General features: G+C 39.6%; 73 protein-coding genes. 29 read left to right on the forward strand and 44 right to left on the reverse strand.

Annotation, left to right across the window (positions count from 1 at the left end; genetic code table 11):
* Positions 1 to 139 precede the first annotated feature (139 nt).
* The 3 genes from Q4D72_RS04060 to serC form a co-directional block, all read right to left on the reverse strand.
* The gene (locus tag Q4D72_RS04060) at positions 140 to 631 is read right to left on the reverse strand and encodes a hypothetical protein (protein WP_303076207.1); all 492 of its coding nucleotides are present in this window, start codon (positions 629 to 631) and stop codon (positions 140 to 142) included.
* Between the two features lie 507 nt (positions 632 to 1,138).
* Positions 1,139 to 1,531 (reverse strand): helix-turn-helix domain-containing protein, encoded by a 393-nt coding sequence (locus Q4D72_RS04065; protein ID WP_303076208.1) that lies wholly within the window; start codon positions 1,529 to 1,531, stop codon positions 1,139 to 1,141.
* A 168-nt stretch (positions 1,532 to 1,699) separates the two neighbouring features.
* On the reverse strand, positions 1,700 to 2,761 hold the full coding sequence (gene serC, locus Q4D72_RS04070; RefSeq protein WP_303076210.1) for a 3-phosphoserine/phosphohydroxythreonine transaminase: 1,062 nt from the start codon (positions 2,759 to 2,761) through the stop codon (positions 1,700 to 1,702).
* 299 nt (positions 2,762 to 3,060) lie between these two features.
* Here serC and Q4D72_RS04075 point away from each other — a divergent pair, with 299 nt between their 5' ends.
* The 6 genes from Q4D72_RS04075 to Q4D72_RS04100 all read left to right on the forward strand — a co-directional run bounded on the left by Q4D72_RS04075 (position 3,061) and on the right by Q4D72_RS04100 (position 9,921).
* Positions 3,061 to 4,014: a YbbR-like domain-containing protein gene (locus Q4D72_RS04075; RefSeq protein WP_303076212.1), complete on the forward strand. Its 954-nt coding sequence runs from the start codon at positions 3,061 to 3,063 to the stop codon at positions 4,012 to 4,014.
* Positions 4,008 to 4,619 carry a dephospho-CoA kinase gene (gene coaE / locus Q4D72_RS04080; RefSeq protein ID WP_303076214.1) on the forward strand — a complete coding sequence of 204 codons (612 nt, stop codon included), beginning with the start codon at positions 4,008 to 4,010 and terminating at the stop codon, positions 4,617 to 4,619. Before Q4D72_RS04075 ends, coaE begins: the two co-directional genes overlap by 7 nt.
* A gap of 50 nt (positions 4,620 to 4,669) precedes the next feature.
* Complete coding sequence (locus Q4D72_RS04085; RefSeq protein WP_303076215.1) at positions 4,670 to 6,241, forward strand: sensor histidine kinase KdpD; 1,572 nt, start codon at positions 4,670 to 4,672, stop codon at positions 6,239 to 6,241.
* Positions 6,242 to 6,329: 88 nt separating this feature from the next.
* A complete protein-coding gene (locus tag Q4D72_RS04090) occupies positions 6,330 to 7,091 on the forward strand; it encodes a response regulator transcription factor (RefSeq protein ID WP_303076217.1) in 762 nt (253 codons plus the stop codon).
* 72 nt (positions 7,092 to 7,163) lie between these two features.
* Positions 7,164 to 8,042: a DMT family transporter gene (locus tag Q4D72_RS04095; protein ID WP_303076218.1), complete on the forward strand. Its 879-nt coding sequence runs from the start codon at positions 7,164 to 7,166 to the stop codon at positions 8,040 to 8,042.
* 1,210 nt (positions 8,043 to 9,252) lie between these two features.
* Positions 9,253 to 9,921: a DUF6261 family protein gene (locus Q4D72_RS04100; RefSeq protein WP_303076220.1), complete on the forward strand. Its 669-nt coding sequence runs from the start codon at positions 9,253 to 9,255 to the stop codon at positions 9,919 to 9,921.
* A 73-nt stretch (positions 9,922 to 9,994) separates the two neighbouring features.
* On the opposite strand, the gene Q4D72_RS04105 is transcribed toward Q4D72_RS04100, so the two are convergent.
* The 4 genes from Q4D72_RS04105 to Q4D72_RS04120 all read right to left on the reverse strand — a co-directional run bounded on the left by Q4D72_RS04105 (position 9,995) and on the right by Q4D72_RS04120 (position 19,460).
* Entirely contained in the window at positions 9,995 to 11,941 is a 1,947-nt protein-coding gene (locus Q4D72_RS04105) for a SusD/RagB family nutrient-binding outer membrane lipoprotein (protein WP_303076222.1), read from the reverse strand.
* Positions 11,942 to 11,951: 10 nt separating this feature from the next.
* A complete protein-coding gene (locus Q4D72_RS04110) occupies positions 11,952 to 15,068 on the reverse strand; it encodes a SusC/RagA family TonB-linked outer membrane protein (RefSeq protein WP_303076224.1) in 3,117 nt (1,038 codons plus the stop codon).
* A gap of 360 nt (positions 15,069 to 15,428) precedes the next feature.
* Entirely contained in the window at positions 15,429 to 17,003 is a 1,575-nt protein-coding gene (locus tag Q4D72_RS04115; protein WP_303076226.1) for a M81 family metallopeptidase, read from the reverse strand.
* A 270-nt stretch (positions 17,004 to 17,273) separates the two neighbouring features.
* Positions 17,274 to 19,460: a glutamine synthetase III gene (locus Q4D72_RS04120; protein ID WP_303076228.1), complete on the reverse strand. Its 2,187-nt coding sequence runs from the start codon at positions 19,458 to 19,460 to the stop codon at positions 17,274 to 17,276.
* Between the two features lie 228 nt (positions 19,461 to 19,688).
* Here Q4D72_RS04120 and Q4D72_RS04125 point away from each other — a divergent pair, with 228 nt between their 5' ends.
* Positions 19,689 to 20,834 (forward strand): hypothetical protein, encoded by a 1,146-nt coding sequence (locus Q4D72_RS04125; RefSeq protein ID WP_303076231.1) that lies wholly within the window; start codon positions 19,689 to 19,691, stop codon positions 20,832 to 20,834.
* A 74-nt stretch (positions 20,835 to 20,908) separates the two neighbouring features.
* Here the strand turns inward: Q4D72_RS04125 and Q4D72_RS04130 are convergent, their stop codons facing one another.
* Both Q4D72_RS04130 and Q4D72_RS04135 read right to left on the reverse strand, forming a co-directional pair.
* A complete protein-coding gene (locus Q4D72_RS04130; RefSeq protein ID WP_303076232.1) occupies positions 20,909 to 21,865 on the reverse strand; it encodes an electron transfer flavoprotein subunit alpha/FixB family protein in 957 nt (318 codons plus the stop codon).
* 46 nt (positions 21,866 to 21,911) lie between these two features.
* Positions 21,912 to 22,658 (reverse strand): electron transfer flavoprotein subunit beta/FixA family protein, encoded by a 747-nt coding sequence (locus Q4D72_RS04135; RefSeq protein WP_303076233.1) that lies wholly within the window; start codon positions 22,656 to 22,658, stop codon positions 21,912 to 21,914.
* A gap of 166 nt (positions 22,659 to 22,824) precedes the next feature.
* Here Q4D72_RS04135 and Q4D72_RS04140 point away from each other — a divergent pair, with 166 nt between their 5' ends.
* Entirely contained in the window at positions 22,825 to 23,358 is a 534-nt protein-coding gene (locus tag Q4D72_RS04140; RefSeq protein ID WP_303076234.1) for a YceI family protein, read from the forward strand.
* 91 nt (positions 23,359 to 23,449) lie between these two features.
* Here the strand turns inward: Q4D72_RS04140 and Q4D72_RS04145 are convergent, their stop codons facing one another.
* The gene (locus Q4D72_RS04145; protein ID WP_303076236.1) at positions 23,450 to 24,412 is read right to left on the reverse strand and encodes an SIS domain-containing protein; all 963 of its coding nucleotides are present in this window, start codon (positions 24,410 to 24,412) and stop codon (positions 23,450 to 23,452) included.
* A gap of 86 nt (positions 24,413 to 24,498) precedes the next feature.
* Between Q4D72_RS04145 and recQ the strand changes: the two genes are divergently transcribed.
* Both recQ and Q4D72_RS04155 read left to right on the forward strand, forming a co-directional pair.
* Complete coding sequence (recQ, locus tag Q4D72_RS04150) at positions 24,499 to 26,688, forward strand: DNA helicase RecQ (protein ID WP_303076237.1); 2,190 nt, start codon at positions 24,499 to 24,501, stop codon at positions 26,686 to 26,688.
* A gap of 294 nt (positions 26,689 to 26,982) precedes the next feature.
* The gene (locus Q4D72_RS04155; RefSeq protein WP_303076317.1) at positions 26,983 to 27,357 is read left to right on the forward strand and encodes a PUR family DNA/RNA-binding protein; all 375 of its coding nucleotides are present in this window, start codon (positions 26,983 to 26,985) and stop codon (positions 27,355 to 27,357) included.
* Positions 27,358 to 27,412: 55 nt separating this feature from the next.
* Here Q4D72_RS04155 and xerD read toward each other — a convergent pair whose 3' ends face one another.
* Together xerD and Q4D72_RS04165 are read right to left on the reverse strand one after the other, a co-directional pair.
* A complete protein-coding gene (xerD, locus tag Q4D72_RS04160) occupies positions 27,413 to 28,321 on the reverse strand; it encodes a site-specific tyrosine recombinase XerD (protein WP_303076238.1) in 909 nt (302 codons plus the stop codon).
* Position 28,322: 1 nt separating this feature from the next.
* On the reverse strand, positions 28,323 to 28,820 hold the full coding sequence (locus Q4D72_RS04165) for a YkgJ family cysteine cluster protein (protein WP_303076239.1): 498 nt from the start codon (positions 28,818 to 28,820) through the stop codon (positions 28,323 to 28,325).
* 204 nt (positions 28,821 to 29,024) lie between these two features.
* On the opposite strand from Q4D72_RS04165, the gene Q4D72_RS04170 reads away from it, so the two are divergent.
* Positions 29,025 to 29,360, forward strand: a complete 336-nt coding sequence (locus Q4D72_RS04170) for a DUF6567 family protein (RefSeq protein ID WP_368502030.1) — start codon at positions 29,025 to 29,027, stop codon at positions 29,358 to 29,360.
* A gap of 71 nt (positions 29,361 to 29,431) precedes the next feature.
* On the opposite strand, the gene abc-f is transcribed toward Q4D72_RS04170, so the two are convergent.
* The 5 genes from abc-f to Q4D72_RS04195 form a co-directional block, all read right to left on the reverse strand.
* Positions 29,432 to 31,303 (reverse strand): ribosomal protection-like ABC-F family protein, encoded by a 1,872-nt coding sequence (abc-f, locus tag Q4D72_RS04175; RefSeq protein WP_303076242.1) that lies wholly within the window; start codon positions 31,301 to 31,303, stop codon positions 29,432 to 29,434.
* Between the two features lie 149 nt (positions 31,304 to 31,452).
* Positions 31,453 to 31,896, reverse strand: coding sequence for a hypothetical protein (locus Q4D72_RS04180; RefSeq protein WP_303076244.1), 444 nt, complete (start codon positions 31,894 to 31,896; stop codon positions 31,453 to 31,455).
* A gap of 192 nt (positions 31,897 to 32,088) precedes the next feature.
* The gene (locus Q4D72_RS04185; RefSeq protein ID WP_303076246.1) at positions 32,089 to 32,580 is read right to left on the reverse strand and encodes a dihydrofolate reductase; all 492 of its coding nucleotides are present in this window, start codon (positions 32,578 to 32,580) and stop codon (positions 32,089 to 32,091) included.
* Between the two features lie 2 nt (positions 32,581 to 32,582).
* Complete coding sequence (locus Q4D72_RS04190; protein ID WP_303076247.1) at positions 32,583 to 32,999, reverse strand: 2TM domain-containing protein; 417 nt, start codon at positions 32,997 to 32,999, stop codon at positions 32,583 to 32,585.
* A 60-nt stretch (positions 33,000 to 33,059) separates the two neighbouring features.
* A complete protein-coding gene (locus Q4D72_RS04195; protein ID WP_303076249.1) occupies positions 33,060 to 33,629 on the reverse strand; it encodes a Maf-like protein in 570 nt (189 codons plus the stop codon).
* A gap of 156 nt (positions 33,630 to 33,785) precedes the next feature.
* Here Q4D72_RS04195 and Q4D72_RS04200 point away from each other — a divergent pair, with 156 nt between their 5' ends.
* Genes Q4D72_RS04200 through uvrB form a run of 4 tightly spaced genes read left to right on the forward strand, consistent with a single transcriptional unit; the run spans position 33,786 to position 37,059 of the window.
* Positions 33,786 to 34,190: a hypothetical protein gene (locus Q4D72_RS04200; RefSeq protein WP_303076251.1), complete on the forward strand. Its 405-nt coding sequence runs from the start codon at positions 33,786 to 33,788 to the stop codon at positions 34,188 to 34,190.
* A gap of 4 nt (positions 34,191 to 34,194) precedes the next feature.
* Entirely contained in the window at positions 34,195 to 34,485 is a 291-nt protein-coding gene (locus Q4D72_RS04205) for a DUF721 domain-containing protein (RefSeq protein ID WP_303076253.1), read from the forward strand.
* A gap of 12 nt (positions 34,486 to 34,497) precedes the next feature.
* A complete protein-coding gene (locus tag Q4D72_RS04210; protein ID WP_303076254.1) occupies positions 34,498 to 35,058 on the forward strand; it encodes a GNAT family N-acetyltransferase in 561 nt (186 codons plus the stop codon).
* 6 nt (positions 35,059 to 35,064) lie between these two features.
* A complete protein-coding gene (uvrB, locus tag Q4D72_RS04215; RefSeq protein WP_303076255.1) occupies positions 35,065 to 37,059 on the forward strand; it encodes an excinuclease ABC subunit UvrB in 1,995 nt (664 codons plus the stop codon).
* 2 nt (positions 37,060 to 37,061) lie between these two features.
* On the opposite strand, the gene Q4D72_RS04220 is transcribed toward uvrB, so the two are convergent.
* From Q4D72_RS04220 to ubiE, 3 genes are read right to left on the reverse strand one after another with little or no spacing between them, the layout of a single operon-like run.
* Positions 37,062 to 37,658, reverse strand: a complete 597-nt coding sequence (locus Q4D72_RS04220) for a DUF2911 domain-containing protein (protein WP_303076256.1) — start codon at positions 37,656 to 37,658, stop codon at positions 37,062 to 37,064.
* Between the two features lie 19 nt (positions 37,659 to 37,677).
* The gene (locus tag Q4D72_RS04225; RefSeq protein WP_303076258.1) at positions 37,678 to 38,394 is read right to left on the reverse strand and encodes a porin family protein; all 717 of its coding nucleotides are present in this window, start codon (positions 38,392 to 38,394) and stop codon (positions 37,678 to 37,680) included.
* A gap of 2 nt (positions 38,395 to 38,396) precedes the next feature.
* On the reverse strand, positions 38,397 to 39,143 hold the full coding sequence (gene ubiE / locus Q4D72_RS04230; protein WP_303076260.1) for a bifunctional demethylmenaquinone methyltransferase/2-methoxy-6-polyprenyl-1,4-benzoquinol methylase UbiE: 747 nt from the start codon (positions 39,141 to 39,143) through the stop codon (positions 38,397 to 38,399).
* A gap of 154 nt (positions 39,144 to 39,297) precedes the next feature.
* Here ubiE and Q4D72_RS04235 point away from each other — a divergent pair, with 154 nt between their 5' ends.
* The 3 genes from Q4D72_RS04235 to Q4D72_RS04245 all read left to right on the forward strand — a co-directional run bounded on the left by Q4D72_RS04235 (position 39,298) and on the right by Q4D72_RS04245 (position 44,316).
* The gene (locus Q4D72_RS04235) at positions 39,298 to 41,679 is read left to right on the forward strand and encodes an outer membrane beta-barrel protein (RefSeq protein ID WP_303076262.1); all 2,382 of its coding nucleotides are present in this window, start codon (positions 39,298 to 39,300) and stop codon (positions 41,677 to 41,679) included.
* 345 nt (positions 41,680 to 42,024) lie between these two features.
* Positions 42,025 to 43,377, forward strand: a complete 1,353-nt coding sequence (locus Q4D72_RS04240) for a DUF5723 family protein (RefSeq protein WP_303076263.1) — start codon at positions 42,025 to 42,027, stop codon at positions 43,375 to 43,377.
* Between the two features lie 195 nt (positions 43,378 to 43,572).
* Positions 43,573 to 44,316, forward strand: a complete 744-nt coding sequence (locus Q4D72_RS04245; protein ID WP_303076264.1) for a porin family protein — start codon at positions 43,573 to 43,575, stop codon at positions 44,314 to 44,316.
* Positions 44,317 to 44,368: 52 nt separating this feature from the next.
* On the opposite strand, the gene Q4D72_RS04250 is transcribed toward Q4D72_RS04245, so the two are convergent.
* From Q4D72_RS04250 to Q4D72_RS04265, 4 genes are all read right to left on the reverse strand, one after another.
* On the reverse strand, positions 44,369 to 45,571 hold the full coding sequence (locus Q4D72_RS04250) for a porin (protein ID WP_303076266.1): 1,203 nt from the start codon (positions 45,569 to 45,571) through the stop codon (positions 44,369 to 44,371).
* Between the two features lie 117 nt (positions 45,572 to 45,688).
* Positions 45,689 to 47,233, reverse strand: a complete 1,545-nt coding sequence (locus Q4D72_RS04255; protein ID WP_303076268.1) for a glycine--tRNA ligase — start codon at positions 47,231 to 47,233, stop codon at positions 45,689 to 45,691.
* Positions 47,234 to 47,405: 172 nt separating this feature from the next.
* Positions 47,406 to 48,005, reverse strand: coding sequence for a M15 family metallopeptidase (locus tag Q4D72_RS04260; protein ID WP_303076270.1), 600 nt, complete (start codon positions 48,003 to 48,005; stop codon positions 47,406 to 47,408).
* Positions 48,006 to 48,018: 13 nt separating this feature from the next.
* Positions 48,019 to 49,239: an aminotransferase class V-fold PLP-dependent enzyme gene (locus Q4D72_RS04265; RefSeq protein WP_303076271.1), complete on the reverse strand. Its 1,221-nt coding sequence runs from the start codon at positions 49,237 to 49,239 to the stop codon at positions 48,019 to 48,021.
* 224 nt (positions 49,240 to 49,463) lie between these two features.
* Here Q4D72_RS04265 and Q4D72_RS04270 point away from each other — a divergent pair, with 224 nt between their 5' ends.
* Positions 49,464 to 50,588, forward strand: coding sequence for a formimidoylglutamase (locus Q4D72_RS04270; RefSeq protein WP_303076272.1), 1,125 nt, complete (start codon positions 49,464 to 49,466; stop codon positions 50,586 to 50,588).
* A 5-nt stretch (positions 50,589 to 50,593) separates the two neighbouring features.
* On the opposite strand, the gene Q4D72_RS04275 is transcribed toward Q4D72_RS04270, so the two are convergent.
* The 16 genes from Q4D72_RS04275 to ruvB all read right to left on the reverse strand — a co-directional run bounded on the left by Q4D72_RS04275 (position 50,594) and on the right by ruvB (position 70,564).
* Positions 50,594 to 52,039, reverse strand: a complete 1,446-nt coding sequence (locus Q4D72_RS04275) for an ATP-binding protein (RefSeq protein ID WP_303076273.1) — start codon at positions 52,037 to 52,039, stop codon at positions 50,594 to 50,596.
* Positions 52,040 to 52,059: 20 nt separating this feature from the next.
* Entirely contained in the window at positions 52,060 to 52,416 is a 357-nt protein-coding gene (locus Q4D72_RS04280) for an SPOR domain-containing protein (protein WP_303076274.1), read from the reverse strand.
* Between the two features lie 214 nt (positions 52,417 to 52,630).
* Positions 52,631 to 53,239, reverse strand: coding sequence for a superoxide dismutase (locus tag Q4D72_RS04285; protein WP_303076275.1), 609 nt, complete (start codon positions 53,237 to 53,239; stop codon positions 52,631 to 52,633).
* A 165-nt stretch (positions 53,240 to 53,404) separates the two neighbouring features.
* Positions 53,405 to 55,366, reverse strand: coding sequence for a pentapeptide repeat-containing protein (locus Q4D72_RS04290; protein ID WP_303076278.1), 1,962 nt, complete (start codon positions 55,364 to 55,366; stop codon positions 53,405 to 53,407).
* A gap of 121 nt (positions 55,367 to 55,487) precedes the next feature.
* Positions 55,488 to 55,628, reverse strand: coding sequence for a hypothetical protein (locus Q4D72_RS04295; RefSeq protein ID WP_303076280.1), 141 nt, complete (start codon positions 55,626 to 55,628; stop codon positions 55,488 to 55,490).
* Positions 55,609 to 56,103: a hypothetical protein gene (locus Q4D72_RS04300; RefSeq protein ID WP_303076282.1), complete on the reverse strand. Its 495-nt coding sequence runs from the start codon at positions 56,101 to 56,103 to the stop codon at positions 55,609 to 55,611. The genes Q4D72_RS04295 and Q4D72_RS04300 overlap by 20 nt, the downstream gene beginning before the upstream one ends.
* A gap of 570 nt (positions 56,104 to 56,673) precedes the next feature.
* Positions 56,674 to 59,154: a DUF4982 domain-containing protein gene (locus Q4D72_RS04305; protein WP_303076284.1), complete on the reverse strand. Its 2,481-nt coding sequence runs from the start codon at positions 59,152 to 59,154 to the stop codon at positions 56,674 to 56,676.
* An 11-nt stretch (positions 59,155 to 59,165) separates the two neighbouring features.
* Positions 59,166 to 60,410, reverse strand: coding sequence for a hypothetical protein (locus tag Q4D72_RS04310; RefSeq protein WP_303076286.1), 1,245 nt, complete (start codon positions 60,408 to 60,410; stop codon positions 59,166 to 59,168).
* A 76-nt stretch (positions 60,411 to 60,486) separates the two neighbouring features.
* Positions 60,487 to 61,695 (reverse strand): low temperature requirement protein A, encoded by a 1,209-nt coding sequence (locus Q4D72_RS04315; protein WP_303076288.1) that lies wholly within the window; start codon positions 61,693 to 61,695, stop codon positions 60,487 to 60,489.
* A gap of 14 nt (positions 61,696 to 61,709) precedes the next feature.
* Positions 61,710 to 63,230, reverse strand: coding sequence for a sulfatase (locus Q4D72_RS04320; RefSeq protein ID WP_303076289.1), 1,521 nt, complete (start codon positions 63,228 to 63,230; stop codon positions 61,710 to 61,712).
* A gap of 27 nt (positions 63,231 to 63,257) precedes the next feature.
* Positions 63,258 to 64,028 carry an ABC transporter ATP-binding protein gene (locus tag Q4D72_RS04325; protein ID WP_303076291.1) on the reverse strand — a complete coding sequence of 257 codons (771 nt, stop codon included), beginning with the start codon at positions 64,026 to 64,028 and terminating at the stop codon, positions 63,258 to 63,260.
* A gap of 26 nt (positions 64,029 to 64,054) precedes the next feature.
* Positions 64,055 to 64,792, reverse strand: coding sequence for an ABC transporter permease (locus tag Q4D72_RS04330; protein ID WP_303076293.1), 738 nt, complete (start codon positions 64,790 to 64,792; stop codon positions 64,055 to 64,057).
* Positions 64,793 to 65,122: 330 nt separating this feature from the next.
* Complete coding sequence (gene lipB / locus Q4D72_RS04335) at positions 65,123 to 65,821, reverse strand: lipoyl(octanoyl) transferase LipB (RefSeq protein WP_303076294.1); 699 nt, start codon at positions 65,819 to 65,821, stop codon at positions 65,123 to 65,125.
* Between the two features lie 15 nt (positions 65,822 to 65,836).
* Positions 65,837 to 67,828: a putative porin gene (locus Q4D72_RS04340; RefSeq protein WP_303076295.1), complete on the reverse strand. Its 1,992-nt coding sequence runs from the start codon at positions 67,826 to 67,828 to the stop codon at positions 65,837 to 65,839.
* 156 nt (positions 67,829 to 67,984) lie between these two features.
* Positions 67,985 to 68,737, reverse strand: a complete 753-nt coding sequence (locus Q4D72_RS04345) for a DUF6261 family protein (RefSeq protein WP_303076296.1) — start codon at positions 68,735 to 68,737, stop codon at positions 67,985 to 67,987.
* An 804-nt stretch (positions 68,738 to 69,541) separates the two neighbouring features.
* Positions 69,542 to 70,564, reverse strand: coding sequence for a Holliday junction branch migration DNA helicase RuvB (ruvB, locus tag Q4D72_RS04350; RefSeq protein ID WP_303076297.1), 1,023 nt, complete (start codon positions 70,562 to 70,564; stop codon positions 69,542 to 69,544).
* Positions 70,565 to 70,740: 176 nt separating this feature from the next.
* On the opposite strand from ruvB, the gene Q4D72_RS04355 reads away from it, so the two are divergent.
* Positions 70,741 to 71,199, forward strand: a complete 459-nt coding sequence (locus Q4D72_RS04355) for a GAF domain-containing protein (protein WP_303076298.1) — start codon at positions 70,741 to 70,743, stop codon at positions 71,197 to 71,199.
* A gap of 62 nt (positions 71,200 to 71,261) precedes the next feature.
* Here Q4D72_RS04355 and Q4D72_RS04360 read toward each other — a convergent pair whose 3' ends face one another.
* Positions 71,262 to 71,636 carry a CCC motif membrane protein gene (locus Q4D72_RS04360; RefSeq protein ID WP_303076300.1) on the reverse strand — a complete coding sequence of 125 codons (375 nt, stop codon included), beginning with the start codon at positions 71,634 to 71,636 and terminating at the stop codon, positions 71,262 to 71,264.
* Between the two features lie 459 nt (positions 71,637 to 72,095).
* On the opposite strand from Q4D72_RS04360, the gene Q4D72_RS04365 reads away from it, so the two are divergent.
* The 3 genes from Q4D72_RS04365 to Q4D72_RS04375 are packed head-to-tail and all read left to right on the forward strand — an operon-like array spanning position 72,096 to position 78,518.
* A complete protein-coding gene (locus tag Q4D72_RS04365) occupies positions 72,096 to 75,305 on the forward strand; it encodes a TonB-dependent receptor (RefSeq protein ID WP_303076301.1) in 3,210 nt (1,069 codons plus the stop codon).
* Between the two features lie 24 nt (positions 75,306 to 75,329).
* The gene (locus Q4D72_RS04370; RefSeq protein ID WP_303076302.1) at positions 75,330 to 77,153 is read left to right on the forward strand and encodes a RagB/SusD family nutrient uptake outer membrane protein; all 1,824 of its coding nucleotides are present in this window, start codon (positions 75,330 to 75,332) and stop codon (positions 77,151 to 77,153) included.
* A gap of 21 nt (positions 77,154 to 77,174) precedes the next feature.
* On the forward strand, positions 77,175 to 78,518 hold the full coding sequence (locus Q4D72_RS04375) for a DUF1735 domain-containing protein (protein WP_303076303.1): 1,344 nt from the start codon (positions 77,175 to 77,177) through the stop codon (positions 78,516 to 78,518).
* A 55-nt stretch (positions 78,519 to 78,573) separates the two neighbouring features.
* On the opposite strand, the gene galK is transcribed toward Q4D72_RS04375, so the two are convergent.
* From galK to Q4D72_RS04390, 3 genes are read right to left on the reverse strand one after another with little or no spacing between them, the layout of a single operon-like run.
* Complete coding sequence (galK, locus tag Q4D72_RS04380) at positions 78,574 to 79,725, reverse strand: galactokinase (protein WP_303076304.1); 1,152 nt, start codon at positions 79,723 to 79,725, stop codon at positions 78,574 to 78,576.
* 33 nt (positions 79,726 to 79,758) lie between these two features.
* Positions 79,759 to 81,084, reverse strand: a complete 1,326-nt coding sequence (locus Q4D72_RS04385; protein ID WP_303076306.1) for an MFS transporter — start codon at positions 81,082 to 81,084, stop codon at positions 79,759 to 79,761.
* A gap of 42 nt (positions 81,085 to 81,126) precedes the next feature.
* On the reverse strand, positions 81,127 to 82,149 hold the full coding sequence (locus tag Q4D72_RS04390; RefSeq protein WP_303076307.1) for an aldose epimerase family protein: 1,023 nt from the start codon (positions 82,147 to 82,149) through the stop codon (positions 81,127 to 81,129).
* 275 nt (positions 82,150 to 82,424) lie between these two features.
* On the opposite strand from Q4D72_RS04390, the gene Q4D72_RS04395 reads away from it, so the two are divergent.
* Genes Q4D72_RS04395 through Q4D72_RS04420 form a run of 6 tightly spaced genes read left to right on the forward strand, consistent with a single transcriptional unit; the run spans position 82,425 to position 86,537 of the window.
* Positions 82,425 to 82,715: a DUF493 family protein gene (locus Q4D72_RS04395; RefSeq protein WP_303076309.1), complete on the forward strand. Its 291-nt coding sequence runs from the start codon at positions 82,425 to 82,427 to the stop codon at positions 82,713 to 82,715.
* 14 nt (positions 82,716 to 82,729) lie between these two features.
* Positions 82,730 to 83,368, forward strand: a complete 639-nt coding sequence (locus tag Q4D72_RS04400) for a DUF4290 domain-containing protein (RefSeq protein ID WP_303076310.1) — start codon at positions 82,730 to 82,732, stop codon at positions 83,366 to 83,368.
* Positions 83,369 to 83,380: 12 nt separating this feature from the next.
* Positions 83,381 to 84,691, forward strand: a complete 1,311-nt coding sequence (murA, locus tag Q4D72_RS04405) for a UDP-N-acetylglucosamine 1-carboxyvinyltransferase (RefSeq protein ID WP_303076311.1) — start codon at positions 83,381 to 83,383, stop codon at positions 84,689 to 84,691.
* A gap of 50 nt (positions 84,692 to 84,741) precedes the next feature.
* On the forward strand, positions 84,742 to 85,362 hold the full coding sequence (gene udk, locus Q4D72_RS04410; RefSeq protein ID WP_303076312.1) for a uridine kinase: 621 nt from the start codon (positions 84,742 to 84,744) through the stop codon (positions 85,360 to 85,362).
* Positions 85,362 to 85,670, forward strand: coding sequence for a septum formation initiator family protein (locus Q4D72_RS04415; RefSeq protein WP_303076313.1), 309 nt, complete (start codon positions 85,362 to 85,364; stop codon positions 85,668 to 85,670). Before udk ends, Q4D72_RS04415 begins: the two co-directional genes overlap by 1 nt.
* A gap of 9 nt (positions 85,671 to 85,679) precedes the next feature.
* Positions 85,680 to 86,537: a glycosyltransferase family 2 protein gene (locus Q4D72_RS04420; RefSeq protein WP_303076316.1), complete on the forward strand. Its 858-nt coding sequence runs from the start codon at positions 85,680 to 85,682 to the stop codon at positions 86,535 to 86,537.
* Positions 86,538 to 86,738: the final 201 nt, after the last annotated feature.

Below are 86,738 nucleotides of genomic sequence, written 5' to 3' on the forward strand. Positions count from 1 at the left end.
CTCAAACAATTTTCAAACAACCTCAAACAACTTTCAAACCCTCTCAAACCCTCCTCAAACTATTTCAAATAAAAAACCTTTGCCAAGAGATGGTTTCTTGACAAAGGCAGTAAAATGAAAAGATGTTATAAAATGGATTCTAGTTTTCTTTGGGTTCGTCTGTTTTAGGGGTTACACGCTTTGATTTTGAAAAGAATTGCTTTTGCTCGCGGTGTTTTTCCTCATAGCCCACATTTTTTGATTTTACCCGATATGATGTATAGGCATAATCCTCCAATACATCTTGGTAATTGTCATAATCGTGGTATATTTTGGAATTTGTAGCCCGTGTAGTAAGGCTGTTGAGGCGCGAAATGATTCCTTCCAAGAAACTTCGGCTTTTGTAATCACGGAAAAACTCGTCCCAATCTACTTCCGGTGACCGCAGTTCAGGGCGGTTCACGGCATAGTCATACGTTTTGTTAATGAGCAGCTTGTTTTGCTCATTCACGCGTCCGTATTTGTTCCTGTCCTCAGGAGTTAAGTTAATGTTAAGTAACTCCATTGCTTTTTCCAACGCAGTAAGGGCATCACCGATGTCCTTCATCTGCTCTTCCGATAAATGGAAGTTGTTCAAATTGTTGATGCTCATAATTATCTTATTTTATTAATTATCGAGATGTTATATAAGGTATAAATAATACTCAACAAGATTGAAAAGATGATAGAGAACATTTTTGTTGTTATCCTCTGCAAAGGAACGAAGATTTTTAGAATGAATCAAAAAGAAAACGTTAAAATTTTTATAAAAAAACAAACCCTTTAATGATTTCGGACTTTTAATGAGATGACAACATACCTTTTTGATATGTTTTTTCAGGTTTAAAAATGAAAACCGAAAACAGATTAAAAGGTTTGTGTGGTAATTTTATGCTTAAGGTTCAATTAGTTATGGATTAATAGTATCAAAAAGAGCTAAAAGATGATATGCAAAATGGTTCGTACTATTAAAAACATGATATGGCGTATACTTTTCAGATAATAAAGGAATTACGGGATAATAAAAAACGGCTTTGTAATGTTACAAAGCCGTTTCATCTAATTCCAAATAATGGAAAAAGATTCCACAAACAGTATTTTGTTGATTTTTAATAAGTAATCAATGTTGTTTTTTATCTTTATATTGTTCCAATAGTGATTTGAGCAGGTTTATTTGCTCGTCTTTTTCTTTGAGACGCTCTTGGTATGACTCCACTAACTTATTGAGGGTCTCTTTACTTTCAATAACTAAATATTGAACATATCCGTGTCCGTATGCATCAGCATTGTAGGTTTGTGATTGTATGTTAAGTTTATTTTCATCAAAAAAATCACTGATTTCAGTCTCCAAAATTTTAGCGATTTGAAACAATCTATCCACCGTAACTTTGGTGTCTTCATTTTCCAGCCGTGCGTATGATGCCTGACTGATGTTGAGTTGGTTCGCCACATATTCTTGTGAAAATCCTTTCTGCTCGCGAACCTTTCGAATGTTAAAGCCGATGTTATTCATATTTCAATTATGATTATGCATAAAAAGTATGCAAATATACGATTATTGTTGATATAAATCCAAATCAATTGCATATATTTGCACCGCAAAATTGTATTAAGTGATATTTCAAAGCTGAGAAAGCAGGGCAGAAGGATTAGTTGGAGTGAGATGGGAACCCTGTGAGTATCAGCTTTTTTGTTCCAATTCTTTCAGTACATCAACCAGCACTTGCACGCTTTCAAGGGGTAGGGCGTTGTAAATCGAAGCACGATATCCGCCAAGGGTGCGATGCCCTTTGAGTCCGCTGATACCGGCATTTTGACAAAGCAAATCAAAGCGTTCTTGCAGTGAAGCATCTTTCAAAAAGAAGGTAACGTTCATCAGCGAGCGGTCTTCCTTGGCAGCATAACCTTCCACCAGCGCATTACGGTCAATTTCATCATAAAGGAGCTTCGCCTTGTGTTTATTTTGGTTTTCAAGGGCTTTGACACCGCCTTGCTGCTCAATCCATTCCAATACCAACAGATTTACATACACCGAAAAGGTGGAAGGCGTGTTGAACATACTCTCGTGCCGTATCTGATTTTGATAATCCAAGATGGAAGGGATTTTGCGTGACACTTTCCCCAGAATATCCTTCTTGATAAGCACCAGCGTACTGCCCGAAGCACCTAAATTTTTCTGCGAACCGGCATAAATCAGGCTGAATTGCGTGTAATCAAGCTCCCGTGAAAAAATATCGGAACTCATATCGGCAACCAGCGGAATTGACGTTTGCGGAACATACTGAAACTGTGTGCCGTAAATGGTGTTATTGGTGGTGATATGTAAATAATCGGCATCGGCAGGCACGGTAATGTCTTTCGGAATGTTTTTATAGCCGTTTTCTTTTGACGAAGCGATAATTTGCACATCGCCAAAGAGTTGGGCTTCTTTTATGGCTTTGCTTGCCCATACGCCCGTATCGATGTAAGCCGCCTTTCGTTCCAATAAATTATACGGAACGGACAAAAATTGCGTGCTTGCCCCGCCGTGTAGAAACAGTGCCTCGTACGAATCGTCCAGACCTGCCGTTTGCAACGCCAAAGCACGCGCTTTTTCAATCACACGAACGAATTCCTTGCTGCGATGTGATATTTCAACCACCGACAAGCCCGAATCTTCAAAATTAACCACCGCTTGCGAAGCCTTTTCAAAAACCGCCTGCGGAAGCAAAGACGGCCCGGCACTGAAATTGTGTTTTTTCATATCCTGATAGTTATTTAACGGAGGCAAATTGCCTTAAAAATCCGCGCGACAAAGATACGATTATTATCAATACAGCCGAAAAAAGATTTTTAATAATTTCTCGGGAAGCTGACAGACTAAGCAAGGGTTCCGAATAAATATTGCATATTTTGAACTAAAAGGCATATAATATTCAGAAATCCGAAAAACGGAATAACCCGCTCAAAAACAATTTTTTGAAAAAAAAGCAGTAAGATTTTTTTCTTTTACGGAAAAAATGTAGTTTTGGAAAAAAATCAGACCAAAATTTTGTTATTCCGATGCCTTTAACCCGACGAAAAATACGACTTTTTTTAGCAAATACCAAAAGAGTTACCCTGTTGGTTTGTGTTTTGCTGTCTTTTTTTCTGTGGATTCTGATTCGGTTGTCTAAAAATCTGCAACGCGAGTTTTTGGTTGATGTTACCATTACCAATATTCCCGAGCAATTGTTTTTAAATCCGCTTCAAAAGCATCAAATTCATATTCTGGCAGAAGGAAAAGGTTATTCGATGCTTAAATATTATGCTGAAAACCAATTTATTTCGGTTGATTTTGCTGATTTGGAACATATTGAAGGTAAAAAATACAAACTATCGAAAAATATTTCGGATAAATTGAAAGCTCCGCACGCTCCCGATTTAAAGATACACAACACGTATTCCGATACCATTGTTATTGATTTTGAAAAAAAATATACCAAGAAAGTCCCCGTTATTGTTGATTTAAATGCGGATTATCAACGTGAATACCAGCTTACCGAATTGCTCATACAACCCGACTCGGTACTGATTTCGGGCAACAAGCAGGGCGTAGAAACGTTTGATGTGGTTTTTGTATCGCTTCCTGAGCAAAAAAATGTTAAAAATTCATTCACACAGGTTTACAAATTGCAGCATACGGCTTCTGTGCGTTACCATACCGACAAAATTACCATTCAAGCGATGGTCGAAAAGGTCAGCGAGCAGCTTGTAAGCGTGCCGGTTAGGGTGTTGAACGTCCCGAAAGGCAGTCAAGTAAAGGTTTTTCCGGGTGAGGTTTCGGTTTTGTGTTCCGGTGATTTGGATATTCTTAAAAACATAACCGCCGATGACATTGTTGTTGAAGCCGATTATGATGATATTCAAAAGAATACGTTTTTGCCTTTGACAATCCGTACGAAAATCAAGCGTGTGAAGTTTTCGTTTTTTAAGGAAAATAAAGTGGAAGTATTAATCAGAAAATCAGAATGGTAGTAGGTTTAACGGGCGGTATTGGCAGTGGAAAATCCACAATTGCTAAAATGTTTGAAAGTTTGGGCGTTCCGGTTTATATTTCGGATAAAGAGGCGTTACATCTGATTGAAACTGATGAGCATATAAAAAAAAGAATTAGCGCGTTATTCGGAGAAAATGCCTATCTTAACGGAAAATATAATCGAAAATATATTGCCGCAATTGTGTTTAATGACAAAAATAAATTGCAGTTACTCAATGAAATAGTGCATCCGGCAGTGGCAAATCATTTTCAAGTTTGGAAAGCGAAACAATGCGCGCCTTATATCGTTAAAGAAAGTGCAATATTATTTGAAAGCGGGGCGTATAAACAATGTGATTACATTATTACCATTGTCGCGCCCAAACCCGAACGAATCCGTAGAGTAGTTGAAAGAGACAACGTTACGCCGCAATCCGTACGCAACCGAATGGCAAATCAATGGACAGAGCAAAAAAAGATAAAATTATCAAATAAGGTGCTCTATAACATAAATATCGGAATAACCTTGTTAAAAGTTCGAGAAATACATTGTAATTTAATTAAAAAATTGAAAAGTCAGCAATTTTACGACTCACAACGTTAAATTTTTGTTAAAAAACAAGGTGGGAAAAATTTTTATAGTAGTTTTGTACGATGAATAGAAGATTGAATGCAATAACCATCATTTTAATGACGATTTCCTTGATAGGAATTACAGTCATTCAAGGGTATTGGATTAAATCGGCTATTGATGATCGGGAAGAGGCTTTTTCGCATTCAGTGCGGCAGGTTTTAAGTGAAGTGGTTGCTGATATTGAGCAAAATGAAGTGAACCATTATGTGAGTAAAATTCTTGAACTCAAAGAAAAAGACACTGCATTGGTGCTTAAAGAATCTCATATCCACGAGTTTATGTACGTTCAGGAAAATAAAAATACACGTGAAACGTTTATTTATAAGCACGGCATTTTGGAAGAGGATTACAACTTGCCCACCGATTCGGAGGAAGAAGATTTACGAAAGATAAAAAATTACGTCAGTAAACAAACTCAACAAAAAATCGTTTTCGGTACGCAGATAGATAATCAAGTTGTTCCGAATATCGAAACGTATGAAAAATTAAGTCGCTTGCCTGAAATTGAGCGGCTTATGATTCAAGAGTCGTTCAAAAACATAATGGAAAAACTATCCATCATTGATCGGGTTTCAGTTGAACAGATTCAAGATTTGGTGAGCAAAAAGTTGATGCACAGAGGTTTGGAGGCAGATTTTGATTTTGCCATTTACAACCGAAATGTATTGTCAAATATCCATTCAAAATATTTCGATGCCAATGAAACCAAAGAGTATCGCACGCCTCTTTTTACAAGCAGTTCAGGAAATTCCATTTTTGAATTGGCGCTGATTTTCCCGCAACGTGAGCGTTTTGTGTTCTCGTCGGTGATAGGAATCGCTTCATTGTCAACCATTTTTATGATTGTCATTGTTGGGGTGTTTACCATAACCCTCAATCAAATGCTGACCCATAGGCGTATTTCACAAATCAAAACCGATTTTATCAACAACATCACGCACGAGTTTAAAACGCCCATCGCTACTACCAATTTGGTACTTGATGCCATCAAAAACCCGATGATCTTGCACAATCCGGAAAAGGTGTTGGCGTATGTTAAAATGTTAAAAGATGAAAACAAGCGAATGCACTCGCAGGTTGAAAATATTTTACAAATTTCACGTTTGGAACGAGGCGAATTAGACATTACCAAAGAGCCGCTTGACGCCCATATGCTCATTGAAATGGCGATGGGGCACGTGCAAATGATGCTTGATGAGCGTGAAGGCGTTATCCGAACGCATTTACACGCCGAAAATGCCGATATTTCAGCCAATGAATCGCATTTTACCAATGTACTTGTCAATATCATTGAAAATGCCATCAAGTATTCGCCCGAAAAACCCGAAATCGATATTTATACCGAAAATATTAAAAATAACAAAATACTCATACGTATCAAAGACCAAGGTCAGGGCATCAGCCGGCAGGCGTTGCGGCAAATTTTTTACAAGTTTTACCGCGAACATACCGGTGATTTGCACAACGTGAAAGGACACGGACTGGGGCTTGCCTACGTGAAAAGCATCGTAGACAATCACGGAGGAACCGTTTATGTGGAAAGTGAAAAAGGAAAAGGAAGTACTTTTTTCATTCAATTGCCTGTCATTTAAGCCGTGTTTGAAGTATTTTGGAAAACAAAAGTCACTGAATTTAACTATTTTACAAGTAAAAAGAACGTAACTTTTAAAATAAATAAAGATGATGGATGTAAACGAAATTTCATACGATATGAAAACAACAACCGGAACTAACAAGAAAATTCTTTTAGTGGAAGACGACCCCAACTTCGGGACCGTTTTGAGAGATTATTTGGTGATGAGCGGCTTTGAAGTGGTGCTTGCCAAAAACGGAATGGAAGGTTTTGATAAATTCCGAAAGGAAGCCTTCGATTTGTGTATACTTGACGTGATGATGCCCTACAAAGACGGCTTCACCCTCGCCAAAGAAATACGCGAAAAAAACGAGCGCATCCCCATTGTGTTCCTAACCGCACGTACAATGCGCGAAGACATCGTAAAAGGCTACAAAGTCGGGGCTGATGACTACCTAAACAAGCCGTTTGACTCTGAAATCCTGCTGATGAAAATCCGCTCGATGCTGCAACGCAAAGCCGTTGAAACCGTTGCCGACAGCAAAAAGTTTGAGTTTGAAATCGGTGAGTTCTTCCTCAATTCAAAGTTGCGTTATTTGAAGTATCGTGACGAAGAGCCGATAAAACTTTCACCCAAAGAGAACGAACTTTTGCGTCTGCTGGCTTTGCACGAAAATGATTTGATGCCTCGTGAGCTTGCCCTTTCAAAAATTTGGAAAGATGACAACTATTTCACCTCCCGCAGTATGGACGTGTATATCGCCAAGCTCAGAAAATACCTTCAAAAAGATGAAAAGGTGGAGCTGCTTAACATTCACGGCGAAGGGTTCCGTTTGGTAACAGACCGTGAGGCAGATAGTTTTATTTAGAACTTTTTTTTCATATTAAATTAAAATAGGTTATTTATTACAGGCTACTTTCGGGTAGCCTTTTTTCACGCTATGAAGGTACAATTAAAAGGCTACTTACTCGCTTTTATATCGGCATTGACTTACGGAATGATTCCGCTGTTTATGATTCCCATCAAACAGCGTGCTTTTTCGTTAGATGCCTCTCTTTTTTATCGTTTTGCCATTGCCGCTGTTTTCATTTTGGCTTATTTGCTTTATAAACGAGAATCACTGAAAATCAGCTTTCGAGAGAGCGGTATTTTCGTGTTTCTGGGGCTTTTGTACGCCCTTTCGTCTGAGTTTTTGTTTGCGGCATATGACTATCTCACGCCGGGTATCGCCTCCACCATCTTTTTTATGTATCCGGTGATAGTGGCGTTGTTGCTCGGGGTTTTCTTTAAGGAAAAAATCACATTGCCTACGATGCTTTCGCTTTTGGTGGTGTTCGTCGGGGTGTTTGTGATGAGCGTTGATGATGTTTCATCATTCTCCATTCCCTTTTTTGGGCTGTTTGTTGCCTTTATGGGAGCTTTTATCTACGGGGTGTATATGGTGGTGGTTAATAAATCACATATTCAGGCTTCGGGAATGAAAATAGCTTTTTATTCGCTGTTGTTTTCGAGCTTGTATTTCCTTGTGAAATCATTGCTTCTTGACGGAAAAATGGAAATCCCAAATGGTGAAACCTTCCTGCATTTAGGGCTTTTTTCGTTTATTACCACCGTGCTTTCAATGACAACGCTCATCTATGCCATTCGTTTTATTGGTTCAACGCCGACTGCCATTATGGGAGCAATTGAGCCCGTTATCGCCGTAGGTATCAGTGTGGGGTTGTTTGGTGAAGCCCTTACCATAAACCTTGTCGTTGGCGTACTGCTGATTATCTTTGGAGTTTTAATTGATATTATTTTCAGGAAATCAACAACTTAACTTTTTAATTTTATACTGCATAACAAAAAACCTTCGGTAAACATTCAGGCTTGCCGAAGGTTTTTTGTTTTCCGATGTTTTTTATGAAAATTATTTTTTTAGATTGAAATAACTTCATAACTTTTTTCAAAGGGGGAATTTTTAGGGAAGACATCCCCCTTGCCCCCTTCAAAGGGGGAATTGTTATAGGAAAATATCTTATGTTTGTTATAGTTTTCCTGTTTTTTGCTTAAAAATAGCTGTTAATGTACCTCAACGGCTTATTTCTGATTAAAAAATACTTATTGATGTACCTCAATGGCTTATTCCTAATAAAAAAATACTTCTTGATGTACCTCAATGTCTTATTTCTGATAAAAAAATACTTCTTGATGTGCCTCAATGACTTGTTTCTGATTAAAAAATAGCTGTTGATATATCTAAACAGTTTATTTATAACTAAAAAATAGCTATTGATGTATCTAAATGGATTTTTTGTAATTAAAAAATACTTGTTGATGTACCTCAATGGTTTATTTCTAATTAAAAATATATTGTTGATATATAGCTAACTCTATATTAATTGTTTTTTTTCGTACTTTTGGCTTGAACCAAAAGTACCAAAAGTTCAAGACTTTGGATACTCCGCTAAAAATCAATTCATTTCACTGGAAATCTCCAAACTTGCTCCCTGCGGTTGCTTCGAACAGTGGAGATTTCCTATGTTCCATTCATTGATTTTCTTAACGCTTCGTCTCCAATGTCGGAGTCTCACTCTTGAAAATAATACTAAATTTAAAGTGATATAGATATATACCTCAATAGCTTATTGCAAATTAAAAATATACTATTGATGTACCTCAAAGGCTTATTTCAGACTAAAAAATATTTACCTTAAAATAGTTTGTTGTACTAATTCCCCCTTTGAAGGGGGGCAGGGGAGATGTCCTCTCTAAAGACTCCCTCTTTGAAAGGTGCAAGAGGGAGCCTTCCTTAAAAAAATAGCTTCTGCATTATTTGATGAGGTCAATTATATAAAAAATACAATCAATTTCAAATAAAATAACCAATGAGATGTTAAATAGTATATTCAAAACGTTAAATTAAACTGAAAATGTGGTGTTTTATACTTGTAAAATGCTTTTTAGGTATGATTTTTGCATATAATTAATCGGATTAAGGGGTAAAAAATTATCCCTTTTAATGAGTTTGTAATTTAAAACAATAGAGAATGATACAAAAAATAGATTTGAATCGTACGCGTCTATTTGATTTTGTGGGTAAAATGAAAAATATTCAATCACATTTAGCCCAAGAAGACGTTGCAGCACTTGGTTTGGAAACAATCCAAGGGGAGTTTGTACAAAAACTCACTGAACTTGAAAAGGCTGTAAAGCCCATTTCAAAAAACGAGCATACTGCCACGCTCTCAGAGCTTGACGATGCCCGTGGGTTGATGCTTCGCGGAATGATTAAATTTTTCGAGGCATATAAAAACTTTCCGAATGAGGCAAAAGAAAAAGCCGGAATGAAATTAGTGCTTGTTGCTAAAAAGTACGGAAAAGTACCCGACAAACGCAAGTTTAATGAAGAAACAGCCCTTGTTGAAAGTCTCTTGCAAGACCTTGCCTTGCCTGAAAATGAGGCTCTTGTAAAACAAATCGGAGCTACTGAATGGATGAAAGCACTTAAAGAGAAAAACGATGAGTTTTCACGGGTGTTTAACCTGCGAACCAATGAATATGCCGGTACTGAACCGGGTTCAAGCAAAATGGCACGCAAGGAAATGTATGATGTTTTTAAAAAGTTAGTGAAAACCATCAATGCGCTTGCTTTTCTGCAAGGTACGGAAAAATACGAACGACTTATCAAAAACATCAATCAAGAGTTGGAACAATAAAACAGCTTCATTAAAATGAACAACCCCGCAAGCAAGAAAGCCTGCGGGGTTGTTTTTGTATAAAAACGGAATACTAACGTTTCTGCCAGATAAGCGGTGTTTCGGGTTTATCCGCACCACCGAGCAATTGCAAAGCACGCTCATATCCCGTAGGGTTTTTAGTTTTTAAATTGATGGGATAGCGCACGCGTCGGTATACGTTTTTAATATCCGCTTTGGTAGGGTCGGTATAAAACGGCATAAAAGGAAGCAATCCTTCAAGGTATGGATTTTCAAAGAAAGGAAGCCCCGTACGGCGATAGTCATTGGTAGCCTCAAACGGTTGCCAAGGGTTCTGTGCCAAATACTTTTGAGTCATAATCTTTGACAATACATCGTTATTGGTCGGGTGAACACCTTTGGGATAGTTGTAAGTAACTGTTTCTTCATTGCCGGTGGCATATACCTTGCGTTTAAGTTGCACGCTTGTAACCTCTTGCGTATGTTCAAACTTAACGGAAGTACCGATGCGATTGTAACTCTCGCTTTGCAAATAATCATCAACATATCGACTCACTTTGTGATACTCAAAACTGGCTCTAATGCCTAATTCATACCACTCTTTGGCTGTTTTGCCGGTTTGCCAGCCATAATGAGCCGCTTCGGCAAGCAAAAAATAGGTCTCCCAAGCACCGAAGTACACACGACGCAGGTCGCCACCGCGGTATTGCTTACCGATGGCAGGCAACCGCCCTAAATAAGCACGGAAACCCGGTCCGATGAGGTCTGTCTTTCCGGTGGCATCACCGCAAGTGAATGATGAAAAGGTGTATTTGGTATTTATTTTCTTTCCGGAACCGGTCGGGTATTCAATTTCTTGGTAATTCGGGTTGTCGAGGTCACGCTTTACATAGAAATTTACAAGCTCATCGTGATGCCCCGGAATGTGATAATTCACCAAAATACGCGGGTCAATTTCCGAAGGAATGTAATCATACAGGTATCCGGCTGTTTCCACGTTGGTTTTTGTAGGAAGAGCCTCAGGCAGGTACAAGCCCAAGTATTCATTAGGCGAGCGCAGGTGGTTGTTGAGGGCTTCTGCGGGCAAACCGTAAGCCGATGTGCCGGGGTATTTAGCCATTTCACTCACTGAAATGCCTCCTAATCCGAAAGCAATGTTAGTAAGCGTACTTGTAATTTCCATACCGATGTAACTGAGTGCGAAGATAGAGCCTGCGGGGTCTTGTAAATCGGCAATGTTGGATTGCGCCACCGAAGCATTATCCGAATTATGCGTGATAAAGCCTTTCTCAATATCGCCAACTTCTTGTAAAATAGCCTCAAAACGATTTTTCCCTACATCGCCTACGTTTGAAAATCGCATCGCGTATCGCAATCGCAGTGAATTGGCATATTTTTTCCACGCATCGATATTTCCGCCGTAAAAAGCATCAAAGGCATCGTTGGTAACTTGGCTGTTGCTGTCAAGTTTGCTCACGGCAAGTTTCAATTCGTCTTCAATATAGGCGTAAATATCCTCCACGCTGTCATATTCAGCTACTTTACCTTTAAATCCGTTCTTGGCAGGATACGGACCAAACATATCGGTAACTTCCGAGAATAAATAAGCGCGGTAGATACGTGCCATCTGTACGTAATTATTCGTTGCAGGCGAAATGTTCCCGCCTTTGGCAATGCGTTCTTCTCCAATTTCAATGGCTTGGCTGGCATCGTTAATCCACTGAGCCATTGAAGCCCAGTAATCGGTCATATAATTATTCTGGTCTTGCAAAACTTGCGGACCGTGAATAGGGCGGAAGGTGTAGCGCGCCCCCCAAAGCCAAGTGCGGTGAAAGAGAATGTCACGATTCCACCAACTGAGTTGTGCATCGGCAACGGCGGAGTTGAAAAGCCCTTCAACAAGTACCGAATTGCGGTCGGCAGCGTTGGGGTCTTTATTGATTTCTTCAAAATCTGAACAGGATTGCCACAGCAAGACGGCAATCAGTGTGATAATGGTTTTAAATGCTATTGGTTTCATAATGTAAATTTTAAAGTCCGACAGAAATAGTAAACGTAAATGACCGTGTGGTGGGCGGTGTGCCAAATTCCAATGCGGTAACATTTGTTCCGGTCCCCGAAACAGACTCAGGGTCAATGCCGGGAATGCCCGTATGAATCAACCAAAGGTTATTGGCGGTGAGCGATAGTTTCAAATTTTGAATGCGCATCGGCTCTAACCATTTTTTATCGAAATTATATCCGAAGGAAAGGGTTCGCAAACGCACCGAAGTGGCATCATAGATGTTGGCTTCGGTAATCCCGATGTTATTTTGTGCCAAAGCACCCCAATAGCGTTGCGGACTAACCGCTTTGGCATTCACATCATACCCGCCGGAAGCATTGGCAATCACGCCATCAACCACAAACGACTCACGCTCTCCGCTTGGAGCAGTTTCAGCTGCCATACCATAGCCGGTGAGTAGGTTTCGGGTCATTGAAAAGATTTTTCCGCCCACGCGGGCATCAACCATAAAATCAAGGTTGAATCCGCGCCAAGCAAAGCTGTTGTTCACCCCGAGCATAAAGTCAGGTTGCTGATGACCCAAGTAATTCAATGCCGTTTGGGAGCGTTGCGGTAAGCCCTCGGCGGTGAGTATCATTTTGCCGTAATGCGGACTTTGAGCATCTTCAACCCGTCGTATTTTTGAACCGTAAATAGCGCCGTATTCTTTGCCTTTTTCGGCAAGAACGGTGATTTCATCAACGGTCAAAAGGGTGTAGGCATTCACGTCGGTGTAAAGGTCGATGATTTGGTTTTTGTTTTTCGAGAAATTTACCGAAGCGTCCCAATTCAATCCGTTGGGGTTGGAAAGGATGCCTGCGCCGAGTGAGATTTCAACGCCTTTGTTTTCAATATTTCCGGCATTGATAATCCTAAAACTGTACCCGCTGGTTTCGTCCATCGGCAATTGCAATAATTGTCGGGTGGCGTTGGTTTGATACACGGCGGCGTCGAGCTTCAATCGGTTGTTGAAAAAGCGCAGGTCAATCCCCGCTTCATACGATTTGATAAGCTCACTGAGCACCGAGCTGTCATACAATATTTTATTGGTGGAAATAATAGGCGTTCCCCAATAATCTTTGTTCACCGAGTAACTGTTGTACAGCATATGAGGTTCAAGGTCGTTGCCCACTTCGGCATAGGATGCTCTGAGCTTGACAAAGGTAATCCACTCGGGCATTTTCATTAGCTCGGAAACAATGCCTGAAAAACTCACCGAAGGATAAAAGTAAGACCGATTGGCTTTGCTCATCGTTGAAGACCAGTCGTTACGGAACGTAGCGTCGAGGTACAAACTGTTTTTCCAACCGATTTGCGCCGACCCATAGAGCGAGTTCATTTTGCGTTGGGTGAGCAGCGAGTTCACGACGGGTTTTTCTTTTCCGTTATTGAGCGAAAAAATATCCGGAAGAAGCAAATCACCCGAGTGAGCGCTCATTTCCGAGGTTTGTTGCGTCATTAAATTGCCCCCGAAGGTAAGGTTTCCACTTAGGTTTGTCGTGTTGAAAAGGTCATTTTTCTGTGCGATAAACAAAAAGCTGAGGTTTTTCTCTGAAAATTCTTTTGACCCTTCGGAATAAAAACCATTTTTGGGTACGGATAAACTTCCGGAATGCTTGCGGTGGTACATTTTGGTGTTGTAGTAATCTAGTCCCGCTTTGATTTCACCCCGCAACCAGTCGGTAAATTCATAACTCAATGACCCGAAGCTGATGTAGCGGTTGCGCACGTCATTGTTTCGGTTGTATTTGAGCGTCCACCACGGGTTGTCATCGGGCAGGGTTTGAGTGTCATACCAAATTTGTTTGCCATCAACTATCGGCGGATTAAATTCGCGAATGTCCAGCGTTCTGGGGAAGATATTCAAGGTTTTGTACACGTTGGATTGGTTCAAACCTTGAATGGGGCGGTTGTTGGCATTGGTATTTACGTAATTGATTTTAAAATCGATTTTCCAACGCTCGCTTTCCCCCAAGGTGGAGGTGGCGCGCAAGGCAACCGAGGTTCGGTTTAGTTCGGTTTCGGGTACGATACTGCTGTTATCCATATAATTAACCGAAGCGTAAACCGAGGTTTTCTCGATTTGTTGCTGGAAGGTTACCGCTTGGGTGGCGGTGATGCCTCTTCGGAAGAAATGCCCAATGTTGTCATACGCTGCCAAGGTAACAGGCTGTCCGTTCCAGCCGGTAACGGTTTGCCCCGTTATTTTGGGTCCCCAATTGACGGTCGTTTTAGGGTCGTACGTGCCATCAATGCCCTGTGCAAAGCTGTTTTGCAGTTCGGGGCGTACGAAAATATCTTCGGTTGCCAAGGTGCTTGACACTGAAATGCCCAATCCTTTTTGTTGTTTACCTGATTTGGTGGTGATTAGTATCACGCCATTTCCGGCACGCGAACCATACAAGGCTGCGGCAGAAGCACCTTTCAGCACACTGACCGACTCGATGTCTTCGGGATTGATATCTTGCAGACCGTTACCCATATCCATACCCGAATTACCCCAAATATCGGCAGCACCACTTGCTTTATTGTCAATGGGAACGCCATCAACCACCACCAAAGGTTGATTATCGCCCGTGAGGGAGTTTTGTCCGCGCAAAATGATTTTTGACGAGCCCGCCAAGCCTCCGGCACCTCTAACAACTTGAAGCCCCGATACTTTTCCGGAAAGGGCGTTGGTCACGTTGGCATCACGCGATTCAAGCAATTTAGCGCCATCAACCTCTTGCAAGGCATAGCCCAATGCTTTTTCGCTTCGTTTGATGCCCAAAGCCGTAACCACGATTTCACCTAACTGTTGTGTGTCTTCTTTCAGTGTAACATTGAGTGTTAACATCTGTGTGCCACCCGCAATCTTTTTCTCTTGGGTGGAAAAACCTACGTAACTGAACACAAGGATGTCGCCTTGTTTGGTTTGAAGGGAATACTTGCCGTCAAAGTCAGTTGATACGCCTTGCGAGGTGTTTTTAATAACAACACTAACCCCCGATAGCGGAATGCCTGCCTCATCAGTAACAGTACCTTTCACCGTGCGGTTTTGTGCCGATGCAAGTGTGAAGAATCCTGCAATAAGCACAAATGTGATTAAAAGTTTTCGTTCCATATTGCTCTAAATTTGGTTACTAATAAATAAATTTTTCTTTTTCCGGCTTTTGGAAAAAGATATATTGAAGAAAAGAGCTTTGTTGTTTCGTTTATTTGAAGCGTTTTTTTATTGAAAAGCACTGTTTTTTGTATGAAAATCAAAGTGTGCGATTCAATAATCCGATGCAATCAAATAAATTAAACCATTTTTGAAGGGTGATTTTACGACAGCGTAGTGTGTGTTATATGCAGAAGTGTATTGTATTTAGTTGTTTGCTGTTTTATTTGGCAAAAAAATCCAAACAGAAAGGTTTTTTGAGTGTTTTTACTTGTATGTTACTTTTCCGTTTGGATTTTTTATATGATTATGATGTTATTTTTACAATTGTTTTACGGGCGGTTCGGTAGCCAACGGCACAAACCGAGCTTTTAGGTTGGGTTCGGGCATATCGGCATCTAACGGATACATTGGTCGTTGAATGTTTTTGTAAGGCAGGCGCATCAAATCTTGATCAACGCCACCGGGGGTTAGTGCCATTACCCAGCCTTTACGCATATTGTACAGCTCAGGAACCAGATAGCCTATCTTAACCACTAAAATGTCGGCTTCACGCGGATTTAATCCCAGTTCGGTAAAGTAACGTTCCAAGTGATATGCTTTTCGTTTTTCGGTAACGATAACGGAAATGCCGCCACTTTTTACCACTACGATGGTGTTGTCTTTTTCGTCCTTTTCGATGGTAGTGATGGTTCCGGCAATGCGAACCGGAGGCGCATACCGATTATCAACTTTTGCGCCGGCAGCAGCATCAATCTTTCCGCCTACACCGATGGCAAGGGCTTGTTTTACGAAGTCAGCATCGGGTATGGAAGCATAAATGAGTTGTTTTCCGTTTTCGTTTTTAAATTCGGGGCGTTTGAAAAGTTCGGTAAGTGTCCACGTAACATCGCCTGCACCGCCTGCGGTAGGGTTATCACCCATATCACTGATAATAAATGGTTTTTCGGTGCTTGCCAAGGCTTGTGAAAGGCATTCGGGCAAGTAGGCGGTTGGGGCAACGAACTCAAATTTGTCGCGCACGTCCCAGAAGTGTTTTGCCAAAGTTTCGGCGGCTTTCCCGACGGCTTCTTTATCATCGCCATAAGTCATAATAACACCGTGGTTACGTGGCTCATCAGCCCAAGGGTATGACATCCAAATAGATGCGTCGATTACCTTGTTACCGTCAATAAGGCTCGGGATTTGTCCGTAAAGGCTTTTTGCCGGTTCGATGCGGGTACTTGTTTTCTCGCCCGGAAGCAAAATCGGAACGGGAACCCACGCTTTGTAGGCAGGTTTGCCCTTACCGCTTTCAAGTCGGTCAAGCAAGTTGGTTAAAGCCCGTTTTTTGGAAATCATCGCGTCTTCGTGTGGAGCGAGCCGATAGCAGGTAATCATATCAATGTTTTGTGCCAAACGAGGCGATACGCTTCCGTGCAAATCCATACACGACGATACAAGCACGTCATTCCCGATAACTTCGCGAATGCGAACGATAAGGTCGCCCTCGGGGTCTTCCAGCCCTTGCACGCTCATCGCTCCGTGTATGTCGAAGAAGAGACCGTCAATCGGGAGTGAAGCTTTGAGCATTTCGAGGGTTTTGGTTACCATTTTTTCGTAGGTTTCGCGTTCAACGATGCCACCGGGCATTGCGTGTGAACGAAGGGTAGGTACCCAGTCGGCACGCTGTACCACGCCCGAGTCGGGTACGAAAAAATTGTAGTACGAAAAGATACTGTCGCCAATGCGTAGCGGAAAAGCATCTTCACGTGAAACTGCCGGAGAAAACGTACTTGATTCAATGGCGATGCCGGCAATAGCCACACGCGGAAGTTTTTTCGGTGTTGCGGTTTCTTGGCAACTTGTAAGGCTGAATAAGCCCAAAATCAATAACGAATAGAGTGTTTTTTTCATAAGAAAAGAAGATTTGGTTAAACGTTACAAAGGTAGTTAATTTTTGTTACAAAAAAGATTTATGAATTATTTTTTTAGGATTTTAACAAAAATTTAAGCCTCTGACCTTTTTTTGAAAGAAGTCAGAGGCTTGAAATAATACATCCTGTTTTTAGTGATTCGGGTTTGTTTGCTGATGCGATGAATTGTCTTAGTTTAATGTGTCGTATTCATACAATCAGCTTTTTGTGTATATGAAAATACTTTGATTTTATGGTTTGCCAACGGGAATTAATTGGTAAAAAGCAATTCGCGATATTTGGTCATTGTCCAAAGTTCGTCATCAACCATAATTTCGAGTTTGTCGCAATGATAACGGATTTCATCAAAGAAAGGCTTCACCTCGTTGCAATAGGCGTTGGCTTGGGCTTCGGCGTTTTCGAGTTTGTTGGCTTTTTTTCGCGCTTCAATCATTGCATCGACCTTGCTATGAATGATTTTGATATGCTCCGAAATACGTTTGATTAATTCAAGTTGTTCAGCGGCAACTTCTTGATAGTCATTACCAAAGATTTCTTTCAGTCCCTTCACGTTTTCAATTAAGGTGTTTTGGTAACGCACCGCCGTGGGGACGATGTGGTTGCGGGCAATATCGCCGATGAGTCGCCCTTCAATTTGAATGTTTTTGGTGTATTCTTCCAATTCGATTTCGTATCGGGCTTCAATTTCAACACGTGTCATTACACCCAATTCCTCAAAAAGAGCGATGGCTTTTTCCGAAATATTGGCTTTCAGGGCTTCGGGCGTAGTTTTGTTGTTGCTCAGCCCTCGTTTGGCGGCTTCTTTTTCCCACGCCTCACTGTATCCGTCGCCTTCAAAACGAATTTTTTTGGATTGCTTGATGTATTCACGCAGTACGTTGAAAATGGCTTCGTCTTTTTTGAGTCCTTTTTGTTCTATGAGTGAATCGACTTCCTTTTTGAAAGCGATTAACTGCTTGGCAACGATGGAGTTGATGATGGTCATCGGCTTTCCGCAATTGGCTTTTGAACCAACGGCACGGAACTCAAATTTATTTCCGGTGAAGGCGAATGACGAGGTGCGGTTGCGGTCGGTATTGTCCAAAAATAAATCCGGAATTTTTCCGACAACGTTGAGTTTCAGGTCGGTTTTCTCTTCGGGAGAAAGTTTTCCGTTTGAAACATCTTCCAATTCATCAAGCACGCGGGTTAGTTGCTCGCCGATAAACACGGAAACGATTGCCGGTGGCGCTTCATTTGCCCCCAAACGATGGTCGTTACTTGCCGAAGCCACCGAAGCGCGCAACAGTTCTTCGTAATCGTGAACGGCTTTGATGGAGCAGATGAAAAACGTTAAAAATTGTAAATTTTTCATTGGTGTTTTCCCAGGTGCTAACAAATTTATGCCCGTATCAGTAGCAAGCGACCAGTTGTTGTGCTTGCCCGAACCATTTACGCCAGCAAAAGGTTTTTCGTGGAAAAGCACCATAAAGTCGTGACGTTCAGCTACTTTGTTCATTACGTCCATCAGTAGGGAATTTTGATCAACCGCCAGATTGGCTTCCTCAAAAATGGGAGCTAATTCAAACTGATTGGGAGCCACTTCGTTATGTCGGGTTTTTACGGGAATTCCCAGCAGAAGGCACTCGTGTTCCAAATCGCGCATATAACTCAGCACACGGTCGGGGATAGAGCCAAAGTAGTGATCGTCAAGTTGTTGCCCTTTTGCGGCTTGATGCCCTAATAAGGTTCTGCCGGCAATCATCAAATCGGGTCGGGTGCCTGCCAAGGCTCTGTCCACCAAAAAATATTCTTGTTCCCAGCCCAAAGTCGGAGTTACTTTATTTACGTTTTTGTCGAAATATTTAGCAACTTCGGTAGCGGCGTGGTCAATGGCGGTTAGGGCTTTGAGTAGCGGGGTTTTATTGTCGAGCGCTTCGCCTGTGTAAGAAATGAAAATCGTTGGTATGCAGAGGGTTGTTCCGTAAACGAACGGAGGCGAGGTGGGGTCCCAAGCGGTATAGCCACGCGCCTCGAAAGTGTTTCGGATTCCCCCGTTCGGGAAACTTGACGCATCAGATTCTTGCTGAACGAGTTGCCCGCCGCCAAATCGTTCAACGGCACGGCTTCTGCCAACGGGTTCAAAAAAGGCGTCGTGCTTTTCGGCAGTTGTTCCCGTTAGGGGTTGAAACCAGTGGGTGTAATGCGTAGCGCCCTTTGAAATCGCCCAATCGCGCATAGCTGCCGCCACTTGGTCGGCTACTCTGCGGTCAATTTTGACACCGTATTTAATGGCGCTCATCACGCTTTCAAAGGCTTCGTTGGTCATAAACTGACGCATTGCTTCTTCATTAAACACATTTTTTCCGAAAAGTTCGGAACGCTTTCCTTTTTCGGTGATGATAACGGGTTTTCGTTCGCCCACCTTTTTTAGTGCATTAAATCGTAAATTTGGCATAGAGTATCTTTTTTTTATGGGGCAAAAGTAAAAATAATATATAAAAATACAATAGACCCCCTTAAAAAAATGTTTCTGTTGTAAAATAAATAGTGTTTTTTAGAAATTTCGTTGTTTTTGAAATGGAAATAAATTGAAGCGAGAGATGAAAATATTTAATTAAAATTTTTATAATGAAAGAAAATAATCGTACTTTTGTAGCAGATAATTATTAAAAATAATTCATTTATGAAAAAATTAATTGTATTGGCAGGTGTTGTTTTTACACTGGTAGCCTGTCGAGGAAACAAAGATGACGTTGTTCCGCCCGAACAAACAAACACGAAAATTATTTTGGGATTTGAAAATGACTTGGCTGCGTACAAGGTTCCTAAAAACATTCCAATTAATTATTTTGGTCCTAATTTACTCTGTTACATTTATGATTTGGCTGACGCATTGGCCGCTTCGAATGCCGAGTTGAATCGGTTTTATGATAAATATCAGATTGTTAATAGTTCAGGAGCTGAAATTAAAAACAATGAACACGGTATGGTTTTTGCCGGTGACCAAGAACGCAATGAGTACATTTGCCGGCCGTATAAGTTTGAAAAAGAATGTGATGAGAGCAAAACCACAAGAGGAATCAGAGAAAGAAAAGTGTACGGACTTATGCCCAAAGAACGAATTGTGGCGTTTTACAAAATGAAAGTGGCTGTGGATAGCAATTTAGGAGGGCAGTATGAGTACGAAACGTCTTCTTTTTACGTTTTTCCTACTGACCAAGCCTATGCCGAATATGTGGGAATATTGAAATCTATTTACAATGATGAAGCCGAGCCCTACAAATTTGTGGATGTGCATCAAAAAGGCTTTCCGTTGATTCTTTTAGGTGTTAAGCGAGACGGTTACAATTATCCGCCGCTTGATTATATTCCACATACGGTTTTTCCATACAATAATGGAGAAACCCAACCTCCTTTTACCTATTATAACTCAACAGATGCGATGCACGTACTTAATGAACGTTACAAAAAAGCATTTTTTGGTAAGTATCGTTTTGAAAATTATGATAAAAGAGAACTGAATAATGTAGGAATATTTCAAAATGAGGCGATTGTAGTAACGGATGCCGAGAAGATTCTCAATGAAAATTCACCAAAATCCAATGCAAATTTGCAGATTTACATTGGTGGTAGTTACAGTTATTCAATGTATTTGAACAGCTTGAATATTAAATTATTGCCTGAACATAAAACAATTGCGTTTTATCATTATGGAGATTTGCGTTTGTTTGCTTTGTTCCCTAATACGGATTCGTACAATGAATATGTGTTGATACTCAAAGGGGTAATCAATAAGAAAGAGGCGCAAGATAAAATTTTTGTGGAATAGAAATCTTTATCATATTAATTAATAGAAAAAACGTTGTTAAACCAAGTTTAACAACGTTTTTGATTAGCAAAAAATTACGCTTTAAATTTTCTTAATTTTTCAATGAGTTTGGGAACCACTTCAAAAGCGTCGCCCACCACGCCATAGTCGGCAGCTTTGAAAAACGGCGCATTTTCATCGGAATTAATAACTACTTTCACTTTCGAGGCATTCACACCGGCTAAATGTTGAATGGCACCCGAAATACCGATGGCGATGTAGAGGTTCGTGCTGATAGGTTTTCCGGTTTGCCCTACGTGTTCTTCGTGCGGACGCCAATCCATATCGGCAACGGGCTTGGAGCAGGCAGTGGCAGCGCCTAATACTTCGGCAAGCTCTTCAATCATTCCCCAGTTTTCAGGACCTTTGAGTCCGCGACCGCCCGAAACCACGATTGAGGCATCGTCAAGTGATACTTTTTTGTTGTTTTTTTCAATTTTGGTTACTGTGGTGTTAAAATCGGTATCTGTTAGGGACGGACTGAAATTTTCTACCTGCATATCGGTGGGCGTTTCTCTTAATCCGTAAGCATTTGCCGATAACCCAATGATTTTTTTGGGTGTGTCGATTCGGGTTAAACCGATGGCTTTGTTTGAAAAAACATTGCTTTTTACCACAAAATCAGTTCCTTCCGGAAGTGAAATTACATTTGATACATAACCAGCTTGCAATGCCACTGCTAAAAACGGAGCTACTGCCTTTGCATTGGAAGAAGAACTCATTACAATGATGTTACTGTTTTCTTTTTCAGCTATTTGAGTTATTGTTTTGGAAACGGCTTTGGCAGAAAAATGATTGAGTTTTTCTGCTTTAACGTCAATTACTTTATGTACGCCGTAATTTTTTAACGCACTTACCTCATCAACGTTTATGGCAACCGCCACCACCGAAGTGTTTTGATTTTCAGCGACGGCTCGTGCATACGAAGCCACTTCAAAAGCCGATTTTTTTAATTTTCCGTTTTCGGAATCAATATATATTAGTACAGACATAGTTTCTTTTTTATATTATAATTTGTTTAAAAAGAGTGTTTTGTGTTTAAATTACTTTTGCTTCGTTGTGTAACAAATCAATGAGTTGGTCTAAATTATCGGGCGAAATCATTTTAACAGCCTGTTTTGCAGGTAACTTCTCAAACGCAACGGGCGTTGTGTGTGTTGCCGTGTTTTCGGTTTCAATGACCGTAATTTGCTTGGTTCGGGCAGCCATCAGGTTTCGCATATTGGGTATGCGCAAATCTTTTTCTTCAACCAACCCTTTTTGTCCGGCAACAACTAGTGGCAGTTGAGCCGTAACGGTTTCTTTTCCACTTTCAACCTCACGAACCGAAGTTGCGCTGTTTGCGTCTATTTCAAGCGAAACGCATTTATCAATAAACGGAACGTCAAGCAGTGCGGCAATCGTTGCTCCAACCATTCCGCCGTTGTAATCAATGGATTCTTTTCCGGTGATAATCAAATCATAAGCGCCTTCTCGGGCTATTTTTGCAATTTGTGAGGCTACAAAAAATCCGTCGGTAGCTACGGCATTAATCCGAATAATTTCATCGGCTCCCAAGGCAAAGGCTTTGCGTAGTGTGGGTTCCGTTTCAGCAGTTCCGACATTGATTAACGTTATGGAAGCGCCTAATTTTTCCTTTAATAAAATGGCTTTGGTCAAACCAAATTCGTCACTCGGATTGATGATGAACTGAACGCCGGTGGTGTCAAATTTCCGATTTTCGTCCGTGAAATTTATTTTTGAAGTGGTGTCAGGCACACTGCTGATACAAACTAATATCTTCATAATCTGTGATGTATTAAAATTGAATTAGCACAAAGATAATAAAAATAGTTATAGTGCAAGTTTTTTGTCAAGAAAAAATAATAAAATGATGTTTATGAACGAATTAAAATGCGATTAATTTGCATATTTCTTACTTTTTTTCGTTCTTTGTCAAAAAATAAGGATTATGAACAGTATTATAAAAAATATCGGGAAGAAGTTTTTGTTGTCTTTTGTGTTGATTTTCAGTGTTATGGCAACTTCTTTTGCTCAAAATCAATCGGACGGGAAGGTAGCGTTTAGTATCAAAAAAGGATTTTCAACCGTTAAGGGCGAATTTCAAAAGTTTGATTATGCAATTGATTTAAACGGAGAAATTGGCGGAACTGCCCGGGTGGCGAGCGTTAAAACCAAAAGTGCCAATAGAGACAAACACTTGCAAAGCGAAGATTGGTTTTTTGCGGAAAAATATCCGATGATAGAAGTTAAGTCGCAGAAAATCAACAAAAAATCAGATATGGAATATGTCGGAGTTTTTGAGGTGAAAATCAAAGGAAAAACCGAAACGAAAGAAATTCCGTTTCAGGTTGTTAATCAAAACGGCAAAAAATATTTTAAGGCTAATTTTCAGCTTTCGTTAGACACCTTTAATATAGGTAGCGGTTTTCTCGGTTTTCTTGTAGGTGATAAAGTTACGGTTGATTTGAATCTTCCTTTTTAATAAAAATTGAATTGTTTGTAAAAACGAACCTTTGTCAAAATTTATTTTTTTTGACAAAGGTTTTTTGTTGTTATTGAGGTAGTTATAAAGGCTAAATCAGTCCTTCTTGCACCAAATTATGCAAATGCACTACACCTATATATATATTGTTTTGCGTAACTAACAGCTGTGTGATTTTGTTATTTTCTATAACGTCCAGTGCATCAACGGCTAAGGTGTCTGCGTCAATAGTTTTTGGGTTGGGACTCATCACGTCTTTTGCGGTAAGCCCCGTGATGCTGTCCGTTTTGCTGAGCATTCTACGGATATCGCCATCGGTAACCACACCTATGATGGCGTTTCCGTCAATTACAGCGGTGGCTCCGAGCATTTTTTCTGAAATTTCAACAATCACCTTTTTGATGTCAGTCTCAGGGGCTACTTGCGGTTTTTGATTATTCGCCACAATATCAGCTACTTTCAAGTATAGGCGTTTACCCAAGGCGCCTCCGGGGTGGTACTTTGCAAAATCACTGCTGCCAAATTGCTTCATTTCCAGCAAGCAAACGGCGAGTGCATCACCTAAAACCAGTTGGGCGGTGGTGCTGGTGGTGGGTGCTAAATTGTTAGGACAAGCTTCTTTTTCAACGTGTGCATACAAAACACAATCAGCTTGTTGCCCCAAAACGGAATTTTTATTTGACGTAATGGCGATGAGTTTGTTGTTGCCGCGTTTTAACAGCGGAACGAGCACTTTTATCTCAGGGGTGTTACCGCTTTTTGAAATGCAAATGATCACATCATCGTTTTGAATGATGCCTAAATCGCCGTGAATGGCGTCAGCGGCGTGCATAAAAATGGCGGGTGTGCCGGTTGAGTTCATCGTGGCAACAATTTTTTGCGCAATTATGGCACTTTTTCCAATTCCGGTAATTACGACTCTTCCTTGTGAATTTAATATGTAATTAACAGATTTTATAAAATCATCATCAATAAAATCGGCTAATTTTAAGATAGCTTTCGATTCTTCAAGAATTGTTTTTTTTGCAATTTCAATAATTTTTTTTGTTTTCATAAAAAAAATGAATTTTTCTTTTGTCAATTAAAAAAATAGTATTACTTTTATCTTTGCAAAGTTAGATAAAATATAGATATAATTAGATGGAAACGGCTAAAAATGATTTACAAAGTGCCTTGAAGCATTATTTCGGTTTTGAGAGTTTCAAAGGACATCAACAGGAAATTGTGCAAAGCGTTATCGATAAAAGAGATACGTTTGTGATTATGCCAACAGGAGGAGGAAAATCGTTATGTTATCAGCTTCCTGCCTTGGTTTTGGAGGGTACGGCAATCGTAATTTCTCCGCTGATAGCTTTGATGAAAAACCAAGTAGATGCTATGCGCGGAATTTCATCAACCGACAGCGTGGCTCACGTTTTAAATTCATCGCTCACCAAAAGTGAAATCCGTGAAGTGATGGATGATATCAGCAATAAAAAAACCAAATTATTATACGTAGCACCTGAATCGTTAACCAAAGATGAGTATGCTAATTTTTTGAAAACCATACCAATATCGTTTGTAGCGGTTGATGAGGCGCATTGTATTTCGGAGTGGGGACACGATTTTCGCCCCGAGTACCGAAATATCCGAACCATTATTGATCGTTTGGGTGACAGCATTCCGGTGGTGGCACTTACGGCAACGGCAACGCCTAAGGTTCAGGAAGATATCGTTAAAAATTTAGGAATGAACGATGCCAATGTGTTCAAATCATCGTTCAATCGCCCGAATTTGTATTACGAGGTACGTCCGAAAACCAAAAACGTAGATGCCGATATTATTCGTTTTGTGAAACAAAATGGTAAAAAATCAGGAATTATTTATTGTTTGAGTCGTAAAAAAGTAGAAGAACTGGCTCAAACACTGCAAGTTAATGGAATTACGGCAGTGCCTTATCACGCCGGATTAGATGCCAAAACCCGTGCCAAACATCAAGATATGTTTTTGATGGAAGAGGTGGACGTGGTGGTGGCAACCATTGCTTTCGGAATGGGGATTGACAAGCCCGACGTGCGTTTTGTTATTCATCACGACATCCCCAAAAGCATTGAAAGCTACTATCAAGAAACCGGACGTGCGGGGCGTGATGGTGGTGAAGGACATTGTTTGGCGTTCTACTCGTATAAAGACGTTGAAAAATTAGAGAAATTTATGGTGGGCAAACCCATTGCCGAACAAGAAATCGGGCAGGCGTTGTTGCAAGATATCGTTGCTTATGCCGAAACGTCAAGTTCACGCCGTAAATTTATTTTGCATTATTTCGGAGAAGAATTCGACGAAGTAAACGGAGAAGGTGCCGATATGGACGATAACGTGCGTTACCCCAAAACCAAAAAAGAAGCCAAAGGCGATGTGGTTAAACTACTGAATGTCATACTCGCAACCAAACAAAAGTTCAAAGCCAAAGACCTTGTCAATACCCTCATCGGAAGGGTAACGGCTATTATTAAAGCACATAAAATTGATGAGCAGGAGTTTTTTGGTATCGGAAAAGATAAAGACGATTTCTATTGGACGGCACTTTTGCGTCAGGTGATGGTTAATGGGTTGATATATAAAGATATAGAAACCTATGGCGTAATGTTCATCACTGATAAAGGGCGGGAGTATTTAAAAGATGTACCTTCTTTTATGATGACCGAAGACCATATTTACGAAGAAGAACCCGAAGACCTAAATGCCTCAGGCGGAGGGGTTGCTGATGCGGTTCTCTTAGGAATGTTGAAAGATTTGCGCAAAAAAGTAGCCAAACAAAAAGGCGTGCCGCCATTTGTGGTTTTCCAAGACCCGTCATTGGAGGATATGGCGCTGAAATATCCCATTACCATTTCCGAACTTACCAATGTTCACGGGGTGGGCGAGGGTAAAGCTAAAAAATACGGAAGTGAGTTTGTAAAGCTCATCGGTAAATACGTGGAAGAAAACGATATTTTACGAGCCGAAGATTTAATCGTAAAAACCACAGGTTCAAATTCTTCCTTGAAATTGTACATCATTCAAAATATCGACCGAAAATTGCCGTTGCCCGATATTGCAAAAGCCAAAGGACTGGAAATGGACGATTTTTTGAAAGAAGTGGAGCAAATCGTTTACAGCGGAACCAAATTGGATATCAATTATTGGATTGAAGAAATTTTTGACGAAGAACAACAAGAAGAACTTCACGAATATTTTATGGAAGCTGAAACCGATAAAATTTCGGTAGCCTCAAAAGAATTTGACGGTGATTATGAAGATGATGAGCTTCGTATGTATCGAATTAAATTTATTAGTGAAGTAGCAAATTAAAAAAAATGAGGAATTTAGGGCTGAAAATCCCTGATTCCTCATCTTATTATTTAAAACAACAAGTCGGAGGCTTTTTTGTTTTCTTATATAATAAAGCTAATTTTAACAAAAAGCACTTCCGATTTTTATGTATAAAATGTGTTAATTAGTAGGGATGAAGTTAAAAAAAGAGTAAAAAACATTAATTTTTTCATAAAAATATGGTCAGGTCGAAAAAAAACGTTTTCAGACTTGTATAATACATATTTTTTAATGACTTTTGCCCCTACAATGTTTATTTCAAAGACTGATTTTATGGAAGAGAAAGAATTTTTAGACAATGAAGAGATTTTCTCAAAAGTTTTGAGAGCAGGCAGAAGAACGTATTTTTTTGACGTAAGAGCTACTCGGGCAAGGGATTATTATTTAACAATTACTGAAAGCAAGAAATTCACGCACGACGATGGTTCTTTTCATTATAAGAAACACAAAATTTACCTGTATAAAGAAGATTTTGAGTTGTTTAAAGAGATTTTAAATGAAATGACTAATTACGTTTTTGAAGAAAAAGGAGAAGAGGTTATTTCGGAACGCCACCAAAAAGACTTTAAGAAAATTTTTTATCAGGAGCAAGCCGAAGTAAATGGTTCGTCGCCTTTTACAAAGTTTGATTTTGAAGACATACGATAATTTTAGTATTCTTTTATTTTGTAAAAGTCTTGTAGAAGAGAAGTTTACTTCTCTTTTACAGGGCTTTCATTTTTTGTCGCGGGTGGAATTTTAATAACATATCACGCAAGTGTGATTTTTCCACGTGAACGTAAATCTCTGTGGTTGTGATGCTTTCGTGTCCTAACATTGTTTGAATGGCTCGCAAGTTTGCTCCGTTTTCAAGCAAATGCGTGGCAAACGAATGCCGAAACGTATGCGGACTTACTTTTTTCGTTAATCCCGCTTTTTCAACACTTTGTTTGATGATGGTAAAAATCATCGCCCGAGTTAATTGCTTCCCCCGCCGATTTAAAAAAACATAATCTTCGTGCCCTTTACTGATTTTTAATGTTTTACGGTGATTATCAACATAACGTTTGATTTCTTTTTTGGTTGCTTCCCCGATGGGAATTAGGCGTTGTTTGCTTCCTTTTCCCATTACGCGAATGAAATCTTCCTCAAAAAACAAATCGGAAAGCCGTAATGAAACAAGCTCCGAAACCCGCAACCCACAACCGTAAAGCGTTTCGATAATGGCGCGGTTTCGATGTCCTTCGGTAGTGCTTACATCTATTGAAATCAGTATGTTATCTATTTCTTCCAGCGAAAGTGTATCGGGCAATTTCAATCCGATTTTTGGGCTTTCGATGAGGTTCATCGGGTAATCGTCCCTGTTTTTTTCGCTCATCATAAATTTGAAAAAACTTTTCAATGCCGAAATCATTCGGGCTTGTGAGCGGGCGTTCAGTTCTTTCGAGGTCTCGTAAATGAATTGCCGTAGGGTGTCAGCCGAAATCGTTTCAGGATTTTCATCAATTTCGTATGTTTCCAGATATAAAATGAGCTTTTCAAGGTCTAATCCGTAAGAAATAACTGAATTTTTCGACATTCCTCGCTGAAAAAGCAAATAATTTTGAAATTCTTCCTTGATTTTATGCCACATTTTACTTTATTTTGATGTTTTCTTTCATTTTTTCAACCACTTTAAACGCAATCGGACAAATTTCCGTGTTTTTAATAGTTAAATTAGCTATTTGGTAGATTTTTTTACGGTCAGTATGCGGATATTCGCGACAAGCCTTCGGACGAACGTCATAAATCAAGCAATAATTATCCGAAGCCAAAAACGGACAAGGCATCGACTGAAAAACGAAATCATTATCTTCATCAATTTTTAGATATTTCGCAACAAAATCCGATGGTTTTAAGCGTAAGTGTTTGGCAATGCGTTCAATATCAATGTTTGTTAAAAGCGGACCTGTGGTTTTGCAGCAATTGGCACAACTCAAACAATCCGTTTCATTCATAATTTCATCGTGAATTTCGCCTACCAAATAATCCAAGTTTTTGGGCGGTTTCTTTTTTAACTGGGTAAAAAAACGCTGGTTTTCAGCTTTTTTATCCTTAGATAAAACGGGTAGTTCAGATAAATTGATATTCATTAATAATCTTTTTTTAGGCTAAAAACGTATCTTTTGTGATGGTCACTTTCGGTAGGCTAAATTAAAAATATTTTTGTGAAATAAAAAAATATTTTACATTTGCAACGATAATTTGGACAGAAGGGTGGAAGCCGAAAAACCCATAAAGAGTAGGCAGATAATGTATTAAATTTACTAAAAGATGAAAAAAATTGTTTTATTAGGGTGGCATCTTTGTTTCTCGCAAGTTGTGGTTTTCACAAAGGACTAACAGGAAATGTGAATAGTCATACAACAGAAGTTGTCTTGTCAAAAAAGAATTTCAAGGTAGTAGATCGAGTTAAAGGAGAGGCTTCTGATTTTTATGTTTTAGGTTTGTTTGGCGGAATGAAAAAATCACTTATTGAACAAGCAAGAGCCGAAATGCTACAAAAAGCAAATTTGTTAGATTCTTCAAAAGCTATTGTGAATGAGACTGTTGAGATTCATAATGCACAATTTGTTTTGTTTTCAAAATACACGGTTACAGTTTCTGCAAACGTTGTAGAATTCACAGAGTAGGCAGAACGTTTTGTTAAGATATTACGATAATAAGTCTTCTTACAATGTGACAAGGAAGACTTATTGTTTTTTTAAATATTTCCTTCCATTTTTATTGAAAGTTCAAACCAACGCTCTGTTTTTTCTTCCAATTCGGTGATAATTTGTTGTAATTTGACTGATTTTTGATGAATTTCGTCCGAATTCAGCATTCCTTCCGAAAATAATTGCTCGATTTCGGTCTTTTTGGCTTCCAAAACGGGAATTTCCTTCTCCAAACGATTAAATTCTTTCTGTTCGTTGAATGATAGCCCTTTCAATCCGTCTTTTCGCCACGTATTTTTGGTGGTTTCTTTCTTTTCTGAAGCCGTTTCGGCAGGTGGCGTGCTTTCTTCATACACACGAAAATCGGTATAATTGCCCGGAAAATCTTCGATTACGCCATTTCCGCGAAAGACAAACAAATGATCAACGATTTTATCCATAAAATAACGGTCGTGCGAAACTACCACGAGGCAACCCGGATAATCCAACAGGAAATTCTCTAACACATTGAGTGTCACGATATCCAAATCGTTGGTGGGTTCGTCCAGAATTAAAAAATTCGGATTTTGAATCAGCACGGTGCATAAATAAAGCCGTTTTAGTTCGCCACCGCTGAGTTTTTCAACGTAGTCGTGTTGTTTTTTGCGGTCGAACAGAAAACGCTCCAACAATTGTGCCGCCGACAGCGTTCGTCCTTTGAGCAGCGGAATGTATTCGCCATATTTTTGAATAACTTCGATAACTTTCTGACCTTCTTTAACTTCGATGCCCACCTGCGTGTAATAACCGAATTTGATGGTGTCGCCGATAACGATTTTTCCGTTGTCGGGCTGTATTTTTTGTGTTAAAAGATTCAAGAAAGTGGATTTTCCCGTACCGTTTTTGCCGATAATCCCAATGCGTTCCCCACGCAGAAAATTATAATCAAACTTATTGAGGATTAGAAGATTATCAAACTTTTTACTTACGTTGTGAAATTCCACGATTTTGCTTCCCAAACGTTCCATATTGATTTCCAACTGCACCACGTGTTCTTTTCGGCGTTTGTGAGCTTGTTCCTTAATTACGTAAAAATCATCAATACGCGATTTTGATTTGGTGGTTCGGGCTTTGGGTTGGCGTCGCATCCAGTCCAATTCCTTAACGTACAGGTTTTTAGCTTTTTCAACACTGGCTTGTTCTTGGGCAAGTCGGAGCTCTTTCTTTTCCAAAAAATAGGAATAATTTCCTTTGTACGTAAAAAGTTCGCCGTTGTCAAGTTCTATGATTTCGTTGCAAACGCGTTCCAAAAAATAGCGGTCGTGCGTTACCAAAAATAGGGTAATGTTTTCTTTGGCAAAGAATTGTTCGAGCCACTCAATCATCTCTAAATCAAGGTGATTGGTAGGTTCGTCCAGAATCAATAAATCGGGTTTGCTGATGAGAACGTTTGCCAAAGCGAGGCGTTTTTTTTGTCCCCCCGAAAGGTTTTTGATTTTCAGTTGCAGGTTGTCGAGTTTCAGCCGCGAAAGGATTTGCTTGTACTGCGTTTCAAAATCCCACGCATTGTGTAACTCCATTTTTTCGAAGGCTTTTTGATAAGCGGTTTCGTTTTCGGGGTGTTGCAAAGCGTGTTCATATTCCTGAATTATGGTCAAAATTGGGTTTTCAACCGAAAAAATCGTCTGTTCGATGGTCAAATTTTCATCAAATTCAGGATTTTGCGACAAAAAAGCGATGTGAATGCCGTTTCTGGATACTACTTTTCCGCTGTCGGGTTGGTCTTTTCCTGAAATAATGTTCAAAAGTGTGGTTTTTCCGGTTCCATTTTTGGCAACAAAGGCAATTTTTTGGTCTTTATTGATGCCAAAAGAGATATTTTGGAACAAAACACGCTCCCCGAACGATTTTGAAATGTTTTCTACGGATAATAAATTCATTTTTGGGTTGAAAATTACATAATTCCGCGCAAAGATATAAAATTAAATGTTTTTAACCATACAATCGGGAAGAATTGAGCGTTTCAAAAATGAATTTTAATAAAACCGAAAAAGTAGGGGATTGGGCTTTTTGAAAAAAGCTAATGCCTTTATATTGAGTGTATTTGCTGAACCAAATCCCAAAGATGTTCAGCTTTTAATCGATTAACGGATGTGTACTGCTGGGTGTTTTGGGTTTGATAGGTGGATGTCCAAATGATTTGAAAATCATTGTCGTTGCCAATTTTTTCGATTGTTTTGACAGTTTCGCCCCGAGTTCGTGATGTGCAAAAAATAATGTTACAACCCAACTGAGTAAGGTCGCCAAGCCGTTCTTTTAGCAAAGAATCCGGATTTCCTTCACTTTCAATACCAATTTTTTGTGAATTGATTTGCACTACGAATCTAAAATCGCCCTCGGAGGGGATTTTTTCTTGTTTTTTGTCGAGATTTTGCAATTCAGGATATTTTTCAATGAGCATTTGTGCCAATATTCGCAAAGTTTCTGTTTTTCCGGTGTTTCCGTTGTTTGATAGCGCAATGATTGTCTTCATAATTTTTTAGTTTTGTCGGAATTTCTTCAAATAATTCATAAAAAAATCTACCTCAAGGCAGTTTTCCCACTTTGAAGCAGATTGTATTTTTTGTAAATTTAAGTATGTGTCAGTGCTTGCTTGCTTGCTTGCTTGCTGTAAAATATGACTTGCAAAGATAGTGAAATTTAACATAGTTTGCAAATTTTTTAGTTATTTTTTTCGGGTGTAAGTTTCAAAAGTAAAATCGTGTGCGTGCTTTTCGTCTGCCGAAATGCGTTGTGAAAAAACCAATTTCCATTGTTGGGGCGATAGGCTCGGGAAAAAAGCATCGGCATTGTTAAACGTGGCGTGAACCCGTGTGAGTTCTATTTTGTCAGCAACATTCATCGCCAAGTGATAAATTTCACCACCACCGATAACATACGGATTTTCATCTATTTTGTGGGCTTTTTCAAGAGCTTCTGCCAGTGAGCCGACCACGATGCAACCTTCGGCTTGGTAATCGGTTTGTCGTGTTATGATAATATGCGTTCTGCCGGGCAACAGTTTGGGCAAGGTTTCAAAGGTTTTTCGCCCCATAATGATGCAATGCCCTGTGGTTAAGGACTTAAAGCGTTTAAAATCTTCCGGCAAATGCCAAAGCAATTCTCCTTTGTATCCCAATGCATTATTTTCAGAAGCAGCTGCAATGAGTGTGGTCATAATTAATCGGGTTGTTGCGTAAGCGACTTGTTTTGAGTGTTTAAAAGTTCTTTTTCGGCTTTGGCTTTCTCCTTTTGGAGTTCCTGCTCAATGCTTACTTCCATTTTCAGAAGTTTCTTTTGTTGCAATTCCACCAAACGTTGGCGGTGCTTTCGTTCCCAATCTTTGCCCATAAACCGATTGACAATGAACACATTCACCACGTGCAACAAAAATAGAAACGACCAAGCCAAGATGCCCCAAAGATACCAATTATACGTTACATCGCTGTAAAGCAACTTGTTGATAACCACCATAAAAATACATCCCAGAATGAATACCCAGAAGTGGAAAAAAAGCATTTTCTTTTGCTTGATGCGTCGTTGTGCATCTTCAAACAGTTCGTGCTGAGCCGGTTCCATTTTTATTTTATCTTGCATAGTTTTTTGTAATTAATTATTATCGTGCCAAATGTACAACTTTAAATTAGGATACCAAAACTATTTTTGATTTTCAAAACTTTGCAATGTTTCGTAAATTAAGTGTGTGGGCAAGCCCATTACGTTGTTGTACGAGCCTTCTATATGTGTAACGCCCACCAGCCCAATCCAATCTTGAATGCCGTATGCACCGGCTTTGTCATAGGGTTTGTATGTGGTTAGATAAAAATCTATTTCATTGTTTGTTAATTGTTTAAAGCTGACTTTTGTAACGCAACTTACTACTTTTTGCTTTGTGAGAGAAGAAAAACAAACCGAAGTAATCACCTCGTGTTGTTTGCCCGAAAGCGATTTAAGCATTGCAAAGGCATCGTCATAATTTTGGGGCTTCCCGAGGGCTTTCCCTTCGTGCCAAACAAGCGTATCGGAAGTTATTACAACTTCGTTTGGCTGTATATCTTTCTGAAAAACAGAGGCTTTTAATATTGCTAGAAAATTTGTAATTTCTTCACGTTGCAGATTTTTGGGGTAAACTTCTTCAACGGGTTTCAAAACCACTTCGTAATCCAGATTTAGTTCTTCAAAAAATTGTTGTCTGCGTGGTGAAGCTGATGCCAAAATTATTTTCATTAGTTGCTTACTTTATGTTAAAATTTCATTCAATTTATCAGAAAAACGGATTTTTCTGATGGTTTCAGACCACAAAGTAAAGAAGAAAATGGCAAAACTAAAAGAAATGTCCGTTTTTTTTCGTAATTTTGAAGCCTTTACCAAATTTATTGAGCAATGAAAAAATACATTTTTATTTTGATGATTTTTGTTGTAAGTGCTTGTAATCAAAAAGTTACGCAACAAGATTTGCAACATTTAAACGGTTATTGGGAAATTGAAAAAGCCATCACGCCCGATAAGCAAGTAAAAGAATATCAGTTGAATACAACTTATGATTATATCGAAATCAATGGTGAAAAAGGTTTCCGAAAGAAAGTATATCCGCAATTGATGGGCAGGTTCCAAACTAATGATGACAGTGAAACTTTTGAAGTAATTAACGAAGCCAACAGCTTCAAAATGAATTATGAAAACGAAGGAAATCAATGGACGGAAACCTTAAAATCAATAAACGAAACCTCGTTTGTGGTGGAAAATGAGGCCGGCATAGAGTATCATTACAAAAGAGTTAAAAATTAATCTGATGGAAGGAAACACGCAATCATTATCCACTGTAATTAAGGAACTTATAAAAAGAAATCATTTGGAGTACGGGCTTCACAAAGTGGAAGTTCAAGAAGTTTGGACACGCCTAATGGGCAGCCCTATCGCCAAATACACCACCGCTGTGGAACTCAAAGCCGACGTGCTGCACGTGCATTTGTCCTCGCCCGCACTTGCCCAAGAACTCAGCTACGGAAAAGAAAAAATAATTAAAAACATCAATGAAGAAATGGGCGAAGAAATCGTTACAAAAATATTGTTTTTCAGTTAATTATAAAGAAATATGATTCGATTTGCAACAAAAAATGACGCCGATTTCGTAGCTCCGTTGATGTTCCAAGCAATGGAAGAAATTGTGTTTAAACTCATTGGGAAAGAAGATGAAAATCAGGCAGTTTCATTTCTGAAAACCTTGTTTTTGGAAGAAAAAAATCAGTATTCGTACCAAAACACAATTGTTTTTGAGGAAGATAACGCGGTTATCGGTTCGTTAGTTTTTTATGACGGAGCTGATTTAGAGCATTTTAGAAAACCCGTTTTGACTCTTGCCGAGCAAATTTCAGGACGAAAAATCGCTGTGGAAGACGAAACTTCCGCCGGTGAAATTTACATCGACACGGTGAGCGTAAGTCCCCGAGGACAAGGGAAAGGCATTGGTTCACAGTTAATTAGCTTTTTGCAAAACTATGTAGCTGAAAATCAATTGGGTAAAATCGGTCTGCTGGTTGATGAAAACAATCCGAAAGCCGAAAAACTTTACACCCGCCTCGGTTTTGTATATGCTAATAATCAGACACTTGCAGGCGGGAATTACAAACATTTGGTTTTTGAAAAAATAAAGTAAATTAAAATGCAATTCTCCATACAATCTGATTTTCAGCCTACCGGCGACCAGCCCCAAGCCATCAAACAATTGGCTCAGGGCATCGAAAGTGGCGAAAAATACCAAGTTTTGCTCGGGGTTACGGGGTCGGGAAAAACCTTTACGGTGGCAAACGTTATCGAAAAAGTGCAACGTCCCACGTTGGTGTTGGCTCATAACAAAACCCTTGCTGCTCAGCTATATAGCGAGTTTAAAGCCTTCTTTCCGAATAATGCGGTGGAATATTTCGTGTCGTATTACGACTATTACCAACCCGAAGCCTACATTCCCACCACGGGGACGTACATCGAAAAAGACCTTTCCATCAACGAAGAAATCGAAAAACTGCGGCTCAGTGCCACCTCATCGTTGCTTTCGGGGCGACGTGATGTGCTGGTCGTGGCTTCCGTTTCCTGCCTTTACGGAATCGGGAATCCTGTTGAATTTCAGAAGAATGTAATCACCATCAAGCGGGGCGAAATCCTGCCGCGAACCCAATTTATGCATCGTTTGGTGCAGAGTTTGTACGCCCGAACCACCGCCGAATTTATTCACGGAAATTTCCGCGTAAAGGGAGATGTGGTGGACATTTACCCCGGCTATTCCGACACGCCGTTTCGCATTCATTTCTTCGGGGACGAAATCGAAGAAATTGAAGTTTTTGACCCGCAAACCAATAGAGTAACAGAACGTTACGATAGCCTGAATATCTATCCCGCCAATATGTTCGTAACCTCGCCCGATGTGTTGCAAAAAGCCATTTGGAACATTCAGCAGGATTTGACCAAGCAAGTGGAATATTTTAAAGAAATCGGCAAACATCTGGAAGCCAAACGATTGGAAGAGCGTACGAATTTCGATTTGGAAATGATTCGCGAACTCGGCTATTGTTCGGGCATTGAAAATTATTCGCGTTATTTAGACGGAAGGGAACCCGGCACGCGTCCGTTTTGTTTGTTGGATTATTTTCCTGCTGATTTTCTGATGGTTATAGACGAAAGTCACGTAACCGTTCCGCAAGTGCACGCAATGTACGGGGGCGACCGCAGTCGGAAAGAAAATTTGGTGGAATACGGTTTTCGCTTGCCCGCCGCTTTGGATAATCGTCCGTTAAAATTCGAGGAGTTTGAAGCCCTTCAAAATCAGGTGATTTATGTGAGTGCCACGCCTGCCGATTACGAACTTCAAAAAACGCAAGGAGCTTATATTGAGCAGATTATCCGTCCGACGGGATTGCTTGACCCCGAAATTGAAATCCGCCCGAGTGAGAATCAAATTGATGATTTGGCGGAAGAAATTCAGCTTCGAGTGGAAAAAGACGAACGCATTTTGGTAACCACCCTCACCAAGCGAATGGCGGAGGAATTGACCAAATATCTAACCAAAATCGGGGTGCGTTGTCGTTACATTCACAGTGATGTGGATACCCTTGAACGCGTGGAGATTATGCAAGATTTACGTCGCGGATTGTTTGATGTTTTGGTGGGCGTGAACCTGCTTCGTGAGGGCTTGGATTTGCCCGAAGTGTCGTTGGTAGCCATTTTAGATGCCGATAAGGAAGGGTTTTTGCGTTCCACACGGTCGCTGACCCAAACGGTGGGGCGTGCAGCTCGGAACGTAAACGGAAAAGCCATTATGTATGCTGACAAAATCACGAACAGTATGCAGGTAACCATCGATGACACGAACTATCGGCGTGAAAAACAGATGAATTACAACCTGCGTAATGGCATCGTTCCCAAGCCTTTGAACAAAAAAATAGAAAATACGCTCAGTAAAAGCCCAATTACCGAGTTTCACTACGACCCGTCGTTTAAAAAAGAAAAAGAATCACCTGAAATTGAGTTGTTTTCACCAAAAGAAATCGACAGAAAAATTCGTGAAACCCGCAAACTGATGGAAACCGCCGCCAAAGAATTGGACTTTGTTAAAGCCGCCCAATATCGTGATGAAATCAAAAAATTGGAGGCGATGAAAGGGTAAAATTATTCACCCATATCGCGTTCAATCTGTTTGATTTCTCTTAGATGTTCAATTATTTTATTGATTTGCTCTGCCTTGTCAACTTCGATGGGGATTTCAACTTTTGAATATTCCCATCGGATTACTAAGTTGATTTTTGTGTCGCTGATGCCCTCAAAAGATATTTCCAACGACTCTTGCAATTCTTTTTGTTCTTGAACCGGCACTTTAATTTCGATGGCGTTTTCGTTAGGGTCATAACTGTATGCTCCCCACGCATCGGCATCGTAGTTTAGCGCTACGTTCCATTGTTTTTCTTCGGGCGTTATAAAAATTGCGTATCTTCCCGGTTTCGTGGATTTTCCTCCAAAAAGCACGCCTTGCTCAAAGGTGATGTTAGTGGCTTCGTTAGCGCCCACACGCCAAATTTTTCCGAATGGGACTAACTCGCCGAATATTTTCCGTCCGCGCACGCTGGGTCTGCCGTAATCCACTGAAATTTTTGTTACGGAAAACTGTTGCGAAATCACTTGCCGCGGGCTTGCCATCGGATATTTGTAGATTTGTGAAAATCCTACGTAAAAAAACAAGAAAAAAACAAACGTAAACAGTTTTTTCATATCAAATTAGGTTCAAAAATTATTCAAATGTAAGATTAATCAAGAATCCGCGTGATTTAATTTTGCTTAAATTGCTTGTCCACGGGCTTGCCGCATTGTTATCCGGAATCAATTCATTGTTGATGGAAAATAATCCTCTGATTGAGGGCGAAAGTCTGAAAAAAGGCGTGTAAATATCAAAGCCAATGCCTAATTCATAGAAAAAAACACTTCGTTGCGTGCGAAAAATTCCTTCGTAATTATCAATGTTTAAGTTGTAATTACTACTTAGGTTGATAGCCATTGACCCGCCCGCCGTGAGGTAAGGTTTAAAGTTGTACCAACGTGCAGAGCTGAATTTCAGCAATAAAGGAATGTAAATGTAGGTCGATTTCACTTCCCGAAGTTGGTCTCTTTTTTCTTCCATTCCGGGGAAGTACAAGTTGCGTTTGTTGTAAACCAAACCGGGTTCAATCCGTAGGTCAAGAAATTTTGCCAAACGCATCGAGCCGGAAAGCCCCACGTTGAATCCCCAGTTTTTCTCGGTGCGAATTTCACGAATTGTACGCGTTGTGTAATCCAATTTTTCGTAATTAAACTTAAAATCAAACAAATTGGCACCAAAGTAATAGCCCCATTGCAAAGGTTTCTCATCAAAATGTTCCAAATTGAGTAGCGGATGCTCGCGTTGCGCCCAAGCAGATGATGCTCCGATGAAAAAGATGCTTAGTAAAGAGAATATTCGTATTTTTTTCATTTTTAAACTATATTAGGTTTATTTCCGATGTAAATGGTTGCCACACCGCCCAACGTTTTGGGATAGTAGTGCGTGTCGGCGTATCCGATTTGGTCTAAAATGGCTCTGAATTTTTTTCCGTACGGAAAAGCCGAAGCCGATTTTGACAGGTAACTGTAAGCGGAGCGGTCTTTTGAAAAAATCTTACCGATTAAAGGCATAACAAATTTAGTGTAAGCAAAATATCCTTGCCGAAACGGAAAGTTTTCAGGGATTGAGGTTTCCAAAACCACTAGTCGCCCGCCGGGGCGGATTACACGGTAAATCTCTGAAAGTCCTTTTTCTAAATTTTCAAAATTCCGAACGCCAAAAGCCACCGTTACGGCATCAAAATGGTTGTCGGCAAAAGGCAAATTTTCACTGTCGCCGTGAATGAGTTCAATGCGTTGGTCGAGTTGTTTTTTTTGTATTTTTTCGCGTCCCACGGCAAGCATTCCTTCCGAAATGTCCAAACCCACCACTTCAACATCGTTGATTTGCGTAAGTGCGATGGCTAAATCGCCTGTGCCGGTGGCCACGTCAAGCACTTTTTGAGGCTTGATTTCAGCCACTTTCTCAACCACAAATTCACGCCATTTAATATCTGAACCCCAGGATATTACGCGGTTAAGCCCGTCGTAAGTTCCTGAAATGGAATCAAACATTTGGGCAACCTGCTTTTTTTTGCCTTCTGTGGAGTTTTTGTACGGAGTGATTGTGTTTTCTGCCATTAACTATGTCTAACTTTTTTGCAAAGATAGCTAAAAAGTTGGAAGTTGAAAGTTGATTTTAAAAAATAGCCCAATTTAAGCTGATTTTTACGCCAATTTTGTAACAATTCCGGTATTTTTGCGTCTTTAAGAAAACTAATAACCAAACATAGATATGAAAAATATAGCTTCTTTTTTAATTTTCTTTTTTGCGACAGCGATTTCCGCACAGGAAATTACCCTTTCGGGGGAAGTAAAAAATCAACAGCAAAAACCCGCCGAATTTGTGAATGTTCTCTTGAAACAAGGCGAAAAAACGGTGGGAGGAACCATTACCGATGCTTCAGGAAAATTTTCCGTAAAAACACAAAAAGGTGATTATGAGCTTGTTTTGGAGCTTTTTGGCACAGATTTACTTTCTAAAAAAATATCAATTTCCAAAAACACTGATTTGGGCGTTCTGACCATCAACGATACTATTGAAATGGAAGGCGTTACGCTGGAAGCCCGCCAAAAACTCGTGGAACGAAAAGTGGACAGACTGGTTTTCAACGTGGAAAATTCCGTGCAAGCAAGCGGTGGCGATGCGTTTGATTTGCTCAAATCCACCCCCGGTGTGCAGGTGCGTAACGAGGCGATTTCCATCGTTGGAAAGAGTGGCGTTCGCGTGATGGTCAATGACAAAATAATGCAACTTTCGGGCGAAGAGCTTACTAACTATCTGAAAACCATCGCTTCGGAAAATATTCAAAAAATCGAAGTCATCACTACGCCGCCTTCCAAATACGAAGCCGAAGGCAATGCAGGGCTGATAAACATCGTATTGAAAAAGGTGAAAGAAGACAATTGGAACGCCACTTTGCGAACATCCTACCAACAGGGAATTGCTTGGAAATCACGTAACGGCGTAAACTTTTCCTATCGAAAAAATAAATTTTCTGCTTTGGCTGATTTGGGGTATACGGACGGAAAATCGAAATATGAAAACGATATTAATTTCCGCTATCCGCAGGAATATTGGGTCAATCGTTTGGATTTTATCGGACGCGGAAACTTTTGGTCGCCACTGCTGAATTTAAACTACGACCTAACCGACAAAAGTGCTGTGGGTGTGCAGTTTGTGGGAAGTTTTAGCGAAAAAATCGAAAATGGCTTAACCGTAAATCGTGGGTATCAATACAATAATCCGAATTTGGTGAAAAATTATATTACGCATCAAGAATCTCCCGAAAATAAGGAAAATTTGTCCGTAAATGTCAATTTCTTACAGAAAATCGGCGAAAAAGGAGCGAAACTTACCGTTGATGCCGATTATTTTCGGTATAAAAACGATGTAAATACCGATATGAATACCGTTTTTCATAATTATTTACTGAATACACAGCCCAAAACCTTTGCAACGACTTCGTCTTTACAAAAAATCGATAATTATTCACTAAAAACCGATGTGGAAATACCGCTTTCGTGGGGAAATATTTCTTTCGGAATGAAAATTGCTCGCACACAAACCGACAATATCGCAAAATCAGACTTCCGAGACGAAAATCAAGCTCAAAGCTTTGCTCACAACGACCATTTTCTTTATTCGGAAGCTATGCAGGCTTTGTACGCGGATTGGGCAAAATCTTTCGGTAAAAAATGGAGCGTAAAAGCAGGGCTTCGGGGCGAAAATACGCAAACCAAAGGCGTTTCCGTTTTCAGCAATCAAACCCACAAACGCGATTTTTTGAAACTTTTCCCTACCTTATATATTCAATATCAAGTCAATGAAAACCATAACGTTTCGGTGAACGTGAACCGCCGCATCGACCGTCCGCAGTTTTTTTCGCTCAATCCGGGGCGAAAATATATGAACCCGAAATCGTACATAGAAGGAAATCCGTTTTTGCAACCTTCGTACACGCTCGGGGCAACGCTCGGGTATTCGTATAAAAACTGGCTAACCGTTCAGTTGCTCTATATCCAAACCCAAGATGCCCAAACTCAAATTACATATCACAATCCTTCGGCGGAAGAAACCCGAATCTATTGGGAGAATTACGCCAATGACAGTCAATGGACTTTTTCAGTAAATGCCAATAAAAGTATATTTTCGTGGTGGGAGGTTTCCGCCTATGCAGAATTCAGTTATCAACAAGTTAAACCCTATGTTGCTGTGTATCCCGATGAAATGAGCGATTTTGGAGGCTATCAATATTTTCAGAGTAATTTTCTGCTTAACGAAAGTAAAACCTTGCAAGCCAGTGTTTCATATTCCTATCAATTTCCGTGGGACAATGGCACAGCGAAATTTTCGGGAAGTGCAAATTTGAATTTAGGAGTCAAGTACTTGGCTTTTGACAAAAAACTAACCATTGCCTTAAATGCGAATGATATTTTGAAAACCGATATAATAACGTACACCAATCAACTTAAAAAACAAGGCATTACGGAAAGTTACCGCCAGTATTACGATACGCGTTGGGTACGTTTATCGCTCACCTACAAGTTCGGAAACAGCAAAATTTCAGTACAACAACGGCAAGGCGGTAATACGGAAGAGAAAAATAGGAGTTAGGCGACTAAAAACATACTTGCTTTGCTGTTTTCTGTGTCTAAAAAAGTTTAAAACATAGTTGTTTTGCTGTTTTCTATGTCTAAAAAAGTTTAAAATATAATTGTAACAGTGTTTTGTATACTTAAATAATCTATTTTAGGCTTGTGTTTTCGTTTTTATTTATGGAATGAAGTCGGTGCATTATGGGAGTGTTTTTTTATGGTACTTCTTTATTTGAAAACAAAAAAGCGGGGAGAAGTTATTTCAAACGGCGTGAATGCTCCTTGAAAATTCGTAATGAAAAGTTAAAATTTTGCCATAATACATAAGTTTTTATATTTTTGCCCCTCAAATTTTAATATGTTTATGATGAAAAAAGTACTACTTTTTGGAGCGGCGCTTTTCAGTTTGGCAGCAACGGCTCAACAGTCATTTTCAGGAGTGAATACCAGTCAGTTCGGGGGGATGTACAAGGGTACGGTGAACCCCGCAAATTTTGTGGACGGCATTACCCGCTTCGGATTCAATGTGGTTTCGGTGGACGGTAGTTTCGGGAACAACAAAATGGGCTTGGGTTTTGATTTGCAAAAAAGTTTTGATAAATTTACGGCTAATATACAAGGGAATAACGATATCCGAGCCAATTTAGGGGCTGATATTTTGGGACCTTCGGCATATTTTCACGTGGGCAGAAGAAACGCCTTTGCAGTAACCACACGTGCGCGTGTTTTGGGGCGCATTCACGATATGGATGCCAAATTGGTGCAATCGTTTTTGTCAAGCGTTTCTAATTTGAATGAAAATGGCGGTTATCAGCTCACCATTGATAAGCAAAGCGTTACAATGAATGCGTTTTCGGAAATAGCTTTTACGTGGAGCCGACTCATTGCCAAAGATGATCACCAAGCCTTTAAGGCGGGAATCACTATGAAGATTGTACGCGGTTCAGCCAGTATGCACGCCGGTTTTACTGATATTAACGGAACCATTTCTGGGAAATTACAAGAAAAGAACGGCGATAAGTATTTGGACATTACCGTAGATGGTGGTGAGAACGCTAAATTTATTGTCGGAAACGGCGGGGTAGATCTTTCTAAAAATCCTTCTGCAGGCGACCTTTTCAAGGCTCAAACCACAGGCGTGGGATTCGATTTAGGATTTGTGTATGAATACCGCCAAGAAGGTTGCCCAAGCTGCACCTTTACGCCTTATGATTTTAAAGTTGGAGCGTCGTTCACCGATATAGGTCGATTGAAATATACGGCAACTGACCAGTCCCGCGAATATACGTTAAACCAAGGTACGCATCAGATTAAACTATCGGATATACAGCAGAGCATTACAACCGGTTTTGTTACGGAAACATCATTGAAAGGGCAAACTGTGCGTTCGTCATTGCCTACGGCTTTCCGTTTGAATGCCGATGTACGCCTAACGGGTCCGCTTTACGTTGATGTTTCAACCAATATCAATCTGACAAATTCGTCAAAAGAGTACAACGCATCGTATGCCAACTCATTGGTAGTTACCCCACGTGCCGAGTGGAAGTATTTCGGGGTTTATTTGCCCATATCAACCACTCGTGATGCCGGATTTAATATGGGAACGGCACTGCGTTTAGGACCGCTTTTTATCGGTTCGCGAAGCATCATCGGCAATTTGATTTCAAAAGAAGCGAAAGAACTCAACGTGTTCTGCGGGCTTCAGTTTGAAATTTAATACGTTTAAACGTTTCAATCAGCGATTTTTTTAATGTTAATAGATAAGACAATGAGTGCAACGTAGGGTTCGCTCATTGTTTTTTTATGCCTAAAAATCAAGGTGTTATTTTCAGGTGGTGAAATAACTTTGTGGTAACTTGTTGGTTATTCTGATAAAAGAACTATTTTTGTAAAACTTTATGAGCATTGAGTGATGAAACGAATTAATTTATTAATATTGCTTTTGGCGGTATTTCCTGCTTGGTTATCGGCGCAAGAAGATGCCGATGACGGTATGATTCAGACCCAAACAGAAAAAAAAGATGAGCGTAGCCGCCACGGGAGGCTGTATTTGGAAGATCAGTTTTATGTAGGGCTTACGTATGACTATTTAATTTCAGATGCTGCAAACGTGGTGCAACATAACTTTTCGCGCGGGTTGCACGGTGGGTTTTTAAGAGACATCCCAATGAACGAACGCCGAAATATGGGCATCGCCATCGGGTTAGGGTATTCATACGATTTGGTTTACAGCAATATCGTAGCGCTTAGTGAGGATAATATCGTGTCGTACTACGTGCCTAAAAACCTCAATGATTTAAATATCAGCAAAAATTATTTTGAAACACACACGGTTGAACTGCCGCTTGAATTTCGTTGGCGCACCTCTACGGCGCAAAGTCATAAGTTTTGGCGTGTGTATGGCGGGGTTAAATTGGGTTATGTTTTTAGTGGGTTAAGTCTTTTCAAACGCAATGAAATTACCTATTCCTTTAATAATTCTGACGTGTACAAGCAATGGCATTTTAAAACTTATTTGACGTTTGGTTACAATACGTGGAATTTTTTCATTCAGTACAATATGTCGCCTTTCTTTAAAGATGCCCAAACCGCAGCAGAAAAACACTCGCTCAAATCGTCGTTGTTGCAAATGGGTTTGATGTTTTATATTTTATAACGATTTAGAAACTAAAAAAAGAAATCGGGGTTTTTCGCCCCGATTTCTTTTTTTAAATTCCGATTTCAATTTGGAAACGCGCATACCAATCGTCTTTTTTGGTAGCGTTTATGTAATCATTTTTGGTAATTTCGAATTGCATTTTGAAAGAATGCTCCCAAATGTATTTGGTTATCCCAAATGAATATTGATTATGAACGGGTTTATACGCACGGATGTCGTTATGAGGGTTGTTGCGTGAAAAACGCCCGATAAATTCCCAGTTCGACGGGAAAACATAACTGAGTTGGGCATCGTATCCGCGACCGGCTTCTACGTAATTCCCTTTTTCAACTGAACTGTCAATCAACGGATTGTCAGTATATCGAGTCATATAAGCGGACATCAATGCCCAGCCGTTGTATTTTAGCATCGCATCTAAAAAAACCGATTTTATATTACGAGTTTCTTTGGTTTTGGTGATGTCGTTATAGAGTTCACTGCCCTGTTGCCCCCGACTGCGAACGGCATTGTCATTGTAGTGAAACGTACCGCCCAAGTAGAGTTTCGGTTTGCTTTCCCGCAGTAAATCGCCTTCAAAAAACTCTCCGTTTTTCTTGAATTTTCCCATTGGGTATAGTTCCAAACGCACCGTGTATGCCAATCCTTTGGTTTTTCCGACAAAATCACGCCCCTTGCCGGTGGTCAAGGCTGTTTTTACGTTGTATCCGAAGGTGTTTTCTTTTTGGTTGGAATAAATTGCCTGAAAACCAAAGTCGCGGTCAATATTATATGCCGAGTTGTTGATGGAGCGGTCGGTTAAATCCAAAGCGCCTGATGAATTTACCCGTTGGCGATTGCCCGGAAGTTTCGTTTGTCCGAAACCAAATTTCCAATGTTTGTTGGGTTGATAAAAAACAATCGCATCACGGATAACGTGCAGATTTTCACCATTTTTTAACGTGCCGACATCTTCGGGAGAAAATGCTAATTGTATGGTGTACAAAAATTTAGGGTTGCCCACAAAACCGTCGAATCGCAATCGTAAACGACGGATTTTAGCCTCATATTCACCATCTTCGATATGCAATCGGTTTTGCATACGAAAGCGGGTGTTTAACTGAAAAAGGCTGTCGGGAGCTGTGATGCCCACTCCTTTTTTAAAGTCGTAATAGGGTATAAACCACTTGTTTTCACCGGTTTTATTTTCGTCTTTTTGTTGCGGATAAGCAAAAAATACAGAAAATAACGCTATGATAAATCCTATTTTTTTCATTTTGGTAAAAAAAAAATTAATTGCACAAAGATGTAAAAATAAGCCAACAATAACAAAACTTACTGCCGGCTATTTTGATGAAATTCAACAAGAAGAGACTTTTTTCAAAAGCCTCTTTTATTGTATTTTTCGGAGCCAATTTCGCATATCCACTTCTTTGGCGATGACGTTTCGTAATTCTGAAATGGGGATACGGATTTGCTCCATCGTGTCGCGATTGCGAAGCGTAACGGTCTGGTCGTCTCTGGTTTGATGGTCAACGGTTACGCAAAAAGGCGTTCCGGCAGCGTCTTGGCGGCGATAACGTCTTCCCACGGCGTCTTTTTCATCGTAAGCCACGCTGAAATCAAACTTCAATTCGTCGATAATTTCGCGGGCAATTTCCGGCAGTCCGTCTTTTTTAAGTAGCGGAAGCACAGCTACTTTGGTCGGCGCCAACACAAAAGGCAATCGCAAAACGGTACGGGTTTCGCCACCTTCCAAAACTTCTTCTTGTAACGAATTTGAGAAAACCGCCAAAAACATTCGGTCTAAGCCGATGGAAGTTTCCAAAACGTACGGAACGTAGCTCTTATTTTCCTCCGGGTCAAAATATTGTAATTTTTTTCCGGAATATTTTTCGTGGTTGCCCAAATCAAAATCGGTGCGGGAGTGAATTCCTTCTAACTCCTTGAATCCGAACGGAAAACGGAATTCAATATCACAAGCCGCATCGGCGTAATGGGCTAATTTTTCGTGGTTGTGGAAGCGATAATTCGCATCGCCCATTCCCAGTGAAAGATGCCATTTGAGGCGGGCTTCTTTCCAGTGTTCGTACCATTCTTTTTGCGTGCCGGGCTTGATGAAAAACTGCATTTCCATTTGCTCGAATTCCCGCATACGGAAAATAAACTGACGTGCAACTATCTCATTACGAAAGGCTTTTCCGGTTTGGGCAATTCCGAATGGAATTTTCATTCGTCCGGTTTTTTGCACATTTAAGAAATTGACGAAAATCCCTTGTGCGGTTTCGGGTCGCAGGTACAAATCCATTGCGGAATCGGCTGTGGCTCCGAGTTTTGTGCCGAACATCAGGTTGAATTGCTTCACGTCTGTCCAGTTTTTTGAACCCGTTTCGGGGTCGGCAATGCCCAATTCTTCAATAAGGGCTTTCACGTCGGCTAAATCCTCATTTTCAAGCGATTTTGCCAGTCGTTTTAAAATAGCGTCGGCTTGGGCTTTGTACTCCAACACGCGCGGATTGGTGCTTACAAATTGCTCTTTATCAAAGGCTTCACCGAAACGTTTTTCTGCCTTTGCGATTTCTTTTTCAATTTTTGCCTCGATTTTCGCAACGTGGTCTTCCACCAATACATCGGCACGATAGCGTTTTTTGGAGTCTTTGTTGTCGATAAGCGGGTCGTTAAAAGCATCAACGTGCCCCGAAGCCTTCCACGTGGTGGGGTGCATAAAAATGGCGGCATCGATGCCCACGATGTTTTCGTTCATCTGCACCATTGCCTTCCACCAATATTCGCGGATATTTTTTTTGAGTTCCACGCCGTTTTGCCCGTAATCATAAACGGCACTGAGCCCGTCATAAATTTCGCTCGATTGAAAAATGTAGCCGTATTCCTTGGCGTGTGCAATTACTTTCTTGAAAAAATCTTCTTGGTTTGCCATAGTTTTATTGTTGTGAACCTAATAGGTTATCAATTTTAATTGTTATAATTAGTAAAAATATTGGTTTTTAGGTGTTTATGCTAAATGATAAAAGCACAAACATACTAAATAATTTTTAAAAAACCTTGTTTTTTGGTGAAGTTTTTGAAATTAGGCTGATTTTTGAACGTGCCTACGGACATTCCCAAGTAAAATCTTCAATTTTTGATTGCATTTCGGGGCGAAATTCGTAGTGCCACCATTCGGAATAAATGGATTTAAAATTATGTTTATTAAGAATGTCTTTCAGTAGTTTACGGTTTTCAAGAACTTTTTTCGGAAGTTGCGTAAAGGTGTGATGGGCTTGTTTGCCGAAAAAATCAAAAGGTGTGCCCATATCCAATTCTTTTCCGTCGGCATCAACCAACGTGAGGTCAACGGCTGCTCCGCGATTGTGTTTTGACCCTTTGGCGGGATTGGCAACGTAGTGAGTTCCGGGCAGTATTTTCCACATTTTTTTCTGAACTGAAAGCGGGCGGTAGCAATCAAAAATTTTGATGCGATAGCCCAGCGTTTTAAATTCTTCATTGGCTTTATGAAGCGCCTCGGCGGTGGCTTTGCGCAGGTAACATTCGCCACAATCATAAACTTTTTGTTTCAAAAAATTGTTGTCAGTGGCGTATTTGATGTCAAAAACAAAATCATCAGATAATGATTTAATATTCACAAAATCATTGTTTTGCGCAAAAATAAAAAGTGGAAAAACGCAGCAAATTAAAAGTATCTTTTTCATTGTCAGGTTTGAATTATGAAAGCATCATTTGGGCTTTTTTGAGGGCTTCGATAAAGGTGTCGATTTCGTCAAAAGTGTTGTAAACGGCAAAACTGGCGCGTACCGTTCCGGCAATGCAATAAAAATCCATAATGGGTTGCGCACAATGATGTCCGGTTCTGACCGCAATGCCTAATTTATCCAAAATCGTACCGACGTCATACGGGTGTATCCCTTTGAGGTTGAATGAAATAACTGCGGTTCGTTGACTTAGATTGTCATTGCCGTAAATTTCAATATTTTCAATGGATTTGAGTTTTTCGGTGGCATATTCCAGCAATTGCCGTTCGTGCCGAGCGATATTTTCAATGCCGATTTGATGAATGTAATCAATGGCTGTACCAAAGGCAACGCCTCCGCAGATGTTGGGCGTTCCGGCTTCAAATTTATGGGGAAGGTCGGCATAGGTAGCGCCTTCAAACCGAACTTCTTTTATCATTTCGCCACCTCCTTGATATGGAGGCAGTTGCTTTAAAAGGGCTTCTTTTCCGTAAAGAATTCCAACGCCGGTAGGTCCGTACATTTTATGAGCCGAAACGGCGTAAAAATCAATGTCAAGTGCTTGCATATCAGTCTGAATGTGAGGCGCTGCTTGTGCACCGTCAATCAGCACAACGGCACCTTTTTGATGTGCTTTTTCAATGATAAGCTCAATGGGGTGAATGTTTCCCAATGCGTTGGAAACGTGTTGCACGCATACAATTTTGGTGTTGTGTGTCAGTAGTTTATCAAATGCGCTCAAGTCCCAACAGCCTTTTTCGTCCATCGGAATGACTTTCAAAGTAGCGCCACTTTTTTGACAGGCAAACTGCCAGGGAATGATGTTGCTGTGATGTTCCGAAGCCGAAACAATAATTTCATTATCGGGTTTTAAAATAGAAGCATATCCGCTGGCAACCAGATTGATAGCTTGTGTAGCGCCGCTTGTAAAAATAATTTCAGCAGTTTTTTGTGCATTGAAATGACAGCGTATTTTTTCACGGGCTTGCTCATAAGCATCGGTGGCTTCTTGGCTGAGAGTATGCACCCCACGGTGGATATTGGCGTTTAGGTGTGAATAATAATGTACAATACTCTCAATCACCTGAATAGGAGTTTGTGAGGTGGCGGCATTATCAAAGTAAATCAAAGGTTTGTGATTTACAAGTCGCTTTAAAATAGGAAAATCGTTTCGGATATTATTTATAGATTTCATTGATTTATAGTTGTTTATATTGTAAATGCGATTTTTATGTCAAAATTAAAAATCATTATTCACAGTTCAAATTAAAAGCCAAAAATATTTATTTTTTGTGACATTCATCATAAAATTGAAAAATAAAATGTAATTTTGTGGTTTTGTAGTGTTTTGCGATTTTTATTTCGGATAATTAAAAGCAAGATAAGCTGCTGTTTTTCAGTATTTTTTAATAAATTAAGATGCCTTTATTTTATTTACAACCCATTGATAATAGTGTAGTTATAAAAGAGTATAAACCACAACAATTTGGTTTTCAGATTAGAAAACATCTTTTGGATAATGGTTTGCCCGATTTGGACGGTGTGAAAATTGCTTTTTTTTGTGTTGAGAATGAAACGCAAAAAATGACCGATTTTCGCAAAAAACTCTATTCACTGTATGTGGGCAACTGGACTTTTTCAATGGCTGATTTGGGAAATCTTGTTGAGAGTGTGTCTGTGGAGGATACCTATTTTGCTGTTAAAGAGGTGGTTGGTTTTTTGGCGAAAAAAGGCATTGCAACGGTTGTTGTGGGAGGCGAGCAACATTTAACTTATGGGCTTTATCGCGCTTTTGACCGGCTGGAACAAATGGTAAATCTGGTGAGTGTAGATGCAAAATTTGATTTTGATGACCAAGACGAATTGTTTTCTGAAAACTCATATTTCAGCAAAATTTTAATGGAAAAACCCATTAATTTGTTTGATTTTACGAATTTAGGTTATCAGTCGTACTACGTGGCGCAGGAAGAGCTTGATTTGCTTGACAAAATGTGTTTTGATGCTTATCGGCTTGGAAATGTGGTTAATGATTTGCCTTCGGTGGAGCCGGCGATGCGCGATGCTGATATGGTCAGCATTGATATGAAAAGCGTTCAGGCGCGTGATATTGACAATCCGTTGGGCTACGTTAATGGATTTTCAAATCGTGAAATTTGCACACTTGCGCGTTATGCAGGCATCAGCAGTAATGTGCAGGTTTGCGGCATTTTTGACATTCCGAAAACGTTGTTAGCGTCCGAATTGGTGGCGCAAATGTTGTGGTATTTCTGTGAAGGATATAATTTCAGAATCAAAGAATTACCTGTTATTAATGACGAAAATTACACACGTTACATCGTTCCGATTGACGATGTGCAGGTTGAGTTTTTTAAAAGCAACGCCACAGGGCGTTGGTGGATGAAACCCGGGGGCGATAAATTTTCGGCACATCAAAGCCATTTGCCATTGGGGTTAGTTCCGTGCAATCATAAAGAATACGTAGAAGCCACGCAAGGCATCATTCCTGAGCGTTGGTGGAAATCATACCGAAAATCAATGCAATAGGGAGGTTATTCCGCTTGTAAACGAACGATGAAAGTACTGCCTTTTCCTTCTTTTGAAAGCAGTGAAATTGTTCCGTTATAAGAAGTTACGATGCTTTTCACCATTGCCAGCCCTAACCCGCTTCCGCCTGTTTTGGTGGTAAATTTAGGTTCAAAAATCTTTTCTTGATTTTCAGGCGAAATACCGATACCATTATCGCAGACTGAAAGTTCAATTTGGGTTTCTTTTTTGTAGAGCGAAACCACGATTTTGCGTTCAATTTGGTTTTCAGTGGCGTGAAGCGCATTTTTAACCAAGTTGGTAACCACGCGTCCGAGTTGGTCTTTATCAAACAACATAAAAATTTCTTTCTCGGGGCAAATAAACGTGATGTGTTTGGAATTAAAAATATCAAGCGTACGCCGAACTACCAAAACAATGTCAAAACGTTCATCATTTTTGGCAGGCATATTGGTCAAAGCAGAAAAGGCGGTTGATATATTGCTCAAAATATCAATCTGTTGAATGATGGATTCACAAAACTCGTTTACGGCTTCGGTGCTTTGGGCTTGTTGGCTAAATTTGCGTTGAAAACTTTGCACTGAAAGGCGCATTGGTGTGAGGGGATTTTTAATTTCGTGAGCCACTTGTTTTGCCATTTCGCGCCACGCCTGCTCCCGTTCCGATTGGGCAAGCAAAACCTTACTGTTTTCAATCTCGTCAATCATACTATTGTAAGCGCCAATTAGTTGCCCGATTTCTGCACTGGGCGATTTGAGAATAATTTTTTCGTTTCGTTCCAAAAGGCGGGTTCGTTCCAATCGTTTTTCAATGGTTTTGAGTGATTGGGTGATGTATCGCGAGATAAAATAGGCTAAAAGCAACGCCAAAAGTAACAACGAAAAATATACAACCGATAAATTATAAAGCGAACCCTTTAAGGCGCGTTCATTAAAGGTGTCATTCTCAAAATGCGGAATGTTCAAAATGGCAATAGGCTTGAATTGCAGGTCGTTCACATAGCTGTATGACGACTGATAGCCCCTGCCGTCCATCTCTTTTTGGGTAGCGAAGCGTTTATCGATGTTCGTGGCTAATTTTTGCAGAATATCAGTAGCAATTCGCAACGTGTCACGGCTGTCGTCCAGCACCGAACGCGAGCTTTTTAAAAGATTTCCGTTGAGGTCATACAGGTCAAAATTTACGTTTTGAATGTTGGCAATGTTAAAGATGGCTTCGCGAAAAATAAGCGGCACGTACGAGGTTTCAACCGGATAAGTGGTTTGTGAAAGCACATACTGCACTTGCATTTTAATTTGATTTTCTTTGTCAATCAGGCGTTCGTCGTGGTACTCAGTGGCTTGTTTTCGATATTGAAAAATCATTACCACCGCAATGGTGGCAAAGGCAATCAGTACTAAAACAGTCATACTGAGAAAAATACGAAACCGAAGCGAATTTTTCTTAAACATAAAACCGCATCAAAAAGGATTTATTTTTTGGGTGACATCACAAAGGCAGCCGGATATACTTTTTTCACGTCAATTAGGTGCTTTTCAGCTTCGAGGCGTGTTCTGAAACTGCCAATGCGCACTTTATAGTTAGGCGTTTCAAAAACCAATTGTGGCGGATATTGTTTGAGTTGTTCCTTGCTTTTGGTCATTGCTTCATTAGCTCCTTTAATATTTCCATTGTAAATTTGTATTTGATAAGGCGCTTCGTTTTTGGCAACATCTTTTTTGATTTCCATCAATTCTGAAATATTACTCCCTTGATTGATAGTTATTTGTGCGTGTCCCGCAGCGCTAAATCCTATAAAAAGCAATCCTAAAATAGATAGTGAACGCATCGCAAAATTATTTTTATTTAATTGTAAGGCACAAAAATAATGATTTCTGTTTAATAACCGAATGATTTTGCAAAAACCTTTGTGAAAGTGTTGCATTTTGGTAACGACAAACAGGTTTTTATAAAAAACATTGCCAAAACGTTTTCGGTTTTGGCAATGATAACAACACATTACATATCGTTTTTCTTAATTCAAAATAATACAATGAAAATTTTTATTTGTTTTGAGCGTAAAGCTCGGCTACTTTCTCCCAGTTTACTACATTAAAGAACGCCTGAATGTAATCGGGGCGACGATTTTGATAGTTTAGGTAATAGGCGTGCTCCCAAACGTCTAATCCTAAAATCGGAAAGCCCTGGCAGCCAATCCCCGGCATCAACGGATTGTCTTGATTAGCCGTTGAGCATACTTCAAGTTTTCCGCCTTTGTGAACGCAAAGCCACGCCCAGCCCGAACCAAAACGCGTTGCCGCAGCTTTGGCAAAAGCCTCTTTAAAAGCGTCAAAACTCCCGAATGAAGCCGTAATGGCTTGCGCCAATTCTCCTTGCGGTTCGCCACCGCCACCGGGTTGCATCGTTTCCCAAAACAGATTGTGATTGTAAAAACCACCTCCGTTATTGCGCACAGCCATATTGTTCATATCCAAATTTTTAAGGATATCTTCGATAGTTTTTCCTTCCAAATTGGTGCCGGCAACGGCTGTATTTAGGTTGGTAGTGTAAGCATTGTGGTGCTTGGTATGATGAATTTCCATTGTGCGCGCATCAATATGCGGTTCCAAAGCATCATACGCATACGGTAATTTAGGTAATGTAAATGACATAGTGCTAATTTTTTTTAAGTTAGGCGACAAAAATAAGATAAAATTTTTAAAACTCAAACTAAAAATGACACTTACTAATGGAATTTAAGATTTAATAGACATCAGATTGTGATTTTTTACTCTTTGGATGCAATTAACTCCCTTTTACCTACTTAAAGCTCCTTCTTAGGAGGATTTACCATATTTACGGAAGGCTTGAATAGTCTGATAATATCCATAACCTATAAAAATACGACCTATAAATGCTATTATATATTGCCAACTACCCAATTCCTGTTCAAAAGGTTTAATATCGTTCCATTTAAGTGGGTTTAAAAGTTCTCCATAATATCTTAAAAACAATCCTATGCCTTCTGGTTCAAAATTAGGCTTTAATTTATGGCTAATAGGTATTAAGATTAATAAATAAGTTATCAATCCCACAATAAACGTAAAATTAACTCCTACCATCCAATTTGTTCCAAAGTCATTAGAGTTTTTATTGAACCATAATAAAACTCTATCTTTCTCTTGAAATATTATGACCATTAATATTGCAAAGAAAATCATAAATATAACTATTATCATAGAAAAAAAATCATCATCATTATGCAAAAGCAATTCATAAAATTGCTCTATTTGTATTTTTGTTAATGTAAAAGCTTTGAATATGCAATCATTATTGTAAGGAACTTTTGAATATAAGGGACTAAAAATAAGAAAAATGCAGAATAATAAAATTATTATAGGTATAAAATTATTTTCCTTGATGGGATTTTTAATATTTTTTCGATTAATGTAAAACTCTATATGTGTCCAAATAGTAAATAATACGATTAACCCCCAAAAAAAGTAATGATTTTTTAAAAATATATATAAACCTGCTAACAATAGAAGAACAGTGAAAAAAATGAAGTGATAACCTATATCTTTTTTCTGTCTCATATTACTTAAAAAGTTTAAACTTTTATCTAATGTAGACATAATATAATGAAAAACAAATAAACTTTTATGTATTGTGTTATTTAAAAAACGTGTAATATTCTTTATTTTTAACCAAATTTTATTTGAAGAAGGATGAGAAGGATTATAGCTTTCTCTTATTTCTTTTCTTTTCATTTTTAGCTCCTCCCTATAAACATCCATCTCCTTTTTGTAAAATTCAAGTCCCTCTATACGATTATCTTCTTTATAAAAAGAATTTTTAATGATACGATAACTCTCTCGTATTTTAGCATATACGGAAGGTTCTACTTTATTATTGTTAAAATCATTGATATATTTTTCATATTGAGATAAATTTTCATCTCCTTCTATCTTCATATTCCAAAAACGAAGATTACAATAATGAAAATTACTACGAGAAATGTCCAAACATTTTTTAAAAGTGGCTCCTTCAAATGTAATAAAAATATTAGAGGATGCTTTACAATATAAAAATTGAGCTTCTTGCTCAAAAATAGCATTTGAAAAAATAGCTTTATCTAAAAAACTTATATTATAAAAGAGAATTTCTTTTTTAAAGATTACGGCTGAAAAATCTATAATATTTTCAAATTTACTATGATTAAAATTAGCTTCAGAATAAAACTGCGCTTCTATGAAACAAGCTAATGATGAAAACTTAACTTTCCGAAACTTGGCTGAATGCTGAAAATGAGTTTTCATAAAATATACCGAAGAAAAAAAATGAGTATTTTCAAAATTAGCTACATAAAAAAACTTAGCATTCCAAAATCTGGCTGTTAAAGAAAAATGACTTTGTTTAAAATCACCCCCTTTTTTAAATATACTATCTATAAAAAAAACTTCTTTTTCAAATTTGACTTTTGAAAAATTAACTTTTTCTTTAAAAATACAATCAGAAAAATCAACTGTTTCTTTAAAAATACAATTGGAAAAATTCACTGGATTATTGATTTCTCCTCTAAATTTAATATTTTCAGTGAAGACAAATGTATGGTTAAAAAAATTTACCCTATTTGCCAGATTATAGAAACCAGATTTAGAACCATCCCATTTAGTAGGAAAGTTAAGTATATCAAATAAAGTTTCATCTTCTGGTAAATTATGCAACCAAACTTCATCTTTTCCCGTTTCAGGATTTTTTTCTATTTTTTGGATATATTTATCTAAATCACTATTCATAAAAATTAATTTTTACCTAACTTAAAACCATCTTTTACCCACTAATAACCCCCTCTGAGCGGGTTATATCCTAAAAAAACCTACTTTTAATCTAAAAAAAGGTACTTTTAACCTGCTTTTATCAGATTAAAAGTACCTTTAAGCGCTCAATAACCACCTTAAAGCGGGTTTTTACCAGCTTTGGGCGAGTAATAACCCGCTCGGAGCAGGTTATTACTACCTCTGTGGTGGTTTCTACTGCCTTATTGGACAGTAGGTTCATCTTTATCCTTCTTCTTGGAAGCTCGTCGCCCGGGGAATTGCACTTTTAGGTCGTCGTAAACCGTTCTGGCATTGGGTGCGTTAGTCTGTGCCATTGCTTTTACGCCCTTGTAAAACGTAATGGCGTTGTGATAGAGGTCGCTACCCAGCAAAAGTGCGGTGTCGTCCACGCGTGCGGCAATCGCTTGCAATCGCAAAAGTCGCGGAAGGAGCGCCTGACGGGCTACAAAGTCACGGTTGAACTCCTCCGTATCAATATGTCGCAACACCAAATCGGGGTATTGCGTCATAAAGGTTTTTACACGTAAAATCCAATCTTCCGTTTTTTTGCCCACACGGGCGTGCTCCATACGCTCTTCGGCAGTAAGGTTGATAAATTTGCTTTTTACAAGCTCTTCAAGCTGTAAAAGCAAGTTGTCCATTCGGTCAAGTTCCTCCTGACTGAATACTACACTGATAAAATTCTCCTTTGACATATTGAAAGTTTTTTAAGAATTACTAAAAATTGATTAAAACCTCCATAAAGGAAATTCATTAGCCAAACTAAGATAGTTTGTTGTACTAATTCCCCCTTTGAAGGGTGTGAGTGAAAGCGAGGAAGTGATAAAGGGGTGTAAAACCAAAGAAAATATCCTCTGCGCTTCCCTACATACTCAGCTCTCGCTGACTACCTCCCTCAAAGGAGGCTTATAACTAACCACCTTTGGCAAAGTTCCAAACTTTGCCAAAGGTTTTTGGGACTCATAGATGCCCCAAATGTACAAAATAATTCTTTTAAAAGCAAAATTTATTTATAAAATACTGCCAAAAACATAAAAATCCCACAGATTACACCCATTTTTACAGCAGAAAAAGAAAAAATCTGTGAATGTTGGTGTAATCTGTGGGATAGTTGTTTTATAAAAAGTACAGTTACCTCTGTATAATTTGCCTTTTTATATAATCAACCACCTTTGGCAAAGTTCCAAACTTTGCCAAAGGTGGTTGGGGGTCATATAACGAACTGTAATCCGGATAGTTATTTTATAAAAGGTAATTCGCTTGTGTTATTTCTCGGTCTTTACCTTAATTACGCTACTTTGCAGCCCGTTGCTTTTCGCCTCGAAGGTAATTTCGCCTGCTTTTTCAGACGCTTGTACGATGGCTACCAACTTTCCGTTAAAAAGTTGCATCTTTGGCAGATGAAACTGCTCCGTTGAAGTGGCATCACCGTTGGCGGCGGCTCGGTAGGTGCCTGCTCCGCTTACTTTAAAATGAATCTGCATTTGGGCTGTGGGACAAACATTTCCGTCTTTGTCGATGGCTTCCACCGTGATGAACGAGAGGTCTTTTCCGTCGGCTTTGATGGTGCCTCTGTCGGCGGTGAGGCGTAGCGAATGCGGTTTTCCGGCGGTTCGCATCACTTTTTCGGCAACAGCCTTCCCGTCTTTGTCATACGCCACGACTTTCACCTCGCCTTTTTCGTACTTGGTGTCCATCCACATCAGGCGGTAACGCTTCTGACGTTCAAACGATTGCTGTGCTTCGGGCGTATAACTTCCATCAAGCGGAATGCTTAAATCCTTGCTGCGCTTTCCTTGGCTTTTGCCGTTGATGAAAACTTCTGCCGAAGGGTAATTCGTATAGACAAAAATAGGAGTTACCTGCCCTTCGCGCCCTTCCCAGTTCCAATGCGGAAGCACGTGCAGGGTCTCGGCATTTTTATTCCAATGGCTTCGATATAAATAGAATCGGTCTTTCGGAAGTCCCGCCAAATCCACCGCCCCGAAGTACGAACTGTGCGCCGGCCACTCCACATAATAAGGTGTCGGTTCGCCCAAGTAATCAAATCCCGTCCAGATAAACTCGCCGATGGTGTAGGGGAGGTCTTCGTGCTGAATCCAGTCGTCCTCCGGAAGGTTCGACCAACCGCAATGCTCCACATCGTACGATGAGGTTTGCTGGTCATCATATTTCGGCATTGATTTTCGTTCCACAGGGAATTTGTAAACGCCTCGTGAGCTGATAGTTGATGCCGTTTCGCTTCCTAAAATAAGCTGTTGCGGCAATTGTGCGTAGGCTTCTTGATATTTAAACGGACGATAGTTGAAGCCTGCCACTTGCATCGTCGCTGCCATATTGTTTTTGTATACGTGGTCGGGTCTGTCCATTCCGTTGGAAACAGGGCGCGTGCCATCGTGCCGGGTGATAATGTCTTGCAACCAACGCGCCACTTTCGCTCCTTCCAAAACGCTTTGCTCTTCCACCTCATTTCCGATGAACCACATCACCACGCTCGGGTTATTGCGGAAATGACGCACCAAATTGGTCAAATCCTTTTCCGCCCAATCGTTAAAATAACGATTGTAGCCGTTTTCAACCTTCGGGATAGCCCATTCGTCGAAACTTTCAAGGGCGAGCATCATTCCCATTTCGTCCGCAATACGCACATATTCAGGTGCCGGCATATTGTGAGCGGTGCGAATGGCGTTCACGCCCATATCTTGCAGGATTCTGATTTGTCGGCGGATGGCAGCCTCATTAACCGCCGCCCCGATAGCCCCCAAATCGTGGTGCATACAAACCCCTTGGAATTTGATTTTGCGTCCGTTGAGGTAAAAACCGTCGTTGGGTTTCACTTCGATGCTTCGGATGCCGAAGGTGGTGGTTTCGGTGTCTTTCAGCGTGCCGTTTTCGTAGATTTTGGTAACGGCTTTGTACAAATTAGGTTGCTCGATGTCCCATAAAAGCGGATTTTTTACGTAAATTTCTTGTTTGAAGCTGTTGTTTGTAATAAAATCGTTGTGTTTTTTTCTGTCGGAAGCGATTTTTTCGCCCTTTGGATTGAAAATATCGGTCTCGACCTCGATTTGAGCAATATTTTGGGTCTCAATTTCGGTTTTTATATCGATTTTAGCGAAATTTTTCTCGATTTGAGGCGTAGTTAGCTGAATTCCCCATATCGGAATGTGGGTTTTGTTCTTCACAATCACGTGAACGTTGCGATACAACCCCGCCCCGGGATACCAGCGCGATTGTTGGGTCAGGTTTTCAAGCCGAACCGCCAAGGTGTTGTTTTTGGCTTTCACAAAAGGCGTAACATCCAAGAAGAAGGTGTTGTAGCCGTGGTGCCACGCGCCCGCTTTTTGCCCGTTTACGAACACTTCGGGGTTGGACATTGCTCCGTCAAACTTGATGAAGACTTTTTTGTCACTGCCGAAATCCGCTACGTCAAACGAAGTTCGATACCAGCCCACGCCCACGAACGGAAGTCCGCCCGTACGACCCGAATGTTCGATGGGAGCGACCTGCCCGTCCTGTTTGATGGCGGTGCGTTGCACGTCGTTTTCAATGTCAAACGGTCCATAGATTGCCCAGTCGTGCGGCACGGTTACGTTTTGCCACTTTTTGTCATTCACGGACGTTTGCGAGAAGTTTTTTTTGTCTTCACGCGTGAATTTCCAGTTTTTTTCCAGCGTTTGTGAGGTTTGTGCTATGCTTAGCGAGCACATTCCCAGTAAAATAGTTGATAAAAATATGTTTTTCATTATATAAAAAATTAATCTCGTATTCTTTTATAACTTTTCAGGACAAATTGCCCTTTCGGATTGATTTGATAGCTTGTGCGTATTAAATTTGCAGGGGAATTATTCTCAATTGCAATTAAATTTTTGTCTAAAACGAGTTGTATCGTGATGTCATTGCTGTTGTTTTTTTCGTAACCAATTTCCAAATAGTCAATGATTTGTCCGTTTTTGTCTAAATTAAAAAGCACTTTGACAAGCTCGTCTTGGTCTCGCTCAAAAGCCACCATAACCGACGTGAATTTATCCGAAAAAGGCACGGAATATAGCTTTCTAAAATCCGTTGCATCAGGGTATAAGCCGGCGAGTAGGCGCTTGGCGCGAGTTTTATCCAATACCGCTGACGACTGATAGCTGTCAATGATTGATTTTTCTTTTTTAGGGAAGGAAATCGGTTGGAAATCAGACCAATTAAGTAGGTTTTCGGCAGGTTTTAAGGTGATTTTGTAATAGGTGCATAGCGGTTTTTCGTCGTCATAACCATCTATATGCGAAACATATAGCGTATTTTCGTCCGTCCAAAAAGCATCTTTTACGATACAAAGCCACTTATCGATTTTTTTCTCAAAAATTTTTACCAAATCAATGGTTCGTATCCATTCATTATTTTTGTATTGCTGGATAAAATAGGCTAAACATTCCTGCCCGCCAAAATAGGCGTTCAACCGATTTTTCTTTTGGGGGCTATGCACGATATATTCCGGATTTCCGGCAAGTTCCGTTTCTTTTCCGTTAGTGAGGTTGAGGCTGTAATCAGAGGTATGCCCGCCTTCAAAAAGCAAAATGTCTTCGGTGGGGTAGTAGGCAACAAATCCGATGTAGCACAACATATCATCGCTTTCTTCAAAGTTTGTGCCGTTGCGAAATTTAATCTTTGTGGGGAATTGCTCTTCCGAATCATCCCCTCGGAAGGTAACGATGCCTTCCAAAATTTTTTTAGCTTCTTGAAAATTAGTGATTTTAGGGATAGAATCGTGCTTTGGTGCTTTTTTTTGTGCGGAAATAAATTCTTTTTCGCTAATTTGTTGAATCTCAATAGGGTATTCATCATTTAGAAAAGAAGCAACAGCCTCATTATCGGGAGTTGTGTTATCGTATTGATTTTCAACGATTTCCAACGAGTCGTTTTCTTGAATAATAGGGTCGTTTTCTTGGTTCTTCTTTTGAAAAGAATTGCAAGAATAAAGCAAAAAAGCGGTAATAAAAAAAATGTATTTCATACACTGGGAATTTATTTTTAATCGCCCCCAAAGGTAGTGGTTATTTTCGAGTTACGAAATTTTAGTGCAACTGTTTTTAATGACTCTTCGACGTGGTTTTTCCGTATAAAAGAATCATTAAAATAGGTGAAAGCAAACCAAGCCAAACCGTATAAGTGGCTGAAAGTCCCGTTTCAATGGCTATCATACACAAAATCGGGGAGAGGAATACCAAAAGTAAGCCCATATAGTTTTGTCGGGAGCCACCCATTGTTAAAATACGGATAACCGCTACGAAAAATAAATAAATGCTGGTTGTTACGGATAATATTCGCAGTGCATAGAGCATCGTTACTTGATGTTGCCCTTCAATTGCAGGCTCAAAGGCATCACCCACCAGCGAAACTCCCACACCGATAGACGCCAATGAAGCAAAAATAAAGAAATGCAAATAAGCAAAAAAGAATGACGACCTTTTAGAATGCTTTAAGTGTTGGTTGTTCACTTCCTGTTCCAAAACGTGAGCGTAAGGTTGGTTAAAATACAGCCACCATAGCACAAAAATCAAAGCGATTACCCCCGTACCGATGAAAAAGATTTGATAAAGCCCGTCTTCCAATGCCAAAACATTCTTAATGGTATTGGAAACGCCCAATAATCCTTCCCCCAAAACGATGATAACCAAAAGTCCGTAACGTTCAGCAATGTGATGCGGATGCCAAGGGGTTCTTCCTGCCAAAAGCGGAACCAAAAGTTCACAAAACATCAAAACAACTACCGAAATCAGCGCAAAACTTTCCTGCGGAGCCAAAATATATCGTAAAATCCATAATATTTGTACCAAAATGATACCTACTGCATACCGCAAACACACATTTCGGTACTGTGGATTGCTTCGTGCCGCCCGTATCCATTGTAAAGCCATCGCTACCCGCATAATGGCATAGCCCACAACCACGATAAACATATCGGGAACTTCCTTGAAAAGGTCGGGAATGCCAATTGCCATTATGATAGCTCCGAACATCTGTAACATTGTGTAAATTCGGTAGATAGTATCATCATTATCAAAAGCGGAAGCAAACCAAGTGTAGTTCATCCAGCCCCACCAGATGGAAAAAAACGCTATACCGAAGTTAAGCAAACCTGCCGATATGTGATGTTCGGCAAAAGAATGATGTAATCCACCTGCGGCTGATGCAATAGCGATGACGAAGACCAAATCAAAGAACAGTTCCAGCGGTGTGGCTACCCTATGCGCTTCGGAAACATCCCGTCCGGTCATTTTTCGTATAAATTTATTCATTTTTTGCTTTTTGATTAATTTATTTTGTGTAGAACTTCTTGTGCGGTGGTGTCATCAAGTTTGTCAATTTCTTTTTCCAAGAGTTTTTTCATTTTTTTGATGATTTTTTTGCTTGACGGAAGCTTGTAAATGTTGTGCATTTCACGAGGGTCGGTTTTCAAATCAAAAAGTTCCCAACCGTTGTGGCGCTTGTAGTACCGAATGAGTTTATAGCGTTTATTTTTAATGCCGAAGTGCGGTGAAACAGCGTGCTCTCCGTTTTCATAATAGTGATAATAGACGCTGTTACGGGTTTCTTTGCGCGGTTTTTTCAGTATCGGGAAGAACGAAACACCCTGCATATCAGTAGGTACAGGTATGCCGGCGGCTTCCAGCAGGGTAGGGGCAATGTCCACATTCATTACAAAACTTTCAGTCGTTTGTTTGGGCTGAATCACTTTTGGAAAGCGGGCAATCATCGGCGTGCGGAATGATTCTTCATACATCCAGCGCTTGTCATACCAACCGTGTTCACCCATATAAAACCCTTGGTCAGAAAGATAAATCACGATGGTGTTATCGGTAAGTTGCTTTCGGTCTAAATAATCCAACATTCGCCCGATGTTGCGGTCAAGTGAGAGCACCGTGGCGTAATAATCACGCATATAACGTTGAAACTTCCACTCGGTGAGGGCTTTGCCTGTTAGTTTTTTGTTCTCTAATTCGTTTTGAATGGGTGTGTAAAAGTTGCGGTAGGCGGCAAGCTGTTCGGGGGTCATTCGGCTGAAATTATGGTCGGCTTCCTGCCCTTCGCCAAAAAACATTTTCAGGTCATAGCCCATTTGCAAATCTTTGGCAATTGACATTTCTTGCATAGCTGCCGCAGTACGCCCCTGATAATCATCATAAAAATTATCCGGAAGCGGGAAGGAAACGTGTTCAAACTTTCCTAAATCCTGCACGTCGGGCATCCAAGTGCGGTGGGTGGCTTTATGCCCGAGAATCAGGCAGAAAGGTTTCTCGGGGTTGCGATTGTCCAACCACTTTTCGGCTTCGTTTTGAACAATGTCCGATTCATAACCCATTTCGCGAACCACTTTTCCGCCTTCGATAATAAAATCAGGATTGAAATAATGTCCCTGTTCCACTAAAATCTTGAAAAAGTCAAAGCCTTTCGGGTCTTTCCCCAAGTGATATTTTCCTATCCAAGCGGTTTGGTAGCCGTTGTTTTGCAACAGATTAACAAACTGCTGTTGATTGGAGTTGTAATGAGAAGTTTCGTTGTCGGTAAAGCCGTTTTTGTGACTAAATTTCCCGGTGAGGATACACGCACGGCTGGGACCGCAGATGGAATTTGCCACGTAGGCTTTGTTAAAGGTCAGCCCTTGGTCGGCTAATTTATCAATGTTTGGGGTGTACGAAGTTTTTTCTTTGTTGTATGCCCCGATGGACTGAAACGAGTGGTCGTCCGAGATAATCAGCACGATATTGGGTTGGCGCTGTGCATAATTCAATAGGCTGATTAGGAAAGTGAGTATCAATAAACTATTTTTCATTGTTATCAAATATTACTTTGTTTTGCTTCAAGATTGTTTTTCGCTCAAATGGGCTTTACGCACCTTTTTAAATAACTCTGATGAATATACAAAATCCGTAACGGCTTCGTTATCCGTCTCAAAAATAGTGTCTTTCGAGCCTTCCCACTCTTTATATCCGTTTTTCAGAAAGACAATCTTTGCCCCGATTTCCATTACCGAGTTCATATCGTGGGTGTTGATAACGGTGGTGATGTTAAACTCTTCGGTAATTTCTTTAATGAGGTTGTCAATCACGATGGAAGTCTTTGGGTCAAGCCCCGAGTTGGGTTCGTCGCAAAATAAAAAGTTAGGGCGGTTCACGATAGCCCGCGCAATGGCCACGCGCTTTTGCATCCCGCCGGATATCTCTGAGGGCAACTTGTTTTCGGCATTGATTAAATTCACGCGACTGAGCACCATATCGGCGCGCTCACGGATTTCTTCAGGGGTTTTGTTTGAAAACATCTGCAACGGAAACATCACGTTTTCAAGCACTGTCATTGAATCAAACAGTGCACTTCCTTGAAACACCATTCCCATTTTTTGCCGCAGTTTGGTGCGTTCATCGCGCTTCATTGTGGCATAGCTCACTCCGTCATAAATAATATTCCCTTCATCGGGGATGAACAGCCCCAAGAGTGATTTTAAAAAAACGGTTTTTCCCGACCCGCTTTGCCCTATGATGAGGTTGGTTTTTCCTTTCTCAAAGATGGTTGAAATCCCTTTTAAAACAGGAACGCCATCAAACGATTTATGTAAATTTTCTACTTGAATCATCTTTTTTTGAAGTGCTGTTTAGGTTATTAGGCATAAAATAATTGTGTAATTACTGAGTTGGACAGGATAATTACGATACTGGTCCATACAAATGAAGTGGTGCTTGCCTTCCCAACATCCAAAGCGCCTCCCTTCATAAAATAGCCGTGATAAGCGGGGATTGTAGCCAAGAAAAACGCAAAAACAATCGTTTTGGTGAAGGCGTAAATCAAGCTGTATACTTTGAAATCCATCTGAACCCCTTGTACAAATTCGCTCGATGTGGTGTAGCCACTAACCACCGCCGATGCCCAACCGCCTAAAATACCTAAGTACATACCCATCGCAATTAAGAAAGGAAGCAATAATAAGGCTATTATCTTAGGGAAAACCAGATAATTAAGTGAATTAACACCCATCATATCAAGGGCATCAATCTGCTCGGTAACCCGCATTGTGCCGATGCTCGACGTGATGAACGAACCTACTTTTCCGGCCAAAATAATCGCCACAAAAGTAGGGGCAAATTCCAAAATGATGGACTGCCGGGTGGCAAAACCGATTAAGTATTTCGGAATAAAAGGATTATCAATATTTAAAGCCGTTTGAACCGAAACAACCCCGCCGACAAAGAACGAGATAAACGCAACGATGCCGATAGAGCCAAAAATCAAATCGTCAATCTCCCTGAGAATCAAATTCTTCATAATGCCCCAGTGGGTCGGCTTGCGAAATGTGTTGTAGAGCATAATAAAATACCCACCAATGGCTGCAATGTGTTTCATATAAAAATAGTATGCTAACTAACCAAATGCCTATTGAAAAGAACAATTGGCAAAATGGTTCTTAATTAATTATGGGCAAAAGTAGTAAAAAAAATAGCTCCGTCAAAATTAATGTTTTTGTATGGCAAACAAAGCCCGAAAATCGGTTTTTTTCTTAATGGAGTGAAATATAAAGCGCTTATTATCAATGTTGTTTCTCCAAAGGATAAAAACGATGCGCCGGCAATGACGCCCAATTTCTTTTTTCGGTTGTAAAACATAAAACGATTTGCCCTGCCGAGAAACACTGTGTTTTAAGCGTTGTTATTTTTAGAAAATCTTTTCGGAAAGCTAAATGAATTCAACTTCAAAAAGCGCTTTGAAGTGCCTCATTATCTTTTCTTTAACCTCTTCCATCGGTATTTCTTTCTTGCCTAATTCCACATTGAGCGAAGTTACTGCCTTGCCCCGTATCCCACACGGAATAATATTATCAAAATAACCCAAATCGGCATTGACATTCAGCGCAAAACCGTGCATCGTTACCCATCGCGAACTTCTAACCCCCATAGCACATATCTTACGTGCAAAGGGTGTGCCTACATCAATCCATACGCCGGTTTCACCTTCGCTTCGGGTGGCTTCAATGCCGTATTCCTTCAAAGTGAGAATGATAACTTCTTCCAGAAAACGGAGGTATTTGTGAATGTCGGTAAAAAAGTTATCTAAATCCAAGATGGGATAGCCCACTAATTGCCCCGGTCCGTGGTAGGTAATGTCGCCGCCCCGATTGATTTTATAGAAGGTAGCTCCCTTATCTTTAAGGGTTTGCTCGCTGATGAGTAGGTTTGAAATATCGCCGCTCTTGCCCAGCGTGTACACGTGCGGGTGCTCCACAAAAAGCAAGTAATTAGGCGTGGGGTTGTTGGTGGCTTCGTGCCTGTTTTTTTGCTTGATATCGATAACGGATTGGAACAAATTTTCTTGATAGTCCCAAACGGCTTTGTAATCTTTCAGTCCTAAATCTTTGAAAATGACTTGCTTGTTCATAACTGTTTTGTTTGTTTACGAAAATAAATGCCACGAAATGCCCAATCGGATAAGTATGTCGCGATAGGGTTGATTTGGAGCGGAATAATAGTTATAGTACTGTTTGTTAAACAGCCAATTGATGTCCATCACATACGGGTTGAAATGCTCTATGCCCAAATAAATACGCATCGTGCGCACCTTGGCATTCAAAAAGAAATCAAACATCGGGAAGCCTCCCGTTTTTACTTCATTTTGCGATTCAAATTCTGCCAGCAACGGATTGTATCGGTTTGAGTAATAGCGTGTAAAGTAATTAAACCCGATGCCCGTTTCCAAATACATCGCCTTGTTGAACATCGGCGTGGCGAGGTACAAGGCATTGCGGGTGATGAAAGTCGGCACATTAAGCACCTGCTCATTCTGCGCAACGCTTTGATATTGTAAGGTGTTGTCCAGCCTGAATTTCCCGAAGGCAAATTCTTTTTGTAATTTGAGTTTTAAGTATTGAATAGTGCCCGAATGCTGGCGTGGCAGCGACTGTCCGCGCCCGTCGGCAGTGGCGGGCGGTTGTACGGCAAAGTAGGTGTAATTAATCAGGTTGGTTAAACTTGCCGAAACACTGCCCCACCGGGTGGTGAGGTTACCGTACAGCGTTTGTGTGTGTTGCTTGTTAAACTCACTGATATTGTTCCAATTATAATTTTTATAATCACTTTGATAGAGTAAAAAATTGAAATTTGGCATAGCCGAATGAATATCTATTCCGGCTTGGATATGATTTTTTTCATTGAAGACATACGCCAATTTTCCGTTGAGTTTCGTGCCCGTAATGCTGCCCACAAAGGTCTGTTCGCCTTGCGCATCGATTGAAAATCCGCCTATTTTTTTATGCCATTGAAGTGCCAAACTCAGCTCGGTAGCTTTAATCTGATGCGGTTGCAAAACACCTGCCCGATAGAAGGCATTCCTAAAAAAGTAGTTATAAAAGTAAGCATTTCCGTAAACAAACGTACGCCCTAGATAAGGCAATTCAAGCTCGGCGCCGGCTGTGTTCACCATCTTTTGAAGTTGCATATAATCAGCGATGTTTGTCGTTACGTAGGCATCGCCAAAAAACGCGTTGGGGCTGTTTTGTGAAAATTTGTAATATTCGGTTTCATACAAAAATCGATGTCTGAACCGAATCTGTTTATATGAAGCCAACGAATCGCGATTGCGCAAAAAAGCATAGTCTTGCTGCACAAAATAACGCTTGCTCTCCCGCAGATTATCGGCGTCAGAAAGAAAAACGTCCATTACGGCTCGGTTTTTAAACTGGTCATCACCCGACTCAAATTGTTCAGGCGAGGTAATCCCCCCATTTTCTTGGCTTTCAGTATCGTTACCTGCATAGTGCGCAAAAACAACGTATTTTTTGTTGGGCGACATATACGAAAAACCAAGGCGTAAATTGCCATTGCTAACCAAAATCCGTTGGTAATTTCCAAGCGATCGAAGCCCCTTATAGGCGATGAATAAGTTCAATCGCGGATTTAAATTTACCGAAAAGAGCGTGTTGAGCATTTGCCCTTGCTCCATTCCGGTTTTGTACGTAAACTGCGTTAATGGGGTAGGTAACAAATAATAATGTATCTGCTCGGGGGTCAAATAAAACTGATTTTTTGCCGTGGCACCCATCGATGGCAGGTAACTGCGGTTTGCAAAATCATAAACCATTGTGTTATACGGCTGACCCATATTCGAAAAAGGCATTTTTCCGAATAAATCCTCCCCCCAAGCATTGCTTTTGTAATAGGTTTGAATGGTTAGGGTGGTGTCCACCGAGGTGGTATCTCGCAGGTGCGAAATCAGTTTGTAGTCCTTTGCCGTAAAAGTGATGCTGTCTTTTTTCTTTTTAGTTCGCATTGATTTAAAAGAAATACCCCCGCTTGGAGCTTCATCATCAGTCTGTTGAGCCAGCAATCCCAAAGGAAAGCACAGCCACAGCAACATACATATATAAAGATGAATTTTTATGCGTGTCATCAATTCTTATTTTTAAAAAATTAAAGGTGTTTGCCGCTTTCTTTTTTTAGCGTGAAAAACTGCCCGTAAACAAACTGAATGTCTTTTTAAATATGTTGTTTACAAGCAGTTATCAAAAATGAAAATACAATCAACTACCTTTTTTAAATTCCGTTATTAATCAATTAACGGGGTTATTTTTTTGCTTGATGTAACCAGTGCCAAACGCTGTTTGTTTATCGCCATAATTTCCTCAATCACACGATTTAACCGATTTATAAAATTGGTGCTTTCATCGGTTGGGTGAATGATGTTCATTGCATAGGCACAGGTTGTAAAATGCTTGTACAAAGCGCTGATTTCATTACGCAATTTTTGGGCGCTGGGCAATTTGTTACTCATTCGGTTATCTGAACGATTGCTGACCAATTTTTGAAATTCTTGGTTACATTCTGCCAAGGCTTCAAGCGTATTTTCAATGCCCAAGGTGGCTACGTGCATTTTATTTTCGGGCTTGTTCAAATCGATAAGTAATCCCTTGACTGAATGGGTTTTCTGACGAATGGGCGACTTTTGAATGCCCAGATAATTCTTCGATTCGTTGTAAAGCGCCGTAGCGGCATCGCTTCGTTTTTTGTTGATGTTATTTTTCTCGACCCGCAAGAGTGAAAATAAGAAAACCAGCAATTTATTTCGTTGTTTGTCAAGCTCGGCTATGGAGTTGGTTTCTTTGCTAGTACGCGCTCTTCGGATAACATCTGAAAGCAAACTCAATCGCTCTTTCAGCTGATTGAAATCCTCTTCTTTTATGAAAATTTTTTCAAGCGGCGTGTCGCCAAGTAAGCCAACAACTTCCGTGATAAATTGAGCATACTCATCATTGTTAAGTTGCCCTAATTTAATTCCTTTGATTTCTAAAATACTTTCCATATTAATTTAGGTTTTGATATAATTAAACTTTTTTACATAGGCAAATGTACGATAATTTTTTACATCAAGCAAGTTTTTTAATAGTACTTTAACATAAAACTGCTTATTTTTCTTTTTTAACCAACTTTTTAAGTTTATTTTTTAAGAAAGAAACCTACTTTTAGACTTGAAATAAAAGTTTTTCTGCAACCTTTGTCAAAATTCCAAACTTTGACAAAGGTAAAATATTGTTTCTGACTTTTATTTCATCTGCTGATTAAAATTGTTTTGCAACATTCATTAAAATTCCAAACTTTGACAAAGGTAAAATATTGTTTCTAACTTTTCTTTCATCTGCTGATTAAAATTGTTTTGTAACATTCATTAAAATTCCAAACTTTGATAAAGGTAAAATATTGTTTCTGATGTTTCTTTCATCTGCTGATGAAAATTACCCTGAAATCTTTGTCAAAGTTTCAAACTTTGACAAAGGTAATTAATTTTATCAAATCTGATTTTCATCTTAGGTAAAAATAAAACTTTCTTTATGTAAATCTATTTTCATCCATAGGTAAAAAGTCATTTTTTTGTATTTTTTAAAATTTCAACCTTTGGTGAAAATAGATAAACTTCAAAATTGATTATTTTCATCTTCGGGAAAAATGAACTTTGTGATGAGTAAAGTTTGTTTTACCTTTGGTTGAAAATAGGTGTCAATATCATTTTATCGTTTTCAAACTACGGTGAAAAAAGTGAATCTTTTAAAAATAGCTGTTTTATCTTTGGTTGAAAAGGGTGCTACTTATCAAAACTCTATTTTAATCACTAAAATAAAGAACCTTGCACATTGGGTGGGAGTTTGCCAAGATGTCGGTATGCAAGCTCGGTAACTTCTCTGCCTCGTGGTGTCCGTACGATAAATCCCTCTTGAATTAAAAAAGGTTCGTATACCTCCTCAATAGTCTCGGCGCTCTCAGAAACGGCGGTGGCAAGTGTGGTTATGCCAACCGGACCTCCTTTAAATTTATCGATAAGCGTTGTTAAGATTTTATTGTCCATCTCGTCCAGTCCGTGTGCGTCTACATTAAGGGCTTTGAGTCCGAAACGGGTTATTTCGGCATCAATTTTTCCGTTTCCTTTAATTTGCGCAAAATCGCGAATACGGCGCAGTAAGGCATTGGCAATACGGGGAGTTCCTCTGCTTCGGCTTGCTAGTTCAATGGCGGCTTCCATTGAGATGGGTACTTTTAAAATGGAGGCGCTGCGCTGGATAATATCGGCGAGCAATTCCGTCGTATAATATTGTAATCGGCTCTGAATTCCGAATCGCGCCCGCATTGGTGCTGTAAGTAGCCCCGAGCGCGTGGTTGCCCCGATGAGCGTAAAGGGGTTCAGGTTGATTTGCACGGTGCGGGCATTAGGCCCGGACTCTATCATAATGTCAATTTTATAGTCCTCCATAGCCGAGTATAGGTATTCCTCGACGATGGGGCTCAGGCGGTGGATTTCGTCAATGAAAAGCACATCGCGTTCTTGCAGATTTGTCAGCAGTCCGGCGAGGTCTCCGGGTTTGTCAAGCACCGGTCCGGAAGTGATTTTAATGCCCACGCCCAGCTCATTGGCAAGAATGTGCGCCAAGGTGGTTTTGCCAAGCCCCGGTGGTCCGTGAAAGAGCGTGTGGTCAAGTGCCTCACCCCGCATATTAGCCGCTTTTACAAACACTTTGAGGTTTTCAAGCACGGTTTCCTGCCCTGCAAAATCATCAAATGAGAGGGGGCGTAGCGCGCGTTCAATATCCAGTTCTTGCGCTGAGTAATTCTCTTTATTTGGATTTAAATTTTTATTCATTGTTAAAATAATAAGATAGTAACTAAAATAGGATTTTTTTTATTTTTTTATACGGAAGCAACTCGGGTTGCGAAGCACAAAAATACGATTTCTTGTAAGATTTTACAAATAATATATTGTACTTCTGCTATTTTTTGACTACCTTTGCCTGATTTTGATTATTTATAAACACAAAGATGTCAGATTTTAATAAATTACAGCCGGAAATTATCCGAATTTGTCAGGAAAATCATTCACGTGAGCATAAAATGCAAGCTATTTGTAACCTGCTGCAAAACAGCGTTCTGCATTACAACTGGGTGGGGTTTTACTTTGCCGACCACGCCACGAAAACGCTTCATCTGGGGGCTTTTGCCGGCGAACCCACCGAGCATACACAAATACCCTTTGGGAAGGGCATTTGCGGACAGGTAGCCGTTTCCAACCAAAATTTTGTAGTACCCGACGTAAAGGCGCAAGATAACTACATTGCGTGTAGCCTCACCGTGAAATCGGAAATCGTGGTTCCGCTGTTTGTAAACGGACAAAACATCGGGCAAATTGATATTGACTCCCACACGATTGACCCCTTCACCAAAGAAGATGAAACTTTCTTGGAGTTTGTAAATGAGCAAGTTGCCAAGCTGTTTGTTTAAAAAAACAAATGCAAAAAGCCTTGATTTTGGTGTCAAGGCTTTTATTTTTTGTTTTTACTTGATTAGTCCATTTGTTCGGCTTGTTGCAAAATATCTTGGTATTGTTGCATTATAACGTTCCAATCGGTTGTAGCTAAGCGATATACCGTCCAAATGAGGAACAAAATATTTAACCCCAAAGCTACATAGGCTATGATTTTTGCCGTGTTGAGGTTCTCCACCCCAAAATAACCCGACGGATTGCTTTTATAGGCTGATAGTTTGTTTGAAACCAGTATTACAGCAATGACAGCCAGTATGATACCAATAGGGCTACAACACCACGAGAGCAAAATACCGATGACGGCAAGCACATAAACGGCTGTTACGTCTATTTTTTGTTTTCCTTCAAAATTTCCTCCAAAGTTAGGGGTAAATCCGCTATTGTTTGTTTCCATAAATTAAAATTATTTTTGGCGCAATATTAGTCATTTTTCTTAAAACTTCCTACTTTTTTACCGATGATTTTCATCCGCCAATAATGTTTTGTTTTGATTGGAATGCTGTGGAATGATTGTAAGTATTGGTTTGTTTCGTTTAATATGATAATATCTGTGTTAAAACTTTTGAAATGTATCTTTATGTAGTAATATGATTGTATTTTTACGTTGGTATGTTACTGTAATTAGTTTGTTTTGTTTCGTAAATCAATCAAGTTCATATTTTGGGTTCTTGTTTAAAAGTAAAAATCGGGTGTTATTTGTTACTAAAAATAACATCTATTTGTTTGTTTTTGTGTTATATAAGGAAGTGTTAGTGTAAAAAACGAAATGTGAAATATCAATTTTAACATAAAAAAATCATAATAAGTATTTTTTTTTATTAATTTTGCAGAAGTATTAATAATAATTCTTATTATGAAAAAAAGATTGTTTTATGAAAGAAGCATTTTGTTTTTCAAAGTGTTTTTCTCGGTATTGCTTTTATTTGGTAGTACAGAGATGAAAGGAAAAATTACTGCTGAAGAAAGCTGTTTTAGCGTACAGACTTTGATTCAGCAGGGTAGAAAAGTTATTGGAGTGGTAACAGATGAAAAGGGAATTCCTTTAGCTGGAGTTGCTGTAACTGTAAAGAACACGACAAAAGGAGTATCTACGGACATTGATGGGAAGTACGAAATTTTTGTCAATCCCAAAGATGTGCTTGTTTTTAGTTTTATTGGATTTACAACCCAAGAGAAAGTAATAGGCTCAAATTTAGTAATTGGGGGGGGTAAATATTTGATAATCAATATCATACTTAAAGAGGTTGCTGAGCAATTAGATGATGTTGTGGTAGTAGGTTACGGGCAACAAAAAAAGAGTAATTTAGTAGTTTCAATCAGTACTGTTAAACCCAAGGAAATTTCAACTCCTACTCGAAATTTAAGTGGAGCATTGGCAGGACAAATAGCGGGTTTGATTGCCGTGCAACGTTCTGGAGAACCTGGATATGATAATGCAGAATTTTATATACGTGGCATTAGTTCGTTTGCAGGTGGTACGAATCCATTGGTATTGGTAGATGGAGTGCCCCGCTCAATCAATGATGTAGAACCTGATGAAATAGAAACATTTTCTATTTTGAAAGATGCTGTTGCAACAGCGGTTTACGGTGCACAAGGAGCTAATGGTGTTGTTTTAATAACTACGAAACGAGGAAAAGTAGAAAAGGCAAAAATTTCTTTCCGAACCGAACATTCCTATTCAATGCCTACACGACTTCCGGAATTCGTAGGTTCAGTCCAATATATGGAACTTTTTAATGAAGCCAAATACAATGATGGTGAATCCCCTTTCTTTTCTGAAGAGTTAATTCAAAAATACAGAGATAATATTGACCCTGATTTATATCCCAATACCAATTGGTTCAAGGCTATGCTATCCGATTTTACAACCAATCAAAGATATTCTTTGAATGCACAGGGGGGAACTGAACGAGCTCGCTATTTTGTTTCAGGGGCTCTTTACCAAGAGTCGGGAATATTCAAAAACAGACCTGATAACAAGTACCAAACAAACATCGGTGTAAAAAGGTTTAATTTGAGATCAAATGTTGATATGGATATTTCGGAAACAACCTCTGTTTCAGTTGATCTTGCGGGGCAATATATGGTTAATACTTTCCCAGGAGTAGGAACTTCACAAATTTTTAGGTCAATGTTAATTACACCTCCTTATGTTTTTCCGGCACAATACAGTGATGGTACGATCGCTACTTATCCGCAGGAACGCGATTCTAATATGCGCAACCCGTACAATCAATTGATGCATTCAGGCTATTCAAAAGAGTGGCGAACATCTATCCAGTCAAGAGTTTCTCTAAATCAAAAATTAGATGCAATACTTCAAGGTCTTGATTACAAAGCTTTTGTTAGTTTTGACTATGATAGCTTTTTTGGAGGAACAAGAAGTCTGGATCCATCTCGTTTTTATGCAACGGGGCGTGATGCAAATGGAAAATTAATTTTTACCCAATCACATTCAGGTTCACCCGAATTGTCAAATTTTTCAAATAAATTTGATGCAAAAAAAAATATTTACTTTGAAAATTCACTGAATTATTCCCGCATTTTTGGAAATCACAGAATTGGTGCTATGACTCTTTTTTCAGCCAGAGATGTACAAAATCACAATAATCCGTTACCTTTCAGAAGTATGGGAGCAGTGGGGCGCTTAACGTATGGTTATGATGATCGTTATTTTGTTGAAGCAAATTTTGGTTATACGGGTTCTGAAAAATTTGCAAAAGGCTATCGATTTGGTTTTTTCCCTGCCGTAGGGGTAGCTTATTTTTTATCAAATGAAAAATTTTATCCTGAAAAATTAAAAGACTACGTAAATAAAGTTAAACTTAGAGTTTCATTAGGAAGAACAGGTAATGATGATACGGGAGGAGATCGTTTCTTATATCGCCCTACTTACAAAATGGATGCAGGAGGTTTTTCACAAGGGTTTGGTGATAATGGCGGAGTTAATCCAATAAATAACGGTATTTACGAAGAGCGTTTATCTTCACCTACATTGAGTTGGGAAATTGAAGTCAAGAAAAACTTGGCAATTGAGTTGGGTTTTTGGAAAAATAGAATTAACTTGGTTGCAGAGTATTTTGATTCGGAGCGTAGTGGTATTTTGTTGAAAAGAAAGACATTACCGCAGGTTGGGGGATTCAGGGATGATCCTTGGGCAAACTATGGGCGTGTAATAAACAGAGGAGTTGATGCTTCATTAGATGGACAATTTGATATAGGAAATTTTAATTTTGGTTTTCGTTCAACTTTTACTTTTGCAAGAAATAAAATTACTGAATATGATGAGTTACCTACTCGTTACCCTTGGATGGCAATGACCAATACCCGATTGAAAGAGAGTACGTTGTATGTTGCCGATCGTCTTTATACGGAAGATGATTTTATTATAACCAATAATGCTAACGGAACAAAGTCGTACAGATTAAAATCACATTTACCACAACCCACCTTAAACGGGCTTTTAGGTCCGGGAGACATTAAATATGTAGACCTTAACGGAGATGGAGTTATTGATAACTACGATAGAATCAGAGGTATAGGGCATCCGTCTATTCCTGAAATTATATATGGTTTTGGAGTTTCGGTACGTTATAAAAAAATATATTTGAATACATTCTTCCAAGGAGCAGGAAATACATCTGTACTTTTTGGAGGAGACACATCTGAAGGTTGGTTTCCCTTTTCTTGGGGTGTTGACCAATCCAACTACCGAACATTCGCTTTGAATCGTTGGCGCGAAGGAGCTGATAACAGCAATGTTTTAATGCCTCGTCTGCACACACGTAACGAAAACAACGAAAATAATCGTGTAGCGAGTACTTGGTGGTTGAGAAGTGGAGCGTTTCTGCGATTTAAAAGCGCAGAGTTAGGGGTTAATTTTCCTGAATCAGTGCTTAAAAAATCAGGAATTAATTCTGCAAGATTATATCTTATCGGTTACAATATGTATGTGTGGGATGATATTACGTATTTTGATCCAGAAACAGGTAACGGAAATGCGGGTTTAAATTATCCGTTGTCAAGAAGTTTTTCGTTAGGGGTAGATATTTCTTTTTAGTTTTTTAATCCAAAAAATAATAATATGAAACGAATAATTATATATGTATTTTTAATTTCAGCAACACTGGGAGCTTGTTCTGATTTTTTAGATGTTGCAGATGAGCAAACGAATGGTTTACAAAATCTTGACCAAGTATTTGATAACGTTGGGTATACGAGACGTTATTATGCAAATGTTTTTACCGGAGTTCCCGATTATTCAGCAGTAATCAATGCAGGAGGTTTTTCAAACCCTTGGATGGCTATGACAGATGAGGTTATAGCTCCGTATGGAGACGTAGGCTATTATGTCACATCAGATAAAAATGAAGAAAATGTAAAATTTCATCGATGGGGTGATGCTTACAAATTAATTCGTCAAGCCAATATCTTTTTAGCTAAGGTAAAACCTATACAAGCAACGGGTTCACAAGCCGATGTGTTGACAGAAGAACAAGTGGCAGAGATGAAAGCAAACGTTCGTTTTATGCGTGCTTTCTACCATTATATGTTGTTTGAACAATATGGCTCAATCCAGCTAGTGAAAGATAAAATTTTTGAAGAAAAAGATAATTTTGATATACCACGTGCTCCTCTTGATGAAGTTATTAATTACATTGATTCAGAATTACTGGCCGTAGCGCAACAACTAAAACAAGTCCCTATTGAAGATGAACAGTATAGGGCTTTGCCTACAAAAGGTGTGGCACTGGCAGTTCGGGCTAAATTGTGGATGTATGCGGCAAGTCCGTTGTTGAATGGTGGATATTCTGAAGCCTTAACAATAATGACCCCCTATGGACCTAATGGAGAAAAGATGCGGATGTATCCTGACTATGATGCAAATAAATGGCAAAAGGCAAAAGAAGCCGTAAAAGATTTTATTGATTATGCTGAAGCCGGAAATTACGAATTGTATTCAACAAACAATCCTATTGATGATGTGTATGAATTATTTCAAAAATATACAAAAGAAATTATATGGGCAACAGCTTCCAATAATTGGGGAGGTATGGATCAAGATTCTTTTGACAGAAGAGCCACTCCCCGTAGTGAACAAAATGGGTTGGGGAGCATTGCTGTGTATCAAGAATTAGTAGATGATTTTTATATGGAAGATGGTCTTCCTATCAAAAATACAGACTTTTTGTCGGCTTCACCCCTCTATTCAGAAACTGGCTTCACAGATCTTGACGGAAGTCCGGTACACAATATGTGGGTAAAAAGAGAACCCCGATTTTATAATACGGTTTTTTATCAAGGACGTAAATGGCATATAACCAACAATGTGATAAATTTTCATTTAGGGTCCGCTAATGATAAAAATGGCCAACATACACCAACGGGTTATTTGCTTTATAAACGTTTTAACAGAAAAGTTCATAAACGCCCACCCGGAGTGGTTTCAAAATTTAGACCATCTATTATTTTTCGTTTGGCTGATTTTTATTTGTTATATGCAGAGGTGCTCAATGAGGTAACACCATCTGATTCCGATGTTTTACTATATTTAAACAAAGTACGAACTCGAGCCGGATTGCCTGATATTGAAAAACTTAATCCTTCTATTGCTGGAAACAAAGAATTGCAAAGAAAGGCAATCCGGCGTGAAAGAAGAATAGAACTGGCAACAGAAGGACAGCGATATTTTGACGTACGACGTTGGATGATAGCCGACCAACCCGAAGGTAACCAAAATAGAGATATGTATGGAATGGATATGGATAAAGATATTTCTGGTTTTTACACACGTAAAAAAGTACATAGAAACGTATTCACGCGAAAAATGTATTTACATCCAGTTCCTTTTTATGAATTACAAAAAACAAAAGGGGCAGTAGTGCAAAATCCGGGTTGGAGAATTTAATAATTTTTAAAAATAGAAAAAATGAACTACATATTAAAAATTTTTATAGTACTAACATTTTTTTTCCATTTTGGATGTGATGTTAATATGGATTATGAGGGAATGACACCTGGTGTGTTGTATTTGCCAATAACAGGAGTTCAAAAACTTACGGCATATGATGTAGGAGAAGTATTTGAACAAGAAATTTGGGTTGGTAAAGGTGGACTCTCAGGAGGAGTATCAACAGTTGAGATGCTAGTTGTACCAAAATTGTTAGATTCCATAAATCAATCGTTGGGTACTTCGTATAAGCTACTTCCAGAAAATTGTTATGATTTTAGTAATCATTCAGTTAATATATCTGGAATTGCTAATGAAGAGAAATTTATTTTAAAATACTACCCTGATAAAATTCTTGAAAAATCAAATAATGTATACGATAAAGAAATATTTGCTTTGCCTTTAAGATTAAAATCAAATAGCGGATATAAAGCAAATCCGAGTAAAAATACTGTGTTTTACACTTTTACCATTTCAGATCCTGTTCTAAAAATTCTCAATGAAAGAGAAACAAATGTTGACTTGTCCGCCACGAATAAAGTTTCCGTAATAACTCAATTTGGCGTACCTTTTACCAACAAATGGGAAATTACCGCCAATATAGTGCATTCAGAAGAAGTAGTGGAAAATTATAATACCACTCAAGGAACATTTTATGCACTACTCCCCAAAAATGCGTATGAAGGAGACGATAAAATCGTCTTAAAATCAGGTGAAAACAAAAAAACGTTGACATATACTATAAACGTGTCTGAATTAACACCTGGAAACTACATATTGCCCGTGCAAATAAATTCAATTACTTCTTCTTTAAATGGAAATAAAACAGATAATATCAAATATGATGCCAATGCAAAATGTGTGTTTGTAATGTCAAAGAAAGGAATGAAAATTTCAAAATCAGTTTGGAAAATCGTGTCAACAACGACAGAAGAAACAATGGGAGAAGGACCTAACAACGGGAAAGCTATCCATTTGATTGATGATAATACCGATACTTTTTGGCATAGTAAGTGGCAAGGAGGAAATTCTCCTCTTCCATATGAAATAATAATTGATATGGGGAAAGAGCATTTAGTTTCACAACTTGATATTGTTCCTCGAAATATTGATAATAATAGTATTGGTTACTTGCGATTTGAAACAAGTCTTGATCAGTCAAATTGGGAGTATGTAGGTAAGTTTAAATTTGACAGAACGATTCCTATGATAACTTGCCCTGTGAAATCAACAAGATGTAGGTATATTAAACTGATGATTCCGGAAGATGCGGCAAGCACAAGAGTCACATCTATTAGGGAACTTACTGCTTATGGAGAATAATCTAAAAAAAGAAAAACTACCCTTTTGGGTAGTTTTTCTTTTTATTTAAACGGATTTAAGCGATTTTTCGCGAACCGTTGCCGATAACCACGTCATAAACTTTCGGTTCGTGACCGTATTTGGCAGCAAATTCTTTCTTGGCTTTGGCGATGAACGCATCGTAGAGTTCTTCTTTAACGATGTTGATGGTACAACCGCCGAAACCGCCGCCCATTATACGACTTCCGGAAACGCCCGCTTCTTCTGCGATGGTTGCCAGAAAATCAAGCTCTTCACAGCTTACATCGTAGAGTTTGCTCATTCCCCAGTGGGTGCCGTACATCATTTTTCCGACGGTTTCAAAATCACCTTGCGTCATTGCCTCACAAGCCGTACGAAGGCGCTCAGCCTCACCCACGGCATATTCGGCACGGCGATAATCTTCTTCTGAAACTAAATCTTTTACCGATTTAAGCTGCTCGAAATTAGCCTGACATACAAACTCCACTTCCGGATATTTTTTGTGCAACTCTTTGGCAACGCGTTCGCAAGAGAGGCGACGCTCGTTGTAAGGCGACCCCACCAAAGCGTGTTTCACCACAGAGTCCAAAAGAACCACCTTGTAACCTTTGGGGTTGAATGGAACGTATTCAAACTCCATTGTGCTGCAATCCAGTTTGATAAGGTGTCCTTCTTTTCCGAAAAGGGAAGCAAATTGGTCCATAATACCGCATTTTACGCCTACGTAATTATGCTCGGTCATTTGCCCAACTTTTACCAATTCTTTTTTATCGAAGCCTAATTTGTAAATTTCGTTCAGGGCAAAGGCATAGGCACTTTCAAGGGCTGCCGATGATGACATTCCTGCCCCCAGAGGCACATCGCCGGTGAAAACTGTGTCGAAGCCTGCTGTTTTTCCGCCTCGTTTTGCCAATTCGCGCACCACCCCGAAGATGTATTTTGCCCAGCCTTCGGCGGGTTTGTCTTCTTCATTCATTCCGAATTCAGAGTATTCTTTTAGGTCGATGGCATACGCCCGAATTTTGTCGGTTCCGTTGGGTTTTAGTTCAATGAGCATACCTTTGTCCACCGCACCCGGAAGCACGAAGCCTCCGTTGTAGTCGGTATGTTCGCCGATAAGATTGATACGCCCGGGCGAAAAATAAACATCGCCTTGGGTGTTAAAACGTTCTTTAAATGTATTTCTTACAGTGTCTAAATTATTCATAATAAATTATTTACTAATTTTGTGTTAGAGGAATTATTCTACTGGAATGTCTTTGTTTACGTTTTTACAACCAACGGCAGCATAATATAAAAGGAAAACCAAGCATATTACAATCAGCCAGTAACTTGTCAAATAACCGAGACCGTCAGTGGCATCTACAATTCCGTTTTGCATTAGCGGGATAATACCTCCACCGCAAACCATTACCATAAAGATACCGGCAGCTTTTTCAGTATATTTGCCGAGTCCTTCCACCGCGAGGTTGAAAATTCCGCCCCACATAACTGAGGTGCAAAGCCCAACAAGTACTAATAGAACGGCGTTTACAGGTACATTAACCAATCCGAAGAGGCCTTCTGAATCGTTTTTAAACACAGGAAGGTTTACAAGTGAATCCACCGGAGCGAAGATGGCAGCCAATGTGAGCACCAATCCTAATCCGGAAGCAAAAGTAAGCATTTTTTTGGCTGAAACTTTACTTCCGATAGCAGCCCCGAGTAATCGACCCACTAACATTAATAGCCAGTATGTGGCTGTAACAGAGCCTGCTATGGCTTCGGCTCCTCCTTTGTCGCCAAGTTTTAAAACATCTAAATCTGAGTTTTGTAACCATTTGTTCAAAATGTTGGGAACTCCTACTTCTACTCCCACATAGATAAAAATACCGATAGCTCCCAAAACAAAGTGACGGAATGACAGCGGGCTGTGCTCATACGTAGCGTTGGTAACAGTTTGTTGTTCTTTGTGTTTTTCCGGAATATTTGTGAACAAAATAACAAGAAAAGCAAAAGCGAAGATAGCCAAAGCAGCATACATCAATGGGAATACGTTGCTGATTTGAGCGTTTTTAATCCCCTGCGGAATTAAAATACCCACAAGAATGATTACCGCCGTGCCGCAAAGTGAGTTAAAAGAACCTCCCAATTGAATGAGTTGGTTTCCTTTATTCCCGCCACCGCCTAACATATTAAGCATCGGGTTTACCACCGTGTTGAGTAAACACATTGAAAAACCGGCAATGAAAGCTCCTAACAGATAAACCCCGAAACTCCCCATAATACCGGAAAGCGTTTGAATGCCTACGCCTAAAAAGCCTACGGCAATGGCAATTAAAGCGGTTTTTTTGTATCCAAATTTATCCAATAAATTACCCGCAGGATACCCCATAACGGCATAGGCAATGAAATTTGCAAATACCCCGAGAGTACCCATCCAGTTGGCTACATTAAATTGAAATTTTAAAATATCACCCATCGGTGAGGCTAAGTTGGTAACAAATGAAATCATACCAAAAAGGAAAATCATCGCTATGATGGCAATAAAATTTCCTTGTGAACTTTGTGTGTTAGTATTACTCATAAAATTGTTAAATTAAAATTTAATTAATTGTTAATTATATATTTAAAAAATGAATTTAAAGTTTGTCCAATAGTTGTATGTTTCGTCGGGGTTTAACTGGGTGCTTTTGAAGTTGGGGTGATTTAACGCATCGGCAAAACCTTGCGCTTCAAAGCAGAAACCGGTGTTTTTGCCCAATTTTTTTCGGTTTTTTACTTCCAATTCAGGCAGATAATATCCTGCATAGATATGTAACACGGCGTGATTGGTGCGTACCTCTACCGTGATGGTTTTCTCGGCGTTGGTTACCGAACCGATGCACTTATCACCATTGGTTTCATTGACAAACGAGTTATCGGTATGCTCGTAAATAAGCTGCCCGTTTTGGTAGTCAAGCGGTGTGCCGGTCACAGGCAAAATCTCACCGGTAGGAGTGAAAAACTCAGGTACTAACGGAACGTACTTGTCTGAATGTATGGTAAGTGTGTGATTCAAAACATCACTTTCGTTGCCGTGATTTAAGTTGAAGTAGGTGTGTTGCGTGAGATTTAAAATGGTGGGTTTGTCGGTTTTTCCGCCGTACTGAATTTGAATGGAATTATCATCAAGAAGTGTGTACGAAACGGTAGCCGTTAGGTTGCCGGGGTAGCCTTCTTCGCCGTCTTTTGAAAAATATTCCAATGTTACTGACGGATTGGGATTTTCTTCCGCTTTAACAACGTTCCAAACCACACTGTCAAAGCCTACAAAACCGCCGTGAAGTTGGTTTTCGCCGTGGTTGGTGGTCAGTTGCACGGCTTCTCCGTTGATTTTCGTTTTCCCGTACTTGATGCGCCCTGCATTCCGCCCGATAATGGTTCCTAAATAGGGGTAACCTTTGCGATATGCTTCGCTAACATATTCTTCAAAAGTGTCAAAACCAAGCACGGTTTCAATCATTTTACCGCCAACGGGTACTTTTATGGAAGTGATAATTCCGCCGAAATTGGTAACGGACACTTCCATTCCGTTTTTGTTTGTTAGCGTAATGAGTTCTACGCTTTTATTGTTGTGAGTTCCGAATGTTTTTTGCTGTATTTTTTTCATACGTGTAAAATTTGGACGAAAGTACGAAAAAAAAACGAAAACTAGAAACTTCAATCCAGAAAATTTTATCATTTTTTTAAGAAATAAATTTTATCATTTTGTTAAAATAGCGTATTTGAGATGTTTACATCTCAAAAGTAAGTGTGCAAAATCACCATAAGTTTTTGATGTTATTTGACGCATTACTGCATAAATTGAAGAAAATCTTGCTTTGAAAAACCTAAAATATTTTTCTCTTCGGCTGAAAACCGTTATCTTTGCAAAAAGTTTAGAGAATGAAAACAGAACAAGAATTAAACGATTTTTTCGAGCGATTAAAAAAAGAGTTGGAAGAAACTACTTCATTTCCAACTTCTTATTTATATAAATTCATCGTTCCGGCAACTGATGAAAATATAAAAACCATTCGCAATATTTTCAAAGAAACCGATGCCGAGATTAAAACGCGTCCGTCTTCTGCGGGGAAATACACGGGGGTATCCGTTACGGTAACCTTGCCCAACCCCGATGCGGTAATTCACTATTACAGAGAGGTAGGAAAAATTGAAGGAATTCTTTCATTGTAAATGACTTACGTTTTATGAATTATTTAGAATACAACACCGAGCGCACGCCGCTCATTATTCCTGAATACGGTCGACATATTCAAAAAATGATTGAAAAAGCCATCACGCTTGAAGACCGTGAAGAACGCAACAACACCGCCAAGAGCATCATTACCGTAATGGGAAATTTATTTCCGCATTTGCGTGATGTGCCTGATTTTCAGCATAAATTGTGGGATCAGCTTTTCATTATGTCAGGCTTTCGGTTAGATGTTGATTCGCCCTTTGAAAAACCCACAGCCGATGTGCTTGCCAAACGCCCCGATGCGTTGCGATATCCGCAAAATCATCCGAAATATCGTTTTTACGGCAACAATATCAAAAAAATGATTGACGTTTGTGTGAGTTGGGAAGAAGGTGAGCTTAAAGAGGCTTTAAAATATGCCATAGCCAATCATATGAAAAAGAGTTACTTAACTTGGAATAAGGAAGCCGTTGATGATGAGGTGGTTTTTCAGCATCTTTATGAACTCAGTCAAGGGCAACTTGATTTGGCAAAAGCGAAAGAAGACCTGACAAACAGTAACGATTTGATGAAAACCAGACAGAATTTAACCAAACGGATTGCCAATACGCAAACCAAAAAAGGAAATTCAAATTATAAAAAGAAGTAAAAACTCACAATAATGGGCGTGTTTAAAATAGAAGGCGGATACACATTAAAAGGTGAAATTACGCCACAAGGAGCTAAAAATGAGGCATTGCAGATTTTGTGTGCCGTGTTGCTTACCGACCAGAAAGTAACCATACACAATATTCCTAACATACTTGATGTCAATAAATTAATATCACTGCTTGAAAATTTGGGCGTCAAAATCCAAAAACTGGGAAAGGGTTCGTATAGTTTTCAAGCCGATGAAATCAATCTGAATTATTTGCAATCACCTGCATTTCAGTCCGAAGGGCAAGGTTTGCGAGGGTCGATTATGATTGTGGGACCACTTCTGACGCGCTTCGGGGTGGGATATATTCCGCGTCCCGGTGGTGATAAAATTGGTCGCCGAAGGTTAGATACTCATTTTGAAGGGTTTATAAAATTAGGTGCGAATTTTAAATACGACAGAGAAAATCAAACATATAGCGTAAAGGCAAAACGCCTCAAAGGTACGGATATGTTGCTTGACGAAGCCTCTGTAACAGGGACTTCCAATATTATTATGGCAGCCGTTTTAGCCGAAGGGACAACCACGATTTACAACGCTGCCTGTGAGCCCTACGTACAGCAACTTTGTCGTATGCTTAATGCTATGGGAGCTGATATTCAGGGTGTTGGTTCTAATTTTCTGACAATTAATGGGGTGGAGAAACTCTCGGGTTGCACGCACACACTTCTGCCGGATATGATTGAAATCGGTAGTTGGATTGGCTTAGCTGCGATGACCCAAAGTGAAATTACTATCAAAAACGTGGGCTGGGAACATTTAGGCTTGATTCCCAATGTGTTTCAGAAGTTGGGGATTACACTTGAACGTCGGGGCGATGATATTTACATTCCGGCACACACGCAAGGTTATGAAGTTCAGAATTACATAGACGGTTCAATATTAACGGTTTCCGATGCGCCTTGGCCCGGCTTTACGCCCGATTTGCTCAGTATCATTCTGGTAATGGCAACACAAGCACGCGGAGAGGTTTTGATTCATCAAAAAATGTTTGAAAGCCGTTTGTTTTTCATTGATAAACTGATAGATATGGGCGCAAAAATTATTTTGTGCGACCCCCATCGGGCAACGGTTATCGGCAATGATTTCAAGTCACCGTTGAAAGCAACTTTGATGACCTCACCCGACATTCGTGCCGGAATCGCCTTGCTCATTGCTGCACTTTCCGCCAAAGGAACTTCAACCATTTACAATATCGAGCAAATAGACCGGGGTTACGAAAATATCGATGAGCGTTTGCGGGCTTTGGGCGCCAGAATTATTCGCGTTAATTAGATGCAAAACAATAAAAATCAGCAGTTTATTATCAATAAAATAAATTAAAAATGTTAATCATAGGAATTACAGGAGGAACCGGATGCGGAAAAACCACCGTAGTGGATCAAATTGTTAAAGAATTATCACAAGACGAAGTAACGATTATATCACAGGATTCGTACTATCGGGATATGAGTCATTTGCCTTATTCCGAGAGAGTTAAAACAAATTTTGACCATCCCACTTCCATTGACTTTGATTTGTTAAAACAGCATTTAATGGAGCTTAAAGAAGGCAAATCGGTGCAATGTCCTGTTTATTCGTTTGTTGAGCATAATCGCACGGGCGAAACCGTACAGGTAAATCCCACAAAAGTGATTATCGTTGAGGGGATTTTGATTTTTGCACACGCCGACATTCGCAATTTGTTTGATATTAAAATTTACGTTCACGCCGATTCGGACGAGCGCCTAATTCGCCGTATTAAACGCGATACCACCGAAAGGGGGCGCGATGTGGCTGAGGTGTTAAACCGTTATCAAACTACCTTAAAACCAATGCATTTGCAATTTATTGAGCCCGCCAAAGAGTACGCCGATATCATCATTCCGAATAACAGGCGCAACAATGTGGCAATTGATATTATTAAGCTGATTGTTCATAACCGCGTGCAACAAAGCGTTTCCTGATGAAATCATTTCTTCGTTACATATCGTTTTTAAAAGGGTATAAACTATACGTTGTCATACTCGTTTTTTTTGTAATTTGGATGGCTTTTTTTGATTCCAATTCATTGCTGACTCATAGGGAGTTAAACAAAGAAATCAATAAGTTGAACAAGCAAAAGCAATTTCTTGAAAAAGAAATTGAAAAGGATAAAAACACACTACTGATTTTGAATACCGATGAAGGTAAGGAAAAAATGGGGCGCGAAGCCTATTATTTGAAGCACGATAATGAAGAGATTTATATTATAGAATATGATACAATTGATTAACAGTGTGTTATGAATTTTTCAATCGTTATCCCAACACACAATGAGGCTGCGCATATTGAAAAAACACTTCATTCTCTTTTTGCACAGACACATCAGCCCTTGCAAGTAATTGTGGTTGATGATTTTTCAACCGATGAAACGCCACTTGTTTTGCAAAAATTAAAACGGCAATATCCGCTGTTGGAGGTCGTTCGGCGTGAGCACCAAGCAACGCATTCACCCGGAAGTAAAGTGGTTCAGGCTTTTAATGAAGGACTTAGGTTACTTAACGGCGATGTGGAGGTGATTTGTAAATTTGATGCTGATTTGATTTTTCCGACTCATTATTTAGAAACGTTGGTTACTTATTTTTCTGAAAATCCGACGGTTGGAATGTGCGGAGGCGTTTGTTATATCGAAAAAAACGGGGAGTGGCTTTTGGAAAACCTCACCAATGCCGACCATTTGCGGGGCGCCGTGAAGGCTTACCGAAAAGACTGTTTTTCAGCCATTGGCGGACTAAAAGAGGCAATGGGCTGGGATACGGTTGATGAACTTTTAGCCCGATTTTACGGATGGGAAGTGAAAGTTGATACTTCGTTAAAAGTGAAGCATTTACGTCCTACGGGAGCCGGTTACAATCGCAATGCCCGATTTTTACAAGGAAGTGTTTTTTATCGTCTGCGTTACGGATTGTGGCTTTCGGTTTTGGCTTCGGTAAAGTTGGCTTTTAAAAAGAAACGTTTTGGGCTGTTTACCGATTATTTACAAGGTTATTGCAACGCAAAAAAAGAAAAACAACCTTTTTTGGTAACCCCCGAGCAAGGCAAATGGATTCGGAAATACCGCTGGGAACATATTTTTAAAAAAGTAATGCCGCGCTCGTAAAATAGCTTGCGGAATTCTTTTTTATAACGCATAAGTTTTTATATTTTATTTAAGGCTTCATAAATTTACTTTTACTGTATAGGTGCTGATTTTTAGTTAAAAGTCGTTAATTTTAACTTGTTGATTTATAGTGTTCTTAAAAATTTAATCTGTTAAATTTTAGTTAGAAATCGTGTTTTCCAAAATTTCGTCTATAAATTC

Origin of the sequence: Capnocytophaga sp. (assembly GCF_030532915.1) — a bacterium.
GTDB lineage: Bacteria > Bacteroidota > Bacteroidia > Flavobacteriales > Flavobacteriaceae > Capnocytophaga.

Coding starts and splice junctions, on each gene's coding strand:
- Q4D72_RS04060 (WP_303076207.1), bottom strand. CDS start 631: ATGAGCATCAACAATTTGAACAACTTCCATTTATCGGAAGAGCAGATG.
- Q4D72_RS04065 (WP_303076208.1), bottom strand. CDS start 1,531: ATGAATAACATCGGCTTTAACATTCGAAAGGTTCGCGAGCAGAAAGGA.
- serC (WP_303076210.1), bottom strand. CDS start 2,761: ATGAAAAAACACAATTTCAGTGCCGGGCCGTCTTTGCTTCCGCAGGCG.
- Q4D72_RS04075 (WP_303076212.1), top strand. CDS start 3,061: ATGCCTTTAACCCGACGAAAAATACGACTTTTTTTAGCAAATACCAAA.
- coaE (WP_303076214.1), top strand. CDS start 4,008: ATGGTAGTAGGTTTAACGGGCGGTATTGGCAGTGGAAAATCCACAATT.
- Q4D72_RS04085 (WP_303076215.1), top strand. CDS start 4,670: ATGAATAGAAGATTGAATGCAATAACCATCATTTTAATGACGATTTCC.
- Q4D72_RS04090 (WP_303076217.1), top strand. CDS start 6,330: ATGATGGATGTAAACGAAATTTCATACGATATGAAAACAACAACCGGA.
- Q4D72_RS04095 (WP_303076218.1), top strand. CDS start 7,164: ATGAAGGTACAATTAAAAGGCTACTTACTCGCTTTTATATCGGCATTG.
- Q4D72_RS04100 (WP_303076220.1), top strand. CDS start 9,253: ATGATACAAAAAATAGATTTGAATCGTACGCGTCTATTTGATTTTGTG.
- Q4D72_RS04105 (WP_303076222.1), bottom strand. CDS start 11,941: ATGAAACCAATAGCATTTAAAACCATTATCACACTGATTGCCGTCTTG.
- Q4D72_RS04110 (WP_303076224.1), bottom strand. CDS start 15,068: ATGGAACGAAAACTTTTAATCACATTTGTGCTTATTGCAGGATTCTTC.
- Q4D72_RS04115 (WP_303076226.1), bottom strand. CDS start 17,003: ATGAAAAAAACACTCTATTCGTTATTGATTTTGGGCTTATTCAGCCTT.
- Q4D72_RS04120 (WP_303076228.1), bottom strand. CDS start 19,460: ATGCCAAATTTACGATTTAATGCACTAAAAAAGGTGGGCGAACGAAAA.
- Q4D72_RS04125 (WP_303076231.1), top strand. CDS start 19,689: ATGAAAAAATTAATTGTATTGGCAGGTGTTGTTTTTACACTGGTAGCC.
- Q4D72_RS04130 (WP_303076232.1), bottom strand. CDS start 21,865: ATGTCTGTACTAATATATATTGATTCCGAAAACGGAAAATTAAAAAAA.
- Q4D72_RS04135 (WP_303076233.1), bottom strand. CDS start 22,658: ATGAAGATATTAGTTTGTATCAGCAGTGTGCCTGACACCACTTCAAAA.
- Q4D72_RS04140 (WP_303076234.1), top strand. CDS start 22,825: ATGAACAGTATTATAAAAAATATCGGGAAGAAGTTTTTGTTGTCTTTT.
- Q4D72_RS04145 (WP_303076236.1), bottom strand. CDS start 24,412: ATGAAAACAAAAAAAATTATTGAAATTGCAAAAAAAACAATTCTTGAA.
- recQ (WP_303076237.1), top strand. CDS start 24,499: ATGGAAACGGCTAAAAATGATTTACAAAGTGCCTTGAAGCATTATTTC.
- Q4D72_RS04155 (WP_303076317.1), top strand. CDS start 26,983: ATGGAAGAGAAAGAATTTTTAGACAATGAAGAGATTTTCTCAAAAGTT.
- xerD (WP_303076238.1), bottom strand. CDS start 28,321: ATGTGGCATAAAATCAAGGAAGAATTTCAAAATTATTTGCTTTTTCAG.
- Q4D72_RS04165 (WP_303076239.1), bottom strand. CDS start 28,820: ATGAATATCAATTTATCTGAACTACCCGTTTTATCTAAGGATAAAAAA.
- abc-f (WP_303076242.1), bottom strand. CDS start 31,303: ATGAATTTATTATCCGTAGAAAACATTTCAAAATCGTTCGGGGAGCGT.
- Q4D72_RS04180 (WP_303076244.1), bottom strand. CDS start 31,896: ATGAAGACAATCATTGCGCTATCAAACAACGGAAACACCGGAAAAACA.
- Q4D72_RS04185 (WP_303076246.1), bottom strand. CDS start 32,580: ATGACCACACTCATTGCAGCTGCTTCTGAAAATAATGCATTGGGATAC.
- Q4D72_RS04190 (WP_303076247.1), bottom strand. CDS start 32,999: ATGCAAGATAAAATAAAAATGGAACCGGCTCAGCACGAACTGTTTGAA.
- Q4D72_RS04195 (WP_303076249.1), bottom strand. CDS start 33,629: ATGAAAATAATTTTGGCATCAGCTTCACCACGCAGACAACAATTTTTT.
- Q4D72_RS04200 (WP_303076251.1), top strand. CDS start 33,786: ATGAAAAAATACATTTTTATTTTGATGATTTTTGTTGTAAGTGCTTGT.
- Q4D72_RS04205 (WP_303076253.1), top strand. CDS start 34,195: ATGGAAGGAAACACGCAATCATTATCCACTGTAATTAAGGAACTTATA.
- Q4D72_RS04210 (WP_303076254.1), top strand. CDS start 34,498: ATGATTCGATTTGCAACAAAAAATGACGCCGATTTCGTAGCTCCGTTG.
- uvrB (WP_303076255.1), top strand. CDS start 35,065: ATGCAATTCTCCATACAATCTGATTTTCAGCCTACCGGCGACCAGCCC.
- Q4D72_RS04220 (WP_303076256.1), bottom strand. CDS start 37,658: ATGAAAAAACTGTTTACGTTTGTTTTTTTCTTGTTTTTTTACGTAGGA.
- Q4D72_RS04225 (WP_303076258.1), bottom strand. CDS start 38,394: ATGAAAAAAATACGAATATTCTCTTTACTAAGCATCTTTTTCATCGGA.
- ubiE (WP_303076260.1), bottom strand. CDS start 39,143: ATGGCAGAAAACACAATCACTCCGTACAAAAACTCCACAGAAGGCAAA.
- Q4D72_RS04235 (WP_303076262.1), top strand. CDS start 39,298: ATGAAAAATATAGCTTCTTTTTTAATTTTCTTTTTTGCGACAGCGATT.
- Q4D72_RS04240 (WP_303076263.1), top strand. CDS start 42,025: ATGATGAAAAAAGTACTACTTTTTGGAGCGGCGCTTTTCAGTTTGGCA.
- Q4D72_RS04245 (WP_303076264.1), top strand. CDS start 43,573: ATGAAACGAATTAATTTATTAATATTGCTTTTGGCGGTATTTCCTGCT.
- Q4D72_RS04250 (WP_303076266.1), bottom strand. CDS start 45,571: ATGAAAAAAATAGGATTTATCATAGCGTTATTTTCTGTATTTTTTGCT.
- Q4D72_RS04255 (WP_303076268.1), bottom strand. CDS start 47,233: ATGGCAAACCAAGAAGATTTTTTCAAGAAAGTAATTGCACACGCCAAG.
- Q4D72_RS04260 (WP_303076270.1), bottom strand. CDS start 48,005: ATGAAAAAGATACTTTTAATTTGCTGCGTTTTTCCACTTTTTATTTTT.
- Q4D72_RS04265 (WP_303076271.1), bottom strand. CDS start 49,239: ATGAAATCTATAAATAATATCCGAAACGATTTTCCTATTTTAAAGCGA.
- Q4D72_RS04270 (WP_303076272.1), top strand. CDS start 49,464: ATGCCTTTATTTTATTTACAACCCATTGATAATAGTGTAGTTATAAAA.
- Q4D72_RS04275 (WP_303076273.1), bottom strand. CDS start 52,039: ATGTTTAAGAAAAATTCGCTTCGGTTTCGTATTTTTCTCAGTATGACT.
- Q4D72_RS04280 (WP_303076274.1), bottom strand. CDS start 52,416: ATGCGTTCACTATCTATTTTAGGATTGCTTTTTATAGGATTTAGCGCT.
- Q4D72_RS04285 (WP_303076275.1), bottom strand. CDS start 53,239: ATGTCATTTACATTACCTAAATTACCGTATGCGTATGATGCTTTGGAA.
- Q4D72_RS04290 (WP_303076278.1), bottom strand. CDS start 55,366: ATGAATAGTGATTTAGATAAATATATCCAAAAAATAGAAAAAAATCCT.
- Q4D72_RS04295 (WP_303076280.1), bottom strand. CDS start 55,628: ATGAACCTACTGTCCAATAAGGCAGTAGAAACCACCACAGAGGTAGTA.
- Q4D72_RS04300 (WP_303076282.1), bottom strand. CDS start 56,103: ATGTCAAAGGAGAATTTTATCAGTGTAGTATTCAGTCAGGAGGAACTT.
- Q4D72_RS04305 (WP_303076284.1), bottom strand. CDS start 59,154: ATGAAAAACATATTTTTATCAACTATTTTACTGGGAATGTGCTCGCTA.
- Q4D72_RS04310 (WP_303076286.1), bottom strand. CDS start 60,410: ATGAAATACATTTTTTTTATTACCGCTTTTTTGCTTTATTCTTGCAAT.
- Q4D72_RS04315 (WP_303076288.1), bottom strand. CDS start 61,695: ATGAATAAATTTATACGAAAAATGACCGGACGGGATGTTTCCGAAGCG.
- Q4D72_RS04320 (WP_303076289.1), bottom strand. CDS start 63,230: ATGAAAAATAGTTTATTGATACTCACTTTCCTAATCAGCCTATTGAAT.
- Q4D72_RS04325 (WP_303076291.1), bottom strand. CDS start 64,028: ATGATTCAAGTAGAAAATTTACATAAATCGTTTGATGGCGTTCCTGTT.
- Q4D72_RS04330 (WP_303076293.1), bottom strand. CDS start 64,792: ATGAAACACATTGCAGCCATTGGTGGGTATTTTATTATGCTCTACAAC.
- lipB (WP_303076294.1), bottom strand. CDS start 65,821: ATGAACAAGCAAGTCATTTTCAAAGATTTAGGACTGAAAGATTACAAA.
- Q4D72_RS04340 (WP_303076295.1), bottom strand. CDS start 67,828: ATGACACGCATAAAAATTCATCTTTATATATGTATGTTGCTGTGGCTG.
- Q4D72_RS04345 (WP_303076296.1), bottom strand. CDS start 68,737: ATGGAAAGTATTTTAGAAATCAAAGGAATTAAATTAGGGCAACTTAAC.
- ruvB (WP_303076297.1), bottom strand. CDS start 70,564: ATGAATAAAAATTTAAATCCAAATAAAGAGAATTACTCAGCGCAAGAA.
- Q4D72_RS04355 (WP_303076298.1), top strand. CDS start 70,741: ATGTCAGATTTTAATAAATTACAGCCGGAAATTATCCGAATTTGTCAG.
- Q4D72_RS04360 (WP_303076300.1), bottom strand. CDS start 71,636: ATGGAAACAAACAATAGCGGATTTACCCCTAACTTTGGAGGAAATTTT.
- Q4D72_RS04365 (WP_303076301.1), top strand. CDS start 72,096: ATGAAAAAAAGATTGTTTTATGAAAGAAGCATTTTGTTTTTCAAAGTG.
- Q4D72_RS04370 (WP_303076302.1), top strand. CDS start 75,330: ATGAAACGAATAATTATATATGTATTTTTAATTTCAGCAACACTGGGA.
- Q4D72_RS04375 (WP_303076303.1), top strand. CDS start 77,175: ATGAACTACATATTAAAAATTTTTATAGTACTAACATTTTTTTTCCAT.
- galK (WP_303076304.1), bottom strand. CDS start 79,725: ATGAATAATTTAGACACTGTAAGAAATACATTTAAAGAACGTTTTAAC.
- Q4D72_RS04385 (WP_303076306.1), bottom strand. CDS start 81,084: ATGAGTAATACTAACACACAAAGTTCACAAGGAAATTTTATTGCCATC.
- Q4D72_RS04390 (WP_303076307.1), bottom strand. CDS start 82,149: ATGAAAAAAATACAGCAAAAAACATTCGGAACTCACAACAATAAAAGC.
- Q4D72_RS04395 (WP_303076309.1), top strand. CDS start 82,425: ATGAAAACAGAACAAGAATTAAACGATTTTTTCGAGCGATTAAAAAAA.
- Q4D72_RS04400 (WP_303076310.1), top strand. CDS start 82,730: ATGAATTATTTAGAATACAACACCGAGCGCACGCCGCTCATTATTCCT.
- murA (WP_303076311.1), top strand. CDS start 83,381: ATGGGCGTGTTTAAAATAGAAGGCGGATACACATTAAAAGGTGAAATT.
- udk (WP_303076312.1), top strand. CDS start 84,742: ATGTTAATCATAGGAATTACAGGAGGAACCGGATGCGGAAAAACCACC.
- Q4D72_RS04415 (WP_303076313.1), top strand. CDS start 85,362: ATGAAATCATTTCTTCGTTACATATCGTTTTTAAAAGGGTATAAACTA.
- Q4D72_RS04420 (WP_303076316.1), top strand. CDS start 85,680: ATGAATTTTTCAATCGTTATCCCAACACACAATGAGGCTGCGCATATT.